We start from the raw sequence: 112,374 nt of genomic DNA, 5'->3' as shown, positions 1-112,374 counted from the left end.
CGGCGGCCTTGAACTGTTTGGCATGCTGCGCCAGCTGCGGCTTGCCCACCTTGCCCAGGCCTTCGTGGGCAGGCTCACCCGGCGGCGTGGCCATGGTGAACTTCAGGAACACCCGCGAGCCGGGCAGGTTGCGGGTGGAGTAGACCAGCGCGCCATCCTGCTCGCGCTCGTACAGCACGCCGCTGAACACGCCCATGTTGCCCCACAGATTCGGGGTCTGGATGGCGTTGTCGTCGATTTCCTTCGGGGTGCAGCGTGAACCGGGTTCCGGCGCGGTGGCCAGGCTGACGGTGTTGCCCTGCACGCAGCGGTAGACGGTGCGCGCGGCGGCCAGCCCGGGCCACAGGCTGGGCAGCAGCAACAGCGCAAGCAGGAGAGGGCGACGGAACATGGCGGCCGGATCATCCGGCCGCGCCCGCTAATGCTGGGTGAATGGGGGCCAGCAGGGCTGCGCCCTGCACCCGTGGTAGTGCCGGCCGCTGGCCGGCAACCTCAACAGCAACGGCAACGGCCGATTTCCTGCGGGGGGTCGGATCCCGTTGCTGCGCAACGGTCTCTGACCCCACTCCAGAGAGATCTCTGGATCAATCGATGGAACGCAAATGCTGGATTACTTCGCGGTCCTCCGACGCACCCAGTACCCCACGCCCAACAGCACGAACCACACCGGGCTGGCGACCAGCGCCTGGCGGGTGTCGGCCTGCAGGCTCAGCAGCACCAGCACGGCGGCGAAGAACACCAGGCAGGCCCAGCACATGGCGACGCCGCCGGGCATCTTGAAGATCGAGGCGGCGTGGCGTTCCGGGTAGCGGCGGCGGTAGGCCATGTAGGCCACCAGGATCAGCGACCAGACGAAGATGAAGAGCACGGTGGCCAGCGTCGTCACCAGGGTGAAGGCGGTCACCAGGTTCGGGATCAGGTAGATCAGCAACGTGCCGCCGAGCAGGCACAGGCACGAGAACAGCAGGCCACGGGCGGGCACTGCGGCGCGTGACAACTTCGACAACCCGCGCGGTGCGTGGCCCTCTTCGGCCAGACCGTACAGCATGCGGCTGGTGGAGAAGATGCCGCTGTTGGCCGAGGACGTGGCCGAGGTCAGCACCACGAAGTTGATCAGGCTGGCCGCGGCGGGAATGCCGGCCAGCACGAACAGCTGCACGAACGGGCTCTTGTCCGGCACCACCTGGCGCCACGGGGTGACCGCCATGATCGCGATCAGCGCCAGCACGTAGAAGATGATGATGCGCACCGGGATCGAGTTGATCGCCTTGGGCAGGTTGCGCTCGGGGTCTGCGGTTTCAGCGGCGGTGGTCCCCACCAGCTCGATGCCGACGAAAGCGAACACCGCGATCTGGAAACCGGCGAAGAAGCCGACCAGGCCCATCGGGAACATGCCGCCGTCATTCCACAGGTTCGACAACGACGCGGTGTGGCCACTGGGCGAGGTGAAGCCCCACGCCACCAGCCCGGCGCCGGTGATGATCAGCGCACAGATCGCCACGATCTTGATCAGCGCGAACCAGAATTCCATCTCGCCGAACAGCTTCACCGTCACCAGGTTCAGTGCCAGCAACAGCAGCACGCAGGCCAGTGCCGGTATCCAGGCATCCAGCCCAGGGAACCAGAACTGCGCGTAGGCGGCAATCGCGATCACGTCGGCGATGGCGGTGACGATCCAGCAGAACCAGTACGTCCATCCACAGAAGAAGCCGGCCCAGGGACCGAGCAGATCGGTGGAGAAATCGATGAAGGATTTGTACTGCAGGTTGGACAGCAGCAGCTCGCCCATCGCGCGCATCACGAAGAACAGCATCGCGCCGATGATCAGGTAGACGAAGACGATGGACGGGCCGGCCAGGCTGATGGTCTTGCCCGAGCCCATGAACAGGCCGGTGCCGATGGCACCACCGATGGCGATCAACTGCAGGTGGCGGTTGGACAGGCTGCGGCGCAGGTGCTCGGGGGGCGTTGCGGGCTCGGTCATGGGCGTGCACTGGGGCGGGCGAAGCGTTCGACGTTAGTCCTCCCCGGCCCGGAGCGCCAGCGCTGGACGGCCCGATTACGTCAATCATGGTCGCTTTCATCACATTGTGACCGAATACCGGATTCGTCCCATTCCGCCCGGCCCGGCGTCATGCTCAGATAGCCGCACCTGCCCAAGGATCGGCCTGACCATGTGCCCTGCCCTGCCCGCCCCGCTGGAGCTCCGGCCTTGAGTCGGCTGCGCGTGATCATTGGTGGCACCGCGCTGGCGCTGCTGGCCGCGGCCGTGCCGATCGCGGTGATGGCCTATGCCACCTGGGACCGTGCAGTCAGCGTCGAGCAGCAGCGGCTGCGCGACATCGCCGGTCGCGCCCTGCGCCGCGCCGACCAGTCCTACCAGGAAGCGCTGGCGGCACTGCAGTCGGCCGAGGTCGGCGCCCACGACGCCTGCGGGCCCGACCATATCCGGCGCATGCAGACGCTGGTGATGACCTCGCCGTCGGTCGACCAGATGGGCTACTTCGAGGGTGGCAAGCTGCGCTGTACGTCGTGGGGGCCGTTCCTGTCCGACGTCAACCAGCCCAAGGCCGACCACGTCACCAGTGATGGCGCCGGCATCGCCGTGGATGTGCGCCCCGAGGCCAGCGGACGGCGCCAGGTCCTGTCGTTCCTGTACGGCAACTACGACGTGCTGGTCGATCCGCGCCGCTTCGTCGATGTCATCGCCGACCCGAACGTGCGCCTTGCCCTGGCCAGCCCCGATGGGCGTCTCCTGGCCAGGCAGGACGGCATGGATCCGGCATTGCTGGAGACCCTGCTGCGCGCCCCCGATGAAGGCCTGGACCACCACACCCTGTATGCCACCGCCCGCAACGAAGAGTGGTTGGCGATCGCGACCATGCCGCGTACCGCGCTTGCCGCGACCTTCCGCCAGCAGGCGTGGCTGTTCGTGCCGATCGGCGTTCTGCTGGCCGCTGCCGGTGCCGGTCTGGTGATCTGGCTGTCGCGTCGCCGCCTGTCCCTGCGCGGCGAGCTGGCCACAGCGATCCGCCGCCGCGAGCTGTACCTGCACTACCAGCCAATCATCGAGCTGGATACCGGCATCTGCGTCGGCGCCGAAGCGCTGGTGCGCTGGCAGCGCCCGGATGGCACCCAGGTGCGGCCGGACCTGTTCATTCCGCTGGCCGAAGAGGCCGGCATGATCGGCGCGGTCACCGATCTGGTGATCGAGAACGTAGTGCGCGACATGCGTGAACTGCTGGTGGCCGACCGCAGCGCGCACATCGCGATCAACCTGGCCGCCGAAGATATCAGCAGCGGCCGTGCGCTCAAGATGATCTCCAAGCACATGGCCGGCAGCGGCATCCTGCCGCAGCAGATCTGGATGGAGGCCACCGAGCGCGGCTTCCTGGATCTGGACCGCGCCCGCACGATGCTGGCGCAGGCGCGTCGGGCCGGGCACAGCGTGGCCATTGACGATTTCGGCGTCGGCTTCTCCAGCCTGCAGTACCTGGAACAGCTGCCACTGGACGCGTTGAAGATCGACAAATCATTCATCGATGCGATCGACACCGAGAGCGCCACCAGCCCGGTAACCCCGCACATCATCGACATGGCCAAGGAGCTGGGCCTGTGGGTGGTGGCCGAGGGCGTGGAGACCGAGGCACAGCTGGCGTATCTGCATACCCGGAAGGTCGAGTTCGCGCAGGGTTGGCTGTTCTCGCGGCCGCTGCCGCGGGATGAGTTCGTGGTGTTCCATCACAAGCGGCAGCAGCGCTATGGCGCGGCGCGGGAGCACATGCAGAATCCGCGCAGCGTGCCGATCGAGCGTGAGGGGATCGAGTAGGACGGCCAACGGCGGAGCCCCTCGTGGTGGGTCGCGTTCGGCGGAACCGTCGGGGTGGGCCGGGTGGGTGGGCTGCGCAGGGGGCGCTGCAAGTACGTCCATGTAAGCTCGGTCGCCGCATCCATGCGGCTCACGCCCCTGCGCAGCCCACCCACCCGGCCACGGACACATTGCGGCGGCGTCCCACCACGGAATCAACAGAAGAATCAAAGGCCAACGCGGGTCGCTGCGCTCGGTGGATCCACGCCATGCGTGGATGGCGTGGACCACGGTAGTGCCGGCCGCTGGCCGGCACCTCGGTAACGTCTGGTCTGCGCCTACGCCCAGGCCTTCGGCCGTGCCAACAGCCACGCCGCGCTCACCGCCAGCAACAGCAACGGCAACCAGCCCAGCTGGCTCGGGCCGCTGACCTGCAGCAGCACACCGCCTGCTACGCCACCGGCGGCAATCGCCAGGTTCCAACCGGTCACCAGCATCGACTGCGCCAGGTCGGCGGCAGCACCGGCACGGCGTGCGAGCGCGGTCTGGAACAGGGTCGCAACCGACCCGAACGCCACACCCCACAGGATCGTTGCCAGCAGCAGCGGTGTGGCCTGTCCTGGCCACAACAGCAGGGCCAACACCGGAAGAATGAAACCGATCACGGCCGCCCACACCAGCGTGCGCAGATGACGGTCCACGCCCCAACCGGCAATGCCGATACCAACGATGGCAGCCACGCCGAAGGCCAGCAGCAGGCGGTCCAGCCACGGGCCGGCGCCGGCCTCCACCGCCAGCGGTTCGATGTAGGTGTAGAGCACGTTGTGCGCCAGCACGTACAGCACCATCACCGCCAACGCGCTGCGCACGCCGGGCATGCGCCACACCGTACCCAACGACGTGCGCTGACCGGCCGCGGCCGCCGGTAACGCCGGCAATGCCCAGCGCGCGTACGCCAGCAGGCCGACCCCCAGCACGCTCATCAACGCGAACGCCCAGCGCCAGCCGATCTGCTGGCCCAGCAACGTGCCCGCCGGTACACCCAGCGACAGCGCCAACGGCGATCCAACCATCGCCACCGCGATTGCCCGGCCCTGCAGCGACGGCACCACCATGCGCGCCGCATAGCCGGCCACCAGCGACCACAGCAGGCCACCACTCACACCGGCCAGGAAACGCGCGGCAAGGATCAGCGGATAGCTGCTGCTCACGGCGGTCAGCGTGTTGACCACTACGAAGCCGGCAATGGCGGCCAGCAACAAGGGGCGTCGCGGCAGGCGCTGGGTCAACGCGGTCATCGGCAGTGCGGCCATCACCGATCCCAGCGCGTACACGCTGACCAGCTGGCCCACCGCCGCATCACTCACGCCCAGGCTCTCGCCCATCGGCCGCAGTACACCGGCCGGCAGGGTTTCGGTCAGCAGGGTGATGAAGCCGCCGCCGGCCAGCGCCAGCAGCCCCGCCCACGGCAGGCGCGTGGCTTCACCGGCCGGGCTGGCCGCATCAATGGCATGGCCGCTCATCGTGCAGCCTCCAGATCGGCATAGACGGCGTCACGCAGTTCATCGACGAAGGCGCCATCCATGCCTTCGTACAGGGTGTTGGTCAGCGCCACCACGCTCAGCCCACGCGCAGGATCGACAAACCAGCTATGGCCGTAGGCACCGCCCCAGCGCCAGGTGCCTTCGCTCTGTGGCGTGCCACTGGCGGCGGCATCGCGCAGCACCGCAAAGCCCAGCCCGAAGCCCCAGCCGGCCGGTTCCGGCGGCCCCTGCTCGCCCACCTGCGGGCTGGCCATCTCCGCCACCAGCGCGGGCGGCAACAGATTCGAAGCTTGCACATCGCGCAAGGCCTCCAACACCGCCATCACCTCGTCGGCGCTGCCAATCAATCCAGCACCGGCCGAAGGGAAACGGCTGGCATCGGTGGCGCGCGCGAGGCTGTACTCGATGCCGACGGTGCCCTCGAATGGAGCGACCACCTCGCCTTCCTGCAGGCGATGCGGCTGCGGCGTGTCACTCACATACGGCGTGGCCAGCCGCGCGGCATCGGTGGTCGCGAATGCGGTGTCGGCCAGCCCCAGTGGCGCGGCCAACAAGTGCTCGAACAGTGCCTGCAGCGTTTCACCGGTCGCGGCTTCAGCCACGGCGCCCGCGACGTCCACGCCCAACGAGTACAACCATTGGCTGCCCGGCGCGAACAGCAGCGGCGCCTGCGCGATGCGATGCACGTTGTCGGTCAGCGTCAGCGGATTCGCATCCATGCCATCGCTGACGCCGGCCTGTGCGTACGGGCCATCCGCATCGGCTTCGAGGAAGCGGTAACCCAGCCCGCTGCTATGGCTGAGCAGTTGGCGCAGGCTGATCGGCGGCGTGCTGCCATCGGCCAGCGCCGGGCGGAAGTCCGGCAGCCAGCGCTGTACCGGCGCATCCAGGTCCAGCACGCCTTCGGCTACCAGGCGCAGGATCACCGTGGTCAACAGCGGCTTGCTGACCGATGCCAGCCGGAACAACTGGTCGCGCTGCATCGGCGTGGCCGACTCGCGATCGGCCAGCCCGGTCGCGCTGGCGTGGCGCAGCACACCGTGCTCGCGCACCAGCACCACCGTACCGACCAGGCGCTGTGGGTGGACCTGCTGCAGCAGCCGCTGCACCGACGGCAGCGTCGGCGCAGGTGCAAGGGAAGGAACAGCGTTCATCGCGGTGATCCGTGGGGAGAGGCTCGCCACGTTAGGCACCACGCCCCCGTGCAAAAAGCCGGTTGCCGCTCCGGGCATCATGGACCGTGCAGTCCGCAATCGGCATGATGGCCGGAACTGCAAGGCCGCAACGGGCTCCACACCACTTCGCACCACAGTGTTGCGATGGCGGAGCCGTCCGCTACAGCCGCGCCGACCTACCCTGCCGCTTTCATTGCCCGCACGCCCATGTCAGTCCTGGACAACCTCGCCAATCTGCAGACCTTCGTGCACGCGGCCGACACCCGCAGCTTCGTCGAGACCGGGCGCCTGCAGGGCATCTCGGCCTCGGCCGCCGGCAAATGCGTTGCCCGGCTGGAACAGGCACTGGGCGTGCGCCTGTTCCACCGCAGCACGCGCAGCATCACCCTCACCGCCGAGGGCCAGCTGTTCCTGGCACGCTGCCGGCGCATCCTCGACGAGCGCGATGCCGCGCGCACCGAGTTGGCGCAACCGCATGCCGCACCAAGTGGCACGCTGCGCATCGGTCTGCCGCTGGTGGGTGATCTCACTCTGCCGCTGATGGCCGAGTTCATGTCCGCGTATCCGGACATCCGCCTCGATCTGGATTTCAGCGACCGCCTGGTCGATGTCATCGAGGAGGGTTTCGATGCCGTGCTGCGCGTCGGCGAGCCCAGCGACTCACGCATGAACGCACGACGCCTGGGCGTGTTCCCACGCCGCATCGTCGCCTCGCCGGCGTACCTGCAGCGGCGCGGCACGCCGCGCACGCCGGCCGATCTGATGCAGCACACGCTGCTGCACTATCGCTTCCCCAGCACCGGCAAGCTGGAACTGTGGCCGATCCACTGGCCCGACCATGAAACACCGCAGGAACTGCCGGTACACATGGTGGCCAATACCATCGAAGCGCGGGTGGCGCTTGCATTGCGCGATATCGGCCTGGCCTTCGTGCCGGTGCACTCGGTGCGCGATGCACTGGCCGATGGACGCCTGCTGACCGTGCTCGACGAGCATGTGCACTCCTGCGGCATCTTCCACCTGCTGTGGCCGTCGGGCCGCCACGTGCTTCCGAAGCTGCGGGTATTCATCGACTTCGTCAGCGCGCGCCTGGAAACCGTGCCGTAAGCCGGTAGATCCGCGCCATGCGTGGATGCCCTTGTAGAGTCGAGCCATGCTCGACTCAGCGGATGCCAGGCGAAGCGCAGCCGAGCATGGGCTCGGCTCTACAACGGAACCACTCGAACACTGGTAGCGCCGGGCCATGCCAGCGGCCGCCGCACCCGACCATTCAGCCAGCCCCGCTATACTGGCCGCTCATTCCTCCCAGAGGCTCGCGACCAATGCGCCATTGATGCCGCCGTCTTCACAACAGACGGCCTGACTCTTCCCGCCCCTGCGCGCAGGGGAGAACCCGGCATCCATGGAGGTCGCATGACCCCGTATTCCCTCACGCTCGATCGCGTGTCGTATCGATTGGCCGACGGCCGTGTGCTGTTTTCCGATCTGACGTTTTCCTTCGAACCGGTTGCTACCGGCCTGGTCGGTGCCAATGGCGCTGGCAAAAGCGTGCTCGCACGCCTGCTGGCCGGCCGGCTGTCGCCCGACAACGGCCAGGTACGTGGCAGCGGCCGCGTGTTCCTGTTGCCGACACCCGGTTATCCACCCGCCGGCACGGTCGGTGAACTGGCCGGTGTGGGTGAAGCGCTGTCCGCGCTCGCACGCATCGAAGCCGGCAGCGTCGATGAGGCCGACTTCGCCTGCATAGGCGACCGCTGGGATCTGCGTGAACGCCTGCAGCAGCAGTGGCAGGCGCTGGGCTTGCCCGATGATCTCGATCACGCCCAGCCTGCTGCGCGCCTCAGTGGCGGCCAGGCCATGCAGGTGGCGCTGTCCGGCGCCTGGGCCAGCAGTGCCGGCTGGCTGATCCTGGACGAACCCAGTAACCACCTCGACGCACGCCATCGCCAACAGCTGTACGAACAGTTGCAGCAGTGGCGCGGTGGCCTGCTGGTGATCAGTCATGATCGCGAGTTGCTGGGCCGAATGCAGCAGATTGTCGAACTCGATGGGCGTGGCCTGCATCGCTATGGCGGCGCATGGCAGCACTACGCCGACACACGCGCCGCCGAACGTGAAGCCGCCACCGCCCAGCTTGACCATGCACGTGCGCAGCATCGGCAACAGCAACGCAGCGCTCGCGAACAACACGAACGTCAGCAGCAACGCCAGGCACGCGGCAATCGCGATGCGAAGCAGGCCAACCAGGCACCGATCCTGCTTGGCCGGCAGAAGCAGCGCGCCGAAGCCAGTCATGGGCGCGCGCAGCAGGTGCAGTCCGAACGCCTGCAGGCCAGCGCAGAGCAACTGCGCGCAGCGGCCTCGGCGGTTCACACCGCGCCGGAACTGGCGCTGTTTGCCGGTGCGGGGGAACGTGGCAGCACGCGCCTGCTGCAGGCGCAGGATCTGATCCTCCCACATGGCTGCAGCGCCCCGTTGCAGCTGGAAGTCCGCCGTGGGCAGCGCATCGCCGTGGTCGGTGACAACGGCAGTGGCAAATCCACCCTGCTGCGCGTCTTGGCGGGCCAGCTGCCAGCGCGCAGCGGCATCGTGCAACGGCATGCGCCACTGGCTCTGCTCGACCAGCAGCTGCTGGGATTGTCCGGCGAGCGCAGCATCCTCGATAGCGTGCAGGCGGCCAATCCGGGTGCGGACCCGGGCGAACTGCGCACCCGGCTCGCGCTGCTGGGACTGGATGCGCAGCGCATCCAGCGCCCCGCCCGCAGTCTCAGCGATGGCGAACGGGTGAAGGGGGTGCTGGCAAGATTGCTCTATGCCGATCCCGCGCCGCAGCTGTTGCTGCTGGATGAGCCTGGCAATGCACTGGACCTCAGTGCATTGCAGGCGCTGGAAGAACTGCTTGCGGCGTGGTCAGGCGCGCTGGTGATGGTCAGCCACGACCGGCATCTGCTGCAGGCGTTGCGGCCGACCCAGGTGCTGCAGGTGAGCAACGAAGGTTGGCAGTGGCGCGACGCGTTGTAGATCCACGCCATACGTGGATTCGATTCTGTAGAGTCGAGCCATGCTCGACTCCGCCATGTCGGCCATCCACGCATGGCGTATCGACCCGGGGTAGTGCCGGCCGCTGGCCGGCAGCCCAAAGAACCTCAACGCATCGTCAACGCTTCCACACCGGGAACGCCTGTGGCAACTGGTGCCACAACAATGGCCCCGCCCGCAGCTCCTGGTCGTTGAGCAGGCACGCATCCAGCTCCGCACGCACCGCGCGCTCGTCCATGTGCACACCGATCACCACCAGCTCCTGGCGGCGGTCGCCCCACAACGGATGCCACAGTCGCGCCATTGCCGCGTGCGCCGCGCTGTCCGGGAACTGCTCCAGGCCCGGCAGCGGCGCGCTCCAGCAATCAGCCTGCTGCCGCGCCCAGCCGAGGTCGCTGTATGGCAACGGCGTCGGCGGCAACAACGGTGTGGTGTCTTCCAGCCCAGCCCGCACGCGGTCGCGCGCGGCATACCAGAAGCCCGCCGCCTGCGTGCGCGTCGCCGCGCCCACGGTGTTCAGCTCACCTACCCAATCCATGCGGTTGGCCAGCCAGAACCAGCCCTTGCTGCGGATCACGCCGGGCATGCCCGACTGCAGTGCGCGCGCGAATCGCGCGGGGTGGAACGGACGCCGCGAACGGTAGACGAAGCTGCCGATGCCGTACTCCTCGGTCTCCGGCGTGTGCTCGCCACGCAGCTCCTTCACCCAACCCGGTGCGCGTTGCGCACGCTCCATGTCGAAGCGGCCGGTATCCAGCAGCTCGGACAACGGCACATCACCGAAGCTGGACAGCAGCAGCTTCGCATCGCGGTTCAACCCGCGCAGCACGGCCAGCGTGTCCTGCAGCACCTCGTCGTCCACCTGGTCGACCTTGCTGACCACGATCACGTCGGCGAACTCCACCTGCTCGCACAGCAGATCGACCACACCGCGATCATCGTCCGGCCCGGCCTGCTGGCCGCGCTCGGCCAGGCGCAGGGTCGAGCCGAAGTCGGCAAGGAACGCGCTGCCGTCGACCACCGTCACCATCGTGTCCAGCCGTGCGATGTCACTCAGGCTGAAGCCGTGCTCGTCGCGCACCGCGAAGGTGGCCGCCACCGGCATCGGTTCGCCGATCCCGGTCGATTCGATCAACAGATAGTCATAGCGGCCGGCCTCGGCCAGGCGCTGCACTTCCTGCAGCAGGTCGTCGCGCAGCGTGCAGCAGATGCAGCCGTTGCTGAACTCCACCAGCGTCTCTTCGGTGCGGCGCAGCTCGGCGCCACCTTCGCGCACCAGCTGCGCATCGATGTTGACCTCACTCATGTCGTTGACGATGACTGCCACGCGCAGGCCCTCGCGGTTGCGCAGGATCTGGTTGAGCAGGGTGGTCTTGCCGGCCCCCAGGAAGCCGGACAACACGGTGACCGGAAGGCGACGGTCGGCGCGGGAAACAGTGTTCATGTCGGAGCGGGTTGGCTGCGGAACGGAAATGTTACTGTATAACACTTGTTGCGCAAGGAACCTCCCCCGATGAAGTCGCCTTCTGCCGCCCTGCTTGATGCCGGCGCGGTCGCCCTGTCCAGCCTGTGCGTGCTGCACTGCCTGGCGCTGCCCCTGCTGGCCGCCGCGCTCCCCCTGTTCGGCACCTGGGCCGAAGCGGACTGGGTGCACCTGCTGTTCGTGGCCATCGCCCTGCCACTGACCGGCTGCGCGCTGTGGCGGGCCGAGCGCCGTCACCCCCTGCCCGTACTGGCCTGGGCCACCGCCGGCGTCGGTCTGGGCCTGTTGCTGGCCGGCGCGCTGGCGCTGCCCTCACATGACTGGGAAACGCCGATGACGGTCACCGGCAGCCTGCTGCTGGCCGCCACGCATATCTGGAACGCGCGACACCGGCACGCGGGGTAGTGTAGGCCATGCCGTAAAACCGCATGAGCTTCGGACGCAACCTGCAGTTGCCGGCCAGCGGCCGGCACTACCCCTGCTATTTGCCGTAGCGGCGCAGCAGCTCCACCAGCACCGCAGCCTCGTCCGCCCGCTGCTGCGGGTCATCGGCACCCACCACATGTTCCTGCAGATGCTCGTGCAGCAACTCCATCAGCAGGCTGTGGGCGGCACCGCGCACCGCGGCGACCTGCACCAGCACGCCCGCGCAGTCCCCCGCTTCCCCCTCGGGCTTGTCCAGCGCCTGCTCCAACGCCGCCACCTGACCCGCGATGCGGCGTACCCGGGTCAGCAGCTGCTTTCGATTCTTGTGTACATGAGCCATGGCGCGATCATATACCCTATGGGGGTATCCACTCCAGCTCCCGCCCCCATGCAATTGGACGCCCTAGCCGCCGCCCGCCGCCACGAACACCGCTTCGACGACGGCAACCCGCTGGCCGAACGCAATACCCGCCGCGCCCTGTGGCTCACCGTCGCCATGATGCTGGTAGAGATCGTCGGCGGCTGGTGGTTCAACTCCATGGCCGTGCTCGCCGACGGCTGGCACATGAGTTCGCACGCGCTGGCGCTGGGCCTGTCGGTGTTCGCCTACCGCTGTGCGCGGCGCTATGCACACGATCCGCGCTTCGCCTTCGGCACCTGGAAGATCGAGATCCTTGCCGGCTATACCAGCGCCATCGCACTGCTTGGTGTTGCCGCGCTGATGGCCGTGCAATCACTGGAGCGGCTGTGGGTACCGGCGCCGATCCACTACAACGAAGCCATCGCCATCGCGGCGGTAGGGCTGGGCGTGAACCTGCTCTGCGCCTGGTGGCTGCACGACAGCCCGGGCCACGCGCATCACCATCATGGGCATGGGCACAACCATCACCATGGGCATGATCACGATCACCACGACCACAGCCATGCGCACGGTCACGACCTCAATCTGCGCTCGGCCTACGTGCACGTGCTGGCCGACGCCGCCACCTCGGTGCTGGCCATCGTCGCCCTGCTCGGCGGCAGGCTGCTGGGCCTGACCTGGCTGGACCCGGTGATGGGCCTGGTCGGCGCCGTGCTGGTGACGGTGTGGGCGGTGGGCCTGCTGCGCGACAGTGGCCGCATCCTGCTCGACGCGCAGATGGATGCACCGGTGGTGGCCGAAGTTCGCGAAGTGATCGAACAGGGTCCCTGGCCGGCGCGCCTGGCCGACCTGCACGTCTGGCAGGTCGGTCGCGGCAAGTACGCGGTCAGCGCTAGCGTGGTTACCAGCGACGCCCGTCTGGATGCCGATACCGTGCGCAACGCGCTGGCGATTCATGAGGAGCTGGTGCACGTGACGGTGGAGATTCACCGCAGCGCATGATCCGCGCCGGGTAGTGCCGGCCGCTGGCCGGCATGGCATGCTCCGGCCGCCGCTGACCAGTAGAGCCAGGCCATGCCTGGCTGCGTTGCCCAAAAGTCGAGCATGGCTCGACTCTACAACTACAGCTTCAACATCATCCGCAGCAGGTACATCAGCAGCGGCAGCGCGCTCAGCACTGCACCACCGATGCCGATCCACGGCCAGCGCTCGCCGCGCACGCGCGAAGCCACCGCCAGACCGCAGCCCACCAGCGCCGCGCCCAGCACCCCCACGCCCAATCCCGCAGCCATGCCATTGCCGCCTGCGGCCACCGCCGCCTGCGCAGCGAGGCTGCCCGCGCCCCAGCCCACCACGATCCCCAGCCAACTGGCCACGCCGCACCACGGTGCCTTGTCCTTCGCCATCCGAAAACCCCTGTGTCCTTGCCGAATTTCTGTACGGACCACGCCCGTGCGCTGCCTACACTAGCCGCACCTGCCCTGTAGGGACATCCCATGCGCATGCTCCGCCTGCTGCTGCCCGGTGCTCTCCTGCTGCTCACCGCCTGCGGTGGCGACGCCGGGCTTCCTTTCAGCGCCGACCCGTTGCAGGGCTGCTTCGCCACCGGCGCGCGCAAACCGGCCGACTTCCGCATCGACAAGGAAGGCGGCCAGTACTTCGTCTCCTTCAGCCGTGGCGAACAGTGGCAGCGCGAGCCGAATGCCCTGCACAAGGCCACCCGCAGCGAGATCAGCCGCTACTTCCGCGACGACGCCGATCAGATCGACAGCGCCCTGATCCGCATGGCCGGTGGCTTCGGCATCTTCCACTTCAACAAGGGCGCGACGCTGAAGGGCAAGGCCAGCGACAGTGACTACATGGCGTTGATGCTGATCGGAGCCGGGCCGGTGTATGCGGTGAAGTGTATTTGAGCAGTTGTTTGCGACAGCTTCTTTCGTAGTTAACAGCCCGAAGCATAGGAAAAATTTCAAAACAACGATAACTGGGTAGGTGTCTCGTCGGGCGACCAGAACTCAGTTCAGCATCAGCTCTCCATCCCAAAAGAGGAGCTGAGACATGAAATTGAAGCAGTTCGCCTTTTTGATAACAGCCTTTCTGCCCGCGACCGCCATTTGCGCTAGCGAGCGTCTAAGCATAGATGTCGTAGTAGCGAATCCAGACGGAAGTGTCAGCGTAGATAGGACAAGCAGCTGGCCAGACTTCAATGGCGGCATCGTGGACGTAACGCAGCGCCTGAAACAAGATGATTTTGGGAGACTCAGCTATCGCTATGAAGATCAGAGTAGAGCCACGCAGCTCTATCACCAAGCCTATTGCGAGTCGGTGGAAATGGCACCCTCAAGCGGTACCATGACGTTGTCGGGCCCCTCCACCGGCTGGTCATGCTACAGCGATGATCCCGCGCCCCCTGCCGACCCTTTGAACAGTATTGATTGGGCAACGGCGACTGCACCGAGTGGGCAGGTACCCGTTGGTCAGAATATCTTTCCCATTGGGAGCGGGAGCTGGGAGAGCTCTATTGGCGGCATGAGGCGCTCAACCCTCAGCGTAGACAATGGACGCTGTATTGCATAGGAAACCGACCACTACGCAGGGCCATTCAGAGGCAGAACCCAATTTGGCGTCAATTGCTATTTTTCGCAGTCCAAGTTTGCAAACACCATGATGGAGACCTGCATCCCCAAACAATGTGCCACCAATAGAGGGACGATCTTCGCTCAATAGCTCCTAGAGGGAGATGCCCATGCCCAAAGGCAGGGCATCTCTCATCCATGCATAAACGCCATATACTCGTTGCCAAAGGACTGACGAAATGACATTCAGTCTTGGACATTGGAACATGCTGCCCCTCCTGCTGATGGCCGGTGCAATACAGTCTCAGGGTGCCTATGACGAAGTCCGGGAACTGCCCGACGGCCAGACACTGATATTGCGCACCCTGGACTGGGATCTCGGCGATGGTCGCCACGTGCGCGTTACCGTGCATTGGCTGCTGCAGGAAGACGGCAGCCTGCGCTACGACTTTGATCGGCAGCCACCGGAAACCCAGGACGCTCATCGTCGCTCATGCGCGCGGCAGGGCATGCGGCCCTCGCGTGGCGTCGGCATGATTTCAGGGGAAGGAACCACACACGGCTACAGCTGCACCAGCCAGCTGTAGAGCCGAGCCCACGCCCGGTGCCGCCATGCCGGCACCCACGCATGGCGTGGATCTACTGCAGCAGCCACACGTGGCCCCGGCAACAGCTGCGGTACCATGCCCTCCCCCGAACCGCCCCGGTACCCGCCGTGCCCCATTACACCGGCCCGCTGCTGACCCGCGACAGCGCTGACACCCTGCGCCGTGCCCATGACAAGGGCGCTGCCGAATGGCAGGGCTCGCTCGACCTCGGTCGCAGCGAGGACAGCGTGGCGCTGGATGCCGACGGCTTCCACTTCCGTGGCCAGCCCTACCCGTGGCCGGGCAAGCTGAAGGACCGCACGCTGTACTACTGGGACGGCGAGGACTTCGCGCCGATCTCGCGCTACAGCGGTTCGCTGATCAAGCTGGTCCCGACCGAATGGGGCGCACCGACCTTCGAGATCGACGGCATCAAGATGCTGCCGACCTCCAAGCTGTCGCCGTTCGAGGATGCGCGCCGCAAGGTCGAGCTGGTCGCCCCGGCCGGCAAGGTCATCCTCGATACCTGCGGCGGCCTGGGCTACTTCGCCGCCTGCGCGCTGGAGGCCAGTGTCGGCCAGATCCGCTCGTTCGAGAAGAATGCCGACGTGATGTGGCTGCGCACGCTCAACCCGTGGTCGCCGGACCCGGACTCGGCTGCTGCCGGTGGCCGCCTGCAGTTCAGCCACGGCGATGTCTCGCAGCAGATCGAACAGGTGGCCAGCAGCAGCGTCGACGCGATCCTGCACGACCCGCCGCGCTTCGGCATCGCCGGCGAACTGTACTCGCAGGTGTTCTACGACCACCTCGCCCGCGTCATCCGCAAGGGCGGGCGCCTGTTCCACTACACCGGTGCGCCGAACAAGCTGACCAGCGGCCGCGACGTGCCGCGTGAAGTGGCCAAGCGCCTGGAAAAGGCGGGGTTCAAGGCCGAACTGGCGCTTGACGGCGTGCTGGCCGTCAGGCGCTGAGCTTCATTCCGAATCCACCTTGGCCAGCTTCATCACCCACGAAGGCACCTCAGGTTCACCGGCGTAGAAGTCCTTCGGTTTCTTCTCCGCCATCGCCCAGCGGTGCAGCCAGCTCGGGCCGTAGCGGCCACTGTAGCCTTCGGCCCCGCGTGCATAGGCCGGGTCACGCATCGCCTCATCCAATGAAATGAAGCGATAACCGCGGCGCTTGGTCGCCGCCACCAGTTCGGCAAATGTGGCTGCATTGAGTTCGTTCGCGTGCATCAGCCAGACCTGCGGCAGCGCGTAGCCCAGCAGCGCCAGCGACTGCTTCTCGTAGTAGTCCAGCTTGTTCAGCATGTACGGCACATAGCCCTTGCGCAGCTGTACCAGCGTCGCCTCGCGCGCCGGGGAATCGGGCTGCTCGTTCATCACGTTGGCATAAGCGAAGGCCCACACCCACTCGCCGTTGTCGACCGTCACCGGTGCCACGCGGTAGCCGTGCTGCTTGAAGAACACGTCCATCTCCGCGCGTTCTTCCGGTGTGCGTCCGGCACGCAGATAGGGATGGCGCATCCACTGCGGTTTCAGTCCGCGCTCGGCCAGCAACGGCCGCAGCACCGTTTCACCACGCAGGAAGTCCTGCTGGAACGCAGGCACGCCTTTGGCGTTCAGATCCATGTGCGAATACGTGTGGTTGCCCAGCACATACCCGGCGTCCAGCCAGTCGCGCAGCATCTGCACCCGCGCGGGCTGCACGTGTCCGTTGATCTCAAGCTTGTTCTCGTTGACGAAGCCGACCACCGGCACACCCGCCTGGCGAAGCTGGGCCATCAGCGCTTCGTGCCGCGATTGCAGGTCCGGCGGAACGATCTCATCCACCCGCGCCCACGGCAGGTCGTCGATGGTCATCGCGATCCGGCGATCCACCTCGGCGGCGTGTACCGCCAACGAACACAGCAGCAATGGCACAGCACGCAGCAACCAACGCATCAGCACATCCTTGCAGGGGCGAAGTGCTGACTCTAGCGCGATTGCGGGCGCGCGGCCGGCCCCACACCCGCTATGGGCCGGACGACTGCTCCTGACGTTCGCGCACGATCGCCCGCCACAGCATGAATCCTGCAGCCATCGCCATCAGCATCAACGCGACCAGCACCAGGGCAAGATCATCGGGATTGCGCAGCAGCGGTGCATGCTCATGGGTGAGGATCTCGAACACCACCTGCTGCGCCTGTGCCAGCGGCAACCGGCCCTGCTCGCCCAGCTCCACCAGGCACGCCGCTGGGGACAGCTTGGCCACGCCAGTCCATGCCAGGTCGTACAGGTGCAATGCCCTGAGGGCCAGCGCCAGGATCGCGGCGTGCAGCGCCATCAGCCCCCAGTTGGCACGTCGCAGGCGTTCCGACAGGCGGCCCAGCCGGTAGACGCTGATCGACATCGCGCCCAGCAGCGCCAGTACCACGCCCGCCATCGGAATCCACTGCAAGGGCTGCCACGGTGCAAGCGCAGTGGACCGCGCCAGCAGTTGTTCGGCCACCTGCATGCGCGCGACAGGGTCGGGCCCACCGCATGCGTCATCCACCGGCTCCAGCAGCAGTCCCACACGGTAGTGGAAGAAGCCGACTGCAAGGGCTACCGCCAGCAGCGCCACCACCTGCAGTGCCAGCAGGATCGGGCCAGGACCACAGATACGACAGAAGCGGGTAGCAGCAGAGACCATCGGTTCATCCATGACAACAAAGGACCATCCTAACCAAGCGCCCTGTGCTTGTCGGCTGGCGGATACGACAACCGGCGCGCGGTCCCGGTAGGATGTGGATGAGCATGGATGGTCGTATGTAGAGGTGTTGTGGATGGTCACGCTGTATCTGTGGGTGCGAACGCTGCTTCCGCTGCTGGCGTTCGTGATCGCCTGGATGCTGCTGTCGCGCCTGATCAAGGCCCGCGTGGCGCGCCTTCCACGGGTTCCCTTGAACCTGCCCGAGCACAGCAGCAGCCCGCGCAGGAAGGACCGGCGCATCTACGCGCGCAAGCTGCGGCGCAAGCCAGGTCTGCGTACCGCAACGCGCCCGGCCTCCGCGCCGCGTAGCTGGAACCTCGCAGCGGTGTTCGTTTCGCTCTTCGCGTTGATCGCCACCGTGCTGGTCGTGCCGGATGGCGCGCGCTTCCAGGTCATGGTCGAGAGCATCACCGGCTACCCGGCTACGATTGCTGAAGTACATGTTCCCGCTGCCGGGCAGCCCCTCGTACTGCAGGCCTGGCAGCCAGCACTGGCGCAACTGTCGCGGCCGGTAACGATGCGCTACCCGATCGGACGCACCGGCGGCGAGCATGATGCGCACGCCACGCTACCGGTACAGATGAGGCATCAGGGGGATCGCCTGCAGGTGGCTACAGCCGTGCCGGTGGACGCCGAACGGCTGCGTGCGGAGCTTGCGCGCCTGGCGGGGCTGCCGGCGGAGTCAATTACCGTCCGCCAGCGCGAGATCTCACCCTGGCTGGAACCCGGCTGGAAGCCGCTGGCCGACCTGTAGAGCCGAGCCCATGCTCGTCTGCTGTTGCAGTAGATCCACGCCATGCGCGGATGGGCACAATGCGGCGTCGAGCATGGCTCGACTCTACAGATCACGATCCGCGCGGCAGCTTTGCGGCCCACATGTTGTCCACCAGATTGGGATAACGCCGCCCGTTCTCTTCCGCACGCTGCCGGGCCGCCTCCTTCTGCGCAGGCGACAACGGCTGAGACGTCTGGCCCTTGGGATTAGGCCTCTTCCACGGGGGCGTCTTCGGTTCACGCATGGCTGCAGCTTACTGCTTCAGGAAGTTCAACAGTGCCAGATTGAAGTGATCAGCATGACTGGTGTTGCAGCCATGCGGCGCGCCTTCAAGGATCACCACTTCGCTGCCCGGAATGGCTCGGTGCGTGCGCTGGCCAGAACCTTCAAACGGCACGATGGCATCGCTGTCACCGTGCAGGATCAAGGTCGGCACCGTGATCTTCTTCAGGTCTTCGCGGAAGTCGGTTGTAGCAAACGCCTTCATGCACCCCAGCGCTGCGTTCTGGTCGGATTGATGGCACAGCGCGATCGCCGCCTGACGCGTCTCTTCGGTCACCATCAACTGGCCATGGGCGCTGAAGAAATCGCGGGTGAAGCCATCGAAGAACGCCTCACGATCCTTCTCAAGACCGCTGCGCATTTCATCGGCCTTTTTCTGGGTGAGCGGGCCATCCGGGTTTTCATCACTGCGCAGCAGATACGGCGGCACCGCAGCAGCAAACACCACGCTGTGCAGGCGCTCCTGCCCGTGGTTGGCCACATAGCGCGCCACCTCACCGCCGCCCATCGAGAAGCCGACCAGGGTGACGTCGTGCAGGTCACGCTCCTCGATCACCCCGGCCAGGTCCGCTGCCAGCGTGTCGTAGTCATAGCCCTCGGCTGGCTTATCGGAACGGCCGAAGCCGCGCCGGTCGTAACTGATCACCCGATGCTGCGCATCGCGCAGGATCGACACCTGTTGTTTCCAGGCATCGGCGGACAGCGGCCAGCCGTGGATCAGAATGACCGGGCGGCCGTCACCACCGGTGTCTTCAACGTGCAGGCGGATGCGGGAAGCAGGCATGGGAGCTCCTGTGGAAGGGGAGGCTTTCAGGCTATTGACCGCCGCCTATCGCGACCGTGACGGAATCGCCGATCGCCATGACATCGCCTGCACAGGCGACGCCGCTGGAGCCGGGCCGTCAATGCGGGCATTCACTCCGTAGAAGGGCCGTTTCATCGGAAGCCGGCTGCAACTGCCCAGATGGCATGCGAGCCTGCGTGAACCACTCTTGGAGCCTCGCCATGCTGCTGCTTACCTTGCCCCTGCTGGCTGCCGGCCTCGTCGCCACAGCGCCGTCCACCGATGACCTGCGCCAACAGATCCGCCAGGCCGACACCCAGCTCTTTGCTGTGGCCTTCGAGGCCTGCGACGCCGACAGGGCCGCCGCGATGACCACCGAAGACATGGAGTTCTTCCATGACAAGGACGGCAAGTCAGCCAGCAACCGCGAGGACTTCCGCCGCAGCGTGGCCAACATGTGCAGCAATGCGCGCAAGGGCGGCTGGAGCCTGCGCCGTGAGCTGGTGGAACCTTCGCTGCAGGTGTTCCCCTTGCACGACGAGCGGGCGCTGGAAATCGGCGACCACCGCTTCCACGAACGCGGCAAGGACGGCGTGGAGCGCTGGGTGGGCCAGGCCAGTTTCATCCAGGTCTGGCGCCGCGTGGACGGGCGCTGGTTGGCCGAGCGGGTGATCAGCTACGACCATCGGCCGGCAGACTGACCCCTCGGGCGCGCTTCACGGGCCGGATCTATACTGACCGGGCCCACCACGACCCACCGCTACCGTTCGATCGCCATGCCAGAGATCACCCCCAACCACCCCGACTACGGCCTCAACCAGCAGATCCGTCAGGGCGTGGCCGCACTGGACGCCCAGCATGGCCGTCCGTTCGACCAGACCAGTGAGCGCCTGACCGCCAGCCTGACCGTGCTCGCCCGCGAGCAGGGCCTGCAGCAGGTCGACCATGTGCTGGTCAGCAACGCCACGGCCAACCAGCCGGCGGGACACAACATCTTTGTGGTGCAGGGCGACCCGGCCAATCCGGCGCACCTGCGCGCGATGATGCCGACCGCTGTGGCGGCACAGACGCCGGTGGAGCAATCGATGCAGAAGCTGGGGCTGGGTGTACAGCAGCCGGCCGAGGCGCAGGTGCAGGAAATGCAGCATCCTGCGCCGCGGATGGGGTAAGCAGGCGCGGAGGCGGTTGCTCTCTCTGCTACTTGAACTCCGGAACGAACAGGCCTTCCCGCTTCAGGATGTCTCTGGCCTGGGTGACATAGCTGCTCACCGTCAGTCGATCCAACGGAAACATCTCGCCCTTCTTCCTCGCCGGCAACAACCTGCCTGCCTCGGCAAGACGGCGTGCTTCGTGGTCCTTTCTGGCCTTGTCCCCGCTCACATCGCCGTGGACCTTCAGCAACTGCAGTGAACAGGCATAGAACATCTGTACCTTGCAGTCGGCAATGAACGCATCCAGTGACATTGCCTTATCCTGTCCCACAAAGAACGGCCGGAACTTGTTGTAAAGCGCCTTTGCATCGCGCGGCTCCTGCGCCCGGATGTAGTCCGCCAACGTCCTGTCAACATTGGATACGTTGTGGATGTACTGATTCCTGATCTCGGCAACGGCCAGAAACAGCGTCTTCTGTTTCGTGTCGACGTATCCAAGATCGCGCAGCAGCTCGATCCTTGATGCCTGCGTCATGTTGCTGACCACTCGTCGGGCCTTCGGCTCTCCCAGCGCTTCAACGATGGCGTGGGTGAAGGTGCCTTCAACCAGCTGCGCCAGCTTCGAGGTGAAGCTCCACGAGTTCTCTTCAGCGTAGAGGTCTACGACGAACTTCTTCGAGATCCCAAGCTCTTTGCTCAGCCTCTCAAATGCCAGTTCAATGAACTTCCTGTTGTCGCTCATAACGCCCCCGTTTCAGAAGCAGTGAAGCTACAGCCGCAAGACGATTACAACAAGCGGCCACCCCCTGCTTTTGCAACACTTCCTAATCCAACGCTCTACGAGCTACAACACTGGAAATGGACCCGCTCCACGACCGACGGCCGAGGATGCGGGCCCCATCAATCCAGCGCGAACGCTTACAGCTGAATCCGCGCCACGCTCTCGTCAGCGCCCTTGTCATCCTTCTCGCCGTTCTTGATGCTCACGAACAGCACGTTGTTCCTCGCATCCAGCGCCAGGCTGTTCGGGTGGGTCGGCACCGTGTAGGTCGCCACCTTCTGGTAGCTGTCACTGTTGTACGCCGTCACCGTACCGGCTTCGCGGTTGGTCACGTACAGGCGCTTGCGCGGCGCATCCAGCAGGATGCCCAGCGGGCCGGCGTCGGTCGGGATGCTGGCCAGTTCCTTGCCGGTGCTGCGGTCGAGCACCAGCACGCGCTGGCCCGGGTGCTTGCTGACCAGGCCGCTGCTCTTGGCCTGGTAGCCACGCAGGAATTCCGAGCCCTGGTCGGTCACGAACAGGCGCTTGCCGGCCGGGTCCAGCGCGATGTTCATCGGCTGCTCGGCGGCGATTTTGTGCTGTGCCACCACCTTGTTCGAATCGGTACCCACCACCACCAGATCGGCCAGCAGGTTGCTGGTGTAGACGCGCTTGTTGGCCGCATCCAGCGCCAGGCCCGGTGCCTTGGCATTGCCCAGGCCGTCGATGGTGTTGATCACCTTCAGCGTGGTGGTATCGATCACGAACAGCACGCTGCTCACGTCCGGCTGGCTGCTGTGGCCGGTCACGTACAGGCGGTTGGCCGCGCTGTCGACCACCAGTTCGCGCAGGTCGTGGGTGTAAGCAGCCTTGCCGTCCTTGCCGGTCTTCTTCTCCATCAACTGGATGGTGCCGACAGCCTTGTTCTGCGCGGTGTCGACCACGGTCACCGACAGGTCCACGGTGTTGCCCACGTACAGGCGGTTGTGGGCGTCATCCAGCACCACGCCGAACGCCTTGCGCTCGAGCGGAATGCGGGTTTCCACAGCCAGCGTGGTCGGGTTCAGGCGCAGCACCTGGGCCGGGCCGGCGTCATCGCCGAAGCCACCGGACGAGGCCACGAACACGGCGTTCTGCTTCGGGCTGTAGGCCAGCTCGTACAGGCCCTTGGCCACGGCCTGGCGCTGCACGGCGGTGGTGGCGCTGGCGGCAGGTGCGTTGTCGGCGAATGCCGAAGGCACGCCAAGGCTGAGCGACACAGCGAGGGCCAGGGCGGCCGAACGGAAGAGAGGATTACGGAACATGCGAGCGTCCTTGAATGGGCACGAGAAGGTGTCCTGGCTCGCTGGGCCGTACTGCGACGGCCCGACCTGCATCTGTCTGCGCGGGTGGGCTGGCTGGGGTTGCCGGGGAATGGTAGCAGGTGGGGGGCGTGGCGTGCGCCAGTGCAGGCATGGCACACGCTCGACCTTGGCGCTGCCCTCCGGCTATGCCATCCGCGGGCCGTGGCTCTGTTGCAGCTGCTGCTCTTCCTGCAGGCGCTGCACATCGCGCTGCGGCGGGTCCTGCTGCAACTGCGCGACCCGCTCGAACGAGGCCTCAACCGGGGCCTGCGCCGCCAGCTCCGCCGGCATGCTGGCGCGCTGGTGTGCCGGGTCACTGCGGTCACCCTGCACGATGAACAGCTTCGGCGCAGTATCGCCACGCTGCTCACCCAGCACCACTTCGTCCACGCGCGAAAACTGCTGCTCCTTCGACAGCGCGAGGAGGCTGGCACTGACATTGCCGTTGCGTGCACCGAAAGCGCCGAGGTCGGCCACCTGCTGGTGGATCTGGTTGAGGCGGGCATGATCCTCATGCGCTGGGTCTGCGGGCGTGCCGCTTGCCGCGAGGGTACTGTTGCCGCGCCACTGCTCGCCGTTCTCGGTGAACATCCACTCGCGGAAGGTCTGCTTCGGCATCGGGTTCCACTGCACCCTGTCCAGCTCGCTGCCCTTCACCTGCTGCGGAATGGCGTTGACGGCGCGGATGTTGTCCAGGACCCTGGTGGCGCCCTCGTAGTTGGTGATCTCCCCGGCCAGCCCAACCGGGCGCAGGCCTGCGTGATTCAGGGCACCCCAGGCGAAATCGGTGCAGGCGTTGGAGAAGAAGTCGTAGTTCATGTCGAAGCCGTGCTTCTTCGGGTCTGCCGAGAACTCGAGGATGCGGTCGTACTGCTCCTTGCTGATCTCGATCGTGCGCTCGAAGCGGGGTTTGTCGTAGACCCGCAGATCCGTGTCATCGACTTTGCCCAGCGAAGGATTCGCACGGTCGTTCCCCATCGTGAATCCCCTGCTCACGGGTACCGGGTCATTTGATCGTGTCAGCGAAAGGAACATGTGCCCAGCAAATGACGGATCCAACAATCTCTTCTGGCCCGCGTTGCCCACATCGACTCTCGGCGTGCCCGGTGCGGCGAGATGAATCGTGACCGTATAGCGCTCTGCTTCCTTGCTCATGTCCTACTTCCCTAGCGATTGATATCCAACAATAAGTTCGGCTTGGAGCCCTTCCAGCTGCGGACGGTCCTCCATCAGGTCGACTGTCAACCGATACCGGCCCGGCTCCAGCCAACCGACATCCGCGACCTGAAGTACCTGATACAGCATCTCACGCGAGTGCAGACCGGCTTGGATCAGTGCGCCCTCATCCAAGCTTGTATCGGACAGATATCGCACAACCTCATCTTCTGGAATTCTCTGTGAGTCGCGCCCGTCAGGAGTGCTCTGCCATAGCTGTACAGGACCAGGTGCGCCGCCATCAATCCGCTCCAGGCGCAATCGCGTGGGTGGCCTTCCCAGCCTGACCTTCTCCCACGCGTCCAGCAACGAGCGCCCGTTGGTATCCTGCAGCCGCAACCCAATGTTCAGGATCGGAATGGCCGGCTTCTGGGCTGCCGGCAAATCAAACGTGACCTCGGCAATCCGACCGGCCTTCTGCAACTGCACGGCCCGCGTGAACGGCACAACCGTGCGCGCCTCGGCCTGTGCGCGCGTCAGCAGGGGCGGCGCAACCTCAGGCGCTGGTGACGCACGGCATGCCGCCAGCGCACCCAGCACCGCCAGTACCACCAGCCCCCGCCGCAGTGACCGCGTCATTGCTCCTTCAACCGCAGCGAATCTGCCACATCGGTCTTGGCCGCCACCTCGGTGGCGATGCTGGCGCGGCGGTGCCCTGGGTCGTTGCGGTCGCCCTGCACGATGAAGATGCTCTCGGCGGCATGACTGCTTTTTGTCGGCCGGCTGAGCAGCACGTGGTCCACGCGCGAGAGATTGTTCTGCTTGGCCAGCACCAGCAGGCTGGCGCTGATGCGCTGGCTGGCCGCATCGAACGGGCGGCCATGCGCTGCATCCAGCTCCGCCACTTTCTGGATCAGCTGCGAGAACAGGCGATGGTCGGGATGCGAAGGGTCCAGCAGCGTGCCGGCCACTTCGATCGGCGTCGGCGGCGGCTCATCGCTGGCACGGTCGCCCTGGCGATGGTGTTCGGCCTCGCGCTCGGGCATCGCGTGATGGGTTTCGGCATTCAGATCGCTCCCCGGGAACGGCGCGGCAATGCACTGGATTTCCGGCAGGTTGAACAGCACCGCGAACTCGCCCAGGTTGCTGCCGCCGTCCAGCGGCGCCGGCAGCGGATGCAGCCCGGCGTAATGCAGCGCCGCCCAGACGAAGTCGCTGCAACGGTTGATGGTGGCCGGGCGATCCACATCGAATTCGAACTCGGCCGGTTCCTCGGCGAAATCACGCAGGCAGCCGTAGTGCTCCTCGGTGATTTCCAGGGTGCGGCTGTAATACGGGTCCAGATGCTCATCAGCATCGTCGTGGCGCACCTGCGCGTACTGCACGCCGGTGGGGGTTTCGCCCGGCGCGTGGCGCGGCGGTGCGAAGCCGTAGCTGTGGGCCTCGTCGCCCGCAGCTACCTGCAGGTACATATGGCCGCGCGGCGAGATGCCCCCACTTTTCAGCGGGGTGCCGGGGGCGGCCAGATAAAGGGTTACCGTGTAGCGTGTTGCCTGCTCCATGCCTGTTCAGCCTTGATGGGTGCTGCGGTCCTGAGCGGATGATGGCATAGGTGGGATGGGGGGCAGGTGGAGGAACAGAGGAGGCCGATCGCGGCTTGCTGAATTTGTGAGCCAGCGTGCAGTACCAGCGCCCCGGAAGCTCGCGGGTGGCCGCACTAGCCCATCTGCATGCCGCCAGACGTCTGCGTCGCCGCCTCGCGCTGCTGCGTTTCCTGACGGGTCTGCTCAGTCACCCGCGTGTCGATCTGCTGACTGCGGGCCAGCCCCTCCTCAAGGCTTTGCTGAGGCTGGTTCAAATCCACCATGGCCCTGAAGCCGGGCGTCGTGCCCATCACGAAGATCTTCTCTTCCTGCAGCACCACATCGCGCAGCTGCTGCGGCTGGTGAATACCGTTCTCCCGCGCAGCAACCATCGCTGACATCACCTGCGCATCGCTCACCTTCTCAGGCAAGTCCGATCGCATGCGATCAAACAGCTGCTGCGATTCCGGCGATAGTGCAGCCACCCGCTCGTGCGGCGGCAGTTCGCCCTCCACCTCGGTCAACAGCTTCTGCAACGTGGTTTGCTTCTTGGGAAGGGGATTCTCGTGGGTCGAATTGAGCTTGCTATCGGGGAACGGCTTCGGAATGCTCTTCAGCGCATCGATGTTCGGAAGCACCTTCATCGTCCCTTCGAAGCTGGGATCGGGCTTCTCGAGCTTGGGCCGCAAACCGGCCTGACCAAGGCCTGTCCACACGTAATCGACGCAGCTGTTCGACAAGCCGTTGTAATAGAGATTGAAACGGTCCTGATCGCGATTGACGCTCGCCTCGCCGTACGCCTTCAGTTTGTCGTACTGATCCTTGGTGATCTCGAGCGTGTAGGAGAACCGAGGGTTCTGATAGGTCTCGAATTCCCCCTTCACCACGTGCCCAGGCCCGGTGATCCCCGTTTTTATCGGCGAAAACCCGTATCCGTCTTTCTTGTCACCATCGGCAACCATGAAGTAGGCATGGCCCGCCGAAGATGAGTGGGTCGTGCCATCCTTGCCTGCAACAGGTGTACCCGGGGCAGCGAGGTAGACCGTGACGGTGTAAGGCCCCTTCTTGCCGTCCTGGGGTGCGGCTGCGCTATTCGATTGACTGTCCATAGTCCTATTTCACGTTGTAGTTGGCGACGAGAAGCTCGATGTTGAGATGTGCAACTTCCGGGTTGCCCTGAAGGTTGGTCACCTTCAGCCGGTACTTTCCGGCCGTGAGATCCCCGGAATCAGCACGGGCCACCTCGTATTCCCTGTAGGCCAGGGACATGTCGTACTTCCCTGCATTGACCAGGCTGTTCGAATCCGCGCCGATGGCGCTCCTGTATTCGTACACATCGCCCTTGGCCGGTTGATATCGGCTACCCTGCCAGACAGCAGGCAGATCGCGATTCAATACCTGTAGTGCTATGGGCGTTTCGGCTTCGCCCTCCAGCTTCCACAGCTGCACCTTCAGGGGAATCCGGGCGTCTTCAAGGAAGTCGACATCGCCCGGTTTCATGTCCGGGCGCTTGGCAGGCCCACCGGTACGGAAGCCGATCAGGAACGTGCGTGGCTTGGGGTCCTTCTCCCAAGGCGGCGGCAGTTCGAAACGCGCCTCTACCGTCGCGCCTGCATGGACCAGGTCCATCGGCTTGGCAACGGGGAAACCATCGCCATACATCTGGGGTGCCTGGGTACCACAGCCGCCCATAAGCAGGGGCAGCAGTACCATCCATGGCCTCAGTAGGTGTCGCATCCGTTCCTCACATTCGGGCACTCACGTGTCGGCAGTTTATACACCGCACCGGTCGGCAGGACCTGAACTGGCTTCACATAACCCCGGGACGGGATGGGGATTCCTGCCGGTGAACATTGCATGGGTCAGTTCTGGTGTTAGCAGGCACGCGATGGTGCAGGCACTATTCCTGCACTCAGGAGAATGACCATGACCACGATCGACACCGCATGGCTGGAAGCGTTCGACAAGGAGCTTCTCCACCTGTTCGCCATCGACCACCGCGATGCCGGCATGGATGAGTACCTGCTGGGCTGCTACGCAGACCTCCCGCCACGCGAGGCTGCACTGGCGTTCGGCAGCGACTACGACTTGGAGCGCGACGATGCCCTGTGGCCACGGCCGGGCGGGGTGCAAAGTTAAGCCGTGTCGCAATCGGCGCGCCGCGCGAATCGGCCCGGCGGGCTACGTGTCGCTTTTGGGATCCCGAACGGCTGCAAACCGTGCTTTTCAATGCGCATTCGGGCTGTAACTTAACACCGGCCGAAACCACCGCACCGCAAGGGTTCTGCCGCGCGTGCGCCATGCAACAATGCTGTAAGCGTCAGCATTTACGGCCTCTGCGGCCTACGGTTTCTTGGCATCTCGCAATCATGCGAGTACACCTTGGCGTGCCACCTCGCACTAGGTGGCGCGGGACTCGAAAACCCGTCTGAATACCCAGTGCTTTGCGCTTGCCAGTCGGCGTCATCTTCGGATGGCGCCGGCTGGCAATCCGTTCGCGATCCATGGCGGGCGGTGCGTGGGGGTCCTCGGACCCGCCGGATTGGGTATTCACCGGTTTTCGAGACACGCACCGTCCGCCGCCTTTATCGGTGGCGTTGCTATCTGTCCTGTACGGAGCATTGCCATGAACACATCGGACTTCCGTTCCCTGCACGCGCAGTACGATCCGGACAACGCCGAACCCGAGCGCGAACCGTCCGTTGACCCCAACGCCTTCGTCGCTACGCTGCGCCGCATCGGAACCGGCGCGGCTGCGGACGGCCAGCCTTGGCCGGAGCGGCATCAACTGCATGGGCGGTGTCTTCAGCTAGCGGATGCGGATTGCGCGCTGGCGGGGCTGCGTGTGGTGGCGGAGCTGATGCTGGCTGCGGAGCGGACTCGGCAGAACGGCGCGCCCGAGGAGTACCTGGGGGATCGGGTGATGGAGGGGTTGAAGATGGCTTGTGTGGCGTTGACTGCGCAGGCTATTGAGCGGCTGCAGGTTCGGGAGTAGCACCCAAGGCTTGAACCTCAAGCAATAGGCTGCGGGCTGTCGTCGCGGCCCCATTGTCCGTTCGCCTCTGATCTGCAGGACTTCCAATGAAGTCTTTGACGTACGCAGTACTGTGCTTGGCAGCGCTGATTGGTTCAGCGCTCGCACACTTCCACCTGCCAAAAGGCGATTTGGAGCTGAAGACCTACCCCAAGGTCTCGGCTGCAGAGTTTGCTGTCATGCGCGAGGAAGCCCTAAGCCTAGCGGCTGAAGATGCAGCGCTCGGTGCCGGACGCTTTGAAGCCAGGTACCTCGAGCTCACTTGCCGAGGTGAGCCCGCTCTGCTGGTGGACAACTCTTCTTCACAGTTGCTCATCCTAGGCTTCATAAGCCGAGGCACTGAGGCGCCTTGCGTCCAACCTCTACTCCAGCGCTGGAGTAGCCGACTACTTCCGGCCGATTAGGGCTTTGCAGCTGGACTTCGCATACGAGGCGTACCGACGGGCCTGAACAGCCTGCGGTTTGCGCTGACACGCGACGCTCTTCCGCTCCAACCCATTAGCAGCTCATTGTGTCGCTTACGGCATACTTTCCCCAGGACGCCACGTGCGGTCGCGGACAGGGGAAGGCTGTGAGTAGGTGGACTGAAGACGAATTGGCTGCTGCCGTTGAGGCGTATCGCCAAATGGAAGCCCGTCTTGCCAATGGATCAGCCCTTGAGAAGACAAGGGTCTATCGGGAACTGGCGGCCCGCCACGGACGCACGTCCAAGGCGTGGGAATACCGCATGCAGAACATCTCCCATGTTCTAGATCAGGCGGGCAAGCCTTGGCTACCCGGGCTTCTTCCAGCATCGAAAGTGGGTGCAAGGGTTGAGCCGAGACTTGCCAAGCTCCTCGGACTGTCTGGTGAGACGCTCACGTCGGTTTCTAGTCCTACGAGGGGACTGTTGGAGCAGGAGACCAGAGCGGCGGAGACATCTGGCAGTTTCTCCCCAACAAACGAGGTGGACGAGAGGCAGCGTGTACTGGCAGCTATCGTTCGGCGCCGCGGGCAGCCTGCGCTCCGTAAGGCACTGCTGGACGCGTACGGCGGTTGCTGTGCTATGACGGGGTGTGATGTGGTCGATGCGCTTGAGGCGGCCCACATCCGGCCCTACTCAGGCCTAAAGAGCAACGATGTCAGGAACGGTCTTTTGCTCCGTGCCGATGTGCACACTCTGTTCGATTTGTATCTGATAGCCATCAACCCCGGTTCTCTGAAGATCGCCGTGGCGCCTGCTCTCCAGCACTCCACCTACGTCGAATTGGATGGCCGTCAGCTAAGCACTCCCATGCCGCCTGAGCTGTCAGCCTGCCAAGAATCACTCACTTGGCATCGTTCGCAGTGCCAGTGGTAGGAAGCGGCATGGGAACTATGGAACGTTCACTTGCTATCTGCCGAGAGCTGAAATAGGCAAGAGTATGCTTCACCCGAGAAAACCTGAGGCAGGACGATGCCCGACATTCTTAGTCCTGAAGCGCGAAGCGAGCGGATGTCCAGGATTCGTAGCTCAGACACCAAACCTGAGCTGTGGCTGCGCAAAGCTATTCATGCTCGGGGTTTTCGGTATGTGCTGGGGGGAAGGGGGCTTCCTGGACGACCAGATATCGTGCTGCCGAAGTACAGAACCGCCATCTTCGTGCATGGCTGCTTTTGGCATCTGCACAGTTGCTTGAACGGAAGAAGGCCGGGAAGCAACGCGCGCTACTGGTCACCCAAGCTGGACGCGAATGTGCGGCGCGACCGTAGGTCGGCGCGCCGCTTAAGGGCCGCAGGCTGGAAGGTGATTACTGTTTGGGAGTGCAAGATCAAGCGGGAAGCGGACCGAGCCCGAGAGATCGATCGCATAGTCAGATTGTTACGGCCCGGCTGACACTTCAGGATCAGGAGAATAGGGCAGCGGCTAGCTTTGGGCTGGACACGCCATAGCCTTACGTAAATTGCCCACATTGTGATAGAAGGGCTCAATGAATGGCCTTTTTTCACAAGCTCCTCAGCTGGATGACCCTGCTCTCGAGCAGGTTGCCGCAGCGCTCTCACGCGACCCTGCTCTGCTGAGCAAAGTGGGGCAAGCTCTTCGCACGGCGTTCGACGAAGTGATTGACGCCCCCCGGACGGGACGTTTCTGCATTGATCAGCTAGAGAAAACAGAAAAGACCTATATAGGCACAAAGGTCGAGATCCTGCTTCGGAAGGCCTTGGCGCTGGAGCGGGGAGTCTTATTGGACAATCTAATTGCCGGCCACGAGGTTGATACCAAATTCACAGTCAAGAACGACTGGATGATCCCGCAGGAGGCGGTTGGGCAGCTTTGCATGCTTGTCCGCGCGGACGATGTGAAGGGGCTTTGCTGGCTCGGCATGTTGAGAATGACCCCGGCAGTACTGACCAATGGCCAGAACAGAGATGGAAAGAAGTCCATCTCCGCTGCCGGCAAGGCGCAGATTCGATGGCTCGTAGAAGGCCCGATGCCCAGGAACTTCATGCTGGATCTCCCTGAACCGGTGCGCTCCGCAATCCTGGCCCAGCCTAGCGGGCGGCAGCGGGTACGCGCGCTCTTCACCATGGCCACGGGTCTTCTTATCCCACGAGGCGTCATCGAACAGTTGGCACAACAGAGGGATGCGGTGAAGCGGGCTCGCGAGATGAAGGAAACTCTGGGAAGAGAGGGCTACCAGGTCCTTTGTGCCACCTACCTCGCAGACCGCGAGGTCATGATTGCCCACGGCTTCACCCCTGCAGCCAAAGATGAATGGTTGAGCCTCAGGATCTCTGATAGCCCTTAAGGTTTTGCTATAGAGGCTCACAGCCAGCAGCTTCCAGGACTCGGCTGACTGCGTTACGCGATGGGCCAGCCAGGGCCTTGACATCTCGGGGATTTCGGAACCGATTTGGCGGAATTGACTTGCAGGGATGGCCTCCCAAGCGCCCTGAACTCCAAACACTTGCACTAGCGATCAGGCTTGGTACGCTGGCAGTTGCCAGAGAAGGGGAATCCAGGCATCTGGACACGCCACGCACTGTCATGCGGCTTAGGGGCACGCCTGCCCTAGTCTCAGCATCTGATACGGCGCCAGCGTGTACTTGCTGACCCCACCGCCCCCACCCGACACCTGGTGCTCTAAGGAGCTAGCGCTGTAGCCAGCGCGACACCCTCCTGCCGGGCTCCTTTCTGATCTGAGATCTACATGAGTCAATTCACCTCCCTTGAGATGTGCGCCGGTGCTGGCGGACAAGGCCTTGGCCTAGAGATGGCCGGCTTCGACCACTCTGCGCTCGTGGAATGGGAGCCGGCCGCATGCCAGACGCTCCGCTTGAACCGCCCGAACTGGAACGTGATTGAGGGTGACCTTCGCGAATTCGACGCATCCCCATACAAGGGTGTGGATCTCGTTGCCGGCGGCGTGCCTTGCCCTCCTTTCTCTAAGGCAGGAAAGCAGCTGGGCGCCGACGACGAGCGCGACCTTTTTCCTGAAGCCATTCGAATTGTTGATCAGGTAAGGCCTCAAGCAATCATGCTCGAAAATGTTCGCGGCCTGCTCGACCCCAAGTTCGACGATTACCGGAAGGGCGTAGAGAAGGAGCTCAAGAAACTCGGATACTTGGGCGATTGGCGACTTCTGCACGCATCCGACTATGGCGTCTCCCAGCTTCGGCCGCGCGTGATATTTGTCGGCATGAAGAAGGAGCTTGCTCCGGCATTCTCATGGCCAGAAGCACTGGAAGAGCCCCCAAAGACGGTAGGTCAGCTGCTGCACGACTTGATGGGCGCGCGAGGCTGGGATCAAGTTGATGCATGGAGGGAAGGCGCCAACGCGATCGCGCCGACTCTCGTCGGTGGATCCAAGAAGCATGGCGGCCCTGACCTTGGGCCAACCCGCGCCAAGAAAGCATGGGCAGCTCTAGGTGTCGATGGCATGGGGCTTTGGGACCAAGCCCCTGAAGCAGATTTTGATGGTATGCCCCGACTTACCCCGCGAATGACAGCTCGAATCCAAGGCTTCCCTGACAGTTGGGAGTTTGCAGGGCGAAAGACCGCAGCCTACAGGCAGATCGGCAACGCGTTCCCTCCTCCCGTGGCTGCGGCTGTGGCTGCTCGTATTTGCGATGTGCTTTCACAGCCACGCATTTTCAAAGTGGCATGAGCGTAGAAGCCCTCTTCCTTTCAGAGCGAAAGAAGTTTCACGCCTCGCTTCTCGAGAGCACGCTCACTATTGACAAAAATGGAATCCACTCTAACGCCGACAAAGATAGTCGCGTAAGCAGAGAAATTGCCAGACATATCGCCACTCAGTTGCGCGTCGAGGTAATGAGCGAGAGAGCACCCGCGCAGACTTCTGGGGCAAACTTTGAGGGAGCGTGTGCCAACTTTGTTCGAAACACATTTGGCAAGCTTGACCATATCAGGCCAGGTGATTGGCTCGTCCAACAAGTTGGCGGGAGAAACAGACGGCTTATCGCGTGCTTCGAGCAGTACGCTCACCTAGTCGCACTCGACCGAGCAGCAAAGGGAAATCGCGAACTCGCTGCTGCCCTAGGGAATGACTATACCATTAGCCCGGATATAATAATTTCTCGCGCGCTGATCGATGACCAATCTATAAATTCGAGGAGCCATATCGTCGACTCCTCTACGGCGCTGCACGCCTCCCTAAGGAATGCAAACGGAGGCCTTCCACTGTTGCATGCGAGCATCTCCTGCAAATGGACGCTGCGTAGCGATAGAGCCCAGAATGCGCGCTCCGAGGCACTCAACCTTATAAGGAACCGCAAGGGAAGACTCCCACACGCAGTGGTAGTAACGGCAGAGCCCACTCCTAGTCGTATTGCGTCGATCGCGCTTGGAACGGGCGACATAGACTGCACTTATCATTTTGCGCTAAACGAGCTCAAGCGAGCAATTGAAGAACTTGATTTTTCTGATGCCAGAGAGATGCTCGACATCCTGATAGAAGGCAAGCGACTTAAGGACATTTCTGACCTGCCGCTGGATCTAGCAGTGTAAGTTTCGTCGATAGATTCGAATGACAGGCCTAGCGCCTGCGCCAACAACATTTAAAGCAGAGCTTGCTTCCACGTACCTAACGAAGCGTTTCGCAGACGCACTCGCGCGCTGGGAGTCAATTTATAGATATCAGCTCTGCAGTTGCAACGGCGCTCTGTGACAAGTACAAACAGTCATTGAGATTCTCACAGCAGCCGCGCGCATGTGGCCATGGCATAAAAACAAATACTCGCACAAGTCATACAAATTTATAGGGAACAGAGCACGCTGCGTTTACACTTAATGCAGTCACGGATCAATTCCATTTTTGATTCATGGAAATCCATTGAATTCCGGGTAGCCAGGAATAATCCACTGACTTCGAAAGAGATATCAGTCAATCTTCGTCATCCAAACCATCCTCTGGACCGACGTATGCTCCATTAAAATTACGAACCATACTACAAACCACAGCATGCAGTTCCGTAATCACATCGGAAAGAAGATCATGAGCACGGTCGTCCATTGAGGCCTGGCTGTGAACGACTATATTCCGAACACCATAAAGAACCTTTCCAGGCGACTTCCCGGCGCGAAGGCCGCAAAGCTCAATAAACTCTTTGCCTAGATCCTTCAATCTTGAAAAGGATTCCGCATCACCGTTCCGGCTTGCCATGTGACAGAGCGAAGAAACCCTCGCCTGCTCAGATCCGATCTTGCTTAGCTTCTTTTTGAAAGCGTACCCGCTTTGCTGTGGCGCAGCCGCAATCTCCTTTAGCTTCGACAGCAAGAGCTTTTCTGACATTATCTCTATAACTTGATAATATATCAAAAGCGCAGACACAGACGACACCTGACGTGACGCAAGGGATATTAGCTTCTCAATGACTTTGCAACTATCCATTAGACCTTCAGGCACGCTGCCAACTTTTGCTGCAACCCCGGGCAGCGCTGGGCGGGGCCGCTTTAGCGTGTGGGACGCTCCATGATCCACTACAAAGTATCCGTACTCCTGGAGAAGTAATCGAGCTGCGTCGATCGAGCAACCCGCACGCTCCATATTTTCAACACCCAGGACCACGATAGACAGATCATCAGAGAAGATTTCACGAAGCGGAATTTCCTCCGAAATTTCTTCATATCTAAGTTCCACACTGGTATTCGCAATTCCATCGCGACACAAGGCAATTCCAGCCACGCTGGAGAATATTTTCTTAAATCGCCCACTCAAACTATTCGCCCCATACGGCGAATCAGGGCTAAATGTATTAACGGGAAAAATATAGCCCAGCGTGATTGAGTCGGAACCGTTATTCCGCACCTCCAAGATCCCAGATTCCGCGGAAGACGGCGGCCTCACGGCCCAACAATGGAATCTCAGCAAATCTTCATTGGGATACGGGCAATCAAAGCTCAGCCTCTTGGAATAGCCGGCGACAGAAACAACGGCTCCCCCATTATCGATTTCAATTTTGGCGCCGTGTAGAACTGACTCTTGAAGTATGGAGTTAAGCAATGACATCCCGGTCACTCATCATTAAGACTCTCAAACTTGGTCTGACCCGCGCTCCAACAAGCATAAAGGTCCAGGTAAGCGTCTGAATCTTCGTTAAGAAGAGATCTGAAAGCAAATCGGAAGAAGTCTCGCTGCGCAGGACCAATCTTGGTAGATTTTTTCGCAATGTCATCTAGCATCAGAACGAGAAGATTAAGCGCATCATGCGGCTCCCCCTGGAATCTGCAATTCCCAATCTCAGCTTCAAGGTCGGAAAAACTCTGAATTCTTCCCTGCTTGAATAGCCTCTTCGCTTCCGCGCCAAATGCGGTCATCGCTTGGACGCGCTCGAAAACAGACGCCACATTGGAGCCGAATGGTCGTTCTACCGCTGCATCCGGAATATTTGCCCTTAACCGCTCAATATCAAACACCCAATCACCGCTCAGCGCCTCGATATGCCTGACAAATTTATTGTAGGTTACCAAGAGAGTCTGAAGGTCACTGTTTACCCCGTCGTATCCTTCCAGGAAGTCGAGCTCTCCAAGTTGATTTACCAAAGTTTGCCTATCGATGGACTCGGCCCGGCCAGTTGAGAAGGCGTAGAACATATCCACCACCTCAGAAAACTTATACTTCGCCGCCCCACGCGCCCTCTTCTCTTCCGCCTCTCGAAGAACAACGATTCCATTTGGCAGCTGCGCAGCATCGAGATGATCTCGATATAGCATTTCGATCTGATGCCTGAAACTCATAGGCGTCTGGCCGGTATTCAGAGTAAGCATCCTGTATAGGATGCCTGTCTTATTCAGGCCAACGTATACTTCAAGGCGAATTGATCTAGCGAGAAAGCCCACATGCTCCGGCGAACCCGCGGCGCCCACAGCCGCAATACACTCGCGAAGCGTGTAAGTCCGCTGAAGCCCGTCGAGGATCAGGACATCGTGTGAAGCAAAGCTGTCACGAATCGCCTGAGTAATCGCATCCTTCGCAGCAGCGTCAATTACTCCATTCTTTATCCGGTCGATTTCACTTGAAACAACCGCCCCTTTGTCTTGACTGAGCGCGAGAATTATCGGAGGCATTACGCAGCCCTCAATCAAATCGCGCTGGAGCAACTGATAGGGCTTTCCGCGGGACGAAACTTTTGCACGTTGAAGTTCATTTTTTTTAATTACATGCTGGGCAAAAGCCCAGTAGTCTCCTATTGATATATCAATCGAGACATTAACCCCCTGTACCTTCTTGTCGAACAGCCAAGAGTTAAAGTTCATATCCCCGCAAAGCCTCCCTATTCATGCAGAGCTGAATTATCAGCCATGACACCCGTTAAAACGTTCCCCTTTGTATAACATAAAGGCGGCCAATGGCCGCCCTTATGCAAGAAGATTTAATCCTCAATCAAACCCCAACAGGATTAGCCTTCTCCGGATCAATCTTGTACTGCTTGATCGCCCGGGCCACATCCTTCGCGGTCATCTTCCCTTCCTTCGCCAGCGCCGCAATCGCGGCATGGGCGATGTAGTACCGGTCAACCTCGAAGAACCGACGCAGGTTCGCGCGCGTATCCGAACGGCCGAAACCATCCGTACCCAGCACGGTGTACGACATCGGCACGAACGCACGGATCTGGTCCGCATACGCACGCACGTAGTCGGTGGCGGCAATCGCCGGGCCCTGGCGGCCTTCCAGCAGCTCGGTCACGTAGGCCTTGCGCTGCTCACCTTCCGGATGCAGGCGGTTGGCACGTTCCACGTCGAAACCATCGCGACGCAGTTCGTTGAAGCTCGGGCAGCTCCAGATATCGGCGGTCACGCCGAAGTCCTTGTCCAGCAGCTCGGCCGCAGCAATGGCTTCGCGCAGGATGGTGCCCGAGCCCAGCAGCTGCACGCGCAGTTCGCCCTTCTTCGGCTTGCCGGCGTCGGTCAGCAGGTACATGCCCTTGACGATGCCTTCGGCCGCGCCTTCCGGCATTTCCGGGTGGGTGTAGTTCTCGTTCATCAGGGTGACGTAGTAATACTCGTCCACCTGGTCTTCCATCATGCGCTTGGTGCCGTGCTGCAGAACCACGGTCACTTCGAAGCCGAAGGTCGGGTCGTAGCTGCGCACGTTCGGAATGCCACCGGCCACCAGATGGCTGAAGCCATCTTCGTGCTGCAGGCCTTCACCGTTCAGCGTGGTGCGGCCAGCAGTGCCACCCAGCAGGAAGCCGCGGGTACGCATGTCCGCCGCCTGCCAAGCGATATCACCCACGCGCTGGAAGCCGAACATCGAGTAGTAGATGTAGAACGGCAGCATCGGCACGTTGCTGACCGAGTAGCTGGTACCAGCCGCCATCCACGAGCTGATCGCACCCGGCTCGCTGATGCCCTGCTGCAGCACCTGGCCGCTCTGGTCTTCGCGGTAGAACATCAGCTGGTCGGCATCGACCGGCTTGTACTTCTGGCCGAACGGCGCGTAGATGCCGATCTGGCGGAACAGGCCTTCCATGCCGAAGGTACGGGCTTCGTCGGCCACGATCGGCACGATGTGCGGGCCCAGTTCCTTGTCACGCAGGGTGATGTTCAGGCTCTGCACGAAGGCCATGGTGGTGGAGTAGCTGCGCTCGCCGCTGCTCTTCAGCAGGCGCTCGTAGGCTTCCAGCTTCGGCGCCACGAAGGTCTTGTCGGCCTTGCGGCGGCGCTGCGGCAGGTAACCGCCCAGTGCGGCACGGCGTTCCTGCAGGTACTGCACTTCCGGCGAATCCGGGCCCGGGTGGTAGAACGGCACCTGGCCGTCGGCCAGCTGCGCGTCGGTCACCGGAATGTTGAAGCGGTCGCGGAAGTGGCGCACCGCTTCGTCGTCCAGCTTCTTGGTCTGGTGGGTCGGGTTCAGCGCTTCACCAGCACTGCCCATGCCGTAACCCTTCACAGTCTTGGCCAGGATGACGGTCGGCATGCCCTTGGTGTTCACGGCCTGGTGGTAGGCGGCGTACACCTTGTGCGGGTCGTGGCCACCACGGTTCAGGCGCCAGATGTCGTCGTCGCTCAGGCCGGCCACCATCGCAGCGGTTTCCGGGTACTTGCCGAAGAAATGCTCGCGGGTATACGCGCCGCCGAAGGCCTTGCAGTTCTGGTATTCGCCGTCGACGGTTTCCATCATCAGCTTCTTCAGGACGCCGTCGCTGTCCTTGGCCAGCAGGGCATCCCAGTAACCGCCCCACAGCAGCTTGATCACGTTCCAGCCGCCGCCACGGAACACGCCTTCCAGTTCCTGGATGATCTTGCCGTTGCCGCGCACCGGGCCGTCCAGGCGCTGCAGGTTGCAGTTCACCACGAAGATCAGGTTGTCCAGGCCTTCACGGCCGGCCAGGGCGATGGCACCCAGGGTTTCCGGCTCGTCGCTCTCGCCGTCGCCGATGAAGCACCACACCTTGCGGTCGGACTTCTCGATCAGGCCACGGTTTTCCAGGTAGCGCATGAACTGCGCCTGGTAGATGGCGGCCAGCGGGCCCAGGCCCATCGACACGGTCGGGGTCTGCCAGTATTCCGGCATCAGCCACGGGTGCGGGTACGAGGACAGGCCACCGCCGTCCACTTCCATGCGGAACTTGTCCAGCTGCTCTTCGCTGATGCGGCCTTCCAGGAAGGAACGCGCGTAGATGCCCGGGGCGCTGTGGCCCTGGATGAACAGCAGGTCGCCCGGGTGGTTTTCGCTCGGGGCGCGCCAGAAGTGGTTGAAGCCCACGTCGTACAGGGTGGCGCCGGAGGCGAACGAGGCGATGTGGCCGCCCAGGTCACCCGGCTTGCGGTTGGCGCGGACCACGGTGGCCATCGCGTTCCAGCGGATGATCGAACGGATGCGCCATTCCAGCTCGGCATTGCCCGGGCTCTTGGCCTCGAGCTGCGGCTCGATGGTATTGACGTACTCGGTGGTGGGAGAGAACGGCAGGTAGGCGCCCGAACGACGGGTCAGTTCCACCATGCCTTCCAGCAGCTGATGCGCGCGCTCGGAGCCCTCGACATCAATAACGGCCTTCAACGACTCGATCCACTCCTGGGTTTCCACAGGATTCGGGTCGTTGTTCAGCACCTCGTTCAACCAGTTCATTAGCGCTCCCATAACCGCACGCACGCGCGCGACTGTTGTATAGATTTCTAGACCGCAAAGTGTAGCGCACCAAGGGCTTTCGTCACTTGGCTACGCAGGCGTATGGATGCAACCGGCCAGTGTCCGCAAGGGGCTTGCCGGGCCCGCTGAAGGCCCTGCGGCGGGCCTTGTTGGCTGCGCGGGCTGTCGCTTGCGGGCCGCTGCGCCCATGTGCAGGACGCAGTGTTACCGCTGCCGATGACGGTTGTAGGGCAGCGCCATGCCCACCTGTATCGGCTCCGCGTGCTGGCGCTGAACGGGCGACAACGTGTCGCACCTGCCTCTGGATCGCCCCCCGCCCTGCCCTCAGGGTAGGCCTCGAGTGTTGGCCTCGCCCGCTCCGGTCCGCCGTCTGGCCCTGCCTCACTCCCTTCCACAGTGTTGCCCGGGGCGCCTCGCAAGGGGCGCCCTTTTTGCTGTGCGCGGGGCCGGCCGTGGCCCAAAACTGACCTGCTTGTGGCCGGATCGATGATTGTCGTATTCGATATATCGATATATCGTTTGCACACTCGTTTACCGATATATCGAAATGAGCCGTACCGCTTCTCCCAGAGCCCGTTCCACCAATCCGGAAGTGCCACGCCGCAACGGCCAGCCGCGGGTGCTCAGCCGCGGCGACCTGCGCCTGCTGGTGCTGGCCCTGATCGGCGAGCAGCCGCGCCACGGCTACGAGCTGATGCAGCTGATCAGCAACCAGTTCATGCAGGCCTACACGCCCAGCGCCGGCACCATGTACCCGCTCCTGGCCAGCTTCGAGCAGGCCGGCTGGATCGAGGCCGAGGAAGTGGACGGCAAGCGGATCTTCCGCATCACCGCCGCCGGCGAGTTCGAGCTGAAGGTGCAGCGCACCCAGGTGCGCCTGGCGCAGCGACGTGCCTTCGACCGTGCCCGCGAGATCACCAAGGCCTCGCTGCCGCCGCCGCTGGCCGGCGCCCTGCGCGAGTTCAAGCGGGCGCTGGTGCATCACCACGGCCGCTGGGCCGAGGGCGAGGCAGAAGAAGTAGCGGCGCTGCTGACGCGGGCGTCCGCGCTGCTCAACGGTACGGCCGGTAGCGAGAGCCAATCCTTTTCAACGACCCAGCCAGACTGACTCCAGCCAGGTCGCCCCTACGCCGCGCGCCCCCGCGCGACACCTCTACAGGTAACCCCATGACCGAACACAACAACACGCGCCTGCGCCTGGATGTGCGCTTCCGTGAACTGACCGTGCTGCGCACCGAAGAGGTCACCCCGCACATGCGCCGCATCGTGCTGGGTGGCGCCGAGCTGGCCGGTTTCGATTCGCCCGGCGCCGACGACCACATCAAGCTGTTCTTCCCCAACGCCAGCGGCGAGATGGTGCTGCCGGTGGTCACTGCCGAAGGCCGCAGCTATCCGGCCGGCAAGGAGCCCTCACCGGCCCGCGACTACACCCCGCGCTGGTGGGACCACGAAACCGGCGAGCTGGCCATCGACTTCGTGCTGCACGACCAGGGCATTGCCGGGCCGTGGGCCGAGCAGGCCCAGGCTGGCGATACGCTGGTGATCGGCGGCCCGCGCGGCTCGTTCGTGGTGGCCGACAGCTACGACGCCTATGTGCTGATTGGCGATGAAACCGCGCTGCCGGCCATCGCCCGCTGGCTGGACGTGCTGCCGGAGGATGCCGAGGTGCAGGCCTTCATCGAAGTGAGCGATGAGGCCGAACGCCAGGACCTGCCGCAGTACGAGAACGTGCGTATCCATTGGCTGGAGCGCAACGGCTTCCCGGCGGCGACCAGCACGCTGCTGGAAGACATGCTGACCGACTTCGAAGCCCCGGAAGGTGATGTCTTCTACTGGATCGCCACCGAATCGCGCCGCGCACGGATGATGCGCAAGTTCATCGAAGGCCACCTGGGCGTGCCGCGCGACTGGATCCGTTCCACCGGCTACTGGAAGGCCCACCCGGACGAGACCGACGGCGATTGACCGGGCAGCCGGTGGGTGCGGACCCTGCTTGGTGGGTGCGGACCGTTGGTCCGCACGCCCTGCAGCAGGTAGTGCCGGCCGCTGGCCGGCAACCTCATGAACCTTCGGCAGGAACCTGCAGTTGCCGGCCAGCGGCCGGCACTACCGCGTTGGATGCCACCTGCAGCGCGAAGATCAGCAGCGGCAGCAGCCCGAAAACCGCACGCATCGCGCTGCGCGCCATGAGTCGAGCATGGCTCGACTCTACAGGGGCTCCGCCGCCGCTCATGCACCTTCTTGCCTGGCTGGGTAGTGCAGGCCGCTGGCCCAACCTCATGAACCTTCGGCAGGAACCTGCAGCTGCCGGCCAGCGGCCGGCACTACCGCGTTGGATGCCACCTGCAGCGCGAAGATCAGCAGCGACAGCAGCCCGAAACCCGCACGTATCGCGCTGCGCGCCATGAGTCGAGCATGGCTCGACTCTACAGGGGCTCCGCCGCCGCTCATGTACCTTCTTGCCTGGCTGGGTAGTGCCGGCCGCAGGCCGGCAACCTCATGAACCTTCGGCAGGAACCTGCAACTGCCGGCCAGCGGCCGGCACTACCGCGCTGGATGCCACCTGCCGCGTCCACCCGAACCGCTGCGCGGCCCAGATCTCCAGCGCCACCAGCAGCGCGATGATCAGCAACGGCAACAGCAGCCCGAAGTACACGCCGGGCATCATGCCGTTGATCTGCGCCTTCACCAGCCGCAGCACGCCACGGGTGTGCAGCAGCTCATCGACGTGCATGGTCAGCGCCTCGCGCACGACCTTGGGCTCCAGACCGAGCGTGCCGGCCTTGTCCACCAGCGTGTCTTCCACCATGCCGCGCAGCAGGCCTTCGCGCACTTTGCCGATCACCCAACCGGTGCCGCGCGCCAACGGGCCGTTGCCAAGACGATCAAGGTCAGGCAACGGATGTTCGCTGAGGTAGGCCGAGGCGATGGTGTCGGCCACATCGCCCACCGTGCCTTGGCTGCGCAATGCCTCGCGCATGCGCGGGTCGTCCAGCGAATCGGTGAAGCCTTCGCTCCAGCCTTCCATCAGGGTCTGCAGGTGCGGCTGGAAATGATCGAGCTGCTTGAACAGCGCGCGGTGCGCACCGGCGGTGAAGCCCAGCTGCAGGCCGAAGAAGGCGGTCGCCAGTGGCAACAGCACCACGTAGCTGGCCAGCAGCCAGTGATGCCAGCGCGTGCGCCGCTGCAACCAACCACGGCGGTGCAGCCAGCGCCAGGCGAAGATGCCCAGCACCAGGCCAAGCAGCGTACCGAGCAGGCTGCCGCCTAGCAGATCGAGCACGCTCAGGCCCGTCCAGAATTCGTTCAACCAGTACTGCGTGTCCTGCATGGGTCTTCCTTCCGTGGATGCGGCTGCGCCTGAAATGCCAGCCAGGTAGAGTCGACTGTTAGTCGCGCGCAGCGCGGGGGTTTCCGGCATCGCGCCAAGAGCAGTCGACTGACAGTCGACTCTACCAAAGCGAAAGCCTGCCGGCCCGGAGCACGCCAAGCAATGCGACAATCGCGCTCCTTTCCTGCAGCAACGAGGCCCACATGGCCAAACTGACCCTGGCCAGCGTGGATGCGCTGCGTACCCGCTTTGCCGATGACACCGCCTGCGATGCGGCCCTGGCCGCCTTCGCCGCCCCGGCCGCCCTGCGCGTACCGCTGCGTGAGCTGGTGGAAGCACAACACCGCTACCTGCAGGCCGAATTCGAAGTGGCGCAGGTGGCCGACGTGCTGCGCCGCGACCAGAAGTACGCGCCGGTGGGCCGGCCTTCGATCAACATCGTGCAGCTGCGCAAGCAGCAGGCCGCGACCAAGCAGGCCGCGCTGATCGCACGCCAGGTCGTGGCGCAGGCCGCGCAGACCTTCGCGCGCGTGAGCGGGATGACGGTGAAGGCCAAGCAGAGCCCGAGCGAGGCGTGCGTGGCATGGTTGGGCGCGCTGCGCTGAACACGCGTACCCGGTAGTGGCCAACCTTGGTTGGCCCGCGGAGTGCTCGTGTGCCAACCAAGGTTGGCACCTACCAAAGCACTCTCCCGCCCTGCATGAACCGGGAGTGGCCAACCTCGGTTGGCCTGCGAAATGCTCGTGCGCCAACCAAGGTTGGCACCTACCAAAGCACTCTCCGGCCCTGCATGAACCGGTAGTGGCCAACCTTGGTTGGCCTGCGAAATGCTCGTGTGCCAACCAAGGTTGGCACCTACCAAAGCACTCTCCGGCCCTGCATGAACCGGTAGTGGCCAACCTTGGTTGGCCCGCGAAGTGCTCGTGCGCCAACCAAGATTGGCACCTACCAAAGCACTCTCCGGCCCTGCATGAACCGGTAGTGGCCAACCTTGGTTGGCCCGCGGAGTGCTCGTGTGCCAACCAAGGTTGGCACCTACCAAAGCACTCTCCCGCCCTGCATGAACCGGTAGTGGCCAACCTCGGTTGGCCTGCGGAGTGCTCGTGTGCCAACCAAGGTTGGCATCTACCAAGGCGTCCCCCACGCCCCAAAAAGAAGGCCCGCTTTTCAGCGGGCCTTCTGCCTTCTCACGACGAGTGAGTGGGGTGCATCAAGCAGCCGGCTTTTCGCCTGTGGCTTCGGTGGTGATGCGGATCTTCACTTCATCGCTGACGTTCGGAGCATAGGCGCCGACGCCGAAATCGCTGCGCTTCAGGGTGGTGGTGGCATCGAAGCCGGCGGCCGGAACCTTGGCCATCGGGTGCTCGCCGCCGCCATTCACGGTCACGTCCAGAGTGACCGGCTTGGTGATGCCCTTGATGGTCAGGTCACCGGTGACGGTCAGCTTGTTGGTGCCAGCGGCTTCCACCTTGGTGCTCTTGAAGGTGGCATCGGCGAACTTGGAGGCGTCGAAGAAGTCGGCGCTCTTCAGGTGCTCGTCGAACTTGGCGGTGAAGCTGTTCAGGCCGCTCAGCGGCAGCTTCACTTCCACGGTGGACTTGGTCACGTCTTCGGCGTTGTACACCAGGGTGCCTTCAACGTTGCCGAAGTGCGCGCTCGGGTTGGAGAAGCCGAAGTGGCTCCACTGGGCCAGCACGTCGGTGTGGGTCGGGTCCAGCTTGTAGGTGCCCGAGGCGATCTGGATCGCTTCGGCGGCCGGCGCGGCGGCAGCGGCATCGGCAGCCGGGGTGGCGGCCTGTTCGGTGGTGGCCGGGGCGGCGGCGTCAGCAGCCGGGGCAGCGGTATCGGCCGGCTTGGAGCAGGCGGCGATGGCCAGGGTCAGGGCCAGCGGCAGCAGCAGTTTACGGGTGGCGCTCATCTGAGGAACTCTCCGGATCGTAGGGTGGGTACACGGTGCAGCAAGAGCCTGCCACGGGACGGCAGGCCCGAAACCGATACAGCGACTTACGCGATGCGCGCCGCTTCGTCGAACGACAGGCGCGGCAGACGCGGGAACAGGCCCGCCGGGTCACCGTAACCCAGGTTGACCAGGAAATTCGACTTGATGGAAGTGCCGGCGAAGAAGGCTTCATCCACCTTGGCCGCATCGAAGCCCGACATCGGGCCGGCATCCAGGCCCAGCGCGCGTGCGGCCAGGATCAGGTAGGCGCCCTGCAGGCTGCCGTTGCGGATGGCGGCTTCGTGGCGGCCTTCCTGCGGGCCGTCGAACCAGGCCTTGGCATCGGTGTGCGGGAACAGGTACGGCAGCTTCTCGTGGAAGTCCAGGTCGAAGCCGATGATGACGGTGACCGGGGCGGCCATGGTCTTGTCGTGGTTGCCTTCGGACAGGGCCGGGGCCAGCTTGGCCTTGGCTTCCTTCGAGGTGACGAAGACGAAACGGGCCGGCGTGGTGTTGGCGGCGGTCGGGCCCCACTTCACCAGGTCATACAGTTCCTGCAGCAGGCTGGCCGGGACCGGCTTGTCGAGGAAAGCGTTCTGGGTGCGGGCAGTACGGAACAGCTGGTCGAGGGCAGCAGCGTCGAGCGCGTGGGACATCGGTGGATCTCCAGGGCGGCTAAGGGAAGTCAGTGCCCGCGGGCGGCGCGGGGCGAAACGACGAGCCGCAGTGTAGAGTGTCGCGACTGTTGCAACACCCAGCAGAGCTGAAACGAATTAATGCCACAGGTGAAACGATCGAGTGCGCCCTGGACGGTCACGGACGGCCGTGCCGGCAATGTCCGCCAGGCGGTCGCGCTGGCCTCTGCGCTGCGCCAGGGCACCCATCGCCCGCTGGTCCTGCAGCCCCGCGCACCCTGGCGCTGGCTGTCGCCGCGGCGGCTGCCTGGTGATGTGAACGGCTACGGCGAGGCATTCGCGACGCTGGCCGCGGATGCACCGCCGCTGGCGATCGGCTGTGGCCGCCAGGCCGCCGGCGCACTGCGCGTGCTGCGCGCACGTGGCAGCCAGGTGGTGCAGATCCTCGACCCGCGCATCAATGCCCGCCACTGGGACATGGTGGTGGTGCCCGAACACGATGCCCTGCGTGGCAGCAACGTACTGACCCTGCTCGGCAGCCTCAACCCGGTGGACGATGACTGGCTGGCCTGGGGCCGCGCCGCGTTCGCCGGCTTCAGTACCCTGCCCGGCCCGCGCACCGCGCTGCTGGTGGGCGGGCCGACGCCGCTGGCGCCCTGGGACGAGACCGCGATGGTGGGCGTGTTCCAGGCGTTGGCCGAGCAGATCCGCAGCGAGGGCGGCAGCCTGCTGGCCACCACCTCGCGGCGCACGCCACCGGCCTTGGCCGAGATCCTGCGCGCGACGTTCGCCGACCTGCCGCACGTGATCTGGGGCGACGGCGGCGACGGTACGAATCCTTATGGCGGCCTGCTCGGCTGGGCCAACCGCGTGGTGGTCTCGCCCGATTCGGTGAACCTGCTGTCTGAAGCCTGCGCCACGCGCATGCCGGTGATGGTGGCGCTGGCCGATACCGTGCAGGGGCGGCTGGCGCGTTTCCAGCAGCAGCTGCGCGAGCGCGGGCGGTTGCAGGAACGCTGGCTGGACTGGCAGTACGACCGCATCGAGCCGCTGCGCGAGACCGCGCGGGTGGCGGCAGAGGTGAAGCAGCGCCTGGCATTGGGGTAGTGCCGGCCGCTGGCCGGCAATGCTCTACGCGCTACCGAACACCCTGTCGTTGCCGGCCAGCGGCCGGCACTACCCGACCGCGCAGCGATTTCTGAACATTTCGATCCAGCTGCGCGGTTAGAGTCCAGCTTCCCCCATCACTCTGAACGTCTTCATGCGTACCTTGCTCTTGCTGCCCCTGGCCCTGCTCGCGGCCTGCTCCACCACACCCACCGAGCTGGATCCGATTTCGTATCAATGCCAGCAGCAGTTGGACGCGTACCGCGAACAACCGGCGCTGCGCGATCCGAAGGGCCAGCGCCCACCGCTGCCGGTGGCCCCGATCAGCGATGCCTGCGACAAGGAGCTCCAGCGCAAGGGCGTGGATCGTCCCCTGCGCTGAGCAGCGTATGATCGGCGCGCGGGCCTGCCCGCCGTTGAAGGTATCGACATGGATCGTTTCTCCCACCTGCCGCGCGCCGCGCTGCTGATCACCAGCCTGCTGGCGACCGCACCGGCCTGGGCCAACAGCACCGAATGCCGCGAGCGCTACCCGAGCGTGGCCGCGCAGGCGGCGATGCTGGACGTGGCCTGGACCACCGCTGAGCGCCTGGACGCGCTGCCCGATGTGGACGTGGTGGTGGCCGCGCGCGGTGGCCAGGACCTGAGCCGCTACGGCCTGCGCCACAGTCACCTGGCCTTCCTGGTGCGTGAGGACAATGGCCGCTGGCGCGCGATGCACCTGCTCAACCGCTGCAAGACCGACAGCTCGCAGCTGTACCACGAAGGGCTGGGCAACTTCGTCGGCGAGAGCGGCGGCCATACCGACCTGCGCATCGGCGTGCCCTCGGCGCCGCTGCGTGCCGCGTTGAAAGCGATGCTGGTGTCGCCGTCGATCCAGCCCAAGGCGCTGCACGAAACCAAGTACAACGTGGTTGCCTACCCGTTTGCCACCGACTACCAGAACTCCAACCAGTGGGTGCTGGAAGTGCTGGCCGCGGCGATGGCGCAGACCGAAGGCGCGCCGGCCATCGTCAAGCGCGAACAGGCGCAGCAGTGGCTGCGCCAGCAGAAGTACCAGCCCAGCGTGCTGCATATCGGCCTCGGCAAGCGCGTGGGTGCGCGCCTGTTCGTGGCCAACGCCACCACCACTGACCATCCGGCCGGCGAGCGCATCTCCGGCAACTATTCGGTGGTGACGGTGGAATCGGTGTTCGATTTCCTGCACCAGCGCAGCCAGCTGCAGCAGGAACTGGTGATCCCTCACGTGCCGGTAGCTGGTGCTGCCGCCGCCACGCCCTGAATCCAGCAAGGAGAACGACATGCGTACCCTGCCCGCCGTCCTGATGCCGATGCTGATCGTCGCAAGCCTGGCCTGGTCCACGGCCGCTCATGCAGAGCGCCGCATCGTGATCATCCACGACCCGGGCCCGCAGGGACCGAGCCTGGAGATGTCCACGCAGATGGTGACGTCGGCCCGCGCGGCGGCGGCGAAGGAAGCCCAGGATGCCGCCGACGCTGGCCAGCCGCTGGCCCGCCCGCAGCAGATCAAGCTGCCGCAGATGCAGGTGAGTGCGATCGCCACCACCGTGGATGGCCGTCGCGAAGTGCTGCTGCGCGATGCCAACGACCCGCAGAACACCGCATCGATGCAGTACCCGCGCGGCATCGGCGATCCCGCCGTGCAGTTCACCGTGGGCCAGACCGTGAACTTCGAACCGACCGGCGCCGACCAGGGCTGGCAGTTGAAGGACAACCAGGGCCGCCCGCTGGAATACCTGCCCGAGGCCACCGGCCCGCGCGACATCTTCGATACCCGGCGCTGAGCCGCCGTCCCCACCCTGACCAGGAGGTCTCCATGTTCCGTTGCCTGCGCGTTCCCGCCACTGCCCTGCTGCTTTCGGCGCTGGTGGTGCCCACCGTCCATGCCGGCGCCGCGCCGCAGTTGAACAGCGGCCAGACCAGCGTGCTGGTCACGTCGCTGATCGTGCTGTCGATTCCGTTGGCCACGTCGATGGGACTGGCCGAACTGTCCAAGGCCCCGTTCAAGGCCAGCGAGCGCAACGGCAAGGTCGCCGCACGCACGCCGGCGGTGCCGCTGCCACCGATGGAAGTGAAGCAGGTCGCCACCACGCCAGCCGGTGATCGCCAGGTGCACCTGCAGGTGCCCGGCAAGGCCGACCAGACCGCAACGCTGCAATGGCCGGCGGCTGCAGGCGATGACCCGATTGCCGGTTTCGTCGTCGGCCAGCAGGTGCGCTTCGACCCGACCGACGCGGGTGCCGGCTGGACCGTGAAGAGCGCGCAGGGCCAGGCGCTGGCCTATGTGCCGACCGCCTATGCCGTCGGCGATGTGATGAGCGAAACGCTGTAAAGCTGAACGGCCGGTTTTGGCATTGCCGCGGGCCGGGCGGATAATGGGCGATCCCCTTTGTCCCCCTGGCTCGCCATGTCCGTGCGTCCTGCCCCTGTGTTTGCCCCGCTGACCCCGCGCGCCCTGGTGCTGGCGGTGCTGGCCATGGGCGCGGTGGTGCTGCTGTCCAACGTACTGGTGCAGTACCCGATCAACGATTGGCTGACGTGGGGTGCTTTCAGTTACCCGGTCGCGTTCCTGGTCAGCAACCTGATCAACCGCCGCTTCGGCCCGGGCCCTGCCCGCCGCGTGGCGTGGATTGGTTTCGCGGTGGCGGTGCTGCTGTCGATCTGGGTGGCCACCCCGCGCATCGCCATTGCCTCGTGCTCGGCCTTCATCGTGGCCCAGCTGCTGGACATCACCGTGTTCGACCGCCTGCGCCGTGGCAGCTGGTGGCGCGCACCGATGGTGGCCACCACCTGCAGCGCCACGGTGGATACCACCATTTTCTGGTCGATCGCGTTTGCCGGTTCGACCCTGCCGTGGGTGAGCTGGGCTGCCGGCGACCTGGCGGTGAAGCTGGCGATCGGCGTCTGCCTGCTGGCCCCGTTCCGCGCGCTGTTGTGGAAGATGGCGCCGCTGCGCACCACCAGCTGACCGCCGTTGTTCTGGTAGGTGCCAACCTTGGTTGGCACACACCTTGAACCCGGTGGGTGCCGACCGTTGGTCGGCACGCCCTGCAGAACTCATCGCTGCCGACAGATGGTGCCGACCAACGGTCGGCACCTACCAACGGCGGGTCATCGCCGAGCCACTGATCTGGTAGCTGCCAACCTTGGTTGGCGCTTTGCATTCATGCCAACCAAGGTTGGCATCTACCAACAGCGGGTCATCGCCGGCCAATGATCGGGTGGGTGCCGACCGTTGGTCGGCACGCCCAGCAGAACTCATCGCTGCCGACAGATTGTGCCGACCAACGGTCGGCACCCACCCAAAGCAGGCCATTGCGCTGGCGGGTGCCCCCACTCAGGCGAACGGCAGCTCCGCGGCGATGCACGCGGCGGTAATCGCGGCACATGCCTCTTCAATCGCGGGCGTGGTCGGTGCCAGTCGCGGACGTCGATCCAGCGTGCAGGCGAGGCCAACATCCAGCAACGTGGCATGTGCTCCATGCAATGCCTGCGCCGTGTCTTCCGGCAGAAAACCAGCAACCGCCAACGCATCGATCAACGAAGGTGTATCGCGCGGCTGCAGCAGCGCTGCATGCCGGGCGCTACGCGCCAACACGCCGGTCTGCAGCAGGAACTCCAGGTCCACCACGCCGCCAGCACCCTGCTTCAGGTCCAGCCGCGCGGCATCGCTGCGGTCCAGTTCGGTGCGCATGCGGCCGCGCATCTTCAGCACGTCCGCGTACAGCACACCCGTGTCGCGCTCACGCCCAAGCGTCTGCGCACGCACCTGCTCGAAGTCGGCCAGCAGGCTGGCATCGCCGGCCACGCCACGCGCGCGCACCAGTGCCTGGTGTTCCCAGGTCCACGCGCGTTCGCGCTGGTATTCGGTGTAGCTGGCCAGCGAAGACACCAGTGAACCCTTGCCGCCATCCGGGCGCAGGCGCACGTCGATGTCGTACAGGCGCCCGGCGGCGGTCACCGCACCGAGCAGCGCCATCACCTTCTGCGCGAGGCGCGCATACCAGCGTCCCGGCTCCAGCGGACGCGCGCCATTGCTGGCATCCACGCCGGCCGGGTTGTCGTGCAGGAACACCAGGTCCAGATCGGAACCGAAGCCCAGCTCAAGCCCACCAAGGCTGCCGTAGCCGATGATCGCGAAGCGCCCGCCGGGAATCTCGCCGTGTGCGGCATGCATGTCCGCTTCGGCCATCGCCAACACGGTGACCACCACGGCCTGCGCCAGCTCGGCCAGTTGCCGGGTGCTGTCCACCGCACCCTGGCGGCCATCCAGCGTGGCCATCGCCATGCGGAAGCTGAGTGCCAGCCGCGTTTCATTGAGCCAGCGCAGTGCGGATTCGGGATCCTCCACTGCCAGTACCTGTTGGCACTCCGCCAGCATGCCGGCGGCATCGGGCATCGGCCCGGACACGCGCACGTCCAGCAGTTCGTCCAGCAGCAGCGGATACGCCGCCAACCGTTCGGCCAGCAGCGCGCTGCGCGCCAGCACGTCCACCAACCGCGCCAGTGCGCTGGGCTGTTCGTCCAGCAAGGCGAGATAGCTGGTCCGGCGCAGCACCGCCTGCAGCAGGCCGAGCACGCGCTTGAGTGCGGCATCCGGCTGCGGCGAACGCGTGGCCGCATGCAGCAGCGCGGGCAGCACGCGATCCAGCCGCGCACGCGCGGCATCGGACAACGACTTCACGCCGGTGCCCTGGGCGAAGTCGCGTAGCGACTGGTCGGCGCCGTTGGCATCGAGGAAACCGGCTTCGGCCAGCAGCGGTGCGTTGCTGCCTTCGGGCAGGCTGCGCCAGTAGTTGGCCAGTGCATCGGGCGCGGCCTGGCCCTTGCGCGGCGCCAGCAGTGCGGCGAATTCGGTACTGACCCGCTGCTGCTGCACGGCCAGCGCCGCGCGCAGCACCTCCCAGTCCGGGTAGCCGAGCCCAACAGCGATGCGTTCGCGGTCAAGTGCATCGCTGGGCAGCACATGGGTCTGCGCGTCACGCAGCATCTGCAGGCGGTTTTCCAGCTGGCGTAGGAACAGGTAGGCCTCGCGCAGCGCGTTGCCATCCTCGGGCGCGATCTGCCCGGCGGCCACCAGTGCGTCCAGCGCCACCAGCAGCCGACGCTCGCGCAATGCCGGTTCGCGACCACCGCGGATCAGCTGCAGCGCCTGGCACAGGAATTCGATCTCGCGGATGCCACCGGCACCGCGCTTGATGTCGTCGTGCAGTTCGCGGCGTGCGACTTCAGCGGTGATGGCCGCCTTCATTTCGCGCAGGCCGTCTAGCGCGGTGAAATCCAGGTAGCGGCGGTACACGAACGGGCGCAGGGTCTGCAGCCACGCCTCACCGGCCTCGATATCGCCGGCCACCGCGCGCGCCTTCAGCCAGGCATAGCGCTCCCAATCACGGCCCTCCCGCTGGAAATACTGGTCCATCGCCGCGAACGAGAGTGCAACGCGGCCGGCGCTGCCGAACGGACGCAGGCGCAGGTCGACGCGGTGGCTGAAGCCATCGACGGTGGTTTCATCCAGCAGCTTGGCCAGGCGCTGGCCGAGACGGGCGAAATATTCTTCCGCCGCCAACGGACGCGGTCCATCGGATTCACCTCCCTGCGGATAGGCGTAGACCAGGTCCACATCGGAACTGAAGTTGAGCTCGCCACCGCCCAGCTTGCCAAGGCCGAACACCACCAGCTGCTGCGGGATGCCGTGTTCATCGGCGATGACGCCGTGACGCTGGGCGAATTCCTGCTGCAGGGCGTCCAGTGCCAGCCGCAGGCAGTCCTCGGCCAAGGTGGTGGCACCGGCGAGGGTCTGCGGCACGTCGTCGAGGCCGGCCAGGTCACGCCAGATCAGCCGTGTGGACATTGCCGTGCGCCAGCGCCGGATCTGCGCCGGCCAGTCGCTGGGCTGCAGAGGATCGAGCACCGGCGCCGGGATCGGCGGGCAGCCGGGCGCGGCCAGCTGTGCCAGCAAGGCAGGTTGCCGCACCAGGGTGTCCAGCGCGAAGTCGCTGCTCACCGCCAGCCGGGTCAGCAACGGCAGCAGGTTGGCCGGGATGGGCTCGGGCAGGACCTGGGCCAGGCGCGCCAAGGCGCGGTCGACAAGAGGCTGCAGGGTGGCGGGCAGGTCAGCGGTGGCGAGGCTCATGGGCTGATTGTATCGACCCGGCCGGGACGCAACGGACCCGGTAGTGCCGGCCGCTGGCCGGCAGATCCGATGATCCTGCCGAAGGTTACTGGGGTTGCCGGCCAGCGGCCGGCACTACCGATAATGGAGACCGCGTATTCATACTGGACGACAGGCAATAAAAAAGCCCGCTTGCAGCGAACTGCCAGCGGGCTCTGCTCCCTCCCCCACGTCGGGATGCAGGTCCATCGTGCGGGCTGCGAAAGCACTTTGCACGCTGCACTGCAAAACAAAACCGGCGGGTTTGGGTGACCCCTGCGGGAAAAGCCATTCCACGAAGGTAGAACCCCCCGTACGGATGAGGATGGCCGATAATCGGAATTCCCCCCAGCAACACGTGTCGTCATGTCTGTTGATCGCATCGCCAACGCGCGTCTTCGTGACCGCGTGGTCTCCGCAGAGGCCGCAGCCGCGCTGATCCAGCCCGGTGAAACCGTGGCCATGAGCGGCTTTACCGGCTCCGGGTATCCCAAGGCCGTTCCCGTCGAACTGGCCCGCCGCATCGAGGCGGTGCATGCCCAGGGCCAGCCCTTCCAGATCAGCCTGATGACTGGCGCCTCCACCGCGCCGGAACTCGATGGCGCGCTGGCCAAGGCCGATGGCATCGCCATGCGCATGCCGTTCCAGAGCGACCCGGATGCGCGCAACCGCATCAACGAGGGCAAGCTGGATTACATCGACATCCACCTCAGCCACGTGGCCCAGCACGTGTGGTTCGGTTTCTATGGCGAGATCGATACCGCCGTGATCGAAGTCTCGGCCATCCGCGAAGACGGTTCGCTGGTGCCCTCCACCTCGGTCGGCAACAACAAGACCTGGCTGGACCTGGCCAAGAAGGTGATCGTCGAGGTCAACGAATGGCAGCCGGCCGGCGTCGACGGCATGCATGACATCTACTACGGCACCGCGCTGCCGCCGCACCGCAAGCCGATTCCGCTGGTGAACGCCAACGACCGCATCGGCGACACCGCGCTGCGCTGCGACCCGGACAAGATCGTGGCCGTGGTGCGCACCAACGGCCCGGACCGCAACAGCCCGTTCAGCCCGATCGATGCGACCAGCGAGCAGATCGCTTCGCACCTGATCGAGTTCCTCAAGCATGAAGTGAAGAAGGGCCGTCTGCCGCCGAACCTGCTGCCGCTGCAGTCGGGCGTGGGCAATATTCCGAACGCGGTGCTGGCCGGCCTGGCCAAGAGCGGCTTCCGCGACCTGGCCGCGTTCACCGAAGTGATCCAGGACGGCATGCTCGACCTGCTGCGTGACGGCGTGCTGAGCTATGCCTCGTGTACCGGCTTCGCGCTGAGCCCGCAGGCCAACGAGACGTTCAAGGAGAACATCGATTTCTACCGCGAGCGCATCATCATGCGCACGCAGGAGATCTCCAACCATCCGGAACTGGTGCGCCGCCTCGGCTGCATCGGCATGAACGGCATGATCGAGGTGGACATCTACGGCAACGTCAATTCGACGCACGTGATGGGCACGCGGATCATGAACGGCATCGGCGGTTCCGGTGACTTCGCCCGCAATGGTTTCCTGTCGGCGTTCCTGAGCCCGTCCACTGCCAAGAACGGCACCATCTCGGCGATCGTGCCGATGGCCAGCCACGTGGACCACACCGAACACGACGTGTCGGTGATCGTCACCGAACAGGGCCTGGCCGACCTGCGTGGCCTGACCCCGCGCAAGCGCGCGCAGGTGCTGATCGACAACTGCGCGCACCCGGATTTCCGCCCGCAGCTGCAGGACTACTTCGATCGTGCCAGCCGCGAGAGCTACGGCAAGCACACCCCGCACCTGCTGCCGGAAGCGTTGTCGTGGCACCAGCGCTGGCTGGATACCGGCACGATGAAGGGCTGAGACCCGCTTTTGTAGAGTCGAGCCATGCTCGACTGCTTTCCTGGGCAGCCGAGCATGGCTCGGCTCTACAGAGGGCAGCGCCATGACCCCAGGCACGGACATCGGGTAGAGCCGGCCGCTGGCCGGCTCCCCAGAACAGCCGGCCAGCGGCCGGCTCTACCTTCACGCGGTGCGCAGCGCCGCCAGCGATTCGGCCTGCAGCCGCTCGTAGATCTCGAACTCGTCATTCACCGCCACGCCCAGCGCCTGCTCGAAGGCCTCGCGGTTGGCATGCGCGGCATAGGCACGCTGTTCTTCACCGCCCAGGTTCGACTGGAAGATGCCCGCGGCACTGACCGGCAGGAAATCCTCGTAGACGATCGGGTCGGCGGTGGCCAGGCCGGCGGCCACCAGCACTTCGGCGGGCAGATCGGCCACGCGCTCCGGCGCGGCGCGGCCGGCGTCGGTCAGCTGGTAGCGGTAATAGCCCAGGCCTTCCTGGCGCAGCGTGTCGTGGTCATCCGGGAAGCTGGCGAACACCGCCTGCAGGCGCTGGCCGTAGTCGCCGCCGGTACTGCCTTCGCCACCGGCATCACGGGCCTGCGACAGCAGCTGGTCGTACAGCGCGCGGCCCTTCGGGGTCAGCGCAAGGCCACGCTGTTCGATCTCGCCGAAGCGCGCGGTATGCGTACCGGCATCGCCACCTTCGTTGTCCGGGAAATGCACGGCTTCTTCCAGCGCCTTGAAACTGGTCTGGCGCAGCAGGATCGGGCAGGCACGGCGCGGTGGGCCTTCGATCACCGCCTTGGCGGCCATGCCGTGTTCGATCATCGCGGCCTGCGCAGCGTCGATATCCAGCGTACGCGGCGTCAGATGGTTGATGTGCGGGCCACGGAAACTGACCACGTCGGCCACCAGGCGATGCGCGTTGTGCAGCGCGTGGTAGGTCGGCAGATCGACGGTGGCATCGCCATGCCAGCGGAAGGTTTCCAGTGCTTCATCGACGAAGCGCCCGGCATCGGCCTGCGACAGCCCGCCGTCACGCTCGGCCTGGTCGATCAGCGCCAGCGCGCCCTCGGTGAAGATGCGGCGGCGTTCGAGGATGCGCGCCGATTCGGCACGCAGCGCTTCGTCTTCGATCAGCTCCAGGCGCAGCAGCGAGGTGAACACGCGGAACGGGTTCTGCGCCAGTGCGGCACCGGTGAGCGGGCGGAACGCGGTGGAATGCACCGGCACACCGGCCACGGACAGGTCGTAGTAGCCGACCGGGTACATGCCCATCACCGCGAACAGGCGGCGCAGCGTGGCCAGTTCCTGCACGGTGCCGACCCGGATCGCACCGTGGCGCTCTTCATCCAGGCGCGCACGCTCGTCGTTGCGCTGCAGCTGCGCAGCCAGCGCCGGGTCCTGGTCAAGCACCTGCGCGTTGATCCGCTCCACCAGTTCCACCAGCGTGCCGTACAGCGGCACTTCGGTGCGGTACATGCGGGACATGGCCTGCGCGAACAGGCGGCGGATCACATCAGGCGAAACGAAAGAGGCGCTCATCAGTCACTCGATTACGGGAACGGGGAACAGCTCGAACCCGTATTGTCGCCGGAGCGCGGCGCGGCGGCGATATGCAGAGCAACATGAAGGAAATCGGTAGTGCCGGCCGCTGACCGGCAACCTCCGGATGCCTGGAAGGGTGCAGTTGACGCAGGCGGCGACCGCACCGCTTGAGCTGGCGCCTCAGGGTGGCATCCAGGGTGATCGGCCGGTCCCAGTGCTGGTAGCTGGCCACGATGGCGTGGCGCAGCGCGCGGTAGTGCAGGTTGTCCGGCTTGGTCGGCATGCGCTTCACCACCGCCTCCCAGCCGCCCTCCGGGTCCTGGCTGAAGGCGCGCACGCTGTCGCGGCAGGTCTGGCCGCTGGCCTTGGCCCAGAAGCAGGCGAAGTAGATATCCCCGGCCTGCCAGCCATGGGTGGTGAACAGCGCGCTGATGTAGCCGCGCGGTACGCCGGCATAGCGCGACACCTCGTCGAGGAAGGCGTCGGGGTAGCGTTCGGCGTAGTGGTTGATGTCCTGCAGCTGGGCATCGACCCAGCGGTCACCGGTTTCCACCGTGTAGGCCGCCGAACGCTCGGCGGTCTGCTGGGCCAGCACGGTGGCCGGCACCAGCAGCAAGGACAACAACAGTGCGCGCAGTCGGACGTTCATGCCCCGATTCTGCCGCAGCCGCCGGGTCCTGTCAGGCCGCCGCCGAGGCCTTGGCCTCGATCGCGGCCAGTGCGGCCGGCCAATCATGGGCGGTATCGGCAGTGACCATGCGCGGTTCGTCGTCGGCCACGCCGTGCTGGGTCTCGTGGGCCCAGGTCACTGCATACGGGGTATGCACGCCCCAGCCGCCCAGGGTCACCACCGGCTCGATGTCCGAGCGCAGCGAGTTGCCGACCATCACGAAGCGCTGCATCGGCAGGTCGAATTCGGCCAGCACGCGGGCGTAGGTTTCCGGGTCCTTCTCGGAGACGATCTCGATGCGCGGGAACAGCTCGGCCAGGTTGGCGACCTTGATCTTCGCTTCCTGGTGGAACAGGTCGCCCTTGGTGATCAGCACCACCGGGTAGTGCTCGGCGATGGCCGCCACCGCTTCGCGCACACCGTCGATCAGTTCGACCGGGTGGCGCAGGGTGTCGTGGCCGATGTCCAGGATGCGCTGGATGTCCTTGGCCTCGATGCGCTGGCCGGTGATGTCGATGGCCGCTTCGATCATCGACAGCGTCATGCTCTTCACGCCGTAGCCGAAGGTACCCAGATGGCGCTGCTGCACTTCCAGCAGGTGGCGCGCGGTCTGCGTGTCATGCACGTCGACGTAGCGCGACAGCAGGTCAAGATAATCCTGCTCGGCCTTGCGGTAGTAGTCCTCGCTCTTCCACAGCGTATCGTCACCGTCAAAACCGACCAGGCCGATGGCGCGCGACGGCGCAGGCGTGGGGGTGTTCATCGCACAAGGATACAGGGGTGCTGGTGACGATAAAAACCCGGGCGGCCGCAGCCGCCCGGGTCCCCATGCACCGGTCTTCCCGAATCAGGCGTGGATCAGCGGCCCTGCGCCGCGCCGGCACCTGCACCGGCCTGCTGGGCGGCCACGTAGGCCTTGTACTCGTCGGCGCTCAGCTCGCCGTCCTTGTTGGTATCGGCCTGGTCGAACACCTGGGCCAGGCCTGCGTTCACCTGCGCCTCGGTCTTGCTGATGGTGCCGTTGCCATCGGTATCGATGCTGGCCCAGGTCTGGCCACCGCCATTGGCCTGTGCCGAAGCCGCTGCGGCCGCGTTGGTCGCCTGGTCAGCCGCCTGCCCTGCCTGTGCCGCCGACTGCTGCGCCTGCGCGGCCTCATTCTGTGCCTGCGCGGCCTGCTGCTTGGCCGACTGGGCCATCGCCGGAATGGCCAGCACGCTGCCGGCGGCGACGATCAGGGCGATCAGGGGCTTGCGGTTGCGAATAGTCATCAGGGGTGTCTCCTACCAATTGGGTGGTGTTGCGCGGCGTGTTGTCTCCGCACGGCACCTACCCTGCCACCGCGTTTCTGAATCGATTTTGCCTCGCGACCGGCGTCAACACGCACGATTAACCACTCGCCTACGCGCATGCTTTAGCGCGGTGGTTAGCACGAAGTGAGTGGCTCATAAGTTGCGCATTCAGCGCTGCCTGATTTAACCGGCAACCAACGAAAAACCTGCGTCAGTCGACGTTCTGCGCCGATGACCGCGAACTGAACATCACCCAGCCGAGGGCAACACCGGCAAGCGCACCGGCGATTTCCAGCACCACGCGGCTGCCGAGTTCGTTCGGATCGTGGATGGTGGCGAGGAACAGGCGCGCATACAGGGGCGACTCCAGGCGCACGATGCCCATGTAGAACAGCTTCCAGGCATCGATGCCGGCGGAGATGATCACGGCGATGACACACGACCAGCCGATGGCGTGGCCGACCGTCCAGTGCAGCAGCCGGCACAGCTGCGACCACAGGAAGTACACCAGCAGCCCGACCAGCAGGGCGATGGCGCCCGCTTCGAGGGTACCGAGCAGGCCGAAGTGCAGGGGAAGGTTCATCGGGTGGGCAACGGTGGGATGGCGGCCAGTGTAAGGGATCTGCCTCGGACCCAATCCGGTAGCCCCGGTAGATCCACGCCATGCGTGGATGAATCCCCATCGAAATCGAATACTCCGATGATTGAACGAAGAGCATCCACGCATGGTGTGGATCTACCGTGTCGACCAAGGTCGACACCTACCAACAGCAGCGCCCCTCTGCCGATGTCCCTACCGCACGGGGACGTCGTATGCGGTGCCCGGGTCCGGTTCGGGCTGCAGGGTGTAGTGCCACCACTCCTGCGGATAGTTGACGAAACCACGGCGTGCCATCGCCTGCACCAGCTGCTTGCGATTCGCCTGCTGCGCAGCACTCAGCCCGCTCGTCTGCGTATGCGCGCGTGGCCCAAAGAAATCGAAGTCGGTACCCATGTCCATCGGCCTACATGCACCACTGCCGCAATCCAGCAGCCCCAGATCCACCGTGGCACCGCGACTGTGGCCGGAGCGCTCGGCGATGTAGCCGTCGGCCAGCAGCCGTGGCTTGTCCAGATCCGGGTACTGCAGAGCCTTGCGCGAGCGCTCGCGCGGATCGTTCACCCAGGCCATGAAGGCCTGCACCGAACGCACCGGCCGGTAGCAGTCGTAGAGGCGCAGGCCAAAGCCATCCGCACGCAGGTCCTGTTCCACCTGTGCCAGTGCCTTCGCCACCGGCGCCAGCAGGTAACAGGACGGCGCCTCGTAACCCGGCACGCGCGCGCCGGTGAAGTTGTTCGCGCCGGCGTAGCGGATGTCCATCTCGATGCCTGGCGACAACGTGCGGATCTCCACTAATCCGGCGCTGGCGGCATCAGTGGCCGGCGAAACACGCGGCGGCTCAGCGGCGCTGGCGCTCGCTGCCAGGGCAGTCGCCAGTACGAGTGAAATGCAGGTCCTGGAAGTCATAGCTGAAGTCGATGTCCGGGTCGATGGCACGCAGGTCCAGTGTGGGCGGCGCAGCGTCACCGGGCTGCAGCCAAGCCTGTGCGTCTTCGCCCAGCGTATCCCAGCGCAGCAGCCAACGCCCCTGCAACTGCAGCACCGTGGCCTGCAGCCGGGGCGACTTGTCCACGCTGAAGTGCAGGCCGTCCTTGCCCGGGCACAGCGAGGCGGGGCCCAGCCACGAATCAGTGTAGCGGCCTTGCCAGCGCTGCAGATCGGAAGCCGACGCCTGCTGCGCATCTGACGTCGGCGGCCGCTGATGCCCGGTTGCCGCACGAGCGGCCTGGTCAGCCTTCAGTTCGGCAAGGTACTCCATCGCAGGCCGCGCATCGTCCGCTGCGGTGAAGCGCTTCAGCGCGGCCTGCATCAACGCGGTACGCGCATCCTCGCCTTCGCCATTGATCAGCATCACCACACCCACCTTGCGGTCGGGCAGCAGCGCCAGCGACGAGTACATCCCTGACAGCGTGCCGGTGTGTGCCACCTTCCACTGCCCATCCATGTCAGAAACGCGCCAGCCATAGCCGTAGCCGTAAAAATGCGCGTTGTCCCAGCGCCGCTGGCGCTCACCCAGCGGCATCGGCATGTGTAATGTCCACAACGTGCGGCGCTGTTCACTGTCCAACCAATCCGGCACCACGGCAGGATCAAGCAGTACCTGCATCCAGCGCGTCATGTCGCGCAGCGAACAGCGGATGCCTCCTGCCGCCATGGACGGCAGGTCCGGGCTGATGGCACCGTCAGCGTTCACCACCTCATTGCGATCACCACGCCAGGCATGTGGCTGCGCGACGTTGCCTACGCGCTTCACCGACCAGGCCCCCACCTGGCAGCGCGTCATGCCGAGTGGTTCAAACACCTGCTCTCGCATCAACTGGTCGTACGATTTGCCACCCGCCGCAGCGGCCACTTCGCCGGCCACCACGTACATCAGGTTGTCGTAGGCATAGTGGCTGCGGAAGCTGCTGAGCGGCTTCAAGTGCGCCAGTCCGGCAATGATGTCGGCGCGGGTGAACGTGTTCGGTTCCGGCCACAGCATCAGGTCGCCGGCACCCAGGCCGAGGCCGCTGTTGTGGATCAGCAGGTCGCGCACCTGCATCTGCTGGCCCACCCATGCGTCATGCATGCGGAAACCGGGCAGGTGCCGCCGCACCGGGTCATCCCAGCGCAGCCTGCCCTGCTGCACCAGCCGCGCCAGCAACGCGGCGGTCATCGCCTTGCTGTTGGAGGCGATCTTGAACAGCGTGTCCTCGTCAATGCGGGCGCCATCGCCACGCGCGCCCTCGGCATGGCGATAGACCACCTGTCCGTTCTCGACCACCGCCATCGCCAGCCCGGGGAGATGCTCGGCCCGGACCACGGCGGCGACATCGGCATCGATGGATGCGGTATCGACCGCCGAAGGGGAGGGTGCGGCCAGTGCCGCCGCGAGGATCAGCAGATGATGCATGCATGCTTCCCTTCCAATGCCCGCGCCGCCCACACGGACGGCACGGGATGCAGCCTCAGAAATTCCAGGTCACCACCAACTGTGTATAGCGCGGAGCCTGCCAGCGCGTCCCGGTGGCGAACGTCGCCTCGCGGTACTGGCCGGGCTGCGCTTCATAGCGCTGGTGCACGTTGATGGTCTTCTGGTTGTTGAACAGGTTGTAGACCGACAGCCGTGCGCTGAGGTCGATGCCTTCCACCGGCAAACGCCACGTCACATTGGCGCCCATGGTCCACGTCCATGGCAGGCGACCGAACGCGCCGCGCGGACTGTACTCGAACTGTCGCTGGTTGTATGGGCCGGAGCAGTTGGCCACGCACAGCCAACCGGTGCCACCGCCACTACCTTCACTGGAGGTACTGCCACCGGCGATGGAGTCGTTTGGCCACATCACGCCATACGCAGTGATCGGGCCACCGGACTGCACCTGCAACGTGGTGCCGAAGGACCATTGCTTGTTCAGTGCGTACGCAGCTCGCAGCTTGAACTGGTGGCGGAAGTCGTTGAACAGTACGCCGTAGCGCTCGTTGGTGGCGGGGTGGTCCCAGAACTGGACCATGCCGGTATCACCGTAGTTGGTATCGGAGTTCACTGGTCCTTCGAAGTTGCCTTCACTCTTCGACCACAGGTAGGACGCGTTGAACATCCACTTCTCGTCCCATGCACGGTCGATCTGGAACTCCAGCGCCTTGTAGGTACGCTTGGGCTTGGAGTAACCGATCACCTCGCCGCTGCCGCCCTTTCGATAGCCGCTGTTGGCGGTGTCGATGGTGATCCAGCCTTCGTTGGCGCAACCGATGCTCTTGTCGCCCCAGATCGTCAGGCTCTCGCCCGGATTGGCGATCGGCCACAGCGTGCTCGGGGTCGGGCCGCACGGGGTGTAGTTGATGCGGATGTCATCCAGCGCACGGGTCATCCGTCGATAGGTGGCGTTGACGCCCCAGGACCACGCCTGGTTGATCATGTTCTGGAAGCCCAGGATGTACTCGTCCTGGTAGACCGCCTTGAGATCGCGGTCCACGCTCTGGCGCAGGTCGGCACCGCCGGTGTTCATGCGGGTGTCGGTCGGCCCGATCTGCTGGCCGACGATCGGTGCCATATACGGCGAGCCTGTCGGCGAGGTCTTCTGTTCCCAGCCATTGAGCACGTAATAGCTGTATTCGTCGGTGAGACCACCGGCGAAGTTCACGTTGATGTTGTTGGTAACCGGCAGGTAGTAGCGGCCGGCGTTGCCGAAGAGCTTGGTGCTGCCATCACCGCGCATGTCCCACGAGAAGCCCACACGCGGCGCGACCAGGTCGTCCATCTTGATGAACGCCTTGCCGGCGGCGGTGCGGTTTTCGAAACGGTCCCAGCGCACGCCGAGGTTGAGCATCAGGTTCGGAGTGATGTTCCAGATGTCTTCCACGTAGAAGGCATTGGCTTCAGTCTCGAACGTGCCTCCCGACTTGCGGTTGCGCGCACGCAGCATTTCGGTAACGCCTGCTGGCACGTAGGCATTGGCACCGTCCCAGACTTCATCGCCAGGTCGCGCTACGTAGGCCGTGTAGCTCAACTCGGTCGGACCGGGGTAGCGGGTGGACTGCTTTGTGGTCATCAACTCACGGTCGACACCGAAGCGCAGCAGGTGATCACCCAGCTGCCATTCGAAGTCCAGTCGCGCCACGTCACGAGTATCGTCACGCTCGGCCACTGCCGTGCCGGTGGGGTGGCAGCCTGCGCGCAGGCCCTGCAGCTTGCCCAGGCGCGGGCCGTAGGTGCTGTCGGTGAACACCGGGCTGCACGCCTGATCCAGCGACGAATTGGTGAACGCACGCTGGTTGTTCTGGCCGACCATGGCGCGGGCGGTGAAGTTCTGGCCGAAGTGGCCGGTATAGGTGGCCGACCAGTTGCGACCACCCGTCTCGGTGACCGAATCACCGCCCCATGCACCGAGCTGGTCTGCGTTCCAGTTGTAGCCATACGAGGCGTTGGTGACGTCACCTTCGTCGGAGAACGCCAGCAGCGCCAGGCTGTGGTTGTCGTTGATGTTCCAGTCCAGCTTGGTGCCCCAGAAGCCGTTGCCGGAATCATTCTTGAACCAGGTACTGCCATCGGACGAGGTGTTGTGCCCTTTGTCACTGCGGTCTTCATACATCGCGAACAGGAACAGCTTGTCCTTGATGATCGGACCGGAGCCCCACACGTTGGTCTTCAGGAACGAGTTGTTGTCGCGGCTGCCATACGAATGCGGGGTTCCATCACGATGGAAGTGGTCGCCGCCGCTGGAGCGCCATGCACTGGGTTCAGCGGTGACTTCCACGCCGCCTTCGAACTCGTTGCTGCCCGAACGGGTCACCGCATTGATCACGCCACCGGTGGAGCGGCCGAACTCGACCGAGTATCCGCCGGTCTTGACCTGAAACTCCTTGAAGAAGGCGAACGGCGCGGTACTGAAGCCGCGACGGGTGTACATGTCGGTGACATTCAGGCCATTGATGAAGACGGCATTTTCAGCCACCGACGAGCCGGCGAAGGACAAGCCACCAAAGGACGAGTTGCCGCCGACCACGCCAGGCGCCATCAGTGCGACCGCAGACAGGTCCTGCGCCACAGGAAGGCGCGAGATTTCCTGTCGATTGATGTTGAAGGATGTTTCGGTGGAATAGACATCCACGCGATTGACCACGCGTGTGCCGACCACCTGCAGTGCATCGAGATTGGTGACGCCGCCGCCGCTTGCCAGATTGACCGTGGTGGTGCCGCCGATCGCGACGCTGACAGCAACCTGATCACCCAGCTTCTGGCCATCACGGCTGAGCTGCAACTGGTAGTCGCCCACCGGTAGCTGGCCAAGGCGATAGCTGCCATCGGCACCGACCGTGACAGAGCGGGTCAGGCCCGTGCTGTTGCTGACCACGGTCACCTGATCACCGGCGGTGGCGCGGCCCGCCACCGCGCCGCTCACGTTCTGCGCCATTGCGGTGCCGGGCAGCATCACGCCCAGACACGCCCCGAGGGCGACGCACAACGCCGCCCGCTTGATGCTGTAAGCCTTCATCCCCTGCTCTCTCCTGCAAGAATTGAATGGTGTGGAATGCGATGTGTCGCGCTAGCGTTGCCCGGCTGGCAGTACCCGCCACTGGAAGTCGTAGCTCCATTGGTCGAAGTACAGGTTGCCGCCTGCCCACTCGGCCTCGCCGCGCTGCGAGTCGACCGTTTCCGAGCGGAAGTGCTGCTTGGCCGGCACCAGGGCCTGGCCGAAATCGTCGTTGAAGGCGATGCGGTAGCCGTCGAGGCCACCCAGGTAGAAATCGCGCAGGGCCGGCACGTCGCTGGCCAGTGCGCCGGTGGTCACGTCCATCGGCAGCCATCCATACGGCGCCAGGTAGACCTGCCCCCAGTCATGCAGGTTGTTGTAACCACTGCCATCGCCGGAGAACACCATGCCCGACTGCCAGCGTGCGGGAATACCGTTCAGGCGCAGCAGCGCGATCAGCAACAGCGTCTGCTGGCCGCAGTCGGCATGTCCGGCACGCAGCGCGTAATCGCTGATGTTGCTGATCGTGGAGTATTCGCGCGCACCGGCCCATGGAATGCGATCCACGGCAGCAAACAGCTTGCGCACCACTTCATACGGGCGGGTTTCCCCCTGCAGCACCTGGTCGGAGAACAGCTTCAGTGCCGGCGTGAATCGCACGTGCGGCGGCTGCTCGGCCAGGTAGGGTTTCAGCGCCGGATCGGCCGGTGTCGGCTGCACCTTGGCCGGATCGATCGCGGTATGCCGGGCCAGGATCGTGACCGCGTAGCGGACCTCGAAGCGCGTCGGCTGCCCCGCCACCGCCTTGGCTTCCAGATAGGCCGTGCGCTGCAGGGTGCTGGCTGGCGCCACGCGCGCCTTGCCCGGGGTGCTGCCCAGCCACTGCACCTGCTCCTGCTGGCCGGGTATTTCGCGCGGGTATGGAATCCAGGCGCGCACGATTTCGCCGGCCGGGACGGCATCGGCTTTCACCGTGAGCGACTGGGTGAATTCAATGCGCTGCGGCAGTACCGACGCCTGGCCACTCTGTTCGGCTGCGGCTAGCACGCGCGCGTGGTGCGCGTTGAGCACCTCGTTCGGGCCCGGCGGCGACATCGGTGCATCCGCGCGGCGGCGTGCGCGTGCCTCATCGCTGAGCAGGAACAGGTTCGACGGTGCGCGCTTGAAATACCAACGCGTGCCATCGATGTCGAGATGCTCAATCAGGCCGAGCTGATCCCAGCGCGCGAATTCCTCGTCGGTCAGGTCGGGAATCCAGCGGCGCACGGCAGACTTTGCGGCGGTTTCGTCGAGGGAAAAATCCAGGCGGATGCGGCGCATGCGTTCTTCCTGGAACGCGATGTCGTCGAAACTGACGCCAGGCTCCGCCGCGTCGGCGGCCCACCAGGTGTTCAGTTCGCTGTGAGCTTCAAAGAACCGTCCCGCGTCGATCATCTGCACGACGCGCGCGAACTGGATGGCCGAGGGGGGCGGCTCCGCTCCCGCCGACCACGCCCACAGCAGCAGCGCGGCACACAGGCCGGCAGTGGCAGGCAGACGTGGTTTGCGAACGGCAGGATCCACAGCGACACTTCCCCAGCGCGGGTGGTAACGGCTGTGTAACACGGGCCGGGAGGCCGGTCAATAATTTATTCTTGCTTTCGACGTAGAAAGGAATAAATATTCCAACAAGCATTCGAGGAGGGTGTGCAGCGCATGATCCTGGCTTCCCGCGAACCGCGCCGGCACTGGCCGCGCCGGTTGACCCTGGCCCTGTGCCTGCTGGCCGCACCGGCCTTTGCACAGGCGGCCCCGCCGCCCGACCCGGGCGCGCCGCTGCCCTATGTGATCGGCCTGCACGAGGCCTACCTCACCCCCCAGTACTGGGCCGCGCGCCTGGACAACGCAGACGTGCCGATCCTGGACCGCAGCCAGATCGAGGCACAGAACGCACGGATGCGGTCACAGGACAGCCACATCCAGGACATCGCCGCACTGCCCGAGCAGCTTGATGCGGCGGCGGTGCGTGCCAGCATCACCTCGCTGTCGAGCTGGCCCACCCGCACTCTGTACAACGACAAGGGCCAGGCCATTGCGACGGCACTGCGCAGCGCGACCGAAGCCAATCTGGGCCTGCAGTCCATTCCCGCGCAGACGACACCGCAATACGGGCTGGTGGTGAAGCGCGCCGCGCTGCGCACCTTCCCCACCCGCGAGCGCGTCTTCAGCACCGTCGGCGACACCGACATCGACCGCTTCCAGGAATCCGCTCTGTTCCCCGGCGACAAGGTCGCCGCGGTCCATCGCAGCGCCGATGGCCGCTGGCTGTTCGTGCACAGCGAACGCTACAGCGCGTGGATCGAGGCCGATGCCATCGCCAGCGGCGACAAAGCCACCGTGCTCGGCTACGGCGCGAAGGGGCCTTACCGCATCGTCACCGGCGCCACCGCACAGACCGCCTACACACCGGAAGAACCGCGTGTCTCGCGCCTGCAGCTGGACATGGGCGTGCGCCTGCCGGTGCTGGCCGACTGGCCGGCTGCCGAGCCGGTGAACGGCCAGCAGGCGCACGCCGCGTGGGTGGTGCAGTTGCCGGTCCGCGAAGCCGATGGCCGGTTGAAACTGGTACCGGCGCTGCTGCCGCGCTCGCAGGACACCGCCGCCGACTACCTGCCGCTGACCCCACGCCTGCTGCTGCAGCAGGCCTTCAAGTTCCTCGGCGAGCGCTACGGTTGGGGCCACGACTACGACACCCGCGACTGCAGCGGTTTCGTTTCCGAGATCTACCGCAGCTTCGGCGTGCTCCTACCGCGCAATACCAGCGCGCAGGCGGTCAGCCCGGCGCTGGACCGCGTGCCATTCACCGGCAAGGACGGCAAGGCCGTGCGCGACCGCGCCGTCACCGATCTGCAGGTGGGCGATCTGGTCTACATCCCCGGCCACGTGATGATGGCCATCGGCCACGTCGACGGCCGCACCTGGGTGATCCACGATACGGCGGGCGGCAGCTGGTTCGGTGCTGACGGCAAGCGTGTGCAGGCCCACCTCAATGGTGTTTCGGTCACCCCGCTGGAGCCGATGATGGCCAGCGACAGCGTCCGCTACATCGACCGCATCACCAACATCCAACGCCTGCGTGCCAAGACCCCCTGAATGAAGATCACTGCCATCGAACTGGGCATGCTGCGCGTGCCGCTGAAAACACCGTTCAAGACCGCCCTGCGCACGGTGGAAACCGTGGAAGACGTAGTGGTGCTGATCCGCACCGACACCGGCCACACCGGCTACGGCGAAGCGCCGGCCACCGCGGTGATCACCGGTGATACCCACGGCTCGATCATCGAAGCGATCCGTCACTTCATCGCGCCGCGCCTGATCGGCCAGGACGTGGCCAACCTCAATCGCCTGTGCGGTCTGGTGCAGACCGCGATGGAGCGCAACACCAGCGCCAAGGCGGCGGTGGAGATCGCGCTGTACGACCTGTGGGCACAGCTGCATGGCGCGCCGCTGTACCAGATGCTGGGCGGCGGCGACCCGGTGATCACCACCGACATCACCATCAGCGTGGACTACATCGACAAGATGGTGGCCGATTCGCTGTCGGCGATCGAACGCGGCTTCGAGTCGCTGAAGATCAAGGTCGGCAAGGACATCGGTCTGGACATCGAACGGGTCAAGGCGATCCACGCCGCCGTGGAAGGCCGCGCCCTGCTGCGGCTGGACGCCAACCAGGGCTGGACCGCCAAGCAGGCCGTGCACGCAATGCGCACGCTGGAAGAAGCCGGCGTGGTGCTGGAACTGCTGGAGCAGCCGGTAAAGGCCGCCGACATCAGTGGCCTGAAGTACGTGACCGACCGCGTCAACACGCCGGTGATGGCCGACGAAAGCGTGTTCAGCCCGAGCCAGGTGATGGACCTGATCCAGCAGCGCGCGGCCGACATCATCAACATCAAGCTGATGAAGACCGGCGGCCTGTCCAACGCAATCCGCATCGCCGACATCGCCGGCATCTATGGCGTGCCCTGCATGATCGGCTGCATGATCGAATCGAGCATCAGCGTGGCCGCGGCGGTGCACCTGGCGGTGGCCAAGAGCGATGTGATCACCAAGGTCGACCTCGACGGCCCCTCGCTGGGCCAGTTCGACCCTGTCAGTGGCGGCGTGCACTTCAACGAATCGGAGATCAGCATCAGCGACGTGCCGGGGCTGGGCATCACCGAAGTGCGTGGGCTGGAGATGCTGGGTTGAACCGCGCAGTCGAGCATGGCTCGACTCTACAAGGGCCGTGCTTATCTGATGCCTGGTCGGGCGTTACTTTTCTTTCTGCGGAAAGAAAAGTAACCAAAAGAAACGCTCCGCCGGCCGCGAGCCGACGTGCTGCGCACGTCGGTGCCCTGTGCTCCTCGGTCCGGCGAGGGACGGCGCGGAACTCGCTGCGCTCAGACACCCGCGCCTCTTCGCCCTCGCCGGACCTGCGGTGCTCGGCTCGCTTGAAGGCGGACTCAACAGCAGCTCCGGGTAGATCCACGCCATGCGTGGATGCTCCTGCTTCTGCTCTACCCCGCAACCCCTTCGCGGCTGGCACGCGCGCGATGTGTCCGGGGTCGGGCGGGTGGGGTTTGCAGGGGTGTCCGCCGCATGGATGCGGCGGCCAAGCCTCCATGGACGGATTCACGGCGTCCCCTGCAAACCCCACCCGCCCGACCCACTCCATGACACGCTCTACGCGACCAACCGCAATGCGCCTACACATGCCCGGACTCCCCGCATGCCGCCTCTGCTGAAGATCCGTTCCGAGCGCGGGCAGATGTCGGCCATCGAGCGCCGCATCGCCGACTTCATCCTCGACAACGCCCACCTGCTGCGCGACTACTCGTCCCAGCAGCTGGCCAGCGCGTTGGGCATCAGCCAGTCCAGCGTGGTGAAGTTCAGCCAGAAGCTCGGCTTCAAGGGCTACCCGGACCTGAAGTACTCGATCGGCCAGGATGTGGCTCGCGCCGGTGCCGACCCGCAGCAGGCGCCCAGCGAACCCGACAGCGGCGATGACTACCTGCGCCTGGGCGAGGCCCTGCGCCGCAGCAAGGCACAAGCCGAAGAGGAAACCCGCCAGGCCAACCCGCGCGGGGAAATCGAGCGCATCGTGCAGCTGCTCGACGGCGCGCCGAAGCTGTTCGTGTACGGCCTGGGTGACGACGGCCTGTACGCGCGTGAGTTCGCCATGCGATTGTCGCTGCTCGGCCTGCTGGTGGTGCCGCATACCGACCCGATCCTGATGCTGGCCAACCTGTCGGCCGCGCGCCCCGGTGACGCGCTGTTGATGTTCTCCGAGTTCGGCAACCTGCCCCAGCTCTCGCAGCTGTCGCGGCAGTTCCAGGACATGGGTGGCAAGGTGATTTCCATCACCCGCCACACCGCCAACCCGCTGCGCGCGCATGCCGATGCAACGCTGGTGGTGTGTGCGCACGACCGCACGCCGCAGGTCGCGCAGCTGCTGTACCGTAGCGCCATGCACGCGCTGCTCGATTTCCTGTTCGTGCTGCTCTGCCACGCCAATCCGGACCGCAAGCAGCAACTGGCGGTGAACCTGGAGCGGATCGACCACCTGCTGGATTCCTGACCGGAGCGCACGTTGATGAAATCGCTGGTCCGCCTTGCCACCACTGCCGTGCTGCTTGCTGCAGCGATGTCCACCCACGCCGCGCCGCTGGATGGCGCGCGCCAGCTGATCGTGGTCACCAGCGAAAGCTGGGACAGCACCGAGGGGCAACTGCAGGCCTATGTGCGCGATGGCAACGGCTGGCATGCGCATGGGCAGGCGTTCCCGGTGGCGCTCGGCCGTACCGGCAGCGCCTGGGGGCTGGGCCTGCATCCGGCGCAGGCCGACGGCCCGCAGAAACAGGAAGGCGATGGCCGCAGCCCGGCCGGCGTGTTCGCGCTGGGCAGCGCGTTCGGCTATGCCGTTACACGCCCCGGCACCGCCATGCCCTACCAGCCGATGCTGGACAGCAGCTACTGCATGGATGTGCCCGGCTCTCCGTTCTACAACCGCATCGTGGATGAAAAGAAGGTCGGCAGTGCAGCGGTCAAGGGCTCCACCGAGCCGATGCGGCTGGACCTGCACAACAAGGGCGACGTGCGCTACCGGGAAGGCTTCGTCATCGCTCACAACCCGGACAACCAGCCCGGCAAGGGCAGCTGCATCTTCGCCCACCTGTGGCGCCAGCCCGGCGAGGCCACGGCCGGCTGCACCGCCATGCCGCAGGCGCGCATGCAGGCCCTGCTGGACTGGTTGCGCCCGCAGGATACGCCGCGCTTCGTGCTGCTGCCGCGCGCCGAGTACAAGCGCCTGCAGGCCCAGTGGCAGCTGCCCGCACTGAGCGGAGACGCCCGTTGAGCGCGCAGGACGAACCGCAGCTGCAGCGCGCGGTCAGCCGCTGGCAGATCGTCGGCCTGTCGATCAACGATGTGATCGGCAGCGGCATCTACCTGCTGCCGGCCGCCACCGTCGCCCTGCTCGGCCCCTTCAGCCTGTGGGGCGTGGTCGCCGCCGGCATCGTCGTTGCCCTGCTGGTGCTGTGCTACGCGCAGGCCGCCAGCTACTTCGATGAACCCGGTGGCAGCTACCTGTATGCCCGTGAGGCGTTCGGGCGATTCGCCGGGTTCGAGATCGGCTGGATGATCTGGTTGACCCGCATCAGCTCGGCGGCCGCATTGAGCAATGCACTGGCCGATGCGGTCGCGCGCTTCTGGCCGTGGGCCGGCGCCGGCATGGGCCGCATCGCGGTGATCGTGGTGTCGCTGGGCTTCCTCACCGGCGTCAACATCATCGGCGTGCGCTCGGCCGCGCGCACCGGCGTGGTGCTGGTGATCGGCAAGATGCTGCCGCTGCTGCTGTTCGTGGCCATCGGTGCGTTCTACATCGATCCGCAGCTGGCCTTCTCCGGCCAGCGCCCTGACCCGCATGACCTGCAGCGCATGGGCGAAGCCGCCTTGCTGCTGCTGTACGCCTACGCCGGCTTCGAGAACATCCCGGCAGCTGCGGGCGAGTACCGCAATCCGCGCCGCGATATTCCGTTCGCGCTGATCACCATGATCATCACCGTCACCGTCATCTATGGAGCGGTGCAGGTGGTGGCGCAGGGCACGCTGGCCGGGCTGTCCAGTTCGGCCACGCCGCTGGCCGATGCCGCCGCAGGCTTCGGTGGTGAGGCACTCGCGCTGATCCTCACCGTGGGCGCGACCATTTCCATCCTCGGCACCAACAGCAACACGATGATGATGGGCCCGCGCTTCCTGTTCGCGCTGGCGCGCGATGGCTACGGGCCGAAGATCCTGGCGCAGGTGCATCCGCGCTTCCATACGCCGGCCGCATCGATCCTGTGCCAGGGCCTGATCGCACTCGGCCTGGCGCTGTCCGGTTCGTTCGTGCAGCTGGCGCTGCTGTCGATGACCACGCGCCTGTTCGCCTACATCGGTACCGCCGCGGCAGTACTGGTACTGGCCAAGCGCTACGCCGACCGCCCCGGTGCATTGAAGCTGCCCGGTGGCCCGCTTATTCCAGTGCTGGCGCTGCTGCTGTGCGTTGCGCTGTTCGCCAGTGCGAGCTGGCAGAACATCGCCGCCGCGCTGGTCGCCTTCGCCATCGGCGCGGTGATCTACAAGTTGCCGCGAAAGCCCGAACTGTAGAGTCGAGCCATGCTCGACTGGGATTTGGGGTGCATGAGTCGAGCATGGCTCGACTCTACAGACTCGCCCTTCACGCTGCCGGACCGGGCCATTAACCACCGCACAGGCACGATCAGGCTTCGTCAACAACGGAGCCCTTCCATGACCGAGTACCAGATTCCCGGCCGCGTACCGGACGACAGCACACCGCGCGATGCGGTCAGCAACTACTGGCGCGAGCGCTACACCGCCGAGCCGTACTACGACGACCAGCTGTTCTTCGAGGACTATGAGCCGGCCTACCGCATCGGCCACGCCGCACGTGCGCAGGACATGATCCGCGCCTACGAGGAAGTGGAACGCGAGCTGGAATCACGCTGGGCCAGCGAACGCGGCCGCAGCCGCCTGGACTGGGCGCAGGCACGCAGTGCCGTGCGCCGTGGCTGGGAGGAAGCGCAGCAGGTGGAACCGCGCCTGGCACGCGGCCCCTGACGGACCCGATATGCGGCAACGCCGGGCATGGCCCGGCGCTACCGTTGCTGCATCACTCCTGTTCCGGCAGCGGCGGCACGGCCGTGCTGCGCTTGCTTTCACCGCCACCGGCGGCGATCAGGTCGCGGGTGTTCTTCTGCACCGCCACCGCACCGAACAGCGACAGAGCGAAGGCCATGCCGTAGAAGCCCTTCTCGCTCGGCGCCAGGGTGGCATTCCATAGGCCGACCAGCAGCAGCATCAGCGCCGACAGCAGCGCGAACCAGCACAGCGCGTAGTACAGGCCACTGACCGGAATGCCCTCGACGCGGTCACGCACGCTCTTCTGCAGCGACACCGCCGCGAACAGGCCAAACAGCAGCAGGGTCAGGTAGTAGCCCTTCTCGTTGAGCGCCATCGTGGCGTTGAACAGGCCGATCAGGTAGGCCGCCGCACCCAGCAGCAGGGCCACCCAGGAGGCGGCGATGAAGGCAGTGGACGGCTTGTGGGGCATGGCTGTGCTCATTGCAGATCCTTGGCAGGCAGGCGGGCACGCTTTGCCCGGGCGTGCCCACCCTAGACGATCCCGCTGCCGCCGCACAGGGGGCGCGGGACCTTCGGGCCACGACGATGACCGTGCAAGTGGTATACAAGGGACAGCCCGGCCATCCGCATCCCCGTCCTGGAGATACCCATGACCCGCATACCCCTGCTGCTCACCCTCGGCCTGGTGCCGATCCTCGCCACCTCCGCCTGCAACGCCGCCGACCCGGCCGCCAGCGGCACCCAAGCCACGGCCACTGCATCCACCGCCGCCGATCAACGCCCGTTCACCGCCACCGAAGTCAGCCGCTTCGATCAGCCCTGGGCGATGACCTTCCTGCCCGATGGCAGCCTGCTGGTCACCGAAAAGCGCGGCAAGCTGCAGCATCTGGACCTGGCCAGCGGCCAGAAACACGAGATCACCGGCGTTCCGAAGGTCGCCTACGGTGGCCAGGGTGGTTTCGGCGATGTGATCCTGCACCCGCAGTTCGCAAGCAACCACGTGATCTACCTCAGCTACGCCGAGGAAGGCACGCTGGATACCCGCGGTGCCGCCGTGGCCCGTGCCACGCTGGCGCTGGACGCCAACGGTGCCGGCCAGCTCAAGGACCTGAAGGTGATCTGGCGGCAGAGCCCCAAGGTCAGTGGTGAGGGCCACTACGGCCACCGCCTCGTCTTCGGCCCGGACGGCAAGCTGTGGATCAGTTCCAGCGAGCGCCAGAAGTTCGATCCGGCGCAGGACATGGGCAGCAACCTCGGCAAGATCATCCGCCTCAACGACGATGGCAGCCTGCCGGCCGACAACCCGTTCGCCTCGCAGGGCGGCGTGGCCGCGCAGGTGTGGTCGCTTGGCCACCGCAACATCCTCGGCATGGCCTTCGATGCCAACGGCAAGCTGTGGGCGCACGAGATGGGCCCGGCCGGCGGCGACGAGCTGAACCTGATCGTGCGCGGCGCCAACTACGGCTACCCGATCGTCTCCAACGGCAACCACTACGATGGCCGCCCGATTCCCGACCACGATACCCGCCCGGAGTTCGCCGCCCCGAAGGTGACCTGGACGCCAGTCATCTCGCCGGCCGGCTTCGTGATCTACAGCGGGAACCTGTTCCCGCAGTGGAAGGGCAGCGGCTTCATCGGTGGCCTGTCCTCCACCTCGCTGGTGCGCGTGGCATTCGATGGTGACAGCGCGCGCGAAGCCGAACGCTTCAACATGGGCGAACGCATCCGCGAAGTGGAACAGGGGCCGGATGGCGCACTGTGGCTGCTGGAAGACGGCAACAAGGCGCGCCTGCTGAAGCTCACCCCGAAAACCTGACAGGATGGTAGTGCCGGCCGCTGGCCGGCATGTTTGCCCGCAACGGCCCCGCACGCCGGGCCGTCTGCGTTCATTGAATGGTGATGACCTTCACCTCGGTCTTCGTGCAGGCCTTGTCCAGGCACTGCCCGTTCAACCACACCTGCCCGTCACCGATCATCACACCCTGCTGATTGACGAAGACCTTGCCGAAGTCCTGCCCGGACACCGCCTTGACCACCGCCGGGGTGATGATCTTCTCGTAGTTGCGCTGGAACTCACCGGGGCCGGTGATCTTCCTTCCGTTAGCGATATTCAGCGGGAAGCGCACTTCCTCCACCACCGCAGCGTGATCACCGCCGACCACCGCGGTCTTGAACGCGTTGAACACCTTCTCGTACTGCGCGGCATCACCAAGCAGCGTCTCGATGCGCGCGCGCGCGTCTTCCGCGGGCGCATCCGTCGGTGCGGCGCCGGCCGGCTCGGCAGCAGCCTTCGCCGGTTCAGCCGCAGGCGTCGCCGCAGCACTGGCCTCCATCGGCGGCGGTGCCTGCTGCGAACAGGCCGCCAGCAACAGGGCGGGAATCAACACAGCGATCGTGCGCATGCGCGGGCATCCATCGGTTCAAGAACACCGATGGTAGCGCCGCCGCGGTGAGGACAACAAAAAGGGGACGGAGGGGATTAAGTCGTTAGTGGCACAAACGACTTAATCCCCTCCGTCCCCTTTTTCTCGATCAGGCCTTCAGCAGCTCGAACTGCACCGCCTCACCGGCGGCCGAAGACGCGCACACCCACACATCGAACTGGCCCGGCTCAGCACGCAGCACGCCGTCGCGGCCGGTGAACGCCAACTGCTCGCGGGTCAGGGTGAACACCACTTCGGTCGACTCGCCCGGCTGCAGCGCCACCTTGCGGAAGTCCTTCAGTTCGCGCACCGGACGCACGCGGCTGGCCACGCGGTCGTGGATGTACAGCTGCACCACTTCCTCGCCGGCCACGTCGCCGCTGTTGGTCAGCGTGGTGGTGATGGTCAAGCTGTCGTCCCAGCCAAGCTGCGCCGCACTCAGCTGCGGCGCACCGTAGGCGAAGGTGGTGTAGCCGATGCCATGCCCGAACGGGTACAGCGGCTCGTTCGGAATCTCGCGCCAGCGGGCCTTGAACTCCGACATGGTCGGCAGTTCCGGGCGGCCGGTGCGCGGGTGATTGTAGAAGTACGGCTGCTGGCCGGACACCTGCGGGAAGCTGACCGGCAGGCGGCCCGACGGGCTGTAATCGCCGAACAGCACATCAGCCACGGCATGGCCGGTCTGCGTGCCCAGGTACCAGGTCACCGCCACCGCCTGCGCATTACGCACGGCGCCCTGCAGGGCCAGCGCGCGACCATTGCGCAGCAGCACCACCAGCGGCTTGCCGGTCATCGCCACCGCTTCGGCCAGCGCCTGCTGTGCCGGCGGCAGGGTGATCTCGACGCGCGACTGCGCTTCGCCGCTGTAACGCTGCGGCTCGCCCAGCGCCAGCACCACCACGTCGGCGCGCAGCGCAGCGGCCACGGCCGCTTCGGTGCCACCGGGAATGGCCACTTCCAGTTCGCAGCCCGGCACGATTTCCAGCAGCGCTTCATCGCCGATGGCGGCGCGCACGCCGGTTTCCAGATCCACGTAGCGCTGCTTGTCGCCGAACAGCGTCCAGCAGCCTTCAATGTTCTCGCGGTCCTGCACGAACGGACCGATCAGCGCGATCTTCTGCCCGGTCTTCTGCAGCGGCAGCACGCTGTCACGGTTGTTCAGCAGCACGATCGAACGACGCGCCGCATCGCGCGACAGCGCGTCATGTGCGGCAATGTGCGAGGTATCGGCTTCGCGCGCCGGGTCCAGCGAACGGTACGGGTCGTCGAACAGGCCGATGGTTTCCTTCAGCCACAGGATGCGGCGCACGCCTTCATCCAGCACCGCCATCGGCACCTCGCCGCTCTCGACCAGGCCCGGCAGGTGCTCGGCGTAGAAGCCGCTCTGCATGCTCAGGTCCAGGCCGGCGGTGAACGCCTTGGCGGTGGCATCGCGGTCGTCGGCGGCATAACCGTGCGCGACCAGTTCCATGTCGGCGGTGTAATCGGAGATCACCACGCCCGGGAACTTCCACTCACCGCGCAGGATGTCGGTCAGCAGTTCGGCGTTGGCGCTGGCCGGCACGCCGTTGATGTCGTTGAACGAGGACATCACGGTGATCGCGCCGGCGTCGAACGCAGCCTTGAACGGCGGCAGGTGCACGTCGCGCAGGGTCTGCGGCGAGATGTCCACCATGTTGTATTCCATGCCGGCCATCACCGCGCCATAGGCGGCGAAGTGCTTGGGCGTGGCCAGCAGCGAATCGGCAGCGCGCAGGTCGCTGCCCTGGAAGCCGCGTACGCGGGCGGCGGCGAACGCACACCCCAGCACCACGTCTTCGCCAGCACCTTCGGCGCCACGGCCCCAGCGCTGGTCGCGGGCGATGTCCACGGCCGGCGCATAGGTCCAGTGCAGGCCAGCAGCAGTGGCTTCGACAGCGGTGGCGCGCGCGGTGCGCTCGGCCAGCTCCGGCTCGAAGCTGGCGGCCTCGCCCAGCGGAATCGGGAACACGGTGCGCATGCCGTGGATGACGTCGGCAGCCAGGATCACCGGGATGCCCAGGCGGCTCTCTTCGGTGGCGACCTGCTGGATGCGGCGGCCCAGCTCGGCGCCCACACCATTGAACAGGGAACCGACCTTGCCCTCGCGCACCTGCTGCAGCACCTGGTCGGCATTGCGCACGTTGGCTTCCGGGTTCACGTCCGGGGCGAACGGGCGGACCATGTCCGCGAAGACACCCAGCTGGCCGACCTTTTCCTCGACGGTCATCTGGGCAATGAGGGATTCGATGCGATCGGAGGCCACCGGCAGTCCTTGATGAAAACGTTTACAAGCCCGGCATTCTAGCGATCCCGGGCGATTTGGCGAGAGGTTTTTTCATTCAGTTTCAGCCACCAGCGGGGTCCGTATGGCCCCGCCGGAGGCATCGCAGCTTACTCCGACCCAGCCAACTGGCGCTGCCCGGCCATCAACATGGCGTCACTGGAGGCCTGGAACACGCGCAGGCCGAAGGCCGGCAGGATCGCCAGCAGGTGGTCGAAGATGTCCGACTGCACCGCCTCGTACTCGCCCCAGGCGGTGCTGCGGGTGAAGCAGTACAGCTCCAGCGGCAGGCCCTCGGTGGTCGGCTGCAGCTGCCGTACCAGCAGGGTCATGTCGGTATGGATGCCCGGGTGGTTGCGCAGGTAGCGCTCCACATAGGCCCGGAAGGTACCCAGGTTGGTCACCCGGCGGCTGTTGACCTCGGCCACGCCCTGTTCGCGCAGGCGCCCGTTCCACTGGCCAAGCTCCTGCTCCTTCTCCTGCAGGTAATCACGCAGCAGCGCGAACTGGCCAAGGAAGGCCAGGTCGCCCTCGTCCAGGAAGCCGACACTGTGCTGGTCCAGATACAGCGCACGCTTGATGCGGCGGCCGCCGGCCTCCTGCATGCCGCGCCAGTTCTTGAACGACTCGGTCACCAGTTTCTTGGTCGGGATGGTGGTGATGGTCTTGTCGAAGTTCTGCACGGTGACGGTGTGCAGCGCGATATCGATGACGTCACCGTCGGCATTCTGGCTGGGCATTTCGATCCAGTCGCCGATGCGCACACGGCCATCGCCACTGATCTGCACACTGGCCACCAGCGACAGAATGGTGTCCTGGAAGATCAACATCAGCACGGCCGTGGCCGCGCCCAGGCCGGTGACCAGCGGGCCCAGCTTCCCCCCCAGCAGGGTGGCGATGATGGACAGGCCGGCGGCCACGAACACCACGATCTTGACCACCTGCAGGTAGCCCTTGATCGGCTTGTTGCGCGCATCGGGCTTGCGCTCGTACAGGCTGTTGGCCGCGTCCAGCGCATGCGAGAACGCCATCGACACCGTCAGTACGGCCCACACGATGCACAGCTTGATGATGACCTTGACCAGGCCTTCCGGCAGATCCGGGATGAAGGTGATGCCCGAGGCGATCACCTGGCTGGGCACCACGTTGGACAGGCGCGAAATGACCCGCATCAAGTGGCTGCCGCGCCCGGACTCGGCGCCCGGCAGGCGCTGCAGCAGGCGCCGCAGGCCACGCACCAGGATGCGCTTGGTCACCCAGTTGGCCAGGCCCGCTGCGACCAGCAGCGCCGTGATCATCAACGCCAGGTAGGCGCCGGGATAGGGTTCCAGTGTGTTCTGCAGCTTTTCCAGCCACTGTACCGCCACCACCGCGTCCACCATCAGTTGTCTCCTTGCGTTGTCGTTGTTGTTGGGGGTGCCGGCCAGCGGCCGGCACTACCGGATCAGTCCCGCGAGCGCTCGATGATCACGCCCACCGCGCGCGCGCCGCGCACCGCGCCCGGCTTGCTCAGCTTCAGGCGCAGCCACTTCACGTCGAATTCGTCCAGCACGATCTGCGCGCAGCGCTCGGCCAGGGTTTCCACCAGGCCGAATTCCGACTCGCGCACGAACTGCTCCAGGCGCTTGCTCACCGCCTTGTAGTTCAGGGTATGGGCGATGTCGTCGGAGGCCGCGGGACGACGGTTGTCAAAGCCCATTTCCAGGTCGAACACCAGGTCCTGGCGGATCCGTCGTTCCCAATCGTAGATACCGATCAGGGCGTCGATCGTCAGCCCCTCGATGAAAACCTTGTCCATTGCGCTTAACCAGCCCGAATACAGGGGGCCATGGTAACGGCACGACGGTGAGCCTGCCCGGAACGGGCGGTGGGTGGCCGGCAGGAATGCGGCACTGGGAAAAACAAAGAGCCCCGCTAGCAGCGGCCCTCTGGTACTACCGCTTGTCCCCGGGGGGAGCTGTTGAACAGCCGCGAGTCCCGGTGGCGCAGGCGTCGAAATTGAAGCGGGTGAGGTCTGCGGATCAAGAGGCGATTCCGACTATGCCCGCATTTCCAAAAAACAAAGGGCCCTGCTAGCGGGGCCCTTTGGTACCTCTCAACGTCCTCGGGGGGAGCTGGAATCCAGCCGCGAGTCCCGAAGCACACGATGCAGATCATGACGTTCATTCCCTCGACGGTCCAGAGTCAATCGCGACATGCTGGAGGAAGCCAAGGGCAATACAGGAATTCTGCTGCCTGACGCGGCGGCATTGCCCGATATCACGCCAGCGGCAACCAGCGCAGGCTGATGATCCGCCATGTGGTCCCGCATTTGATGAGAGAGCAACGAATCCTGCAGGCAGCGCTGTCACGCCCACGGTGGGCGACGTACAAACGTATCGCGGACCGGCACTCTTTGGATGCCGCCTCGCTTTACGTATGGAACATGCAGATGTGCGGCGCGCTGCTATCCCCCCTGCACGTCTGTGAAATCGTAATCCGCAACGCGGTGGCCGCGGCGCTGGCGCATGCCTTTGGGCCGCGCTGGCCCTGGCATCCTGCACTGCTGCAGCGGATGCCAGCAGATGGCGCGTTGTCGGCCTTGCAGGATCTCCATAGACAGGCTGGTCGTCGGATGGACACTCAGGAGATCATCGCCAGCCTTCGCTTCGCGTTCTGGCAGCAGCTTTTCACGCGGCGCTTCGAGGGAGCCATCTGGACGCGGGGCTTGAAGATTGCGTTGCCGAACGCGCCACAGAATGCTCTCAGCGTCGTCCGCACGAGCATCCATGCCGACCTCGACCGCATTCGCCACCTGCGCAACCGCATCGCGCACCACGAACCCATCCTGGAACGCGACATCGGTGCCGACCTGGCGGCGATCGGACGGCTGATCCACGCCCGCTGCCCGCATACGCTGGGCTGGCTGCAGCGCCATGAGCGGGCGACAACGGTGTTGGCGGCGTCGCCGTTGGCAGGGCGTCCGTAATGCGTCCGCCGGGTATGGCCCGGCGCTACCGGTTCCGGGGCTTACACCGCAGGCAGGGTCGCCATGTCCCAGCGCGGGGTGACCTCGACCTTCGGCGGGCTGTGCTGGCCGGCCTGCAGCCGCAGCGCGCCGGCGAAGGCGATCATCGCGCCGTTGTCGGTGCACAACGCCGGCCGCGGGAAGCAGGCACGGCCGCCAAGGCGCTCGGCCATCTGCTGCAGGCGTGCGCGCAGGCGCTTGTTGGCGCCGACGCCGCCAGCCACCACGATCACATTGGTGCCGGCCGCTTCCAGCGCGCGCTCGCACTTGATCGACAGGGTCTCGACCACTGCATCTTCAAAGCCACGGGCGATGTCGGCGCGGGTCTGCTCGCTCTGGTCGCTGTCGCGCCAGGCCATCAGGACCTGGGTCTTCAGGCCGGAGAAGCTGAAATCCAACCCGGGGCGGTCGGTCATCGGCCGCGCGAAGCGGTAGACACCCGGCGTGCCCTGCTCGGCCAGCCTGGCCAGCTGCGGGCCGCCCGGATAGGGCAGGCCCATCATCTTGGCGGTCTTGTCGAAGGCCTCGCCGGCCGCGTCGTCCAGAGTTTCGCCCAGCAGGCGGTACTGACCGATCGCGTCCACCGCCACCAGCTGGGTATGGCCACCGGACACCAGCAGCGCCACGAACGGCGCTTCCGGCGGGTCGTCCTCCATCAGCGGGGCCAGCAGGTGGCCTTCCATATGGTGTACGCCCACCGCCGGCACCTCCAGCGCCCAGGCCAGCGACCGCGCCACGCCCGCGCCGACCAGCAGCGCGCCGACCAGGCCGGGACCGGCCGTGTAAGCCACGCCGTCGATGTCGTCTACGCCCAGACCGGCGTCGGCCAGGGTCTGGCGTACCAGTGGCAGCAACTTGCGGACGTGGTCGCGGCTGGCCAGTTCGGGCACCACACCACCATATTCGGCGTGCAGGGCGATCTGGCTGTAGACCGCATGGGCGCGCAGGGCCGCGCTGCCGGCCAGGTCGGTGTCATACACCGCCACGCCGGTCTCATCACAGGAAGATTCGATGCCAAGGACTCGCATGCCTGCTATTATGACGCCCCTGCCGCCCCCTCGGGGGACGTGCAGGTCTCACTGCTTTCGAACCTCTGGCCCGTATTCAGGGTTGGCCGCTTGCAGTTTGTCTATTCGCCGCTATAATGTGCGGCTCGCCGGGCGTGACCCGGTTCTACTGTGTCCCGGAGATTCCATGCCCAGCGTCAAAGTCCGCGAGAACGAGCCCTTCGAGTTTGCTCTTCGCCGCTTCAAGCGCACTTGCGAAAAGGCCGGTGTGCTGGCCGAAACCCGCAAGCGCGAGTTCTACGAAAAGCCGACCCAGGAGCGCAAGCGCAAGGCCGCCGCTGCTGTGAAGCGTCAGCTGCGCCGCTCGTCGCGCGACGTTACCAAGCGTCAGCGCCTGTACTGATCGGACGCATCTTCATTGCGATGGGCTTGCCTGTCGCGATGGAGCCGAAGCCGGCACGCGCGAGCGTCGCCGGCTTTTTGCGTTTCCGGGTTCGGGCATCCGCCCCGCCCCACCTACTACCACGAGGTTCCTCATGAGCATGAAGCAGCAGCTCACCGAAGACATGAAGGCCGCCATGAAGGCGGGCGAGAAGCACAAGCTGGGCGTGATCCGCCTGATCAACGCCGCCATCAAGCAGCGCGAAGTGGACGAGCGCATCGAGCTGGATGACACCGCCGTGATCGCCGTGCTCGACAAGATGGTCAAGCAGCGCAAGGACTCGGTCAGCCAGTTCGAAGCCGCCAACCGCGAGGACCTGGCCGAGATCGAGCGCGCCGAGATCGTGGTCATCGAAGCCTACCTGCCGGCCAAGATGGGCGAAGCCGAGATCGTCGCCGCGATCCAGGCCGCCATCGCCGAGACCGGCGCTTCCGGTCCGGCCGACATGGGCAAGCTGATGGGCGCACTGAAGCCCAAGCTTGCCGGCCAGGCCGACATGGGCCTGGTCTCCAAGCTGGTCAAGCAGCAGCTGGCGTAAGCCATTGCCGGGGTCGGATCCCTTTCGCATCGCGGAAGGGCTCTGACCCCATTGATGCACCCGCTTCACCGCACCTTCGACCCCCGGCTGCTACAACATCCCCATGGTCGAGCAATCGCACTCCCCCGCCGACACGCGTCCCCACGGCATTCCCGCACGGCTTCGCCACTACGCTGACCGCCTGCAGGACAGCTTCCCGATGGCCGTCGCCAAGCGCTTCGTCGAAATCGACGTGCTGACCCAGGCCGCCTCGGTCTCCTTCTACGCCCTGCTGTCGATGGCACCGCTGCTGGTGCTGCTGCTGTGGCTGACCGCCTCGCTGTACCCACCGGCACAACAGACGCTGATCAGCCAGATCGGTTCGGTGGCTGGCAGCAGCGTGGCCAGCGTCGCCGACACCGTGCTGCACAACGCCAACAGCCAACCCAGTGTGGGTTCGCTGGCCGGACTGTGGAGCACGCTGCTGCTGTTCATCGGCGCTACTGCCGTGTTCGCCCAGCTGCAGAACGCACTGAACCGGATCTTCCACACCAGCGGCCAGCGCCTGGAAGGCATCAAGGCCTGGCTGCGCAAACGCGTGTTCTCGTTCGGCGTGGTCCTGGCGCTGGGCTTCCTGCTGATCCTGTCGATGACCGCCACCACCGCACTGCAGGTGGTGTTCGCGCAGCTGCCCTCGGTACTGCCGGCGATCGGCTACCTGACCTCGCTGCTGCTGTACACGCTGGCCTTCGCCTTCCTCTACCACTACCTGCCGGACCGACGCGTGGCCTGGCGCCAGGCCTTCATCGGCGGTGCCATCACCTCGGTGCTGTTCACCCTCGGCCGCTACGGGATTGGCGTCTACATCGCCACCGTGGCCCCGGGCAGCGCCTATGGTTCGATGGGCGCGCTGGTGATCTCGCTGGTCTGGATCTACTACGCCACCGCCGTGTTCTTCGTCGGTGCGCTGATGACCGCGGTGATCGACGAACGGCAGCATGCACGGGCGCAACTGGCCAGGGCCGGGGCCGATGCGGAACAGGCCAGCCCCGGCACCGCCAGCGAGTAAACTAGGGGAACCTGCCGCCCCTGCTGCGCGCCCTGCGGCCGCGCCCCGTTCTGTTGCCCATGGCCCGTATCCCCGACGCTTTCATCGACGATCTGCTCGCCCGCTCCGACATCGTCGAGGTGGTGGGCAGCCGCGTGCCGTTGAAGCGCCAGGGCAAGGAGTACGCCGCGCGCTGCCCGTTCCATGACGAGCGCTCGGCGTCGTTCACGGTCTCGCCCACCAAGCAGTTCTATCACTGCTTCGGCTGCGGCGCGCACGGCACCGCGATCAGCTTCCTGATGAACTACGACCGCCTCGAGTTCCTCGACGCGGTGGATGAGCTGGCCAAGCGCGCGGGCATGGAAGTACCGCGCAACGAGAACCCGCGCAGCCCCCAGCAGCAGGACGACAGCCGCGAGCTGTATTCGGCACTGGATGCCGCTGCCCGGTTCTTCCAGAAGAACTTGGAAGGCAGCGACAAGGCACGCAGTTACCTTGATGGGCGTGGCGTGGACGAAGAGAACCGCGCGCGCTTCCAGATCGGCTACGCCCCGGATGGGTACAGCGGGCTGCGCGATGCACTGGGCAAGGACGAGCGGCGCATGAAGCTGCTCGACCGCGCCGGCCTGTTCTCGAAGAATGACCGCGGCCACGTCTACGACAAGTTCCGCGACCGGGTGATGTTCCCGATCTTCGACCGCCGTGGCCGGGTGATCGCCTTCGGTGGCCGCGTGTTCGAGAAGGACGACGGCCCCAAGTACCTCAACTCGCCCGAAACCGCGCTGTTCCACAAGGGCCGCGAACTGTACGGCCTGTGGCAGGTGCGCCAGGCCAACCAGAAGATCGAGCGGCTGATCGTGGTCGAGGGCTACATGGACGTGGTCTCGCTGTTCCAGTTCGGTGTCACCCAGGCGGTGGCAACACTGGGTACCGCAACCACGCCGGACCATGCCGAGCTGCTGTTCCGCAACGCGCCGGACGTGTTCTTCTGCTTCGACGGCGACGCCGCCGGCCGCCGCGCCGGCTGGAAGGCGCTGGAGTCGGTGCTGCCGCGCATGAAGGACGGCCGCCAGGCCTTCTTCCTGTTCCTGCCCGATGGCGAAGACCCGGACACCATCGTGCGCAAGGAAGGCGCCGAGGCCTTCAACGAGCGCCTGAAGCAGGCCACGCCGCTGTCGCAGTTCTTCTTCGATGAACTGACCCGCGAGATCAACCTGGGCACGCTGGACGGCAAGGCGCGCCTGGCCGAACGCGCAAAGCCGATGCTGGCGCAGATTCCCGACGGTGCCTTCGGCGACCTGATGAAGCAGCAGCTGGCGCAGCTGACCGGGCTCGGCGGCAACGCCCAGGCTGCACGCACGTCGATGCCGCAACGCCAGCCCTCGCGAGCGATCCAGCCCGTGGCCAAGCGCAGCCTGGTACGCGGCGCGATCGCCGTACTGCTGCAGCAGCCGTCGCTGGCGCTGACGCTGGGCGGCAAGCACCACTTCCAGGGCCTGCGCCTGCCGGGCGTGGAGCTGCTGCTGGAGCTGCTGGATCTGGTCGAGCAGCGCCCGGACATCAGCACCGGCGCACTGCTGGAGCACTTCGACGGGCGTGAGGAACAGGCGTCACTGCACACGCTGGCCGCGCAGACGATGCCCGGCGACGACGCGATGTGGACCCAGGAACTGCACGATGCCGTGGCCCAGCTGGAGAAACAGCTGCTGGTGCAACGTCTGGAGGAGTTGTTGGCAAAGCAGCGCCAGCAGGGCCTGGACGATACTGACAAATACGAACTGCGCGAGCTGCTGAAGGCGCGCGCCGGACTGCGCCTGTAGCGGCAGAACGTTTTCACGGAGAGGACCATGCTGCTGCGCCTGACCTGCCTGCTGTTGTTGTCGCTCTGCCTGTCGCTGACGGCCCTGGCCGAAGACGCGTCCCTCAACGAAGTCCGCCCCGGCCTGTATGCCGGCGGCCAGCCCAGCGCCGCACAGCTGCAGGCCTTGGCCGCACAGGGCGTACGCACCGTGATTGACCTGCGCCAGCCCGACGAGGACCGTGGTTTTGACGAAACCCACCTCGCCGAATCGCTGGGCCTGCGCTACGTGCGCATTCCAGTGGCCGGCGCCGAGGGGCTCGATGCCGCCAACGTACGCGCCGTGCACCAGGCACTGCAGCAGAGCCAGGGGCCGGTGCTGCTGCATTGCGCGTCCGGCAACCGCGCCGGCGCCGTGCTCGGCCTGGTCAACGCACGCTACGAACACGCCAGCCCCGAACAGGCCCTGCAGCTCGGCCAGCGTGCCGGCCTGAAGTCGCTGGAAGCCGCCACCCGCCAGCGCCTGGCCACGCCGGTCACCTCGCCCTGAACCCTCCGCACCAAGGACTCTGCCCACCATGACCCGCTGGTGGTCGCGCCTGCGACCGGACAACTTCACCCTCGCCCTGCTGTGCACCGTCGGCCTGGCCTCGCTGCTGCCGATGAAGGGCGCCGCCGCCATCGTGCTCGACGATGTCACCACCGTCGCCATCGCCGCGCTGTTCTTCCTGCATGGCGCGCGCCTGCCGCGCGAGTCGATCATCGGCGGCATGCTGCACTGGCGGCTGCACCTGACCATCCTGGCCTGCACCTTCATCCTGTTCCCGCTGCTGGGGCTGATGTTCAAGCCACTGTCGGGCTGGCTGCTGACCCCGGAGCTGTACCTGGGCGTGCTGTTCCTGTGCACCCTGCCCTCCACCGTGCAGTCGTCCATCGCGTTCACCTCGATGGCACGCGGCAACGTGCCTGCGGCGGTATGCAGCGCGTCGCTGTCGAGCATCCTCGGTGTGTTCCTGACGCCGCTGCTGCTGACCGCGCTGGCCGGTACCTCCGGCGGCGTGCACGACCCGCTGCACGCGATCGGCGGCATCATGCTGCAGCTGCTGGTGCCGTTCGTGGCCGGCCACCTGCTGCGGCCGTGGATTGCCGGCTGGGTGGAGAAGCAGCGCGCGCTGCTGCGCTACACCGACCAGGCCACCATCCTGCTGGTGGTGTACTCCGCGTTCGGCGAAGCGGTGACCGAAGGGCTGTGGAGCAAGACACCGCTGCTGTCGCTGCTGGCCGTGGCGGTGGTCGCCGCCGTGCTGCTAGGCATCGCCATGCCGCTGATCACCTTCATCGCCCGCCGCCTGCGCTTCAACCGCGAGGACGAGATCGCCATCGTGTTCTGTGGCTCGAAGAAGAGCCTGGCCACCGGCGTGCCGATCGCCAAGGTGCTGTTCGCCGGCGGCAGTCTCGGTGCCATCGTGCTGCCGGTAATGATCTACCACCAGATCCAGCTGATCGTCTGCGGCGTGATCGCGCAGCGGTATGCGAAGCGCGCGCCCTGATTGGGCGCGCGGGTTTTTGTAGAGAGCCCATCCACGCGCGGCGTGGATCTACTGTAGAGCCGAGCCCATGCTCGGCTGATGCCCGTGATCCGGAGTAGATCCACGCCATGCGTGGATGATCACCAGACCGAATTGCTGTCCAGCAGCCGCGCCACGCTGAAGCGCGGCAACCACACCCACAGGTCGTAGCTGCGGTCGGCATCGGTATCCACTTTGGGCGATGCCCCCGCATGACCGCGCAGCGGACGCGGTTCGCAGTGCTGAACAGCCGTATATCCCCAGCCCTCTCCGCCACGCGCCTCGATACGCACGTTGTAAAGGTCCAGATCCTTCAGCAGTGCCGTCATCGGCGGGTACGCAATCATCTTCGGCTGCGTACGCATGCCATGTACGTTGCCGGTCAGTACCAGCAGCCGCCCGTTCTTCGGCAGCGCCCGCGCGCGTGCTCTTACTTCTTCGGCCATCACCCGGTCACGCGTACCAGCGCCAGCCATGTCGGCGGGAAGCACGCGATCAAAGCCGAACACCTGCACGTCGCGCCCTTGACTGCGCAGCACGCGTAGCGCCTCGATCAGCTCAAGCATGTCCTCGCTGCGACGGCCGTCATGCATCCGGCTGTGGACGTTCCAATACGTCGTGCCACGCAATGCAGCGCGCGCCTCGGCCGTGCCGGCAGACGCCATATAGGTCGCCAGCGCGGCGTTCTCGTCAGTCGGCAGCTCCAAAGCCAACCGCACCGGTGCACCATCGGCCGCGTAGGCCTCCATCAGTTCCCGTACCAGCAGCGGCCTCTCGCGGGTACCGTGGAACTCACCCAGCACCAGCAGGCGATGGTCACCGGCATGCTGGCGGATCTGCGCGGCGGTGTCGTCGGCATGCGCACTGAGGGCCATGCCCAGCGCCAGCAGCAGCAAAGTGGTCCAGCGGCAGATAGATTGCATCCGGGTCTTGTCCCAATTTTGATAGACGCACTCATCTAGCACGGCCCTGTCTCGAGTGCTTCTAGGAAAACCGATGCAGTTACGCCGAAACTGATCGTCAGCCCCCCTAGCGGGACGGAGTTCCGCCTTCTATCCTGAAGGCATTGCCCCCACTTGCACCCCAAGGATCGATAGCAAATGAGCGACTATTGCTTCTACGCCCCTGACGCGGAAGACCTGGTTGAGCAGGCCGGCATCAGGCAGAAAATCGAAGCGTTCTCGAAGGTCCACAAGAAGCAGACTTACGTGTTGCGAAGGCCGCTATCAAAAGACGATACCGACTACGACTATGACAATGCTGTCGTAGTATTTGCCGCTGGCATGCACCCCTGCTTCATTGATTTGGGCAATGACGAAGGCGCACTAAACGACTATGCCGATGATCTTCTCGAGGACATATCATTCCTTTCGGAAAAATTCAGGTACCGAGAAAAAATAGGCAGAAAGAAGAGATGGCAGGAATTGTTTCAGTACAGAAACAAGAATAACGTAGATTTCGACGACTTAATCATCGAAAAAGTCAGCGACGCAAGAATAGTAGATCTAATCACATCACTCGTTGTTGGCAGCATCAATGATATCACTCGAATCAATCTTGATGCCAAAGATCTTCTCGAGACAGTAAAGTCGAAGATTATTTTGTTTGACACCGATCAAACTAGCTTTGTCTTTAGACTTGGCGCCAACAAGAGATTCGTAATTCAAGGCCTCGCCGGCTCAGGGAAGACCGAACTTCTGCTGCACAAGATGAAGGAAATTTACTCGAGAGACGCTGAAGCAAGAATTGTATTTACCTGCTTTAACAGGATTCTCGCATCCTCCATGCGGCAGAGAATTCCTGATTTCTTTGATTTCATGCGGGTAGAAAGGCAGATCGAATGGGATAAGAAATTATTCTGCTTCCACTCTTGGGGAAGTGGAAAAGAACCCCTGTCTGGAACATACAGATATATATGCCATTATTACGGAATACCTTTCGGAAGCCTGCACGCCGGCTCCTTTGACTTTCTCTGCAAAAAAGCGATTGCTGAGATAAGCGCAATCCAAGGCGATAAGAAGTTTGCCTTCGATTACATATTTATCGATGAAAGCCAAGACTTCGCAAACAGCTTCATTGAACTCTGCGAGCTGGTGACATCAAAGAAAGTATTTGTCGCAGGAGACGTTTTTCAAAACATATTCAGAACCATTGACGACCGGGTCAATCGAGCGGACATGGTGCTGAAGAAATGCTATCGAACAGAGCCAACTAATCTCATGTTTTCCCACTCTCTGGGAATGGGCCTCTTCGAACAACCAGTTCTTCGCTGGCTGAAACCGGAGGAATGGGACGCGTGCGGCTACCACTACGTTGAAAACGGTAATAGGGCGCTACTTTCCCGCGACCCACTTCGCAGATTTGAAGACATCCCTCAGGATTTCCGGAGCACCGAAGTCCATACAATCTCGGGCGAGGCCCCCATAGCCGGCGCCATTGTTTCTCTAATCAAAAATATAAAAGCCCGACATCCAAGTACAAAACAGGGAGACGTTGCCGTAATCTTCCTGGATAAGGACGGATACATATACGACGTCATTGGAGAACTCAAAGCAGACGTAGCAGATATTTTCGGCTGGGAATCCAATGTCTCGTTTGAAACAAAGCAAACAAATCCCGATAAATTTTTTATCTCGAACGTCAACAATGCCAAGGGATTGGAGTTTCCATTCGTAATTTGCATAGCCAGGGACCTTAACCGGCAGACATCCTTCCGAAACGCACTCTACACAATGATGGCGAGATCGTTCCTAGAAAGCCATCTGATCGTCGGCCCTGCAGCAGATGCGGCAACAGTAAAAGCCATCAAGACAGGACTGAATACAATCTACGAAAAGAATGTGATGGAAGTTCGAATTCCATCTGACGCAGAAATTGCCCAGCAAAAAGATTTCATTGTTCTCGAAGAACAGCCATCGCTTGAAGAAATAGTTAAGCGATACTGCGCTGCACGAAAAGCCAGCCCTCGAGTCGCATCAAAGTTGTCTAGCAGAATCATATCAATGATCGGCGACTCCGAGTATGACGAGGACTACATTAACAAGATTCTCGAAATTGAGTTCGATAGGATCAAGCCCCTGTGACAGCAATCTATTACAAGGACGTTCCAAGCTACCGCCTCGACTTGTTCAAGGCGGTTCGCCAGGCTGGCGACAATCTCTCAAATTTGCTCGCTCTAGCCGAAATCGTTAACACTTGTCACGACATATCGTCGACTACAAGACCAGATGATTTTGACATTGCGATATTTTCTGGCAATTACACTCGGGCATGGATCCGCAGAGGCAACGGCTACTTTTCAATGGCCATCCCCTTCCAAGTAATCACAGAAGGCAAATTTATCTCCTTCAACATTGATAACTTATCCGAACCCGTAAGTGGAGAGCTCATTTCCATTTTTCGCAACGCAATCCAGACTTGCGCCACTTCCTCGTTCTGCCACGAGGATATCGCACTCGGAATAAACGACAGTTTTGGCATTGAAGTCCCGATGTGCCTAAAGTACGCAGACGCATTTGCTGAACTTTTGACAGAGGACCATGGTTACTTTAGATATGACCACGACCCAGATAACGAAAATGGAGAATTCCACCCCCTCCATCATCTCGACTTCTTCTTCAAAAACACTTCCGCAGTCAAGATTGGCTTGAGTTCAACAGTTGGGCTTGATTTACTCCATTCACTTTGCGATTCCTCGGTGGCCAAGCGCTACATCCGCTAGAACCAGAGTAAGATCCAGTGACCCACCACCGGGGGTAGCGCCGGGCCATGCCCGGCGGCATCAGCCCGTCACAACCAGGGCAGGATCCAGTGGTCCACCAGCAGGAAGGCGAACAGCGCCATCAGGTAGACGATGGAGTAATAGAACATCTTCATCGAGAACAGTTCGTCCGGCGGATTGAGCATGCGCCAGGCGTACCAGAGGAACACCGCATTGAGCACGATCGCGCCGCCCAGGTAGAACGCACCGCTCATGCCCACCAGGTACGGCAGCAGACAGACCAGCGCCAGCACCACCGAATACACCATGATCTGCTTGCGGGTGTGCACCACGCCGTGGGTCACCGGCAGCATGGGGATCTCCGCTTTGGCGTAGTCCTCGCGGCGGAAGATCGCCAGCGCCCAGAAGTGCGGCGGCGTCCAGATGAAGATGATCAGCACCAGCAGCGACGAGTACGCCCAGTCCGACGAACCCTGCATGCCGGTCACCGCGGCCCAGCCCAGCATCGGCGGCATCGCGCCGGCCAGGCCACCGATGACGATGTTCTGCGAGGTCGCACGCTTCAGGTACACGGTGTAGATGACCGCGTAACCGATCAGCGAGGCGAAGGTCAGCACTGCGGTGATCAGGTTCACCCACAGCACCAGGATGACCATCGACAGCACGATCAGCACGCCGGCGAACACCAGCACCTGCCACGGCTTGACCTTGCCCACCACCAGCGGACGCCACGAGGTGCGGGCCATCTGCGCATCGATGTGCGCATCCAGCAGCTGGTTGATCGCCGCGGCCGCCGAAGCGGCCAGCCAGATGCCCAGGAAGCCGAGCACGCCTGCGCGCACCTGCTCCCAGCTGGGCACGCCGGGGATGGCCAGGACCATGCCGACCAGGGCGGTGAAGACAATGAGGGCAACGACCTTGGGCTTGGTCAGGTCCCAGTACTGGCGGTAATTGGAAAACATGGAATCAGTCCGGGGCACGCAGGCGGGCCAGCAGGCTGACCAGCACGAACAACAGGGCAACGGCCACGCCGTTGTGGGCCACCGCCACTTCCAGCGGCAGCGCCAGCTTCACATTGAGGATGCCGAGGGTGACCTGCAGCACCAGCAGCGCGATCAACGCGCTGGCCCAGCCACGCATGCTCGGCAACCGGAACAGGCGCACGCCCAGCCACAGCAGGTAGACGGCCACCACCACCGCAAACATGCGGTGCGCCATCTGGATGGCGATACGCGAAGCGCCATCCAGCACGCCGCCTTCGTAATCCACGCCGATGCCGCGCCACAGGGTGAAGCCTTCGACGAAGTTGTGCTGCGGCCACCACTGGTTGGCGCAGCGCGGGAAGTTGTCCAACGAGGCGCTGCCACCGCCGCAGGCCAGCGCCGCGTAATTGGCGCTGACCCAGCCCCCCAGCGCGATCTGGGTGACCAGCACCGCTACGCCGATGCGCAGCAGCCACTTCAGCTTCGGCGCCTCGGCCAGGGTGATCGGCATGTGCGTCGCGCGCCAGGCCATCCACACCAGCAGGCCGAACATCAGCATGCCACCGAGCAGATGGCCCATCACTACGATGGGTTTGAGCAGCAGGGTCACCGTCCACATGCCCAGCAAGGCCTGGAAGATCACCACCGCCAGGGTCAGCAATGCAGCGCGCGCCAGGTCGATGTTGCTCCAGCGCAGCGCGGCGATCAGCAGGATCGCCTCACCGATCAACGCCAGCACGCTGGCCGTGCCATGCCAGCCCATCATGTACAGCGGTATGCCGGCGGCCACCAGCACGCAGGCGGTCACCACCGCCGTGCTTCCGAATCGCCGCTTGCGCGTGGCCAACAGGGCCAGGGTCAGGATCTCGATGCCCAGCGCGCCAGCCAGGAAGCGGTGCACCTGCTCACGCCAGGCCTTGTGGGTCTCCAGCGGGCGGATCTCCGCCGCCGGGTGGCCGATGGTCTCTTCCACGTGCTGCGGCCAGGTGGCCTGGCCATAGCAGGTCGGCCAGTCCGGGCAGCTCAGGCCGGCATCGGACAGGCGTACGAATGCGCCGAACATGATCGTGCTCGCGGTCATGATCATGGCGAACCACGCCAGGCGGTGGAAATTGCGGTGCAGCGCCGGACGCGCGGAAAGGCTCATCAAACGGGACTCACTTCAGTTTCAGCAACGTGGCCATGTCCTTGCGCAGGCCACCCAGGTCGGTGCCCGGGGCATGACGCATGATCACGAAGCCGTTCGGATCGATCACGTAGACCGGCAGGCCAGCCGGATCGTCGACGCCGGGCAGGGCCGCGCGCAGTGCTGGCGACGGAGCCAGCGGCCGCAGCGCGGGCAGCGAGGCGATCGACGCCGGTGGCGTTCCCAGCCACAGGATTTCGACATTATCGGCGTTATGGCCGAACAGCTGCCACACCTTGCCCAGTCCCTGCGACAAAGTGACGCACTGCGCGTCGCAGGCATCGGCCGGCGCCACCAGCAGGCGCCAGGTACGGGCCTCGGGGTTCCAGGCGTAGGGCTGGCCGCTGGCCAGGGTCGGCGCCTGCTGGCGCAGGTCCACCGGCGGCTTCAGCAGCTGGCCGGCATTGCGGTGCCCGGTCGGTTGCCAGCCGGAGAAGCGCAGCACGGCGGCCAATGCCATCGCCCCGAAGAACACGGCAAACAGCAGCACCAGGGTCCGGCGGCCGGAGCCGCGCGCCTGCGGGGACGTAGCAGTGTTCATGCGGGGCATTTTCTCATGGTTGGGTAAGGGATGCCGGTAGTGCCGGTCGCTGGCCGGCACCCAGGAAACCGAGGGATTGCCGGCCAGCGGCCGGCACTACCGGGCGATGGGGCGCCTCCTGCGCCATTCCAGTACCAGCGCCACCACCAGCACGGTCAGCGCCAGCCCGAACCACTGCACGGCGTAGCCCAGGTGGCGCGGTGGCGGCAGCGTGTTCGGCAGCAGGTCCAGATCGCGTTCGTCGCCGAACGGCAGCGCCGGATCCAGCCGCAGCACGCGGTCGGGTAATGCCGGCAGGCCAAGCGCCTGCGCGAGACCCTCGGCGGGCAAGCGGCTGGCCAGCCAACGCCCGGCCTCATCGGTAGCGGAGAACGCCGGACCCATTGCCAGTCCCGCCGACGGCGGCGGCGCCAATAACCCACGCACCGCCACCGGCGAAGGCGGCGCCGGCACATCCGGCAGCGTGCGATCCGGCGGCAGCGCACGCCAGCCGAGATCGACCAGCAGCACGCTGCCTCTGTCACTGCGGAACGGACGATAGATCTTCACCCCGGCGCGACCATGCCGGGTCTGGTTGTCCAGCAGCACCACGCCGGGCAGGAAGCGGCCGTGGTCGGCCACGCCGTGCAACGCGCCGGGCGCCGCCAGAGCCTGCGCCAGTGGCAGCGCCTGTGCCACGGCTGGACCTTGTGCATCCAACATTGCCTGTTTGGCATGCATGCGCTGCAGCTGCCACAGCCCCAATGCGCTGAAACCGGCCATCGCCAGCACCGCCAACAGCCAGCCGATCAGGCGCGTGTGCTGACGCATCATGACAAGTCCGCGCAAACGCGGTCAGATAGGCGCATCCACCCTGCCCTCGAGCCGCGCATGAGTGATTCGCTGAAGACCCTGCTGGTAATCGCGTTTCTGATCGTCATCGTCTGGAATCTGGGCGCCGGCCTGTATTACCTGCTGGTCGACCGCGGCCAGACCAAGCGCACGGTCAACGCACTGACCCGCCGCATCGCGGTGTCGGTGGCGTTGATCCTGCTGGTGATCGTGAGCATCTACATGGGCTGGATCAAACCGCACGGCATCGGCGGCTGAGGCCACCGATACGTGCGCGGTCAAAGCACGTAGACGAACATGAAGAGCATCAGCCACACCACGTCGACGAAGTGCCAGTACCACGCGGCGGCTTCGAAACCGAAATGGTTGTCGCGGGTGAAGTGCCCCTTGGCCGAACGCAGCCACATCACGATCAGCATGATCGTGCCCAGCAGCACGTGCGCGCCGTGGAAGCCGGTCAGCATGAAGAACGTTGAACCGTAGATGCCCGAACCGAGCGTCAGGTTCAGTTCCTTGTAGGCGTGGATGTACTCCTCCGCCTGCAGGGTCAGGAAGCCGAGGCCGAGCACCACGGTCAGGCCCAGCCAGATCAGCAGCTGGCGACGGTTGCCCGCCTTCAGCGCGTGATGGGCAATGGTCAGGGTCACGCCGGAGGTCAGCAGGATCAGCGTGTTGATCAGCGGCAGGCCCCAGGCCGGAATGGTCTGGAACGCGCCACCGATCGCCGCCGGGCCATTGGTCGGCCATCCGGCGGAATAGCCCTGCCAGAGCAGCTCGTTGGTCATCACCCCGCGGCCTTCGCCGCTGAGCCACGACAGGCCCAGGTTGCGGGTGTAGAACAGCGCGCCGAAGAACGCACCGAAGAACATCACTTCGGAGAAGATGAACCAGATCATCCCCATCCGGAACGAGCCATCGACCTGATGGTTGTAGTTGCCGGCCTGCGATTCGCGCACCACGTCGCTGAACCACCAGAACAGGGTCAGCACCAGCATCGCGATGCCGATGTAGAACGTCCAGCGTCCCCAGCTGGCATCGTTGAGCCAGCTGGCCACACCGACCATGGTCACCATCATCGCGATGGAACCCACGAACGGCCATTTGCTCTGGGCCGGGACGAAGTACACGTTGGCGTCGGTCGGTGTCTGGGCCATGTCGGTATCCGAGGTCAGGGTGCGGCGTGCGCGCCTTCCGAGGTGGCGGCCGGAGCCAGCCGATCGGACAGCGCGTCGTTGCGGTAGAAGGTGTAGGACAAGGTGATCGTCTTGATCTCCGGTGGCAGGTCCGGATCGACGATGAAGCGCACCGGCATGTCGCGCTTCTCGCCGGCCTGCAGCGTCTGCGCGGTGAAGCAGAAGCACTCGGTCTTGCTGAAGAAGCCCGACGCACGCGCCGGCGCCACCGAAGGCACCGCACTGCCGACCACTGCCTGCTGGCTGTCATTGCGGGCGAAGTACAGCGCTTCGTTGAGTTCGCCGGGCACCACGTCCATGGTCAGCTGCTCGGGATGGAACGACCATGGCAGCCGTGAGTTGACCCCGCCATCGAATTCCACGCGCACGGTGCGCTTGCCGGTCACGGCGCCGGTACTGGCCTCGCCGCCGGGACCGCGTTCCAGGCGCACGCCGAACACCTTTTCGCAGGCGATGCGGTACAGCGGTACCAGCGAGAACGTGAGCAGGAACACCGCCACCGCCACGCCGATCAGGCGCGGCAGCCCCGCACTGCGTGACGGTGTGCTGGCCGGTGCGTCGCTCATCGGCCGATCACCCCACTGAGGATGAAGCCGACGTAGACCAGCACGGCGATGGCGCCGACCCACATCGCCGTGCGCCTGGCGCGCTGGCGTTGCTGCTCGATGCTTCCACCCTGGTAGAGCCGACCGCTGGTCGGCTGCTTTTCGTCAGTCGAGCATGGCTCGACTCTACCCAAGGCATCAGCCGAGCATGGCTCGACTCTACCGATCGGGAGCGGGCTTTCGTTATGCATGCCCCACCTCAATGCGTGATGTCGTCATGCGCCAGATCCCCCGGGCGGATGGTCGGCGGCGTGGTGAACGTATGCGCCGGTGCCGGCGACGGCAGCGTCCATTCCAGGCCGCGCGCACCTTCCCACGATCTGGCCTCGGCCTTCTCGCCGTTGCGCAGCGAGGACAGCAGGATCGCGGCCATCATGAACGGCGTGGCGAACATGCCGAACGCACCGATCGAGCTGATCAGGTTCCAGTCGGCGAAGGCCACGCTGTAGTCGGGAATACGCCGCGGCATGCCGGCCAGGCCGAGGAAGTGCTGCGGGAAGAACAACAGGTTGACGAACACGATCGACCACCAGAAGTGCACCTTGGCCCACTTCTCGCTATACATCCGCCCGGTCCACTTCGGCCACCAGTAGTACACCGCGGCGATCAGCGCGAACACCGCGCCGGTCACCAGCACGTAGTGGAAGTGCGCGACCACGAAGTAGGTATCGTGGTACTGGAAGTCGGCGGCGACGATCGCCAGCATCAGGCCGGAGAAGCCACCGATGGTGAACAGGATGACGAAGGCCACCGACCACAGCATCGGTGCCTCGAACGTCAGCGAGCCACGCCACATGGTGCTGACCCAGTTGAACACCTTCACGCCGGTCGGGATCGAGATCAGCATGGTGGCGAACATGAAGTAGATCTCGCCGCCCAGCGGCATGCCCACGGTGAACATGTGGTGGGCCCAGACGATGAACGACAGGAAGGCGATCGCGGCGGTGGCGTACACCATCGCCTGGTAGCCGAACAGCGGCTTGCGGCTGAAGGTCGGGATGATCTCGCTGACCACGCCGAAGGCGGGCAGGATCATGATGTAGACCTCGGGGTGCCCGAAGAACCAGAAGATGTGCTGGTACATCACCGGGTCACCGCCACCGGCGGCGTTGAAGAAGCTGGTACCGAAGAACTTGTCGGTCAGCAGCATGGTCACCGCACCGGCCAACACCGGCATCACCGCGATCAGCAGGAACGCGGTGATCAGCCAGGCCCAGCAGAAGATCGGCATCTTCAGCAGGTCGATGCCCGGCGCACGCATGTTCAGCACGGTGGCGATGATGTTGATCGCGCCCATGATCGAACTGATGCCGGCCACATGGATGGCGAACACGCTGAAGGCGACGTTGTAGCCGCCCTGCAGCGACAGCGGCGGGTACAACGTCCAGCCGCCGGCCGGTGCACCGCCAGGGAGGAACAGGGTCAGCAGCAGCAGGCTGAAAGCCACCGGCAACAGCCAGAACGACCAGTTGTTCATGCGCGGCAGCGCCATGTCCGGCGCGCCGATCTGCAGCGGAATCATCCAGTTGGCCAGTCCGACGAAGGCCGGCATCACGCCACCGAAGATCATCACCAGCGCATGCACGGTGGTCATCTGGTTGAAGAACTCGGGCTTGACGAACTGCAGGCCCGGCTGTGCCAGCTCGGCGCGGATCACCACGCTCATCGCCGCACCGATGATGAACATGATGAAGCTGAAACCCAGGTACAGCGTGCCGATGTCCTTGTGGTTGGTCGAGAAGAACCAACGCTCGAAGAAACTCTGCTGGTGATGGTGATCGTCGTGCCCAACTGCCGAGTGCGCCATTGCAAAACACCTCTCAGAATCGGTTGTCACCACGGCCGCGAACGGCCGCGGGCTTTACATCACGCTCCGTTGGCCGCGGTGGCAGGCGCGCTGCCCGCTTCTGCAGCAGCAGGCGCAGCCGGTGCCTCGCTCGCCGGTGCAGTCGGTGCAGCCGGTTCGGCAGGTGCCGCCGGCGTTGCCGGCTCGGCGGGCGGCGCCGGCTTGCGCTGCGCCAGCCACTGCTTGAACTCTTCCTTGGACACCGCCTCGACCACGATCGGCATGAAGCCATGGTCCTTGCCGCACAGCTCGGCGCACTGGCCGCGGTAGACGCCGGGCTGCTCGATGCTGGTCCAGGCCTCATTGATGAAACCGGGGATGGCGTCCTGCTTCCAGCCCAGCGCCGGCACCCACCAGGCGTGGATCACGTCGTCGGAGGTGATGACGAAGCGCACCTTGGTATCGACCGGCAGCACCAGGCGGTTGTCGACATCCAGCAGGTAATGCGGGTGAGTCTCGCGGGTCGGCACGATGCCACTTTGCCGCACGCGGTCGGACTCGCGGTCCAGGCGGCTGGTGAAGGTGACGTTCTCGCCGAGATATTCGTACTTCCACATCCACTGGTAGCCGGTGACCTTCACCGTCATCTCGGCATCGCGGGTGTCGTACATCTTGATCAGGTTGGCCGTGGCCGGCCATGCCATCACGATCAGGATGATCACCGGGATCACCGTCCAGATGATCTCGGCCTTGGTGTTGTGGCTGAAGGTGGCGGCGACCGCACCCTTGGATTTGCGGAACTTGAAGATGGCGTAGGCCATCGCCCCGAACACGATGACGCCGATCACCGTGCAGATGATCAACGATAGATTGTTCGATTCCCAGGCCAGGCGCGAGGTCTGGGTCACCCCCTTGCCCATGTTCAGCTGCCACGGCTTGGGATCGGCCGCCTGGGCCCAAGCCAACGCCGGCATCAGTCCCCCGGCCACCATGGCGGCGACCGCTGCAACGCACTTCGTGCCCCACCTGCTGCTTTGCTTCATTGCCTAGACCCTTAGCGTCGTCGGTTGCCGCCATCGCTGGCGGCGAGCAAGCTTTCAAGTGTCTCTGCGAGCGTCTGACGTTCGGCCGGCGCGAGGAAACTCCCCACCTCCACCTGCCGGCCGCTGGATGCCAGCCGGACCCTCTCGTCGTCGGTGAGCAGGCGCACCCAGTGGGGGTGGGCCCGGAACACCGGCGATCCACCGGGTACGGGGATGACCTCCACGTACGCCGGCACTACCCGGATCTCCTCCTGCCGTTCACCACTGCGCCACAAGGCACGCAGTGCCGCCGCCAGCACCAGGCTGTACAGCAGCGCGAACAGGGGGGCGAATGCATTGCCGGCCAACCACCCGAGGGCGGACACCAGCCACATCGCACCCGACAACACGGTGAACAACAGGACGAACTGCCGGGCATCGAGCGCCCGTGGGGGACGCAGCCGCAGCTGCGTACCTGACCCATCCGGAGCTGGAAGCACCTCGATCATGTCGCAACCGCGTTCCTGCCGCGGGAAACGTCTCGATGGTAGCCCCGCCCTCTCGCCGGTAGCAAGGGTGCATTCACACTTTTACCATGCTGCAACACAGCATGAGGTCGGCGGCACGAATGACGAATTCAGCACAAATTCTGCCGAGCTTGCTGAACACGCTGAATCCACCGCAGCTAGGGGCTATCAGCGCTTCACGAAGGTGGCTGATGGGCACTTCCGCAACCCGCAAAAATGATTAAAATCGCCAAGTTTTCCACTGGCCGGACCGGCATGAACGCACCTTCCTCCTCCCCTGCCGCCCACGACGCTCCGCGTCCCGGCGCGCTGCTGTCGCCGGAACTGCCGGCGCCCCCCAACCCGTTCCGCCAGGCCATCACCGATGGTTGGTTGAAGGACGAGGCCAGCCACGTTCGCGAGCTGCTGGCGCAGGCCCGCCTGCCCGCCGAAGAGCAGGCCAAGGTGCAGGCGCTGGCCGCCGACCTGGTCGGCCGCGTGCGCGTGCGTGCCAAGGACCAGGGTGCGATCGAAGCCTTCATGCGCCAGTACGACCTGGGCAGCGAGGAAGGCGTGCTGCTGATGTGCGTGGCCGAGGCGCTGCTGCGCATTCCGGACCAGGACACCGCCGACAAGCTGATCCGCGACAAGCTGGCCGATGCCGACTGGGAAAAGCACCTGGGCGGCAGCGACTCGGTGCTGGTCAACGCCTCCACCTGGGGCCTGATGCTGACCGGCAAGCTGGTGCAGATGAACGACGCCACCCGTGCCGATGCGCCCAGCGCGTTCAAGCGCCTGGTCGGCCGCGTCGGTGAGCCGGTGGTGCGCCTGGCCGTGCGCCAGGCGATGAAGATCATGGGCCACCAGTTCGTCATGGGCCGCACCATCAGCGAAGCGCTGTCGCGCTCGCACAAGGGCGACAACGCGAATTACCGCTACTCGTTCGACATGCTGGGCGAAGGCGCGCTGACCATGAAGGACGCGCTGCGCTACCTGGAAGACTACCGTCGTGCGATCCACGCCATCGGCGGCGACCACAAGGCACGCGGCGGCCGTCCGGACGGCGACGTCAACAACGCGCCGGGCATCTCGATCAAGCTGTCGGCGCTGTACCCGCGCTACGAGCACGCCAAGCGCGAGCGCGTGCTGAAGGACCTGGTGCCGGGCGTGCTGGAACTGGCACAACTGGCCAAGAGCTACGGCATCGGCTGCACCGTCGACGCCGAAGAGTCCGACCGCCTGGAACTGTCGCTGGACATCATCGAGCAGGTCTTCTCCGACGCCTCGCTGGGCGGCTGGGATGGCTTTGGTGTGGTCGTGCAGGCCTACCAGAAGCGCACGCCGTACACGATCGACCACCTGGCCGACATGGCGCGCCGCGCCGGTCGCCGCCTGCAGGTGCGCCTGGTCAAGGGTGCGTACTGGGACGCCGAGATCAAGCGCGCGCAGATCGAAGGCTACCCGGGCTACCCGGTGTTCACCCGCAAGCAGAACACCGATGTCTCCTACCTGGCCTGCGCCAAGCGTCTGTTCACCCATGCCGACGCGATCTACCCGATGTTCGCCACGCACAACGCACACACCATCGCGGCCGTGCGCAGCATCGCCAATGGCGGCGTGTACGAGCACCAGAAGCTGCACGGCATGGGCGATGACCTGTACGCGGAAGTGGTGCCGGCCGACCGCTTGAACCTGCCCTGCCGCGTGTATGCACCGGTCGGTTCGCATGAAGACCTGCTGCCGTACCTGGTGCGTCGCCTGCTGGAAAACGGCGCCAACTCCAGCTTCGTCAACCGCATCACCGACGAGCGCGTGCCGATCGCCGACCTGATCCGCGATCCGGTCGAGATGGTTGCTTCGTTCGAATCGATTCCGCATCCCAAGATCCCGCTGCCGGTTGACCTGCTGCGCAGCCAGAACCACGACAGGAAGAACTCCATGGGCGCCAACCTCGCCAACGACAACGAACTGCGCGCCCTCGCCGAGCAGATCAACGCTGCAGTGAAGCCGTGGCAGGCCGCCCCGCTGGTGCCGGGTGCGAACCCGGCCGGCGCCGCGCTGCCGGTGACCAATCCGGCCGACACCCGCGAAGTGGTCGGCCAGTGGCTGGCCGCCGATGCCGCCACCGTGCAGAAAGCCCTGGCCAACGCCGTGGCCGCGCAGCCGGCCTGGAACCGCACCCCGGCCGCCAGCCGCGCCGCCATCCTCGAGCACGCCGCCGACCAGCTGGAAGCGCGCATGCCGGAGTTCATGGCGCTGTGCGTGAAGGAAGCCGGCAAGAGCCTGCCCGACAGCATCGCCGAAGTGCGCGAAGCCGTGGATTTCCTGCGCTACTACGCCAAGCAGGCGCGCGAGCAGTTCAGCCACGCCGAGAAGCTGCCCAGCCCGACCGGTGAATCCAACGAGCTGCAGCTGCACGGCCGCGGCGTGTTCGTCTGCATCAGCCCGTGGAACTTCCCGCTGGCGATCTTCCTGGGCCAGGTCGCTGCCGCCCTGGCCGCCGGCAACAGCGTCATCGCCAAGCCGGCCGAGCAGACCAACCTGATCGGCTACTACGCGGTGAAGCTGCTGCACGACGCCGGCGTGCCGGCCGAGGTGGTGCAGTTCCTGCCGGGCGACGGTGCCACCGTGGGTGCCGCGCTCACTGCCGACCCGCGCGTGGCCGGCGTGGCCTTCACCGGCTCCACCGACACCGCCCGTGCGATCAACCGCGCGATGGCCGCACGTGACGCCGCCATCGGCGTGCTGATCGCCGAAACCGGCGGCCAGAACGCCTTCATCGCCGACTCCTCGGCACTGCCGGAACAGCTGGTCAAGGATGCGATCGGTTCGGCCTTCACCTCGGCCGGCCAGCGCTGCTCGGCCGCGCGCGTGCTGTTCGTGCAGGACGACATCGCCGACAAGGTGATGACCATGCTGGCCGGTGCGATGAAGGAACTGAAGGTCGGCAACCCGGGCCTGCTGTCCACCGACGTCGGCCCGGTGATCGACGCCGACGCGCTGAAGATCCTGCAGGACCACGCCGAACGCATGGACCGCGAAGCGCGCCTGATTGCTGCCGCCGAGCTGTCTGCCGAAGCGGCCAATGGCACCTTCTTCGCACCACGTGCGTACGAACTGAAGGACCTGGGCCAGCTGCAGAAGGAAGTGTTCGGTCCGGTCCTGCACGTGATCCGCTGGAAGGGCGACCAGCTCGACGCGGTGATCGACCAGATCAACGCCACCGGCTACGGCCTGACCCTGGGCGTGCATTCGCGCATTGACGAGACCGTCGACCGCATCAGCAATGGCGTCCATGTCGGCAACGTCTACGTCAACCGCAACCAGATCGGTGCGGTGGTCGGCGTGCAGCCGTTCGGCGGCCAGGGCCTGTCCGGCACCGGTCCGAAGGCCGGCGGCCCGCACTACCTGCTGCGCTTCGCCACCGAAAAGACGGTGACGGTGAATACCACCGCCGCCGGTGGCAACGCCTCGCTGCTGACCCTGGGCGACTGATCGCCCGATAGTTGCAGTGAACGAAAAACCCCGCGAAAGCGGGGTTTTTTGTGCCTTTTTTCCTGTGGCGCCGAGCGTGGGCTCGGCGCTACACCCGCATCAGGCCGCGCCAATGACGCAACGCCACCAGCGCGTTGATCCAGAAACCCACGTACAGGATCGAGGTCAGGTGCAGGCCACGGCTGTAGTACAGCGGCACCGCAACGGTATTCACCAGCAGCCACACCCACCACGATTCCAGCTTGCGCCGCATCATCAGGATCTGCGCGATCACGCTCAGCACCAGCACCGCCGAATCGATGTAGGGCGCATAGGCGTTGGTCAGGCGGGTCAGCATCCAGCCGTAGCCGAACGTGGCCACCACCGCCAGCGGCGCCAGCCAGGCCCATGCACGCGGTCGCAATGAGGTGATCGGCAGCGGCGCACCGTGATCGCCACGCAGCCACTGCCACCAGCCCAGCACGCTGATGGCAATGAAGAAGAACTGCAGCACCATGTCCGCGTACAGATGTGAGCGCTCGAACACCGCGGCAAACAGCGCACAGCCGACGATGCCCAGCCACCAGGTGTGCACGTTGTTGCGGCCGGCCAGCAGGATCGAGCCGGCGACGGCGATGTTGGCAGCCAGCTCCAGCTGGAAGTTCGGATCGGACAGGTTCATGGCGCTATTGTCGTGGATCCACGCCGTGGATGGCTGCGCTCTTCAGTAGATCCACGCCACGCGTGGATGGCCCGTGGCCACAGAAAAAGAAAGCCCCGCTTGCGCGGGGCCTTCCGTGTGCTGCGTCAGGCCGAGGCCCGAATCAGAACTTGTACTGGAACGAAGCCGCCAGCACGTCGCCACGGACCTTGTACTTGCCCGACAGCGAGTTGCCCTGGTTGGCAGTGGTGGCACGCACGTTCACGTTCGGATCGCTGGTGAACAGGTGGGTGTAGCCAAAGTTGTACTCGGTGTTTGCCGACGGGGTCCAGCCCACGCCCAGCGACAGCCACTTGCGGCTGGTATCCGGCACGCGCACGTCGCGGTGTGCGTCGGTGGTCGGGGTCTGGTCCAGTGCAACACCACCGCGCAGGGTGACGGTGTCGCTCAGCTTGTAGTCGGCGCCCAGCGACACGAAGGTGGTGTCACGGTAGCCGAACTCCAGGACCGAGTCCGCCTGCGGCGACGCGTAGTCGACGGTGACGCTGTCAAAGGCGGTCGACCAGGCGGTACGGGTCACGTCGCCCATCACGGTCCAGCGGTCGTTGACCTTGTGGGTCACGCTCAGGGTGGCCGAGGCCGGCATGGTCACCGTGGCCTTGCCGCTGGTGTCCATGAACCAACCGCGGGTACGCGGCGAGTTGGTCAGCAGCGAACGTGCGCGGTCGGCGCCGCTGAAGGTCGCATCACCACCGGTGATCTTGTGCTCGACCTTCGAACGGTAGCTCAGGCCGATGTGGGTGTTCTCGTCGATCGAGAACAGGCCACCGACGGTCCAGCCCACGGCATTGTTGTCACCCTCGATCTTCAGGGTGCCATCCGCGCTACCCGGGGCAAAGTTCGGAACGCCTGCGCCGGCCAGGATGCTGCCGTAGTCGACGGCGTTGCTCAGCTCGATGGTCAGGTGCTCGACGAACACCGACGCGCCGAAGGACACGTACGGGTTGACGTCATACGACGCAGCGAAGCCAAGGTCGATGGCCTTCAGATCGGTCTTCAGGCCGCTGTAACGACCCACCCAACCGTTGTCGTATTCGGTCTTGAAGCCGAACGGTGCGGTCAGCGACACACCGAAGTGGGCCTTCTCGCCGATCGGCATGTGGAAGTACGCAGCCGGGACCGGAGCGATCATGCCGGCGTCGCCGCCGTCACCACCGGTCTGCGGGCGGCCTGCCGCATTGCGGCCCTGGCCCTTGAACTCGGCCTTGAAGCTGATGGCGCTCAGGTCGCCCTGGACCAGGGTGCCTTCCAGCTGGCGCATGCCGGCCGGGTTGACGGCGATGATGGAGGCGTCGCCTTCGGCGCTGCCGGAACCGGCGAACGCGCGGCCGAGGCCCTTGGCGCTGTTTTCCTTCAGCTGGAAGGCGGCAGCGTTGGCATCGGCGGCGGCCAGCGCACCGGCAACGCCGACGGCCAGCAGGGTCAGTCGGGCAATGGTGGAAGCGGTTTGCATCGTAGTTCTCTCTCCGGTAAGCGGTGATGGTGCTCTGAGTGCGCCTGCGCCCGGCAGGCCTTGGGGCCCTTCGGAGCGCGCCGGATTCCCCTCCCGACATACGACGCCGTATGCGAGTATTACCCAGAGCTGTTAATGAAACAATAACAGCGCAGGCGCTTTTTTCGTCCCAGAAGCTGAACAGGACAATCCCCGCCGTAAGCGCCCGCACGCTAGGCTATTGCCCATGTTCGTCTCCCTCCCGTCGCGCAAGAAGGCGGCCCTGCGCTGGGCCACGCCCGTGCTGTTTGCGGCACTGTGGCTGGCGTTCCTGTGGTCGATCTCGCGTCCGGACGACGCCCGCGGCAGCCTCTGGCTGGACTGGGGCGCCCTGTCCACCGGCCTGACCCACCCGCTGGACTGGTGGGCGACCCTGCAGGACGGCAGCGTGCTGCGGCTGTTCACGGCCCTGTTCCTGCACGCGGACTGGTCACATCTGCTGGGCAACCTGGTGTTCCTGCTGATCTTCGGCCTGCCTGCTGAGCGGGTGCTGGGCCCGTGGCGGCTGCTGCTGCTGTTCCTGGTCGGCGGCGCGGTGTCCAATCTGGTGGCGATCTACACCATGGGCAGCCCGGACCAGATCATCATCGGCGCCAGCGGCGCGGTGTCCGCACTGATCGGCGCCTATCTGGCCCTGTTCCCGGGCGCCCGGCTGGGCGTGGTCATTCCGCTCGGCCTGTTCCTGGAATTCGTGCGCGCCCCGGCCTACCTGCTGATCGGCGTCTGGGCCGCCCTGCAGGTGGTGTTCGCCCATATCGGCCCAAGCTTCGGCATGGTGGCCTGGTGGGCGCACATCGGCGGCTTCGTGTTCGGCGTGGTGTACGGGGTCTACGTGCGGGCGGCCATCGCCCGCCGCCTGCGCAAGCGCCACGGCTTCTGACCCCTGGTAGTGCCGGCCGCTGGCCGGCTCCACGCGCACCCGCTCGTTCGTGGATCAGTCGAGCACGGCTCGACTCTACAGAATCAGGGCTTGGCCGGGACGGGTGCGGGCTTCGCTTCCGGCTTCGCTTCTGGCTTCGCTTCTGGCTCCGGTTCTACCTTCGCCTCCGGCTTCGCGGCAGCGGCCTTCGCAGCCTTGGCCGCATCCGCTTTTGCCGCTTCGGCCTTCAAGCGTGCAGCCACCGAACCCGGGTTCTTCAGCTCGGCCAGCGCGTCGTTGATCGGGCCATCGCCCGGCAGTACCGCACCGGCGTGATAGCCCTCGGTGCCCTCGTCGTCACCGCGCAGATGACCCGGCAGGGTCGCTTCGCTGTAATCGCTCAGGCTGGCCGGCAGTGCATCCTCGGCCGGCGTAGCGGCCGGCTTCAGTTCGACCTCCGGCACGATGCCCGTGGCCTGGATCGACTTGCCGCTGGGCGTGTAATAACGCGCGGTGGTCAGCTTCACCGAGTCACCGTTGTCCAGCGGCAGCACGGTCTGCACCGAGCCCTTGCCGAAGGTGCGGCTGCCAACCACGCGGGCGCGCTTGTTGTCGCGCAGTGCGCCGGCCAGCACTTCCGAGGCACTGGCCGAACCGGCGTCGACCAGCACCACCACCGGTGCGCCCTTCAGCAGGTCGCCCGGCGTTGCATCGAAACGTGCATCGCTGATGCTGATGCGGCCGCGGGTACTGACGATGTTGCCCTTGTCGAGCAGGTCGTCGGCCACCTGCACGGCAGCGGTCAGCAGGCCACCCGGGTTGCTGCGCAGGTCCAGCACCAGGCCCTTGAGCTGGCCACCGGACTGCTTCTGCAGCTGCTGCACGTGCTTCTGGAAGTCCGAACCGGTGTCGGCCTGGAAGGTGCTCAGGCGGATGTAGCCATAGCCCGGTTCCAGCAGGCGGCTGCGCACGCTGGTCACGCGGATGGTCTGGCGGGTGAGGCTGACATCGAACGGCTTGGGCTTGCCTTCGCGCACGATGGTCAGCACCACCTTGCTGCCGGCCGGGCCGCGCAGCGGTTCGCTGGCATCGATCGCGCTGATCGGCTTGCCGTCGATGGCGATGATCAGGTCACCGGCGAGGATGCCGGCCTTGGCCGCCGGCGTGTCGTCGATCGGCGAGATCACCTTCATGCTGGCGTTGTCCGGCTGCTGCTGCAGCTCAACGCCGATGCCTTCGTAGGCACCGCTGGCCTGTTCGTCGAAGGCCTGCGCGTCTTCCTTGTTGAAGTAGGTGCTGTGCGGGTCGAGGTCGAGCAGCAGGCCACGCACCGCTGCCTGCATCAGCTTCTTATCATCGACCGGATCGACGTAGGCGGCCCGCACTGCGTTGTAGACGGCCACAAAGCGGCGGATGTCCTCCAGCGGCACCTTCGAGGTCACCGCCTCCTCGCTGCTCGCTGCCTGCCCGCCGGTTTCCTGGCTCGGGGCGGGCGCGGTCTGCTGCGCCCAGGACAGCGCTGGCAACAGGGCCAGCAAGAGGGTGGCGGTACGGGCTGCGCGCATGGATCACTCCTGTCGACGGTGGCATGGTGCCCAAGGCACATGCACCGATTATGCGCGAAGCACAGCTAAATTCCCGTTGAATCCAGCCCGCACGTGGCGAGCCGGGATTCAGCGCCGCTGCAGCCAGCTGTCCGGATTCACCGGTTGCCCGCCACGACGCAGCTCGAAGTACAGCGCGGTGACCCCTTGGCCCCCCGAGTTGCCGACCTTGGCCACCGCATCGCCACGGCTGACCCGTGCACCGGCGTCCTTGAGCAGGGTGTCGTTGTGGGCGTACAGGCTCATGTAGCCATTGCCGTGGTCGACGATCAGGATCATGCCGTAGCCGGTCATCCAGTCGGAGAACACCACGGTACCGTCGGCCACGGCGGTGACGGTGCTGCCGGCCGGTGCGCCGATCAGCACGCCGCTGCTGGTACGCCCGTCAGGCAGCTTGCCGCCGTAGCGGGCCAGCAGGTTGCCGGACAACGGCCAGCCCAGGCCCCCCACCTTCGGCGCCGGTGCGGAAGCCACCGCCGGCGGAACCTTGGTGGGCGGTGGCGGCCGGCCCTGCGCGGCAGCCTGGCGTGCGGCACGTTCGGCCGCGGCCTTCTCTGCTGCCGCACGGCGCGCAGCCGCGCGACGCTCGGCCTCGGCACGGGCGGCGGCCGCACGCAGATTGGCCAGCAGTGTTTCCAGCGCCTTGGCGTCCTGGCCCAGCGCCTGTTCCTTCTCGCGCTGGTCCTTGAAGCGCTCGTCCAGCGAGGCCACGGTCTTTGCACGATCGCGGCGGTCGGCTTCCAGCGCCGCTGCCTGCTGCTTCTGGTCCTGCTGCGCCCCCTGCAGCTTCTGCTTGCGCTCGGCAATCTGCGCCTGCAGCGCTTCCAGTTCCTTCAGGTCGGCGGTCAGCGTGGTGATGCGCTGGGCCCGCTCACGCTGCAGGTAGCGGTGGTAGGCCAGGGCACGGTTGGCATCGGCCACCGTGTCCTGCGACAACAGCAGTTTCAACGGTGCATGGTTGCCCAGCTGGTAGGCCGCGCGCAGCAGGCCGGCCAGCTCGCGGTGCTGCTGGGCGAGGTTGGCCTGCAACGTGCTGCGGCGCTGTTCGGCCTCGGCCAGGGCCCTTCCCTGCTCGCGCAGCGCGGTTTCGGTCTGCGCAAGCGCACGGCCGGTGCGGGCCACCTTTTCATCTGCCTCACGCAGCTGCTGTGAGGCCTGGCCGCGCTGGCCCTCGATCTGCCGACGCTCCTGCGCCACGCCCTTCAGCTCACTGCGCAGCTTCTGCAGCTTGCGCTCGGTCTCGCGCGTGGTCTGCGCGGCGCCCGGCAGCGGCAACGCCAGTGCCAAAGCCAGCCCCAACAGCAGGCAGCGCCCGCCGCGAGCAGCGGCGATGTGATGTCGGCGTGATGGGAAGGCGTTGTTGCGCAAGGGCTTTCCAGTGACTTCAGGCAGTTGCAGGGGGTACCGGGGAATGGTGACATCTCCGCACGCGGCCTGCCAGCCGCACATCCATCGAGGTCCCCATGAAAGCTCTCTCCATTCCGCTGCTGTTGGGCGTACTGCTGGTCACCGGGCCAGTGGCAGCGCAGGAAAACATCAGCAAGGTCAACGGCAGCATCAGCGCCGAACCCGGCCAGCGCTACGGCAAGCTGGACACCGTCAACGGCGGCATCCGCGTCGGCGAAGGCGTCGAGACCGGCAGCATCGACACAGTCAACGGCGGGGTCAAGGTCGCCGATCGCGCGCGCACCGGCAAGATCGAAACGGTCAACGGCGGCGTACGCCTGGGCCGCGAAGTGATCGCACACGGCAGCGTCAGCACCGTCAACGGCAGCATCTTCAGCGATCGCGGCAGCCAGATCGAAGGCGGCGTTGAAACCGTGAACGGTGGCATCGGGCTGGTCGAAAGCCGCGTCGGCAACGACGTGGAAACCGTCAACGGTGACATCACCGTGGGCATCGGTTCGCAGGTCAAGGGCGGTGTGCACGTGCGCAAGCCAAACTTCAGCGTCTCGCTGACCGCCAGCCGCAAGCCACGCGTGATCATCGGTCCGAATGCCGTGGTGGACGGCCCGTTGCAGTTCGAACGCGAGGTGGTGCTGTACGTGCACCGCACGGCCCGCATCGGCCCGGTCACCGGCGCCGAGCCGATCCCGTTCGACACCGAAACCGCTCCGGCGGACTGAGCACACCGCGCCCATCGGTTCGGTGATACTCGCTGTTACCGGTCGTACACGTGGTGCGGCCGCCCTTTGTTTTCCAGGAATCGACGATGCCCCGCAAACTCCTCCTGTGCCTGGCCGCTGCGGCCGCGCTCAGTGCCTGCAAAGGCGAAGACACGCCGGCGCCCGCGCCGGCCACCGACACCGCCGCTGCCAAGCCGGCGGCCCATGCGTTCTCGCCGGAGATCAACGCCGGCGACTTCGCCGAGATGGTCAAGACGCTGGCTTCGGATGAATTCGAAGGCCGCGCCCCGGGCAGCAAGGGCGAGGAACTGACGGTCAACTACATCCGCGACCAGATGCAGCGCATCGGCCTGCAGCCCGGCAACGGCGACAGCTGGTTCCAGGATGTGCCGATGACCGAGACCACGGCCGACGAATCGACCGTGCTGAAGATCACCCAGGGCGGCAAGACCACCGAGCTGAAGTTCGGCACCGACATGGTGGTGGGTACCCGTACCGGCCAGGCCGAGGTGAAGGTCGATGCCAGCGACCTGGTGTTCGTCGGCTACGGCGTCGACGCGCCGGAGCAGAAGTGGAACGACTACGCCGGCCAGGACTGGAAGGGCAAAACGGTCGTCATGTTCGTCAACGACCCGGGCTTCCATGTCGATGACGCGAAGCTGTTCGACGGCAAGCGCATGACCTATTACGGGCGCTGGACCTACAAGTTCGAGGAGGCTGCGCGAAAGGGCGCCGCTGCCGCGCTGATCGTGCACGACACCGCCGGCGCTTCCTACGGCTGGGATGTGGTGAAGAACTCCTGGGCAGGCCCGCAGTACGACCTGCCGGCCAAGGATGACCCGGAAGCCCGCATTCCGGTGCAGGGCTGGCTGAGTGCCGACGCTGCCAAGGCGCTGTTCGCCGGTGCCGGCCTGGACCTGGCGCAGGCCTACAAGGACGCCAGCAAGCGCGGCTTCAAGCCGGTGCCGCTGAAGGCCACCGCTGCGGTCGATCTGAAGAGCCAGATCGCGCAGAAGCAATCGCGCAACGTGGTGGGCGTACTGCCGGGCAGCAAGCGTGCCGACGAGGCCGTGCTGTACATGGCGCACTGGGATCACCTGGGCAAGCACGAGGGCGAGACCGGCGACAACATCTACAACGGCGCGGTCGACAACGCGACCGGCGTGGCCGGCATCCTCGAGGTGGCTGAAGCCATGGCCCACCAGGAGCCGAAGCCGGAGCGCTCGGTGGTGTTCCTGGCGGTGACCCTGGAAGAATCCGGCCTGCTGGGTTCGAAGTACTACGTTGCCCATCCGACCTTCCCGCTGGACAAGATCGCCGGCGTGATCAACATCGATGCGATGTCGGTGGCTGGCCGTGCCAAGGACGTGACCGTCACCGGCTTCGGCAGCTCGGAGCTGGAAGACATCCTCAAGCCGCTGGCCGCGGCCCAGGACCGTACCCTGCACGGCGAGACCTCGGTACAGAGTGGCTTCTACTTCCGTTCCGATCACTTCAACTTCGCCAAGGCCGGTGTGCCGGCCCTGTACGCCGATGGCGGCGAAGACCTGCGCGAGGGTGGCGTGGACGCGGGCCGCAAGGCTGCAGCCGACTACGGCGCCAACCGCTACCACGGCCCGAAGGACGAGTTCGATGCGGCCACCTGGAAGCTGGACGGCACCGTCGAAGACCTGCAGCTGATGTACGGCGTCGGCAAGGAACTGGCCGGTGGCGATCGTTGGCCGAACTGGTACGAAGGCAACCCGTTCAAGGCAGCCCGCGACGCGATGATGAAGGACAAGGCCCCGGCTGCGGCGAAGTAGCGTCGAGCTTGCTCGACTGAGTACTGAAGCAAGCCAAGGCGGCGCCCGCAAGGGCGCCGCTTTTTTGTGTGTGATCGCGCCCTGCAGTTGTAGATGCCAACCTTGGTTGGCGCCGTGGTTCCATGCAGAGAGCATCCACGCATGGCGTGGATCTACTTGTAGTGCCGGCCGCTGGCCGGCAAACGATCGCTGTGTGGGCCAGCTGTTGGTAGCTGCCAACCTTGGTTGGCGCCGTGGTTCCTCACGGAGGGCATCCACGCATGGCGTGGATCTACCGGGCGATGTAACGCCGTCGGGTTGCTTACCAGCGGTCATGACTACCCGCATTTCGCGCGCACAAAGAAAAACCCCGCTGCGTAAGCAGCGGGGTTTTGGGTGTAAACCCTGGCGATGACCTACTCTCGCATGGCTTGAGCCACACTACCATCGGCGCAGCTGCGTTTCACTTCCGAGTTCGGGATGGGATCGGGTGGTTCCACAGCGCTAATTTCACCAGGGAGACGGTTGCAGCAGCGCTTGCAGCGCCAGCTTCGCGATCTTGCCCTTGGGGCGGAAGGTACCCGGAAAATGCAGTGCCTTCACTTAATAAGAAAAACCCCGCTGCGTAAGCAGCGGGGTTTTTGGGTATAAACCCTGGCGATGACCTACTCTCGCATGGCTTGAGCCACACTACCATCGGCGCAGCTGCGTTTCACTTCCGAGTTCGGGATGGGATCGGGTGGTTCCACAGCGCTAATTTCACCAGGGAGGCGGTTGGAGCGTCGCCATCCGATACAGCTGGATAAGGCGCCTGCCTCTCGTAGTTCTTGTGACGTAGCGTGCACTTGGATGCTCTTACGACGTTGTCGTAAAGCCAAGGCAACTTGAGGTTATATGGTCAAGCCTCTCGGATCATTAGTATCAGTTAGCTCAATACATTGCTGTACTTACACACCTGACCTATCAACCACGTAGTCTACATGGTTCCTTCAGGGGGCTTGTGCCCCGGGAGATCTCATCTTGAGGCGCGCTTCCCGCTTAGATGCTTTCAGCGGTTATCGCTTCCGAACATAGCTACCCGGCAATGCCACTGGCGTGACAACCGGAACACCAGAGGTTCGTCCACTCCGGTCCTCTCGTACTAGGAGCAGCCCCTCTCAAATCTCCAACGCCCATGGCAGATAGGGACCGAACTGTCTCACGACGTTCTGAACCCAGCTCGCGTACCACTTTAAATGGCGAACAGCCATACCCTTGGGACCGACTACAGCCCCAGGATGTGATGAGCCGACATCGAGGTGCCAAACACCGCCGTCGATATGAACTCTTGGGCGGTATCAGCCTGTTATCCCCGGAGTACCTTTTATCCGTTGAGCGATGGCCCTTCCATACAGAACCACCGGATCACTAAGTCCTAGTTTCCTACCTGCTTGATCCGTCGATCTTGCAGTCAAGCACGCTTATGCCTTTGCACACAGTGCGCGATGTCCGACCGCGCTGAGCGTACCTTCGAGCTCCTCCGTTACTCTTTAGGAGGAGACCGCCCCAGTCAAACTACCCACCATACACGGTCCCCGACCCAGATAATGGGCCCAGGTTAGAACGTCAAGCACGACAGGGTGGTATTTCAAGGATGGCTCCGCTGCAGCTAGCGCCACAGTTTCATAGCCTCCCACCTATCCTACACAGACGAACTCAACGTTCAGTGTAAAGCTATAGTAAAGGTTCACGGGGTCTTTCCGTCTTGCCACGGGAACGCTGCATCTTCACAGCGATTTCAATTTCACTGAGTCTCGGGTGGAGACAGCGCCGCTGTCGTTACGCCATTCGTGCAGGTCGGAACTTACCCGACAAGGAATTTCGCTACCTTAGGACCGTTATAGTTACGGCCGCCG

At 64.8% G+C, this 112,374-nt stretch carries 103 protein-coding genes, 3 rRNA genes and 1 pseudogene (2 of these 107 running past the window's edge); 49 read left to right on the top strand and 58 right to left on the bottom strand.

Annotated elements, in window-relative coordinates:
* Positions 1-391, bottom strand: the 5' portion of a protein-coding gene (locus ACZK45_RS02045; protein WP_125892404.1) for a lytic transglycosylase domain-containing protein. The gene continues 386 nt to the left of window position 1, outside the view; 391 of the gene's 777 nt are visible here — the first part of the coding sequence; the start codon lies at positions 389-391; its stop codon lies off the left edge, out of view.
* A gap of 219 nt (positions 392-610) precedes the next feature.
* Complete coding sequence (gene cycA, locus ACZK45_RS02040) at positions 611-1,984, bottom strand: D-serine/D-alanine/glycine transporter (protein ID WP_049399140.1); 1,374 nt, start codon at positions 1,982-1,984, stop codon at positions 611-613.
* 228 nt (positions 1,985-2,212) lie between these two features.
* Between cycA and ACZK45_RS02035 the strand changes: the two genes are divergently transcribed.
* Entirely contained in the window at positions 2,213-3,829 is a 1,617-nt protein-coding gene (locus ACZK45_RS02035) for an EAL domain-containing protein (protein ID WP_049399139.1), read from the top strand.
* Positions 3,830-4,146: 317 nt separating this feature from the next.
* Here the strand turns inward: ACZK45_RS02035 and ACZK45_RS02030 are convergent, their stop codons facing one another.
* Both ACZK45_RS02030 and ACZK45_RS02025 read right to left on the bottom strand, forming a co-directional pair.
* On the bottom strand, positions 4,147-5,331 hold the full coding sequence (locus tag ACZK45_RS02030) for an MFS transporter (RefSeq protein ID WP_049461436.1): 1,185 nt from the start codon (positions 5,329-5,331) through the stop codon (positions 4,147-4,149).
* Positions 5,328-6,506, bottom strand: a complete 1,179-nt coding sequence (locus tag ACZK45_RS02025; RefSeq protein ID WP_478445382.1) for a serine hydrolase domain-containing protein — start codon at positions 6,504-6,506, stop codon at positions 5,328-5,330. Before ACZK45_RS02025 ends, ACZK45_RS02030 begins: the two co-directional genes overlap by 4 nt.
* 228 nt (positions 6,507-6,734) lie before the next feature.
* Here ACZK45_RS02025 and ACZK45_RS02020 point away from each other — a divergent pair, with 228 nt between their 5' ends.
* A complete protein-coding gene (locus ACZK45_RS02020; RefSeq protein WP_032130406.1) occupies positions 6,735-7,634 on the top strand; it encodes a LysR family transcriptional regulator in 900 nt (299 codons plus the stop codon).
* A gap of 306 nt (positions 7,635-7,940) precedes the next feature.
* A complete protein-coding gene (locus tag ACZK45_RS02015) occupies positions 7,941-9,548 on the top strand; it encodes an ABC-F family ATP-binding cassette domain-containing protein (protein WP_253145594.1) in 1,608 nt (535 codons plus the stop codon).
* A gap of 136 nt (positions 9,549-9,684) precedes the next feature.
* Here the strand turns inward: ACZK45_RS02015 and ACZK45_RS02010 are convergent, their stop codons facing one another.
* Entirely contained in the window at positions 9,685-11,010 is a 1,326-nt protein-coding gene (locus ACZK45_RS02010; protein WP_253145592.1) for a GTP-binding protein, read from the bottom strand.
* A 69-nt stretch (positions 11,011-11,079) separates the two neighbouring features.
* Between ACZK45_RS02010 and ACZK45_RS02005 the strand changes: the two genes are divergently transcribed.
* The gene (locus ACZK45_RS02005) at positions 11,080-11,454 is read left to right on the top strand and encodes a MerC domain-containing protein (protein ID WP_253145589.1); all 375 of its coding nucleotides are present in this window, start codon (positions 11,080-11,082) and stop codon (positions 11,452-11,454) included.
* A 76-nt stretch (positions 11,455-11,530) separates the two neighbouring features.
* Here the strand turns inward: ACZK45_RS02005 and ACZK45_RS02000 are convergent, their stop codons facing one another.
* Entirely contained in the window at positions 11,531-11,815 is a 285-nt protein-coding gene (locus ACZK45_RS02000) for a metal-sensing transcriptional repressor (protein ID WP_032130410.1), read from the bottom strand.
* Between the two features lie 48 nt (positions 11,816-11,863).
* On the opposite strand from ACZK45_RS02000, the gene dmeF reads away from it, so the two are divergent.
* The gene (dmeF, locus tag ACZK45_RS01995) at positions 11,864-12,838 is read left to right on the top strand and encodes a CDF family Co(II)/Ni(II) efflux transporter DmeF (RefSeq protein WP_478445381.1); all 975 of its coding nucleotides are present in this window, start codon (positions 11,864-11,866) and stop codon (positions 12,836-12,838) included.
* A 119-nt stretch (positions 12,839-12,957) separates the two neighbouring features.
* Here the strand turns inward: dmeF and ACZK45_RS01990 are convergent, their stop codons facing one another.
* A complete protein-coding gene (locus ACZK45_RS01990; RefSeq protein ID WP_032130412.1) occupies positions 12,958-13,242 on the bottom strand; it encodes a hypothetical protein in 285 nt (94 codons plus the stop codon).
* 90 nt (positions 13,243-13,332) lie between these two features.
* Here ACZK45_RS01990 and ACZK45_RS01985 point away from each other — a divergent pair, with 90 nt between their 5' ends.
* From ACZK45_RS01985 to ACZK45_RS01975, 3 genes are all read left to right on the top strand, one after another.
* Positions 13,333-13,749, top strand: a complete 417-nt coding sequence (locus ACZK45_RS01985; protein ID WP_478445380.1) for a hypothetical protein — start codon at positions 13,333-13,335, stop codon at positions 13,747-13,749.
* A gap of 929 nt (positions 13,750-14,678) precedes the next feature.
* Entirely contained in the window at positions 14,679-14,999 is a 321-nt protein-coding gene (locus tag ACZK45_RS01980) for a hypothetical protein (protein ID WP_478445379.1), read from the top strand.
* Positions 15,000-15,127: 128 nt separating this feature from the next.
* Positions 15,128-15,970, top strand: a complete 843-nt coding sequence (locus ACZK45_RS01975) for a class I SAM-dependent methyltransferase (RefSeq protein WP_478445378.1) — start codon at positions 15,128-15,130, stop codon at positions 15,968-15,970.
* A gap of 3 nt (positions 15,971-15,973) precedes the next feature.
* Here the strand turns inward: ACZK45_RS01975 and ACZK45_RS01970 are convergent, their stop codons facing one another.
* Complete coding sequence (locus ACZK45_RS01970) at positions 15,974-16,942, bottom strand: polysaccharide deacetylase family protein (RefSeq protein ID WP_478445377.1); 969 nt, start codon at positions 16,940-16,942, stop codon at positions 15,974-15,976.
* A gap of 70 nt (positions 16,943-17,012) precedes the next feature.
* Positions 17,013-17,672 carry a hypothetical protein gene (locus ACZK45_RS01965; protein ID WP_478445376.1) on the bottom strand — a complete coding sequence of 220 codons (660 nt, stop codon included), beginning with the start codon at positions 17,670-17,672 and terminating at the stop codon, positions 17,013-17,015.
* A 133-nt stretch (positions 17,673-17,805) separates the two neighbouring features.
* Between ACZK45_RS01965 and ACZK45_RS01960 the strand changes: the two genes are divergently transcribed.
* Positions 17,806-18,486 (top strand): hypothetical protein, encoded by a 681-nt coding sequence (locus tag ACZK45_RS01960; protein ID WP_478445375.1) that lies wholly within the window; start codon positions 17,806-17,808, stop codon positions 18,484-18,486.
* A 274-nt stretch (positions 18,487-18,760) separates the two neighbouring features.
* On the opposite strand, the gene ACZK45_RS01955 is transcribed toward ACZK45_RS01960, so the two are convergent.
* Positions 18,761-19,573, bottom strand: coding sequence for an alpha/beta fold hydrolase (locus ACZK45_RS01955; protein ID WP_478445374.1), 813 nt, complete (start codon positions 19,571-19,573; stop codon positions 18,761-18,763).
* Positions 19,574-19,794: 221 nt separating this feature from the next.
* Between ACZK45_RS01955 and ACZK45_RS01950 the strand changes: the two genes are divergently transcribed.
* A complete protein-coding gene (locus ACZK45_RS01950) occupies positions 19,795-20,274 on the top strand; it encodes a nuclear transport factor 2 family protein (protein ID WP_478445373.1) in 480 nt (159 codons plus the stop codon).
* A gap of 75 nt (positions 20,275-20,349) precedes the next feature.
* Complete coding sequence (locus ACZK45_RS01945) at positions 20,350-20,742, top strand: XVIPCD domain-containing protein (RefSeq protein ID WP_478445372.1); 393 nt, start codon at positions 20,350-20,352, stop codon at positions 20,740-20,742.
* A gap of 28 nt (positions 20,743-20,770) precedes the next feature.
* Here ACZK45_RS01945 and ACZK45_RS01940 read toward each other — a convergent pair whose 3' ends face one another.
* The 7 genes from ACZK45_RS01940 to ACZK45_RS01910 all read right to left on the bottom strand — a co-directional run bounded on the left by ACZK45_RS01940 (position 20,771) and on the right by ACZK45_RS01910 (position 27,278).
* The gene (locus ACZK45_RS01940) at positions 20,771-21,466 is read right to left on the bottom strand and encodes a hypothetical protein (protein ID WP_046987003.1); all 696 of its coding nucleotides are present in this window, start codon (positions 21,464-21,466) and stop codon (positions 20,771-20,773) included.
* Between the two features lie 176 nt (positions 21,467-21,642).
* The gene (locus tag ACZK45_RS01935) at positions 21,643-22,788 is read right to left on the bottom strand and encodes a YncE family protein (RefSeq protein WP_478445371.1); all 1,146 of its coding nucleotides are present in this window, start codon (positions 22,786-22,788) and stop codon (positions 21,643-21,645) included.
* Between the two features lie 183 nt (positions 22,789-22,971).
* The gene (locus tag ACZK45_RS01930; RefSeq protein ID WP_478445370.1) at positions 22,972-23,982 is read right to left on the bottom strand and encodes an XVIPCD domain-containing protein; all 1,011 of its coding nucleotides are present in this window, start codon (positions 23,980-23,982) and stop codon (positions 22,972-22,974) included.
* 3 nt (positions 23,983-23,985) lie between these two features.
* Positions 23,986-24,621, bottom strand: a complete 636-nt coding sequence (locus ACZK45_RS01925; protein WP_478445369.1) for a hypothetical protein — start codon at positions 24,619-24,621, stop codon at positions 23,986-23,988.
* Positions 24,618-25,544 carry an XVIPCD domain-containing protein gene (locus tag ACZK45_RS01920; RefSeq protein WP_478445368.1) on the bottom strand — a complete coding sequence of 309 codons (927 nt, stop codon included), beginning with the start codon at positions 25,542-25,544 and terminating at the stop codon, positions 24,618-24,620. The genes ACZK45_RS01925 and ACZK45_RS01920 overlap by 4 nt, the downstream gene beginning before the upstream one ends.
* Before the next feature lie 155 nt (positions 25,545-25,699).
* Positions 25,700-26,674, bottom strand: coding sequence for a lytic enzyme (locus tag ACZK45_RS01915; protein WP_478445367.1), 975 nt, complete (start codon positions 26,672-26,674; stop codon positions 25,700-25,702).
* A 4-nt stretch (positions 26,675-26,678) separates the two neighbouring features.
* Positions 26,679-27,278, bottom strand: coding sequence for a hypothetical protein (locus ACZK45_RS01910; RefSeq protein ID WP_478445366.1), 600 nt, complete (start codon positions 27,276-27,278; stop codon positions 26,679-26,681).
* Positions 27,279-27,491: 213 nt separating this feature from the next.
* On the opposite strand from ACZK45_RS01910, the gene ACZK45_RS01905 reads away from it, so the two are divergent.
* The 7 genes from ACZK45_RS01905 to ACZK45_RS01875 all read left to right on the top strand — a co-directional run bounded on the left by ACZK45_RS01905 (position 27,492) and on the right by ACZK45_RS01875 (position 33,586).
* Positions 27,492-27,704, top strand: coding sequence for a hypothetical protein (locus ACZK45_RS01905; protein WP_170935768.1), 213 nt, complete (start codon positions 27,492-27,494; stop codon positions 27,702-27,704).
* A 487-nt stretch (positions 27,705-28,191) separates the two neighbouring features.
* Positions 28,192-28,560, top strand: coding sequence for a hypothetical protein (locus ACZK45_RS01900; RefSeq protein ID WP_478445365.1), 369 nt, complete (start codon positions 28,192-28,194; stop codon positions 28,558-28,560).
* A 664-nt stretch (positions 28,561-29,224) separates the two neighbouring features.
* Positions 29,225-29,938 (top strand): HNH endonuclease, encoded by a 714-nt coding sequence (locus tag ACZK45_RS01895; RefSeq protein WP_478445863.1) that lies wholly within the window; start codon positions 29,225-29,227, stop codon positions 29,936-29,938.
* Between the two features lie 96 nt (positions 29,939-30,034).
* Positions 30,035-30,454, top strand: coding sequence for a very short patch repair endonuclease (locus tag ACZK45_RS01890; RefSeq protein WP_478445364.1), 420 nt, complete (start codon positions 30,035-30,037; stop codon positions 30,452-30,454).
* Positions 30,455-30,548: 94 nt separating this feature from the next.
* Positions 30,549-31,367 carry a NaeI family type II restriction endonuclease gene (locus ACZK45_RS01885; RefSeq protein WP_478445363.1) on the top strand — a complete coding sequence of 273 codons (819 nt, stop codon included), beginning with the start codon at positions 30,549-30,551 and terminating at the stop codon, positions 31,365-31,367.
* A 402-nt stretch (positions 31,368-31,769) separates the two neighbouring features.
* Complete coding sequence (locus ACZK45_RS01880; protein ID WP_478445362.1) at positions 31,770-32,726, top strand: DNA cytosine methyltransferase; 957 nt, start codon at positions 31,770-31,772, stop codon at positions 32,724-32,726.
* Positions 32,723-33,586, top strand: coding sequence for an NgoMIV family type II restriction endonuclease (locus tag ACZK45_RS01875; RefSeq protein WP_478445361.1), 864 nt, complete (start codon positions 32,723-32,725; stop codon positions 33,584-33,586). Before ACZK45_RS01880 ends, ACZK45_RS01875 begins: the two co-directional genes overlap by 4 nt.
* A 376-nt stretch (positions 33,587-33,962) precedes the next feature.
* Here the strand turns inward: ACZK45_RS01875 and ACZK45_RS01870 are convergent, their stop codons facing one another.
* From ACZK45_RS01870 to aceE, 3 genes are all read right to left on the bottom strand, one after another.
* Positions 33,963-35,087, bottom strand: a complete 1,125-nt coding sequence (locus ACZK45_RS01870) for a hypothetical protein (protein ID WP_478445360.1) — start codon at positions 35,085-35,087, stop codon at positions 33,963-33,965.
* Between the two features lie 5 nt (positions 35,088-35,092).
* Complete coding sequence (locus ACZK45_RS01865) at positions 35,093-36,334, bottom strand: hypothetical protein (RefSeq protein WP_478445359.1); 1,242 nt, start codon at positions 36,332-36,334, stop codon at positions 35,093-35,095.
* A gap of 127 nt (positions 36,335-36,461) precedes the next feature.
* On the bottom strand, positions 36,462-39,149 hold the full coding sequence (gene aceE / locus ACZK45_RS01860; RefSeq protein WP_004139606.1) for a pyruvate dehydrogenase (acetyl-transferring), homodimeric type: 2,688 nt from the start codon (positions 39,147-39,149) through the stop codon (positions 36,462-36,464).
* A gap of 568 nt (positions 39,150-39,717) precedes the next feature.
* On the opposite strand from aceE, the gene ACZK45_RS01855 reads away from it, so the two are divergent.
* Both ACZK45_RS01855 and ACZK45_RS01850 read left to right on the top strand, forming a co-directional pair.
* The gene (locus tag ACZK45_RS01855) at positions 39,718-40,278 is read left to right on the top strand and encodes a PadR family transcriptional regulator (RefSeq protein WP_032130019.1); all 561 of its coding nucleotides are present in this window, start codon (positions 39,718-39,720) and stop codon (positions 40,276-40,278) included.
* 59 nt (positions 40,279-40,337) lie between these two features.
* Positions 40,338-41,135: a siderophore-interacting protein gene (locus ACZK45_RS01850; protein WP_478445358.1), complete on the top strand. Its 798-nt coding sequence runs from the start codon at positions 40,338-40,340 to the stop codon at positions 41,133-41,135.
* Between the two features lie 312 nt (positions 41,136-41,447).
* On the opposite strand, the gene ACZK45_RS01845 is transcribed toward ACZK45_RS01850, so the two are convergent.
* Together ACZK45_RS01845 and ACZK45_RS01840 are read right to left on the bottom strand one after the other, a co-directional pair.
* Positions 41,448-41,576, bottom strand: a complete 129-nt coding sequence (locus tag ACZK45_RS01845) for a hypothetical protein (RefSeq protein WP_478445357.1) — start codon at positions 41,574-41,576, stop codon at positions 41,448-41,450.
* 91 nt (positions 41,577-41,667) lie between these two features.
* Positions 41,668-42,501 carry a hypothetical protein gene (locus ACZK45_RS01840; protein WP_478445356.1) on the bottom strand — a complete coding sequence of 278 codons (834 nt, stop codon included), beginning with the start codon at positions 42,499-42,501 and terminating at the stop codon, positions 41,668-41,670.
* A 203-nt stretch (positions 42,502-42,704) separates the two neighbouring features.
* Here ACZK45_RS01840 and ACZK45_RS01835 point away from each other — a divergent pair, with 203 nt between their 5' ends.
* Entirely contained in the window at positions 42,705-43,106 is a 402-nt protein-coding gene (locus ACZK45_RS01835) for a hypothetical protein (RefSeq protein WP_478445355.1), read from the top strand.
* Positions 43,107-43,711: 605 nt separating this feature from the next.
* On the opposite strand, the gene ACZK45_RS01830 is transcribed toward ACZK45_RS01835, so the two are convergent.
* Both ACZK45_RS01830 and ACZK45_RS01825 read right to left on the bottom strand, forming a co-directional pair.
* Positions 43,712-44,419, bottom strand: coding sequence for a YceI family protein (locus tag ACZK45_RS01830; protein ID WP_080291836.1), 708 nt, complete (start codon positions 44,417-44,419; stop codon positions 43,712-43,714).
* A gap of 86 nt (positions 44,420-44,505) precedes the next feature.
* Entirely contained in the window at positions 44,506-45,096 is a 591-nt protein-coding gene (locus tag ACZK45_RS01825; RefSeq protein ID WP_049457907.1) for a malonic semialdehyde reductase, read from the bottom strand.
* 120 nt (positions 45,097-45,216) lie between these two features.
* On the opposite strand from ACZK45_RS01825, the gene ACZK45_RS01820 reads away from it, so the two are divergent.
* The 6 genes from ACZK45_RS01820 to ACZK45_RS01795 all read left to right on the top strand — a co-directional run bounded on the left by ACZK45_RS01820 (position 45,217) and on the right by ACZK45_RS01795 (position 49,171).
* Positions 45,217-46,182 (top strand): mitochondrial fission ELM1 family protein, encoded by a 966-nt coding sequence (locus ACZK45_RS01820; RefSeq protein ID WP_478445354.1) that lies wholly within the window; start codon positions 45,217-45,219, stop codon positions 46,180-46,182.
* Positions 46,183-46,336: 154 nt separating this feature from the next.
* Positions 46,337-46,564 carry a hypothetical protein gene (locus ACZK45_RS01815; protein WP_004139505.1) on the top strand — a complete coding sequence of 76 codons (228 nt, stop codon included), beginning with the start codon at positions 46,337-46,339 and terminating at the stop codon, positions 46,562-46,564.
* 48 nt (positions 46,565-46,612) lie between these two features.
* Positions 46,613-47,464, top strand: a complete 852-nt coding sequence (locus ACZK45_RS01810) for a DUF2145 domain-containing protein (protein ID WP_478445353.1) — start codon at positions 46,613-46,615, stop codon at positions 47,462-47,464.
* Between the two features lie 19 nt (positions 47,465-47,483).
* Positions 47,484-47,987, top strand: coding sequence for a hypothetical protein (locus ACZK45_RS01805; protein ID WP_004139502.1), 504 nt, complete (start codon positions 47,484-47,486; stop codon positions 47,985-47,987).
* Positions 47,988-48,019: 32 nt separating this feature from the next.
* Positions 48,020-48,535, top strand: coding sequence for a hypothetical protein (locus ACZK45_RS01800; RefSeq protein WP_478445352.1), 516 nt, complete (start codon positions 48,020-48,022; stop codon positions 48,533-48,535).
* Positions 48,536-48,610: 75 nt separating this feature from the next.
* Entirely contained in the window at positions 48,611-49,171 is a 561-nt protein-coding gene (locus tag ACZK45_RS01795; RefSeq protein ID WP_107432970.1) for a queuosine precursor transporter, read from the top strand.
* Between the two features lie 369 nt (positions 49,172-49,540).
* Here ACZK45_RS01795 and glnE read toward each other — a convergent pair whose 3' ends face one another.
* Positions 49,541-52,336, bottom strand: coding sequence for a bifunctional [glutamate--ammonia ligase]-adenylyl-L-tyrosine phosphorylase/[glutamate--ammonia-ligase] adenylyltransferase (glnE, locus tag ACZK45_RS01790; protein ID WP_478445351.1), 2,796 nt, complete (start codon positions 52,334-52,336; stop codon positions 49,541-49,543).
* A 384-nt stretch (positions 52,337-52,720) separates the two neighbouring features.
* On the opposite strand from glnE, the gene ACZK45_RS01785 reads away from it, so the two are divergent.
* Entirely contained in the window at positions 52,721-54,235 is a 1,515-nt protein-coding gene (locus ACZK45_RS01785) for an acetyl-CoA hydrolase/transferase family protein (protein ID WP_012509864.1), read from the top strand.
* A gap of 162 nt (positions 54,236-54,397) precedes the next feature.
* Here the strand turns inward: ACZK45_RS01785 and hglS are convergent, their stop codons facing one another.
* From hglS to ACZK45_RS01740, 9 genes and pseudogenes are all read right to left on the bottom strand, one after another.
* A complete protein-coding gene (gene hglS / locus ACZK45_RS01780) occupies positions 54,398-55,762 on the bottom strand; it encodes a 2-oxoadipate dioxygenase/decarboxylase HglS (RefSeq protein WP_478445350.1) in 1,365 nt (454 codons plus the stop codon).
* Positions 55,763-55,928: 166 nt separating this feature from the next.
* Positions 55,929-56,414: pseudogene (locus ACZK45_RS01775) on the bottom strand (hypothetical protein); the annotation flags it as partial.
* Positions 56,415-56,445: 31 nt separating this feature from the next.
* Complete coding sequence (locus tag ACZK45_RS01770; protein WP_032130030.1) at positions 56,446-57,198, bottom strand: HAD family hydrolase; 753 nt, start codon at positions 57,196-57,198, stop codon at positions 56,446-56,448.
* A gap of 95 nt (positions 57,199-57,293) precedes the next feature.
* Positions 57,294-57,704, bottom strand: coding sequence for an EF-hand domain-containing protein (locus ACZK45_RS01765; protein ID WP_004139214.1), 411 nt, complete (start codon positions 57,702-57,704; stop codon positions 57,294-57,296).
* Between the two features lie 232 nt (positions 57,705-57,936).
* Entirely contained in the window at positions 57,937-58,308 is a 372-nt protein-coding gene (locus tag ACZK45_RS01760; protein ID WP_012509861.1) for a hypothetical protein, read from the bottom strand.
* A 210-nt stretch (positions 58,309-58,518) separates the two neighbouring features.
* Entirely contained in the window at positions 58,519-59,232 is a 714-nt protein-coding gene (locus ACZK45_RS01755) for a M15 family metallopeptidase (protein ID WP_478445349.1), read from the bottom strand.
* On the bottom strand, positions 59,165-60,718 hold the full coding sequence (locus tag ACZK45_RS01750; protein ID WP_478445348.1) for a serine hydrolase domain-containing protein: 1,554 nt from the start codon (positions 60,716-60,718) through the stop codon (positions 59,165-59,167). Before ACZK45_RS01750 ends, ACZK45_RS01755 begins: the two co-directional genes overlap by 68 nt.
* Positions 60,719-60,773: 55 nt before the next feature.
* Positions 60,774-63,797 (bottom strand): TonB-dependent receptor, encoded by a 3,024-nt coding sequence (locus ACZK45_RS01745; protein WP_049461772.1) that lies wholly within the window; start codon positions 63,795-63,797, stop codon positions 60,774-60,776.
* 51 nt (positions 63,798-63,848) lie between these two features.
* Positions 63,849-65,339 (bottom strand): transglutaminase-like domain-containing protein, encoded by a 1,491-nt coding sequence (locus ACZK45_RS01740; RefSeq protein ID WP_478445347.1) that lies wholly within the window; start codon positions 65,337-65,339, stop codon positions 63,849-63,851.
* 132 nt (positions 65,340-65,471) lie between these two features.
* Between ACZK45_RS01740 and ACZK45_RS01735 the strand changes: the two genes are divergently transcribed.
* The 6 genes from ACZK45_RS01735 (at position 65,472) to ACZK45_RS01710 (ending at position 71,912) form a co-directional block, all read left to right on the top strand.
* Positions 65,472-66,908, top strand: coding sequence for an SH3 domain-containing protein (locus tag ACZK45_RS01735; RefSeq protein ID WP_478445346.1), 1,437 nt, complete (start codon positions 65,472-65,474; stop codon positions 66,906-66,908).
* A complete protein-coding gene (locus ACZK45_RS01730) occupies positions 66,909-68,003 on the top strand; it encodes a dipeptide epimerase (protein ID WP_032130035.1) in 1,095 nt (364 codons plus the stop codon).
* Between the two features lie 520 nt (positions 68,004-68,523).
* The gene (locus ACZK45_RS01725) at positions 68,524-69,372 is read left to right on the top strand and encodes a MurR/RpiR family transcriptional regulator (protein WP_180838749.1); all 849 of its coding nucleotides are present in this window, start codon (positions 68,524-68,526) and stop codon (positions 69,370-69,372) included.
* Positions 69,373-69,387: 15 nt separating this feature from the next.
* On the top strand, positions 69,388-70,149 hold the full coding sequence (locus ACZK45_RS01720) for a L,D-transpeptidase family protein (protein ID WP_293796620.1): 762 nt from the start codon (positions 69,388-69,390) through the stop codon (positions 70,147-70,149).
* Positions 70,146-71,441 carry an APC family permease gene (locus tag ACZK45_RS01715; RefSeq protein ID WP_032130380.1) on the top strand — a complete coding sequence of 432 codons (1,296 nt, stop codon included), beginning with the start codon at positions 70,146-70,148 and terminating at the stop codon, positions 71,439-71,441. The genes ACZK45_RS01720 and ACZK45_RS01715 overlap by 4 nt, the downstream gene beginning before the upstream one ends.
* Before the next feature lie 141 nt (positions 71,442-71,582).
* On the top strand, positions 71,583-71,912 hold the full coding sequence (locus ACZK45_RS01710; protein WP_032130379.1) for a hypothetical protein: 330 nt from the start codon (positions 71,583-71,585) through the stop codon (positions 71,910-71,912).
* A 52-nt stretch (positions 71,913-71,964) separates the two neighbouring features.
* On the opposite strand, the gene yiaA is transcribed toward ACZK45_RS01710, so the two are convergent.
* Positions 71,965-72,417, bottom strand: coding sequence for an inner membrane protein YiaA (gene yiaA, locus ACZK45_RS01705; protein WP_180838570.1), 453 nt, complete (start codon positions 72,415-72,417; stop codon positions 71,965-71,967).
* A 168-nt stretch (positions 72,418-72,585) separates the two neighbouring features.
* Here yiaA and ACZK45_RS01700 point away from each other — a divergent pair, with 168 nt between their 5' ends.
* Complete coding sequence (locus ACZK45_RS01700; protein ID WP_478445345.1) at positions 72,586-73,752, top strand: PQQ-dependent sugar dehydrogenase; 1,167 nt, start codon at positions 72,586-72,588, stop codon at positions 73,750-73,752.
* A gap of 70 nt (positions 73,753-73,822) precedes the next feature.
* Here the strand turns inward: ACZK45_RS01700 and ACZK45_RS01695 are convergent, their stop codons facing one another.
* The 4 genes from ACZK45_RS01695 to folB all read right to left on the bottom strand — a co-directional run bounded on the left by ACZK45_RS01695 (position 73,823) and on the right by folB (position 78,459).
* Complete coding sequence (locus ACZK45_RS01695) at positions 73,823-74,338, bottom strand: hypothetical protein (protein ID WP_478445344.1); 516 nt, start codon at positions 74,336-74,338, stop codon at positions 73,823-73,825.
* A gap of 130 nt (positions 74,339-74,468) precedes the next feature.
* Positions 74,469-76,643 carry a glycoside hydrolase family 3 N-terminal domain-containing protein gene (locus ACZK45_RS01690; RefSeq protein WP_478445343.1) on the bottom strand — a complete coding sequence of 725 codons (2,175 nt, stop codon included), beginning with the start codon at positions 76,641-76,643 and terminating at the stop codon, positions 74,469-74,471.
* 128 nt (positions 76,644-76,771) lie between these two features.
* Positions 76,772-78,043: a mechanosensitive ion channel family protein gene (locus ACZK45_RS01685; RefSeq protein ID WP_478445342.1), complete on the bottom strand. Its 1,272-nt coding sequence runs from the start codon at positions 78,041-78,043 to the stop codon at positions 76,772-76,774.
* A 62-nt stretch (positions 78,044-78,105) separates the two neighbouring features.
* Positions 78,106-78,459 carry a dihydroneopterin aldolase gene (gene folB, locus ACZK45_RS01680; protein ID WP_025878255.1) on the bottom strand — a complete coding sequence of 118 codons (354 nt, stop codon included), beginning with the start codon at positions 78,457-78,459 and terminating at the stop codon, positions 78,106-78,108.
* Positions 78,460-78,975: 516 nt separating this feature from the next.
* Here folB and ACZK45_RS01675 point away from each other — a divergent pair.
* Positions 78,976-79,629 carry a hypothetical protein gene (locus ACZK45_RS01675; protein ID WP_478445862.1) on the top strand — a complete coding sequence of 218 codons (654 nt, stop codon included), beginning with the start codon at positions 78,976-78,978 and terminating at the stop codon, positions 79,627-79,629.
* Positions 79,630-79,670: 41 nt separating this feature from the next.
* Here the strand turns inward: ACZK45_RS01675 and tsaD are convergent, their stop codons facing one another.
* On the bottom strand, positions 79,671-80,696 hold the full coding sequence (gene tsaD, locus ACZK45_RS01670; protein WP_478445341.1) for a tRNA (adenosine(37)-N6)-threonylcarbamoyltransferase complex transferase subunit TsaD: 1,026 nt from the start codon (positions 80,694-80,696) through the stop codon (positions 79,671-79,673).
* A 166-nt stretch (positions 80,697-80,862) separates the two neighbouring features.
* Here tsaD and rpsU point away from each other — a divergent pair, with 166 nt between their 5' ends.
* From rpsU to ACZK45_RS01640, 6 genes are all read left to right on the top strand, one after another.
* Positions 80,863-81,078 (top strand): 30S ribosomal protein S21, encoded by a 216-nt coding sequence (rpsU, locus tag ACZK45_RS01665; protein WP_002808376.1) that lies wholly within the window; start codon positions 80,863-80,865, stop codon positions 81,076-81,078.
* Positions 81,079-81,211: 133 nt separating this feature from the next.
* Complete coding sequence (locus ACZK45_RS01660; RefSeq protein ID WP_004153909.1) at positions 81,212-81,655, top strand: GatB/YqeY domain-containing protein; 444 nt, start codon at positions 81,212-81,214, stop codon at positions 81,653-81,655.
* A gap of 103 nt (positions 81,656-81,758) precedes the next feature.
* Positions 81,759-82,703, top strand: coding sequence for a YihY/virulence factor BrkB family protein (locus tag ACZK45_RS01655; RefSeq protein ID WP_050509858.1), 945 nt, complete (start codon positions 81,759-81,761; stop codon positions 82,701-82,703).
* 59 nt (positions 82,704-82,762) lie between these two features.
* Entirely contained in the window at positions 82,763-84,502 is a 1,740-nt protein-coding gene (gene dnaG, locus ACZK45_RS01650) for a DNA primase (protein ID WP_478445340.1), read from the top strand.
* Between the two features lie 27 nt (positions 84,503-84,529).
* Positions 84,530-85,030 carry a protein tyrosine phosphatase family protein gene (locus ACZK45_RS01645; protein WP_478445339.1) on the top strand — a complete coding sequence of 167 codons (501 nt, stop codon included), beginning with the start codon at positions 84,530-84,532 and terminating at the stop codon, positions 85,028-85,030.
* 28 nt (positions 85,031-85,058) lie between these two features.
* Entirely contained in the window at positions 85,059-86,030 is a 972-nt protein-coding gene (locus ACZK45_RS01640; RefSeq protein ID WP_293796594.1) for a bile acid:sodium symporter family protein, read from the top strand.
* A gap of 119 nt (positions 86,031-86,149) precedes the next feature.
* On the opposite strand, the gene ACZK45_RS01635 is transcribed toward ACZK45_RS01640, so the two are convergent.
* Entirely contained in the window at positions 86,150-86,971 is an 822-nt protein-coding gene (locus tag ACZK45_RS01635) for a TraB/GumN family protein (RefSeq protein ID WP_478445338.1), read from the bottom strand.
* A 177-nt stretch (positions 86,972-87,148) separates the two neighbouring features.
* Here ACZK45_RS01635 and ACZK45_RS01630 point away from each other — a divergent pair, with 177 nt between their 5' ends.
* Entirely contained in the window at positions 87,149-89,131 is a 1,983-nt protein-coding gene (locus ACZK45_RS01630) for a DEAD/DEAH box helicase (protein ID WP_478445337.1), read from the top strand.
* Positions 89,128-89,769, top strand: a complete 642-nt coding sequence (locus tag ACZK45_RS01625) for a hypothetical protein (RefSeq protein ID WP_478445336.1) — start codon at positions 89,128-89,130, stop codon at positions 89,767-89,769. Before ACZK45_RS01630 ends, ACZK45_RS01625 begins: the two co-directional genes overlap by 4 nt.
* A gap of 68 nt (positions 89,770-89,837) precedes the next feature.
* Here the strand turns inward: ACZK45_RS01625 and cyoE are convergent, their stop codons facing one another.
* From cyoE to ACZK45_RS01605, 4 genes are all read right to left on the bottom strand, one after another.
* Positions 89,838-90,731 carry a heme o synthase gene (gene cyoE, locus ACZK45_RS01620; protein ID WP_010484229.1) on the bottom strand — a complete coding sequence of 298 codons (894 nt, stop codon included), beginning with the start codon at positions 90,729-90,731 and terminating at the stop codon, positions 89,838-89,840.
* A 4-nt stretch (positions 90,732-90,735) separates the two neighbouring features.
* Positions 90,736-91,899, bottom strand: coding sequence for a COX15/CtaA family protein (locus ACZK45_RS01615; RefSeq protein ID WP_099551635.1), 1,164 nt, complete (start codon positions 91,897-91,899; stop codon positions 90,736-90,738).
* 10 nt (positions 91,900-91,909) lie between these two features.
* Positions 91,910-92,479 carry a hypothetical protein gene (locus ACZK45_RS01610; protein ID WP_180838558.1) on the bottom strand — a complete coding sequence of 190 codons (570 nt, stop codon included), beginning with the start codon at positions 92,477-92,479 and terminating at the stop codon, positions 91,910-91,912.
* A gap of 96 nt (positions 92,480-92,575) precedes the next feature.
* Positions 92,576-93,292 carry an SURF1 family protein gene (locus ACZK45_RS01605; protein ID WP_478445335.1) on the bottom strand — a complete coding sequence of 239 codons (717 nt, stop codon included), beginning with the start codon at positions 93,290-93,292 and terminating at the stop codon, positions 92,576-92,578.
* Positions 93,293-93,349: 57 nt separating this feature from the next.
* Here ACZK45_RS01605 and ACZK45_RS01600 point away from each other — a divergent pair, with 57 nt between their 5' ends.
* The gene (locus ACZK45_RS01600; RefSeq protein WP_005412025.1) at positions 93,350-93,568 is read left to right on the top strand and encodes a twin transmembrane helix small protein; all 219 of its coding nucleotides are present in this window, start codon (positions 93,350-93,352) and stop codon (positions 93,566-93,568) included.
* Positions 93,569-93,588: 20 nt separating this feature from the next.
* Here ACZK45_RS01600 and ACZK45_RS01595 read toward each other — a convergent pair whose 3' ends face one another.
* The 6 genes from ACZK45_RS01595 to ACZK45_RS01570 are packed head-to-tail and all read right to left on the bottom strand — an operon-like array spanning position 93,589 to position 98,425.
* On the bottom strand, positions 93,589-94,464 hold the full coding sequence (locus ACZK45_RS01595) for a cytochrome c oxidase subunit 3 (protein ID WP_005412024.1): 876 nt from the start codon (positions 94,462-94,464) through the stop codon (positions 93,589-93,591).
* A 14-nt stretch (positions 94,465-94,478) separates the two neighbouring features.
* Complete coding sequence (locus ACZK45_RS01590) at positions 94,479-95,069, bottom strand: cytochrome c oxidase assembly protein (RefSeq protein WP_478445334.1); 591 nt, start codon at positions 95,067-95,069, stop codon at positions 94,479-94,481.
* Positions 95,066-95,299: a hypothetical protein gene (locus ACZK45_RS01585; protein ID WP_253144979.1), complete on the bottom strand. Its 234-nt coding sequence runs from the start codon at positions 95,297-95,299 to the stop codon at positions 95,066-95,068. Before ACZK45_RS01585 ends, ACZK45_RS01590 begins: the two co-directional genes overlap by 4 nt.
* An 8-nt stretch (positions 95,300-95,307) precedes the next feature.
* Complete coding sequence (gene ctaD, locus ACZK45_RS01580) at positions 95,308-96,915, bottom strand: cytochrome c oxidase subunit I (protein ID WP_100467696.1); 1,608 nt, start codon at positions 96,913-96,915, stop codon at positions 95,308-95,310.
* A gap of 59 nt (positions 96,916-96,974) precedes the next feature.
* Positions 96,975-97,937, bottom strand: coding sequence for a cytochrome c oxidase subunit II (gene coxB, locus ACZK45_RS01575; RefSeq protein ID WP_125895785.1), 963 nt, complete (start codon positions 97,935-97,937; stop codon positions 96,975-96,977).
* 11 nt (positions 97,938-97,948) lie between these two features.
* Entirely contained in the window at positions 97,949-98,425 is a 477-nt protein-coding gene (locus ACZK45_RS01570; RefSeq protein ID WP_004153894.1) for a DUF2244 domain-containing protein, read from the bottom strand.
* 273 nt (positions 98,426-98,698) lie between these two features.
* On the opposite strand from ACZK45_RS01570, the gene putA reads away from it, so the two are divergent.
* Positions 98,699-101,917 (top strand): bifunctional proline dehydrogenase/L-glutamate gamma-semialdehyde dehydrogenase PutA, encoded by a 3,219-nt coding sequence (gene putA, locus ACZK45_RS01565; RefSeq protein ID WP_478445333.1) that lies wholly within the window; start codon positions 98,699-98,701, stop codon positions 101,915-101,917.
* Positions 101,918-102,005: 88 nt separating this feature from the next.
* Here putA and pnuC read toward each other — a convergent pair whose 3' ends face one another.
* Positions 102,006-102,578 carry a nicotinamide riboside transporter PnuC gene (gene pnuC, locus ACZK45_RS01560; RefSeq protein ID WP_032129718.1) on the bottom strand — a complete coding sequence of 191 codons (573 nt, stop codon included), beginning with the start codon at positions 102,576-102,578 and terminating at the stop codon, positions 102,006-102,008.
* 142 nt (positions 102,579-102,720) lie between these two features.
* The gene (locus tag ACZK45_RS01555; RefSeq protein ID WP_478445332.1) at positions 102,721-104,070 is read right to left on the bottom strand and encodes an outer membrane protein transport protein; all 1,350 of its coding nucleotides are present in this window, start codon (positions 104,068-104,070) and stop codon (positions 102,721-102,723) included.
* Positions 104,071-104,296: 226 nt separating this feature from the next.
* On the opposite strand from ACZK45_RS01555, the gene ACZK45_RS01550 reads away from it, so the two are divergent.
* Complete coding sequence (locus ACZK45_RS01550) at positions 104,297-104,989, top strand: rhomboid family intramembrane serine protease (RefSeq protein WP_019662230.1); 693 nt, start codon at positions 104,297-104,299, stop codon at positions 104,987-104,989.
* 83 nt (positions 104,990-105,072) lie between these two features.
* On the opposite strand, the gene ACZK45_RS01545 is transcribed toward ACZK45_RS01550, so the two are convergent.
* Positions 105,073-106,533 (bottom strand): S41 family peptidase, encoded by a 1,461-nt coding sequence (locus tag ACZK45_RS01545; protein ID WP_478445331.1) that lies wholly within the window; start codon positions 106,531-106,533, stop codon positions 105,073-105,075.
* A 108-nt stretch (positions 106,534-106,641) separates the two neighbouring features.
* Positions 106,642-107,940, bottom strand: coding sequence for a murein hydrolase activator EnvC family protein (locus ACZK45_RS01540; RefSeq protein WP_010484243.1), 1,299 nt, complete (start codon positions 107,938-107,940; stop codon positions 106,642-106,644).
* A 95-nt stretch (positions 107,941-108,035) separates the two neighbouring features.
* Here ACZK45_RS01540 and ACZK45_RS01535 point away from each other — a divergent pair, with 95 nt between their 5' ends.
* Together ACZK45_RS01535 and ACZK45_RS01530 are read left to right on the top strand one after the other, a co-directional pair.
* Positions 108,036-108,698, top strand: coding sequence for a DUF4097 family beta strand repeat-containing protein (locus tag ACZK45_RS01535; protein WP_032129713.1), 663 nt, complete (start codon positions 108,036-108,038; stop codon positions 108,696-108,698).
* Between the two features lie 86 nt (positions 108,699-108,784).
* The gene (locus tag ACZK45_RS01530; protein ID WP_049421206.1) at positions 108,785-110,500 is read left to right on the top strand and encodes a M28 family metallopeptidase; all 1,716 of its coding nucleotides are present in this window, start codon (positions 108,785-108,787) and stop codon (positions 110,498-110,500) included.
* A gap of 382 nt (positions 110,501-110,882) precedes the next feature.
* On the opposite strand, the gene rrf (ACZK45_RS01525) is transcribed toward ACZK45_RS01530, so the two are convergent.
* From rrf (ACZK45_RS01525) to ACZK45_RS01515, 3 genes are all read right to left on the bottom strand, one after another.
* Positions 110,883-110,997: ribosomal RNA gene (gene rrf / locus ACZK45_RS01525) — 5S ribosomal RNA — on the bottom strand.
* A gap of 134 nt (positions 110,998-111,131) precedes the next feature.
* A 5S ribosomal RNA gene (rrf, locus tag ACZK45_RS01520) occupies positions 111,132-111,246 on the bottom strand.
* A 127-nt stretch (positions 111,247-111,373) separates the two neighbouring features.
* A 23S ribosomal RNA gene (locus ACZK45_RS01515) occupies positions 111,374-112,374 on the bottom strand (it continues 1,880 nt past the right edge of the window).

Source organism: Stenotrophomonas sp. 63632_Sma, from assembly GCF_056482875.1.
This window is presented reverse-complemented; position numbering and strand designations above follow the sequence as displayed.

What these genes read in the sequence shown, in the direction of transcription:
- ACZK45_RS01970 (WP_478445377.1), bottom strand. Translation starts at nt 16,942, where the DNA reads ATGCGTTGGTTGCTGCGTGCTGTGCCATTGCTGCTGTGTTCGTTGGCG.
- ACZK45_RS01655 (WP_050509858.1), top strand. Translation starts at nt 81,759, where the DNA reads ATGGTCGAGCAATCGCACTCCCCCGCCGACACGCGTCCCCACGGCATT.
- ACZK45_RS01610 (WP_180838558.1), bottom strand. Translation starts at nt 92,479, where the DNA reads ATGAACACTGCTACGTCCCCGCAGGCGCGCGGCTCCGGCCGCCGGACC.
- ACZK45_RS01710 (WP_032130379.1), top strand. Translation starts at nt 71,583, where the DNA reads ATGACCGAGTACCAGATTCCCGGCCGCGTACCGGACGACAGCACACCG.
- ACZK45_RS01990 (WP_032130412.1), bottom strand. Translation starts at nt 13,242, where the DNA reads ATGGCGAAGGACAAGGCACCGTGGTGCGGCGTGGCCAGTTGGCTGGGG.
- ACZK45_RS01545 (WP_478445331.1), bottom strand. Translation starts at nt 106,533, where the DNA reads ATGCGCGCAGCCCGTACCGCCACCCTCTTGCTGGCCCTGTTGCCAGCG.
- ACZK45_RS01940 (WP_046987003.1), bottom strand. Translation starts at nt 21,466, where the DNA reads ATGAGCGACAACAGGAAGTTCATTGAACTGGCATTTGAGAGGCTGAGC.
- ACZK45_RS01720 (WP_293796620.1), top strand. Translation starts at nt 69,388, where the DNA reads ATGAAATCGCTGGTCCGCCTTGCCACCACTGCCGTGCTGCTTGCTGCA.
- ACZK45_RS02000 (WP_032130410.1), bottom strand. Translation starts at nt 11,815, where the DNA reads ATGGCTCATGTACACAAGAATCGAAAGCAGCTGCTGACCCGGGTACGC.
- ACZK45_RS01760 (WP_012509861.1), bottom strand. Translation starts at nt 58,308, where the DNA reads ATGAACCTTCCCCTGCACTTCGGCCTGCTCGGTACCCTCGAAGCGGGC.
- ACZK45_RS01890 (WP_478445364.1), top strand. Translation starts at nt 30,035, where the DNA reads ATGCCCGACATTCTTAGTCCTGAAGCGCGAAGCGAGCGGATGTCCAGG.
- ACZK45_RS01675 (WP_478445862.1), top strand. Translation starts at nt 78,976, where the DNA reads ATGAGAGAGCAACGAATCCTGCAGGCAGCGCTGTCACGCCCACGGTGG.
- ACZK45_RS01920 (WP_478445368.1), bottom strand. Translation starts at nt 25,544, where the DNA reads ATGGAGCAGGCAACACGCTACACGGTAACCCTTTATCTGGCCGCCCCC.
- ACZK45_RS01930 (WP_478445370.1), bottom strand. Translation starts at nt 23,982, where the DNA reads ATGAGCAAGGAAGCAGAGCGCTATACGGTCACGATTCATCTCGCCGCA.
- ACZK45_RS01590 (WP_478445334.1), bottom strand. Translation starts at nt 95,069, where the DNA reads ATGAGCGACGCACCGGCCAGCACACCGTCACGCAGTGCGGGGCTGCCG.
- ACZK45_RS01830 (WP_080291836.1), bottom strand. Translation starts at nt 44,419, where the DNA reads ATGAGCGCCACCCGTAAACTGCTGCTGCCGCTGGCCCTGACCCTGGCC.
- ACZK45_RS01935 (WP_478445371.1), bottom strand. Translation starts at nt 22,788, where the DNA reads ATGTTCCGTAATCCTCTCTTCCGTTCGGCCGCCCTGGCCCTCGCTGTG.
- ACZK45_RS01805 (WP_004139502.1), top strand. Translation starts at nt 47,484, where the DNA reads ATGCGTACCCTGCCCGCCGTCCTGATGCCGATGCTGATCGTCGCAAGC.
- ACZK45_RS01570 (WP_004153894.1), bottom strand. Translation starts at nt 98,425, where the DNA reads ATGATCGAGGTGCTTCCAGCTCCGGATGGGTCAGGTACGCAGCTGCGG.
- ACZK45_RS01955 (WP_478445374.1), bottom strand. Translation starts at nt 19,573, where the DNA reads ATGCCTGCTTCCCGCATCCGCCTGCACGTTGAAGACACCGGTGGTGAC.
- ACZK45_RS01755 (WP_478445349.1), bottom strand. Translation starts at nt 59,232, where the DNA reads ATGACTTCCAGGACCTGCATTTCACTCGTACTGGCGACTGCCCTGGCA.
- hglS (WP_478445350.1), bottom strand. Translation starts at nt 55,762, where the DNA reads ATGAGCGCCTCTTTCGTTTCGCCTGATGTGATCCGCCGCCTGTTCGCG.
- ACZK45_RS01965 (WP_478445376.1), bottom strand. Translation starts at nt 17,672, where the DNA reads ATGGTCTCTGCTGCTACCCGCTTCTGTCGTATCTGTGGTCCTGGCCCG.
- ACZK45_RS01925 (WP_478445369.1), bottom strand. Translation starts at nt 24,621, where the DNA reads ATGACGCGGTCACTGCGGCGGGGGCTGGTGGTACTGGCGGTGCTGGGT.
- ACZK45_RS01530 (WP_049421206.1), top strand. Translation starts at nt 108,785, where the DNA reads ATGCCCCGCAAACTCCTCCTGTGCCTGGCCGCTGCGGCCGCGCTCAGT.
- ACZK45_RS01950 (WP_478445373.1), top strand. Translation starts at nt 19,795, where the DNA reads ATGCTGCTGCTTACCTTGCCCCTGCTGGCTGCCGGCCTCGTCGCCACA.
- ACZK45_RS01825 (WP_049457907.1), bottom strand. Translation starts at nt 45,096, where the DNA reads ATGTCCCACGCGCTCGACGCTGCTGCCCTCGACCAGCTGTTCCGTACT.
- ACZK45_RS01820 (WP_478445354.1), top strand. Translation starts at nt 45,217, where the DNA reads ATGCCACAGGTGAAACGATCGAGTGCGCCCTGGACGGTCACGGACGGC.
- ACZK45_RS01945 (WP_478445372.1), top strand. Translation starts at nt 20,350, where the DNA reads ATGCCAGAGATCACCCCCAACCACCCCGACTACGGCCTCAACCAGCAG.
- tsaD (WP_478445341.1), bottom strand. Translation starts at nt 80,696, where the DNA reads ATGCGAGTCCTTGGCATCGAATCTTCCTGTGATGAGACCGGCGTGGCG.
- ACZK45_RS01730 (WP_032130035.1), top strand. Translation starts at nt 66,909, where the DNA reads ATGAAGATCACTGCCATCGAACTGGGCATGCTGCGCGTGCCGCTGAAA.
- rpsU (WP_002808376.1), top strand. Translation starts at nt 80,863, where the DNA reads ATGCCCAGCGTCAAAGTCCGCGAGAACGAGCCCTTCGAGTTTGCTCTT.
- ACZK45_RS01865 (WP_478445359.1), bottom strand. Translation starts at nt 36,334, where the DNA reads ATGAACTTTAACTCTTGGCTGTTCGACAAGAAGGTACAGGGGGTTAAT.
- ACZK45_RS02010 (WP_253145592.1), bottom strand. Translation starts at nt 11,010, where the DNA reads ATGAACACTGTTTCCCGCGCCGACCGTCGCCTTCCGGTCACCGTGTTG.
- ACZK45_RS01785 (WP_012509864.1), top strand. Translation starts at nt 52,721, where the DNA reads ATGTCTGTTGATCGCATCGCCAACGCGCGTCTTCGTGACCGCGTGGTC.
- cycA (WP_049399140.1), bottom strand. Translation starts at nt 1,984, where the DNA reads ATGACCGAGCCCGCAACGCCCCCCGAGCACCTGCGCCGCAGCCTGTCC.
- ACZK45_RS01645 (WP_478445339.1), top strand. Translation starts at nt 84,530, where the DNA reads ATGCTGCTGCGCCTGACCTGCCTGCTGTTGTTGTCGCTCTGCCTGTCG.
- ACZK45_RS01795 (WP_107432970.1), top strand. Translation starts at nt 48,611, where the DNA reads ATGTCCGTGCGTCCTGCCCCTGTGTTTGCCCCGCTGACCCCGCGCGCC.
- glnE (WP_478445351.1), bottom strand. Translation starts at nt 52,336, where the DNA reads ATGAGCCTCGCCACCGCTGACCTGCCCGCCACCCTGCAGCCTCTTGTC.
- dnaG (WP_478445340.1), top strand. Translation starts at nt 82,763, where the DNA reads ATGGCCCGTATCCCCGACGCTTTCATCGACGATCTGCTCGCCCGCTCC.
- aceE (WP_004139606.1), bottom strand. Translation starts at nt 39,149, where the DNA reads ATGAACTGGTTGAACGAGGTGCTGAACAACGACCCGAATCCTGTGGAA.
- ACZK45_RS02025 (WP_478445382.1), bottom strand. Translation starts at nt 6,506, where the DNA reads ATGAACGCTGTTCCTTCCCTTGCACCTGCGCCGACGCTGCCGTCGGTG.
- ACZK45_RS01725 (WP_180838749.1), top strand. Translation starts at nt 68,524, where the DNA reads ATGCCGCCTCTGCTGAAGATCCGTTCCGAGCGCGGGCAGATGTCGGCC.
- ACZK45_RS01555 (WP_478445332.1), bottom strand. Translation starts at nt 104,070, where the DNA reads ATGCAAACCGCTTCCACCATTGCCCGACTGACCCTGCTGGCCGTCGGC.
- ACZK45_RS01895 (WP_478445863.1), top strand. Translation starts at nt 29,225, where the DNA reads ATGGAAGCCCGTCTTGCCAATGGATCAGCCCTTGAGAAGACAAGGGTC.
- cyoE (WP_010484229.1), bottom strand. Translation starts at nt 90,731, where the DNA reads ATGTTTTCCAATTACCGCCAGTACTGGGACCTGACCAAGCCCAAGGTC.
- ACZK45_RS01910 (WP_478445366.1), bottom strand. Translation starts at nt 27,278, where the DNA reads ATGGTACTGCTGCCCCTGCTTATGGGCGGCTGTGGTACCCAGGCACCC.
- ACZK45_RS01695 (WP_478445344.1), bottom strand. Translation starts at nt 74,338, where the DNA reads ATGCGCACGATCGCTGTGTTGATTCCCGCCCTGTTGCTGGCGGCCTGT.
- ACZK45_RS01980 (WP_478445379.1), top strand. Translation starts at nt 14,679, where the DNA reads ATGCTGCCCCTCCTGCTGATGGCCGGTGCAATACAGTCTCAGGGTGCC.
- ACZK45_RS01605 (WP_478445335.1), bottom strand. Translation starts at nt 93,292, where the DNA reads ATGATGCGTCAGCACACGCGCCTGATCGGCTGGCTGTTGGCGGTGCTG.
- ACZK45_RS01870 (WP_478445360.1), bottom strand. Translation starts at nt 35,087, where the DNA reads ATGTCATTGCTTAACTCCATACTTCAAGAGTCAGTTCTACACGGCGCC.
- ACZK45_RS01815 (WP_004139505.1), top strand. Translation starts at nt 46,337, where the DNA reads ATGCGTACCTTGCTCTTGCTGCCCCTGGCCCTGCTCGCGGCCTGCTCC.
- ACZK45_RS01770 (WP_032130030.1), bottom strand. Translation starts at nt 57,198, where the DNA reads ATGAACACCCCCACGCCTGCGCCGTCGCGCGCCATCGGCCTGGTCGGT.
- ACZK45_RS01750 (WP_478445348.1), bottom strand. Translation starts at nt 60,718, where the DNA reads ATGCATCATCTGCTGATCCTCGCGGCGGCACTGGCCGCACCCTCCCCT.
- ACZK45_RS01985 (WP_478445380.1), top strand. Translation starts at nt 13,333, where the DNA reads ATGCGCATGCTCCGCCTGCTGCTGCCCGGTGCTCTCCTGCTGCTCACC.
- ACZK45_RS01535 (WP_032129713.1), top strand. Translation starts at nt 108,036, where the DNA reads ATGAAAGCTCTCTCCATTCCGCTGCTGTTGGGCGTACTGCTGGTCACC.
- ACZK45_RS01745 (WP_049461772.1), bottom strand. Translation starts at nt 63,797, where the DNA reads ATGAAGGCTTACAGCATCAAGCGGGCGGCGTTGTGCGTCGCCCTCGGG.
- ACZK45_RS01765 (WP_004139214.1), bottom strand. Translation starts at nt 57,704, where the DNA reads ATGACTATTCGCAACCGCAAGCCCCTGATCGCCCTGATCGTCGCCGCC.
- ACZK45_RS01800 (WP_478445352.1), top strand. Translation starts at nt 48,020, where the DNA reads ATGTTCCGTTGCCTGCGCGTTCCCGCCACTGCCCTGCTGCTTTCGGCG.
- ACZK45_RS01900 (WP_478445365.1), top strand. Translation starts at nt 28,192, where the DNA reads ATGAACACATCGGACTTCCGTTCCCTGCACGCGCAGTACGATCCGGAC.
- ACZK45_RS01835 (WP_478445355.1), top strand. Translation starts at nt 42,705, where the DNA reads ATGGCCAAACTGACCCTGGCCAGCGTGGATGCGCTGCGTACCCGCTTT.
- ACZK45_RS01595 (WP_005412024.1), bottom strand. Translation starts at nt 94,464, where the DNA reads ATGGCCCAGACACCGACCGACGCCAACGTGTACTTCGTCCCGGCCCAG.
- ACZK45_RS01845 (WP_478445357.1), bottom strand. Translation starts at nt 41,576, where the DNA reads ATGGCGCGCAGCGCGATACGTGCGGGTTTCGGGCTGCTGTCGCTGCTG.
- dmeF (WP_478445381.1), top strand. Translation starts at nt 11,864, where the DNA reads ATGCAATTGGACGCCCTAGCCGCCGCCCGCCGCCACGAACACCGCTTC.
- ACZK45_RS01915 (WP_478445367.1), bottom strand. Translation starts at nt 26,674, where the DNA reads ATGGACAGTCAATCGAATAGCGCAGCCGCACCCCAGGACGGCAAGAAG.
- ACZK45_RS01850 (WP_478445358.1), top strand. Translation starts at nt 40,338, where the DNA reads ATGACCGAACACAACAACACGCGCCTGCGCCTGGATGTGCGCTTCCGT.
- ACZK45_RS01905 (WP_170935768.1), top strand. Translation starts at nt 27,492, where the DNA reads ATGACCACGATCGACACCGCATGGCTGGAAGCGTTCGACAAGGAGCTT.
- ACZK45_RS01880 (WP_478445362.1), top strand. Translation starts at nt 31,770, where the DNA reads ATGAGTCAATTCACCTCCCTTGAGATGTGCGCCGGTGCTGGCGGACAA.
- putA (WP_478445333.1), top strand. Translation starts at nt 98,699, where the DNA reads ATGAACGCACCTTCCTCCTCCCCTGCCGCCCACGACGCTCCGCGTCCC.
- ACZK45_RS01630 (WP_478445337.1), top strand. Translation starts at nt 87,149, where the DNA reads ATGAGCGACTATTGCTTCTACGCCCCTGACGCGGAAGACCTGGTTGAG.
- ACZK45_RS02015 (WP_253145594.1), top strand. Translation starts at nt 7,941, where the DNA reads ATGACCCCGTATTCCCTCACGCTCGATCGCGTGTCGTATCGATTGGCC.
- ACZK45_RS01840 (WP_478445356.1), bottom strand. Translation starts at nt 42,501, where the DNA reads ATGCAGGACACGCAGTACTGGTTGAACGAATTCTGGACGGGCCTGAGC.
- coxB (WP_125895785.1), bottom strand. Translation starts at nt 97,937, where the DNA reads ATGAAGCAAAGCAGCAGGTGGGGCACGAAGTGCGTTGCAGCGGTCGCC.
- ACZK45_RS01660 (WP_004153909.1), top strand. Translation starts at nt 81,212, where the DNA reads ATGAGCATGAAGCAGCAGCTCACCGAAGACATGAAGGCCGCCATGAAG.
- ctaD (WP_100467696.1), bottom strand. Translation starts at nt 96,915, where the DNA reads ATGGCGCACTCGGCAGTTGGGCACGACGATCACCATCACCAGCAGAGT.
- ACZK45_RS01855 (WP_032130019.1), top strand. Translation starts at nt 39,718, where the DNA reads ATGAGCCGTACCGCTTCTCCCAGAGCCCGTTCCACCAATCCGGAAGTG.
- folB (WP_025878255.1), bottom strand. Translation starts at nt 78,459, where the DNA reads ATGGACAAGGTTTTCATCGAGGGGCTGACGATCGACGCCCTGATCGGT.
- ACZK45_RS01635 (WP_478445338.1), bottom strand. Translation starts at nt 86,971, where the DNA reads ATGCAATCTATCTGCCGCTGGACCACTTTGCTGCTGCTGGCGCTGGGC.
- ACZK45_RS01550 (WP_019662230.1), top strand. Translation starts at nt 104,297, where the DNA reads ATGTTCGTCTCCCTCCCGTCGCGCAAGAAGGCGGCCCTGCGCTGGGCC.
- ACZK45_RS01875 (WP_478445361.1), top strand. Translation starts at nt 32,723, where the DNA reads ATGAGCGTAGAAGCCCTCTTCCTTTCAGAGCGAAAGAAGTTTCACGCC.
- ACZK45_RS01685 (WP_478445342.1), bottom strand. Translation starts at nt 78,043, where the DNA reads ATGGTGGACGCGGTGGTGGCGGTACAGTGGCTGGAAAAGCTGCAGAAC.
- ACZK45_RS02020 (WP_032130406.1), top strand. Translation starts at nt 6,735, where the DNA reads ATGTCAGTCCTGGACAACCTCGCCAATCTGCAGACCTTCGTGCACGCG.
- ACZK45_RS02005 (WP_253145589.1), top strand. Translation starts at nt 11,080, where the DNA reads ATGAAGTCGCCTTCTGCCGCCCTGCTTGATGCCGGCGCGGTCGCCCTG.
- ACZK45_RS01960 (WP_478445375.1), top strand. Translation starts at nt 17,806, where the DNA reads ATGGTCACGCTGTATCTGTGGGTGCGAACGCTGCTTCCGCTGCTGGCG.
- ACZK45_RS01810 (WP_478445353.1), top strand. Translation starts at nt 46,613, where the DNA reads ATGGATCGTTTCTCCCACCTGCCGCGCGCCGCGCTGCTGATCACCAGC.
- ACZK45_RS01885 (WP_478445363.1), top strand. Translation starts at nt 30,549, where the DNA reads ATGAATGGCCTTTTTTCACAAGCTCCTCAGCTGGATGACCCTGCTCTC.
- ACZK45_RS01640 (WP_293796594.1), top strand. Translation starts at nt 85,059, where the DNA reads ATGACCCGCTGGTGGTCGCGCCTGCGACCGGACAACTTCACCCTCGCC.
- pnuC (WP_032129718.1), bottom strand. Translation starts at nt 102,578, where the DNA reads ATGAACCTGTCCGATCCGAACTTCCAGCTGGAGCTGGCTGCCAACATC.
- ACZK45_RS01735 (WP_478445346.1), top strand. Translation starts at nt 65,472, where the DNA reads ATGATCCTGGCTTCCCGCGAACCGCGCCGGCACTGGCCGCGCCGGTTG.
- ACZK45_RS01585 (WP_253144979.1), bottom strand. Translation starts at nt 95,299, where the DNA reads ATGCATAACGAAAGCCCGCTCCCGATCGGTAGAGTCGAGCCATGCTCG.
- ACZK45_RS01615 (WP_099551635.1), bottom strand. Translation starts at nt 91,899, where the DNA reads ATGAGCCTTTCCGCGCGTCCGGCGCTGCACCGCAATTTCCACCGCCTG.
- ACZK45_RS01600 (WP_005412025.1), top strand. Translation starts at nt 93,350, where the DNA reads ATGAGTGATTCGCTGAAGACCCTGCTGGTAATCGCGTTTCTGATCGTC.
- ACZK45_RS01700 (WP_478445345.1), top strand. Translation starts at nt 72,586, where the DNA reads ATGACCCGCATACCCCTGCTGCTCACCCTCGGCCTGGTGCCGATCCTC.
- yiaA (WP_180838570.1), bottom strand. Translation starts at nt 72,417, where the DNA reads ATGAGCACAGCCATGCCCCACAAGCCGTCCACTGCCTTCATCGCCGCC.
- ACZK45_RS02030 (WP_049461436.1), bottom strand. Translation starts at nt 5,331, where the DNA reads ATGAGCGGCCATGCCATTGATGCGGCCAGCCCGGCCGGTGAAGCCACG.